Origin of the sequence: Enterococcus sp. DIV0806c (assembly GCF_051710905.1) — a bacterium.
In the GTDB taxonomy this organism is placed as follows: domain Bacteria; phylum Bacillota; class Bacilli; order Lactobacillales; family Enterococcaceae; genus Enterococcus_B; species Enterococcus_B mundtii.
Genome location: NZ_JBIOLO010000001.1, coordinates 1132672 through 1248014 on the forward strand (window position 1 = coordinate 1132672; position 115343 = coordinate 1248014).

Annotated in this window: 123 protein-coding genes and 1 riboswitch (2 of these 124 only partly in view); of the genes, 106 read left to right on the forward strand and 17 right to left on the reverse strand. The window is 37.4% G+C overall.

Annotated elements, in window-relative coordinates:
• Together mprF and IGK77_RS05365 are read right to left on the reverse strand one after the other, a co-directional pair.
• Nucleotides 1-1608, reverse strand: the 5' portion of a protein-coding gene (gene mprF / locus IGK77_RS05360) for a bifunctional lysylphosphatidylglycerol flippase/synthetase MprF (RefSeq protein ID WP_071866346.1). The gene continues 978 nt to the left of window position 1, outside the view; only the first 1608 of its 2586 coding nucleotides appear in the window; it begins with the start codon at nucleotides 1606-1608; its stop codon lies beyond the left edge, outside the window.
• Nucleotides 1609-1631: 23 nt separating this feature from the next.
• Nucleotides 1632-2348: an alpha/beta fold hydrolase gene (locus IGK77_RS05365; RefSeq protein WP_438713042.1), complete on the reverse strand. Its 717-nt coding sequence runs from the start codon at nucleotides 2346-2348 to the stop codon at nucleotides 1632-1634.
• Nucleotides 2349-2558: 210 nt separating this feature from the next.
• Here IGK77_RS05365 and IGK77_RS05370 point away from each other — a divergent pair, with 210 nt between their 5' ends.
• From IGK77_RS05370 to IGK77_RS05460, 19 genes are all read left to right on the forward strand, one after another.
• Nucleotides 2559-3188, forward strand: coding sequence for a lysozyme family protein (locus IGK77_RS05370; RefSeq protein ID WP_071866347.1), 630 nt, complete (start codon nucleotides 2559-2561; stop codon nucleotides 3186-3188).
• Nucleotides 3189-3290: 102 nt separating this feature from the next.
• Entirely contained in the window at nucleotides 3291-4127 is an 837-nt protein-coding gene (locus tag IGK77_RS05375; RefSeq protein WP_074801234.1) for a DUF368 domain-containing protein, read from the forward strand.
• 248 nt (nucleotides 4128-4375) lie between these two features.
• Nucleotides 4376-6745 carry a cation-translocating P-type ATPase gene (locus IGK77_RS05380; protein WP_177187694.1) on the forward strand — a complete coding sequence of 790 codons (2370 nt, stop codon included), beginning with the start codon at nucleotides 4376-4378 and terminating at the stop codon, nucleotides 6743-6745.
• Nucleotides 6746-6913: 168 nt separating this feature from the next.
• The gene (gene dnaG, locus IGK77_RS05385) at nucleotides 6914-8755 is read left to right on the forward strand and encodes a DNA primase (RefSeq protein WP_071866349.1); all 1842 of its coding nucleotides are present in this window, start codon (nucleotides 6914-6916) and stop codon (nucleotides 8753-8755) included.
• Nucleotides 8756-8778: 23 nt separating this feature from the next.
• Complete coding sequence (gene rpoD, locus IGK77_RS05390) at nucleotides 8779-9888, forward strand: RNA polymerase sigma factor RpoD (RefSeq protein WP_010735787.1); 1110 nt, start codon at nucleotides 8779-8781, stop codon at nucleotides 9886-9888.
• A 290-nt stretch (nucleotides 9889-10178) separates the two neighbouring features.
• Nucleotides 10179-12233 carry a cell division site-positioning protein MapZ family protein gene (locus IGK77_RS05395; RefSeq protein WP_438713043.1) on the forward strand — a complete coding sequence of 685 codons (2055 nt, stop codon included), beginning with the start codon at nucleotides 10179-10181 and terminating at the stop codon, nucleotides 12231-12233.
• A gap of 287 nt (nucleotides 12234-12520) precedes the next feature.
• Nucleotides 12521-13384: a CvfB family protein gene (locus IGK77_RS05400; RefSeq protein ID WP_071866351.1), complete on the forward strand. Its 864-nt coding sequence runs from the start codon at nucleotides 12521-12523 to the stop codon at nucleotides 13382-13384.
• A 105-nt stretch (nucleotides 13385-13489) separates the two neighbouring features.
• Nucleotides 13490-13963 (forward strand): ferric iron uptake transcriptional regulator, encoded by a 474-nt coding sequence (gene fur, locus IGK77_RS05405; protein ID WP_023519469.1) that lies wholly within the window; start codon nucleotides 13490-13492, stop codon nucleotides 13961-13963.
• Between the two features lie 96 nt (nucleotides 13964-14059).
• Nucleotides 14060-14947, forward strand: coding sequence for a site-specific tyrosine recombinase XerD (xerD, locus tag IGK77_RS05410; RefSeq protein ID WP_071866352.1), 888 nt, complete (start codon nucleotides 14060-14062; stop codon nucleotides 14945-14947).
• Nucleotides 14948-14966: 19 nt separating this feature from the next.
• Nucleotides 14967-15335, forward strand: coding sequence for a GNAT family N-acetyltransferase (locus IGK77_RS05415; protein WP_071866353.1), 369 nt, complete (start codon nucleotides 14967-14969; stop codon nucleotides 15333-15335).
• Nucleotides 15332-16102 carry a segregation/condensation protein A gene (locus IGK77_RS05420; RefSeq protein WP_269149416.1) on the forward strand — a complete coding sequence of 257 codons (771 nt, stop codon included), beginning with the start codon at nucleotides 15332-15334 and terminating at the stop codon, nucleotides 16100-16102. Before IGK77_RS05415 ends, IGK77_RS05420 begins: the two co-directional genes overlap by 4 nt.
• Nucleotides 16086-16661: an SMC-Scp complex subunit ScpB gene (scpB, locus tag IGK77_RS05425; RefSeq protein ID WP_074801184.1), complete on the forward strand. Its 576-nt coding sequence runs from the start codon at nucleotides 16086-16088 to the stop codon at nucleotides 16659-16661. The genes IGK77_RS05420 and scpB overlap by 17 nt, the downstream gene beginning before the upstream one ends.
• Complete coding sequence (locus IGK77_RS05430; protein ID WP_010735779.1) at nucleotides 16661-17377, forward strand: pseudouridine synthase; 717 nt, start codon at nucleotides 16661-16663, stop codon at nucleotides 17375-17377. Before scpB ends, IGK77_RS05430 begins: the two co-directional genes overlap by 1 nt.
• 84 nt (nucleotides 17378-17461) lie before the next feature.
• A riboswitch (FMN riboswitch) is annotated at nucleotides 17462-17584 on the forward strand.
• Nucleotides 17585-17711: 127 nt separating this feature from the next.
• Nucleotides 17712-18323 carry an ECF transporter S component gene (locus IGK77_RS05435; protein ID WP_019723230.1) on the forward strand — a complete coding sequence of 204 codons (612 nt, stop codon included), beginning with the start codon at nucleotides 17712-17714 and terminating at the stop codon, nucleotides 18321-18323.
• 554 nt (nucleotides 18324-18877) lie between these two features.
• Nucleotides 18878-20401 carry a YfcC family protein gene (locus IGK77_RS05440; protein ID WP_065096592.1) on the forward strand — a complete coding sequence of 508 codons (1524 nt, stop codon included), beginning with the start codon at nucleotides 18878-18880 and terminating at the stop codon, nucleotides 20399-20401.
• Between the two features lie 375 nt (nucleotides 20402-20776).
• The gene (locus IGK77_RS05445) at nucleotides 20777-22117 is read left to right on the forward strand and encodes a M20 family metallopeptidase (protein WP_074801181.1); all 1341 of its coding nucleotides are present in this window, start codon (nucleotides 20777-20779) and stop codon (nucleotides 22115-22117) included.
• Nucleotides 22118-22339: 222 nt separating this feature from the next.
• On the forward strand, nucleotides 22340-22576 hold the full coding sequence (locus IGK77_RS05450) for an addiction module antitoxin (RefSeq protein WP_071866356.1): 237 nt from the start codon (nucleotides 22340-22342) through the stop codon (nucleotides 22574-22576).
• On the forward strand, nucleotides 22573-22980 hold the full coding sequence (locus IGK77_RS05455; RefSeq protein ID WP_071866357.1) for a type II toxin-antitoxin system death-on-curing family toxin: 408 nt from the start codon (nucleotides 22573-22575) through the stop codon (nucleotides 22978-22980). Before IGK77_RS05450 ends, IGK77_RS05455 begins: the two co-directional genes overlap by 4 nt.
• A gap of 279 nt (nucleotides 22981-23259) precedes the next feature.
• Nucleotides 23260-23991: an alpha/beta hydrolase gene (locus IGK77_RS05460; RefSeq protein ID WP_074801177.1), complete on the forward strand. Its 732-nt coding sequence runs from the start codon at nucleotides 23260-23262 to the stop codon at nucleotides 23989-23991.
• A gap of 258 nt (nucleotides 23992-24249) precedes the next feature.
• Here the strand turns inward: IGK77_RS05460 and IGK77_RS05465 are convergent, their stop codons facing one another.
• Nucleotides 24250-24471 carry a ferredoxin gene (locus tag IGK77_RS05465; protein ID WP_010735774.1) on the reverse strand — a complete coding sequence of 74 codons (222 nt, stop codon included), beginning with the start codon at nucleotides 24469-24471 and terminating at the stop codon, nucleotides 24250-24252.
• 29 nt (nucleotides 24472-24500) lie between these two features.
• Between IGK77_RS05465 and IGK77_RS05470 the strand changes: the two genes are divergently transcribed.
• The 21 genes from IGK77_RS05470 (at nucleotide 24501) to IGK77_RS05570 (ending at nucleotide 43536) form a co-directional block, all read left to right on the forward strand.
• Nucleotides 24501-25520: a helix-turn-helix domain-containing protein gene (locus IGK77_RS05470; protein WP_074801174.1), complete on the forward strand. Its 1020-nt coding sequence runs from the start codon at nucleotides 24501-24503 to the stop codon at nucleotides 25518-25520.
• Entirely contained in the window at nucleotides 25507-26898 is a 1392-nt protein-coding gene (locus IGK77_RS05475; RefSeq protein ID WP_065096586.1) for a RecQ family ATP-dependent DNA helicase, read from the forward strand. Before IGK77_RS05470 ends, IGK77_RS05475 begins: the two co-directional genes overlap by 14 nt.
• 84 nt (nucleotides 26899-26982) lie before the next feature.
• Entirely contained in the window at nucleotides 26983-27618 is a 636-nt protein-coding gene (locus IGK77_RS05480) for an SAG1386/EF1546 family surface-associated protein (protein ID WP_034688017.1), read from the forward strand.
• Between the two features lie 126 nt (nucleotides 27619-27744).
• Nucleotides 27745-28425 (forward strand): (d)CMP kinase, encoded by a 681-nt coding sequence (cmk, locus tag IGK77_RS05485; RefSeq protein ID WP_071866360.1) that lies wholly within the window; start codon nucleotides 27745-27747, stop codon nucleotides 28423-28425.
• Nucleotides 28426-28558: 133 nt separating this feature from the next.
• Nucleotides 28559-29785: a 30S ribosomal protein S1 gene (gene rpsA, locus IGK77_RS05490; protein WP_071866361.1), complete on the forward strand. Its 1227-nt coding sequence runs from the start codon at nucleotides 28559-28561 to the stop codon at nucleotides 29783-29785.
• 212 nt (nucleotides 29786-29997) lie between these two features.
• Nucleotides 29998-31308, forward strand: coding sequence for a ribosome biogenesis GTPase Der (gene der, locus IGK77_RS05495; protein WP_074801171.1), 1311 nt, complete (start codon nucleotides 29998-30000; stop codon nucleotides 31306-31308).
• A 246-nt stretch (nucleotides 31309-31554) separates the two neighbouring features.
• Entirely contained in the window at nucleotides 31555-31830 is a 276-nt protein-coding gene (locus tag IGK77_RS05500; RefSeq protein ID WP_002290178.1) for an HU family DNA-binding protein, read from the forward strand.
• A 251-nt stretch (nucleotides 31831-32081) separates the two neighbouring features.
• Nucleotides 32082-33128, forward strand: coding sequence for a hypothetical protein (locus IGK77_RS05505; protein ID WP_074801169.1), 1047 nt, complete (start codon nucleotides 32082-32084; stop codon nucleotides 33126-33128).
• The gene (locus IGK77_RS05510) at nucleotides 33129-34388 is read left to right on the forward strand and encodes a tetratricopeptide repeat protein (protein ID WP_071866363.1); all 1260 of its coding nucleotides are present in this window, start codon (nucleotides 33129-33131) and stop codon (nucleotides 34386-34388) included.
• Nucleotides 34389-34393: 5 nt separating this feature from the next.
• On the forward strand, nucleotides 34394-34954 hold the full coding sequence (locus IGK77_RS05515) for a YpiB family protein (RefSeq protein ID WP_071866411.1): 561 nt from the start codon (nucleotides 34394-34396) through the stop codon (nucleotides 34952-34954).
• Nucleotides 34955-35682: 728 nt separating this feature from the next.
• The gene (locus IGK77_RS05520) at nucleotides 35683-36651 is read left to right on the forward strand and encodes a sensor histidine kinase (protein ID WP_071866365.1); all 969 of its coding nucleotides are present in this window, start codon (nucleotides 35683-35685) and stop codon (nucleotides 36649-36651) included.
• A gap of 13 nt (nucleotides 36652-36664) precedes the next feature.
• Nucleotides 36665-37375, forward strand: a complete 711-nt coding sequence (locus tag IGK77_RS05525) for a LytR/AlgR family response regulator transcription factor (RefSeq protein ID WP_071866366.1) — start codon at nucleotides 36665-36667, stop codon at nucleotides 37373-37375.
• A gap of 462 nt (nucleotides 37376-37837) precedes the next feature.
• Nucleotides 37838-38206, forward strand: coding sequence for a DUF7006 family protein (locus tag IGK77_RS05530; RefSeq protein ID WP_071866367.1), 369 nt, complete (start codon nucleotides 37838-37840; stop codon nucleotides 38204-38206).
• A gap of 176 nt (nucleotides 38207-38382) precedes the next feature.
• Nucleotides 38383-38532, forward strand: coding sequence for a hypothetical protein (locus IGK77_RS05535; protein ID WP_157811372.1), 150 nt, complete (start codon nucleotides 38383-38385; stop codon nucleotides 38530-38532).
• Nucleotides 38533-38728: 196 nt separating this feature from the next.
• Nucleotides 38729-39016 (forward strand): hypothetical protein, encoded by a 288-nt coding sequence (locus IGK77_RS05540; RefSeq protein ID WP_074801167.1) that lies wholly within the window; start codon nucleotides 38729-38731, stop codon nucleotides 39014-39016.
• A gap of 41 nt (nucleotides 39017-39057) precedes the next feature.
• Nucleotides 39058-41232, forward strand: a complete 2175-nt coding sequence (locus tag IGK77_RS05545; protein WP_074801164.1) for a BspA family leucine-rich repeat surface protein — start codon at nucleotides 39058-39060, stop codon at nucleotides 41230-41232.
• A gap of 90 nt (nucleotides 41233-41322) precedes the next feature.
• The gene (locus IGK77_RS05550; protein WP_071866371.1) at nucleotides 41323-41829 is read left to right on the forward strand and encodes a hypothetical protein; all 507 of its coding nucleotides are present in this window, start codon (nucleotides 41323-41325) and stop codon (nucleotides 41827-41829) included.
• Nucleotides 41830-41898: 69 nt separating this feature from the next.
• Complete coding sequence (locus tag IGK77_RS05555) at nucleotides 41899-42594, forward strand: hypothetical protein (protein ID WP_071866372.1); 696 nt, start codon at nucleotides 41899-41901, stop codon at nucleotides 42592-42594.
• On the forward strand, nucleotides 42575-42922 hold the full coding sequence (locus IGK77_RS05560) for an LPXTG cell wall anchor domain-containing protein (RefSeq protein WP_375148137.1): 348 nt from the start codon (nucleotides 42575-42577) through the stop codon (nucleotides 42920-42922). Before IGK77_RS05555 ends, IGK77_RS05560 begins: the two co-directional genes overlap by 20 nt.
• A gap of 210 nt (nucleotides 42923-43132) precedes the next feature.
• Nucleotides 43133-43264, forward strand: coding sequence for a hypothetical protein (locus IGK77_RS05565; protein WP_256209302.1), 132 nt, complete (start codon nucleotides 43133-43135; stop codon nucleotides 43262-43264).
• A gap of 44 nt (nucleotides 43265-43308) precedes the next feature.
• Complete coding sequence (locus tag IGK77_RS05570) at nucleotides 43309-43536, forward strand: hypothetical protein (RefSeq protein WP_071866374.1); 228 nt, start codon at nucleotides 43309-43311, stop codon at nucleotides 43534-43536.
• 275 nt (nucleotides 43537-43811) lie between these two features.
• Here the strand turns inward: IGK77_RS05570 and IGK77_RS05575 are convergent, their stop codons facing one another.
• Nucleotides 43812-44693, reverse strand: coding sequence for a YitT family protein (locus tag IGK77_RS05575; protein WP_071866375.1), 882 nt, complete (start codon nucleotides 44691-44693; stop codon nucleotides 43812-43814).
• Nucleotides 44694-44940: 247 nt separating this feature from the next.
• Between IGK77_RS05575 and IGK77_RS05580 the strand changes: the two genes are divergently transcribed.
• The 14 genes from IGK77_RS05580 (at nucleotide 44941) to lepB (ending at nucleotide 57909) form a co-directional block, all read left to right on the forward strand.
• The gene (locus tag IGK77_RS05580; RefSeq protein ID WP_010735763.1) at nucleotides 44941-45279 is read left to right on the forward strand and encodes a nucleotide pyrophosphohydrolase; all 339 of its coding nucleotides are present in this window, start codon (nucleotides 44941-44943) and stop codon (nucleotides 45277-45279) included.
• Nucleotides 45280-45298: 19 nt separating this feature from the next.
• Nucleotides 45299-46504 (forward strand): CCA tRNA nucleotidyltransferase, encoded by a 1206-nt coding sequence (locus tag IGK77_RS05585; protein ID WP_071866376.1) that lies wholly within the window; start codon nucleotides 45299-45301, stop codon nucleotides 46502-46504.
• A gap of 265 nt (nucleotides 46505-46769) precedes the next feature.
• Entirely contained in the window at nucleotides 46770-47225 is a 456-nt protein-coding gene (locus IGK77_RS05590) for a hypothetical protein (RefSeq protein WP_010735761.1), read from the forward strand.
• A 229-nt stretch (nucleotides 47226-47454) separates the two neighbouring features.
• Nucleotides 47455-47730, forward strand: a complete 276-nt coding sequence (locus tag IGK77_RS05595; protein WP_071866377.1) for a hypothetical protein — start codon at nucleotides 47455-47457, stop codon at nucleotides 47728-47730.
• A gap of 12 nt (nucleotides 47731-47742) precedes the next feature.
• Nucleotides 47743-49839, forward strand: coding sequence for a cation:proton antiporter (locus tag IGK77_RS05600; protein ID WP_074801160.1), 2097 nt, complete (start codon nucleotides 47743-47745; stop codon nucleotides 49837-49839).
• A gap of 223 nt (nucleotides 49840-50062) precedes the next feature.
• On the forward strand, nucleotides 50063-51949 hold the full coding sequence (locus IGK77_RS05605; protein ID WP_074801157.1) for an ABC-F family ATP-binding cassette domain-containing protein: 1887 nt from the start codon (nucleotides 50063-50065) through the stop codon (nucleotides 51947-51949).
• A gap of 10 nt (nucleotides 51950-51959) precedes the next feature.
• Entirely contained in the window at nucleotides 51960-52907 is a 948-nt protein-coding gene (locus tag IGK77_RS05610) for a thymidylate synthase (RefSeq protein ID WP_074801154.1), read from the forward strand.
• A 14-nt stretch (nucleotides 52908-52921) separates the two neighbouring features.
• On the forward strand, nucleotides 52922-53434 hold the full coding sequence (locus IGK77_RS05615) for a dihydrofolate reductase (RefSeq protein ID WP_074801151.1): 513 nt from the start codon (nucleotides 52922-52924) through the stop codon (nucleotides 53432-53434).
• Nucleotides 53435-53699: 265 nt separating this feature from the next.
• Complete coding sequence (locus IGK77_RS05620; protein WP_071866381.1) at nucleotides 53700-54542, forward strand: DegV family protein; 843 nt, start codon at nucleotides 53700-53702, stop codon at nucleotides 54540-54542.
• 244 nt (nucleotides 54543-54786) lie between these two features.
• Nucleotides 54787-55683 carry an SGNH/GDSL hydrolase family protein gene (locus IGK77_RS05625; protein ID WP_074801148.1) on the forward strand — a complete coding sequence of 299 codons (897 nt, stop codon included), beginning with the start codon at nucleotides 54787-54789 and terminating at the stop codon, nucleotides 55681-55683.
• Nucleotides 55676-56332, forward strand: coding sequence for a YpmS family protein (locus IGK77_RS05630; protein WP_071866383.1), 657 nt, complete (start codon nucleotides 55676-55678; stop codon nucleotides 56330-56332). The genes IGK77_RS05625 and IGK77_RS05630 overlap by 8 nt, the downstream gene beginning before the upstream one ends.
• A 32-nt stretch (nucleotides 56333-56364) precedes the next feature.
• Entirely contained in the window at nucleotides 56365-56883 is a 519-nt protein-coding gene (msrA, locus tag IGK77_RS05635) for a peptide-methionine (S)-S-oxide reductase MsrA (RefSeq protein WP_071866384.1), read from the forward strand.
• Nucleotides 56880-57107 (forward strand): YozE family protein, encoded by a 228-nt coding sequence (locus IGK77_RS05640; RefSeq protein WP_019723629.1) that lies wholly within the window; start codon nucleotides 56880-56882, stop codon nucleotides 57105-57107. The genes msrA and IGK77_RS05640 overlap by 4 nt, the downstream gene beginning before the upstream one ends.
• A gap of 250 nt (nucleotides 57108-57357) precedes the next feature.
• The gene (lepB, locus tag IGK77_RS05645) at nucleotides 57358-57909 is read left to right on the forward strand and encodes a signal peptidase I (protein WP_071866386.1); all 552 of its coding nucleotides are present in this window, start codon (nucleotides 57358-57360) and stop codon (nucleotides 57907-57909) included.
• Nucleotides 57910-58015: 106 nt separating this feature from the next.
• Here lepB and IGK77_RS05650 read toward each other — a convergent pair whose 3' ends face one another.
• From IGK77_RS05650 to IGK77_RS05660, 3 genes are all read right to left on the reverse strand, one after another.
• On the reverse strand, nucleotides 58016-59311 hold the full coding sequence (locus tag IGK77_RS05650; protein ID WP_438713050.1) for an ISL3 family transposase: 1296 nt from the start codon (nucleotides 59309-59311) through the stop codon (nucleotides 58016-58018).
• Nucleotides 59312-59482: 171 nt separating this feature from the next.
• The gene (locus IGK77_RS05655) at nucleotides 59483-59881 is read right to left on the reverse strand and encodes a VOC family protein (RefSeq protein WP_071866387.1); all 399 of its coding nucleotides are present in this window, start codon (nucleotides 59879-59881) and stop codon (nucleotides 59483-59485) included.
• Between the two features lie 88 nt (nucleotides 59882-59969).
• A complete protein-coding gene (locus IGK77_RS05660) occupies nucleotides 59970-60437 on the reverse strand; it encodes a hypothetical protein (RefSeq protein WP_071866388.1) in 468 nt (155 codons plus the stop codon).
• Between the two features lie 212 nt (nucleotides 60438-60649).
• On the opposite strand from IGK77_RS05660, the gene IGK77_RS05665 reads away from it, so the two are divergent.
• From IGK77_RS05665 to IGK77_RS05720, 12 genes are all read left to right on the forward strand, one after another.
• Nucleotides 60650-61294 (forward strand): helix-turn-helix domain-containing protein, encoded by a 645-nt coding sequence (locus IGK77_RS05665; protein WP_074799741.1) that lies wholly within the window; start codon nucleotides 60650-60652, stop codon nucleotides 61292-61294.
• Nucleotides 61295-62067: 773 nt separating this feature from the next.
• Nucleotides 62068-62844, forward strand: a complete 777-nt coding sequence (locus IGK77_RS05670; RefSeq protein ID WP_074799740.1) for a phosphotransferase — start codon at nucleotides 62068-62070, stop codon at nucleotides 62842-62844.
• Nucleotides 62845-62964: 120 nt separating this feature from the next.
• Nucleotides 62965-63825 (forward strand): ribosome biogenesis GTPase YlqF, encoded by an 861-nt coding sequence (gene ylqF / locus IGK77_RS05675; RefSeq protein ID WP_074799739.1) that lies wholly within the window; start codon nucleotides 62965-62967, stop codon nucleotides 63823-63825.
• The gene (locus IGK77_RS05680; RefSeq protein ID WP_074799738.1) at nucleotides 63818-64585 is read left to right on the forward strand and encodes a ribonuclease HII; all 768 of its coding nucleotides are present in this window, start codon (nucleotides 63818-63820) and stop codon (nucleotides 64583-64585) included. The genes ylqF and IGK77_RS05680 overlap by 8 nt, the downstream gene beginning before the upstream one ends.
• A gap of 55 nt (nucleotides 64586-64640) precedes the next feature.
• Entirely contained in the window at nucleotides 64641-65498 is an 858-nt protein-coding gene (gene dprA, locus IGK77_RS05685) for a DNA-processing protein DprA (RefSeq protein ID WP_071866393.1), read from the forward strand.
• A gap of 126 nt (nucleotides 65499-65624) precedes the next feature.
• Complete coding sequence (gene topA, locus IGK77_RS05690) at nucleotides 65625-67703, forward strand: type I DNA topoisomerase (protein ID WP_019723732.1); 2079 nt, start codon at nucleotides 65625-65627, stop codon at nucleotides 67701-67703.
• Between the two features lie 22 nt (nucleotides 67704-67725).
• Nucleotides 67726-69051, forward strand: coding sequence for an FADH(2)-oxidizing methylenetetrahydrofolate--tRNA-(uracil(54)-C(5))-methyltransferase TrmFO (gene trmFO, locus IGK77_RS05695; protein WP_438713053.1), 1326 nt, complete (start codon nucleotides 67726-67728; stop codon nucleotides 69049-69051).
• Between the two features lie 278 nt (nucleotides 69052-69329).
• The gene (xerC, locus tag IGK77_RS05700) at nucleotides 69330-70226 is read left to right on the forward strand and encodes a tyrosine recombinase XerC (RefSeq protein WP_074799737.1); all 897 of its coding nucleotides are present in this window, start codon (nucleotides 69330-69332) and stop codon (nucleotides 70224-70226) included.
• Between the two features lie 24 nt (nucleotides 70227-70250).
• Nucleotides 70251-70799: an HslVU peptidase proteolytic subunit gene (hslV, locus tag IGK77_RS05705; RefSeq protein ID WP_010735740.1), complete on the forward strand. Its 549-nt coding sequence runs from the start codon at nucleotides 70251-70253 to the stop codon at nucleotides 70797-70799.
• Nucleotides 70800-70810: 11 nt separating this feature from the next.
• Nucleotides 70811-72208, forward strand: coding sequence for an ATP-dependent protease ATPase subunit HslU (gene hslU, locus IGK77_RS05710; RefSeq protein ID WP_010735739.1), 1398 nt, complete (start codon nucleotides 70811-70813; stop codon nucleotides 72206-72208).
• 15 nt (nucleotides 72209-72223) lie between these two features.
• Nucleotides 72224-73015 carry a GTP-sensing pleiotropic transcriptional regulator CodY gene (gene codY, locus IGK77_RS05715; protein WP_010735738.1) on the forward strand — a complete coding sequence of 264 codons (792 nt, stop codon included), beginning with the start codon at nucleotides 72224-72226 and terminating at the stop codon, nucleotides 73013-73015.
• A gap of 66 nt (nucleotides 73016-73081) precedes the next feature.
• The gene (locus IGK77_RS05720; RefSeq protein ID WP_071866394.1) at nucleotides 73082-73957 is read left to right on the forward strand and encodes an aldose 1-epimerase family protein; all 876 of its coding nucleotides are present in this window, start codon (nucleotides 73082-73084) and stop codon (nucleotides 73955-73957) included.
• A gap of 136 nt (nucleotides 73958-74093) precedes the next feature.
• Here the strand turns inward: IGK77_RS05720 and plsY are convergent, their stop codons facing one another.
• The gene (plsY, locus tag IGK77_RS05725; protein ID WP_010735736.1) at nucleotides 74094-74729 is read right to left on the reverse strand and encodes a glycerol-3-phosphate 1-O-acyltransferase PlsY; all 636 of its coding nucleotides are present in this window, start codon (nucleotides 74727-74729) and stop codon (nucleotides 74094-74096) included.
• Nucleotides 74730-74826: 97 nt separating this feature from the next.
• On the opposite strand from plsY, the gene IGK77_RS05730 reads away from it, so the two are divergent.
• The 7 genes from IGK77_RS05730 (at nucleotide 74827) to IGK77_RS05760 (ending at nucleotide 85454) form a co-directional block, all read left to right on the forward strand.
• The gene (locus IGK77_RS05730) at nucleotides 74827-75252 is read left to right on the forward strand and encodes a CoA-binding protein (RefSeq protein WP_438713054.1); all 426 of its coding nucleotides are present in this window, start codon (nucleotides 74827-74829) and stop codon (nucleotides 75250-75252) included.
• Nucleotides 75253-75523: 271 nt separating this feature from the next.
• Complete coding sequence (parE, locus tag IGK77_RS05735) at nucleotides 75524-77569, forward strand: DNA topoisomerase IV subunit B (RefSeq protein ID WP_023519491.1); 2046 nt, start codon at nucleotides 75524-75526, stop codon at nucleotides 77567-77569.
• 11 nt (nucleotides 77570-77580) lie between these two features.
• A complete protein-coding gene (gene parC, locus IGK77_RS05740) occupies nucleotides 77581-80031 on the forward strand; it encodes a DNA topoisomerase IV subunit A (protein WP_074799735.1) in 2451 nt (816 codons plus the stop codon).
• Nucleotides 80032-80303: 272 nt separating this feature from the next.
• On the forward strand, nucleotides 80304-82535 hold the full coding sequence (gene pflB, locus IGK77_RS05745; protein ID WP_071866397.1) for a formate C-acetyltransferase: 2232 nt from the start codon (nucleotides 80304-80306) through the stop codon (nucleotides 82533-82535).
• A gap of 196 nt (nucleotides 82536-82731) precedes the next feature.
• Nucleotides 82732-83493 carry a pyruvate formate-lyase-activating protein gene (gene pflA / locus IGK77_RS05750; protein ID WP_074799734.1) on the forward strand — a complete coding sequence of 254 codons (762 nt, stop codon included), beginning with the start codon at nucleotides 82732-82734 and terminating at the stop codon, nucleotides 83491-83493.
• A gap of 84 nt (nucleotides 83494-83577) precedes the next feature.
• Complete coding sequence (locus IGK77_RS05755) at nucleotides 83578-84504, forward strand: manganese-dependent inorganic pyrophosphatase (protein ID WP_019724232.1); 927 nt, start codon at nucleotides 83578-83580, stop codon at nucleotides 84502-84504.
• Between the two features lie 98 nt (nucleotides 84505-84602).
• The gene (locus IGK77_RS05760; protein ID WP_074799733.1) at nucleotides 84603-85454 is read left to right on the forward strand and encodes a DUF1803 domain-containing protein; all 852 of its coding nucleotides are present in this window, start codon (nucleotides 84603-84605) and stop codon (nucleotides 85452-85454) included.
• Between the two features lie 164 nt (nucleotides 85455-85618).
• On the opposite strand, the gene IGK77_RS05765 is transcribed toward IGK77_RS05760, so the two are convergent.
• Together IGK77_RS05765 and IGK77_RS05770 are read right to left on the reverse strand one after the other, a co-directional pair.
• Entirely contained in the window at nucleotides 85619-86230 is a 612-nt protein-coding gene (locus IGK77_RS05765; protein ID WP_071866399.1) for a hypothetical protein, read from the reverse strand.
• Nucleotides 86231-86368: 138 nt separating this feature from the next.
• Entirely contained in the window at nucleotides 86369-86917 is a 549-nt protein-coding gene (locus IGK77_RS05770; protein WP_019724126.1) for a DUF2179 domain-containing protein, read from the reverse strand.
• 137 nt (nucleotides 86918-87054) lie between these two features.
• Between IGK77_RS05770 and IGK77_RS05775 the strand changes: the two genes are divergently transcribed.
• The 5 genes from IGK77_RS05775 to IGK77_RS05795 all read left to right on the forward strand — a co-directional run bounded on the left by IGK77_RS05775 (nucleotide 87055) and on the right by IGK77_RS05795 (nucleotide 91299).
• Nucleotides 87055-87441 (forward strand): hypothetical protein, encoded by a 387-nt coding sequence (locus IGK77_RS05775; RefSeq protein ID WP_071866400.1) that lies wholly within the window; start codon nucleotides 87055-87057, stop codon nucleotides 87439-87441.
• A gap of 8 nt (nucleotides 87442-87449) precedes the next feature.
• A complete protein-coding gene (locus IGK77_RS05780; RefSeq protein WP_071866401.1) occupies nucleotides 87450-88211 on the forward strand; it encodes an alpha/beta fold hydrolase in 762 nt (253 codons plus the stop codon).
• A 157-nt stretch (nucleotides 88212-88368) separates the two neighbouring features.
• The gene (locus IGK77_RS05785; RefSeq protein ID WP_010735724.1) at nucleotides 88369-89337 is read left to right on the forward strand and encodes a LacI family DNA-binding transcriptional regulator; all 969 of its coding nucleotides are present in this window, start codon (nucleotides 88369-88371) and stop codon (nucleotides 89335-89337) included.
• A 62-nt stretch (nucleotides 89338-89399) separates the two neighbouring features.
• Nucleotides 89400-90092, forward strand: coding sequence for a hypothetical protein (locus tag IGK77_RS05790; protein WP_066025374.1), 693 nt, complete (start codon nucleotides 89400-89402; stop codon nucleotides 90090-90092).
• 151 nt (nucleotides 90093-90243) lie between these two features.
• Nucleotides 90244-91299, forward strand: coding sequence for a zinc-binding alcohol dehydrogenase family protein (locus IGK77_RS05795; RefSeq protein ID WP_081355922.1), 1056 nt, complete (start codon nucleotides 90244-90246; stop codon nucleotides 91297-91299).
• Between the two features lie 79 nt (nucleotides 91300-91378).
• Here IGK77_RS05795 and IGK77_RS05800 read toward each other — a convergent pair whose 3' ends face one another.
• The gene (locus tag IGK77_RS05800) at nucleotides 91379-92044 is read right to left on the reverse strand and encodes a YitT family protein (protein WP_071866403.1); all 666 of its coding nucleotides are present in this window, start codon (nucleotides 92042-92044) and stop codon (nucleotides 91379-91381) included.
• A 511-nt stretch (nucleotides 92045-92555) separates the two neighbouring features.
• On the opposite strand from IGK77_RS05800, the gene IGK77_RS05805 reads away from it, so the two are divergent.
• The 8 genes from IGK77_RS05805 (at nucleotide 92556) to IGK77_RS05840 (ending at nucleotide 101066) form a co-directional block, all read left to right on the forward strand.
• Nucleotides 92556-92771: a hypothetical protein gene (locus IGK77_RS05805; RefSeq protein WP_010735720.1), complete on the forward strand. Its 216-nt coding sequence runs from the start codon at nucleotides 92556-92558 to the stop codon at nucleotides 92769-92771.
• A gap of 129 nt (nucleotides 92772-92900) precedes the next feature.
• A complete protein-coding gene (locus tag IGK77_RS05810; RefSeq protein ID WP_074799731.1) occupies nucleotides 92901-94439 on the forward strand; it encodes an ABC transporter permease/substrate-binding protein in 1539 nt (512 codons plus the stop codon).
• Nucleotides 94436-95383, forward strand: a complete 948-nt coding sequence (locus IGK77_RS05815) for an ABC transporter ATP-binding protein (RefSeq protein ID WP_074799730.1) — start codon at nucleotides 94436-94438, stop codon at nucleotides 95381-95383. Before IGK77_RS05810 ends, IGK77_RS05815 begins: the two co-directional genes overlap by 4 nt.
• A gap of 413 nt (nucleotides 95384-95796) precedes the next feature.
• Nucleotides 95797-97290: a helix-turn-helix domain-containing protein gene (locus tag IGK77_RS05820; RefSeq protein ID WP_074799729.1), complete on the forward strand. Its 1494-nt coding sequence runs from the start codon at nucleotides 95797-95799 to the stop codon at nucleotides 97288-97290.
• A gap of 322 nt (nucleotides 97291-97612) precedes the next feature.
• A complete protein-coding gene (locus tag IGK77_RS05825) occupies nucleotides 97613-99085 on the forward strand; it encodes a helix-turn-helix domain-containing protein (protein ID WP_074799728.1) in 1473 nt (490 codons plus the stop codon).
• 375 nt (nucleotides 99086-99460) lie between these two features.
• On the forward strand, nucleotides 99461-99799 hold the full coding sequence (locus IGK77_RS05830) for an LPXTG cell wall anchor domain-containing protein (protein ID WP_065096554.1): 339 nt from the start codon (nucleotides 99461-99463) through the stop codon (nucleotides 99797-99799).
• Between the two features lie 41 nt (nucleotides 99800-99840).
• Nucleotides 99841-100443, forward strand: coding sequence for a hypothetical protein (locus IGK77_RS05835; RefSeq protein WP_071866408.1), 603 nt, complete (start codon nucleotides 99841-99843; stop codon nucleotides 100441-100443).
• Between the two features lie 98 nt (nucleotides 100444-100541).
• Nucleotides 100542-101066, forward strand: coding sequence for a hypothetical protein (locus IGK77_RS05840; RefSeq protein ID WP_071866409.1), 525 nt, complete (start codon nucleotides 100542-100544; stop codon nucleotides 101064-101066).
• 114 nt (nucleotides 101067-101180) lie between these two features.
• On the opposite strand, the gene IGK77_RS05845 is transcribed toward IGK77_RS05840, so the two are convergent.
• Both IGK77_RS05845 and IGK77_RS05850 read right to left on the reverse strand, forming a co-directional pair.
• Nucleotides 101181-101795 carry a LysM peptidoglycan-binding domain-containing protein gene (locus IGK77_RS05845; protein ID WP_074799727.1) on the reverse strand — a complete coding sequence of 205 codons (615 nt, stop codon included), beginning with the start codon at nucleotides 101793-101795 and terminating at the stop codon, nucleotides 101181-101183.
• Nucleotides 101796-102195: 400 nt separating this feature from the next.
• Entirely contained in the window at nucleotides 102196-102408 is a 213-nt protein-coding gene (locus tag IGK77_RS05850; RefSeq protein WP_010735711.1) for a DUF378 domain-containing protein, read from the reverse strand.
• A 210-nt stretch (nucleotides 102409-102618) separates the two neighbouring features.
• Between IGK77_RS05850 and IGK77_RS05855 the strand changes: the two genes are divergently transcribed.
• Nucleotides 102619-103311 (forward strand): DNA-directed RNA polymerase subunit omega, encoded by a 693-nt coding sequence (locus tag IGK77_RS05855; protein ID WP_074799726.1) that lies wholly within the window; start codon nucleotides 102619-102621, stop codon nucleotides 103309-103311.
• 97 nt (nucleotides 103312-103408) lie between these two features.
• Nucleotides 103409-103684 (forward strand): hypothetical protein, encoded by a 276-nt coding sequence (locus tag IGK77_RS05860; protein WP_019724534.1) that lies wholly within the window; start codon nucleotides 103409-103411, stop codon nucleotides 103682-103684.
• Between the two features lie 239 nt (nucleotides 103685-103923).
• Here the strand turns inward: IGK77_RS05860 and IGK77_RS05865 are convergent, their stop codons facing one another.
• The 4 genes from IGK77_RS05865 to IGK77_RS05880 all read right to left on the reverse strand — a co-directional run bounded on the left by IGK77_RS05865 (nucleotide 103924) and on the right by IGK77_RS05880 (nucleotide 106987).
• Nucleotides 103924-105288: a recombinase family protein gene (locus IGK77_RS05865; RefSeq protein WP_242695367.1), complete on the reverse strand. Its 1365-nt coding sequence runs from the start codon at nucleotides 105286-105288 to the stop codon at nucleotides 103924-103926.
• A 119-nt stretch (nucleotides 105289-105407) separates the two neighbouring features.
• A complete protein-coding gene (locus tag IGK77_RS05870; protein ID WP_347082570.1) occupies nucleotides 105408-106175 on the reverse strand; it encodes a LysM peptidoglycan-binding domain-containing protein in 768 nt (255 codons plus the stop codon).
• Between the two features lie 77 nt (nucleotides 106176-106252).
• On the reverse strand, nucleotides 106253-106603 hold the full coding sequence (locus tag IGK77_RS05875; protein ID WP_242695366.1) for an ImmA/IrrE family metallo-endopeptidase: 351 nt from the start codon (nucleotides 106601-106603) through the stop codon (nucleotides 106253-106255).
• Between the two features lie 72 nt (nucleotides 106604-106675).
• Nucleotides 106676-106987 (reverse strand): helix-turn-helix domain-containing protein, encoded by a 312-nt coding sequence (locus tag IGK77_RS05880; RefSeq protein ID WP_077152143.1) that lies wholly within the window; start codon nucleotides 106985-106987, stop codon nucleotides 106676-106678.
• 291 nt (nucleotides 106988-107278) lie between these two features.
• On the opposite strand from IGK77_RS05880, the gene IGK77_RS05885 reads away from it, so the two are divergent.
• From IGK77_RS05885 to IGK77_RS05970, 18 genes are all read left to right on the forward strand, one after another.
• Nucleotides 107279-107473, forward strand: a complete 195-nt coding sequence (locus IGK77_RS05885; RefSeq protein WP_077152144.1) for a hypothetical protein — start codon at nucleotides 107279-107281, stop codon at nucleotides 107471-107473.
• 33 nt (nucleotides 107474-107506) lie between these two features.
• A complete protein-coding gene (locus IGK77_RS05890) occupies nucleotides 107507-107653 on the forward strand; it encodes a hypothetical protein (RefSeq protein ID WP_438713057.1) in 147 nt (48 codons plus the stop codon).
• Nucleotides 107654-107972: 319 nt separating this feature from the next.
• Nucleotides 107973-108728 (forward strand): BRO family protein, encoded by a 756-nt coding sequence (locus IGK77_RS05895; protein ID WP_438713059.1) that lies wholly within the window; start codon nucleotides 107973-107975, stop codon nucleotides 108726-108728.
• A gap of 11 nt (nucleotides 108729-108739) precedes the next feature.
• Nucleotides 108740-108928: a hypothetical protein gene (locus IGK77_RS05900; RefSeq protein ID WP_438713061.1), complete on the forward strand. Its 189-nt coding sequence runs from the start codon at nucleotides 108740-108742 to the stop codon at nucleotides 108926-108928.
• 138 nt (nucleotides 108929-109066) lie between these two features.
• On the forward strand, nucleotides 109067-109192 hold the full coding sequence (locus IGK77_RS05905; RefSeq protein WP_276528488.1) for a hypothetical protein: 126 nt from the start codon (nucleotides 109067-109069) through the stop codon (nucleotides 109190-109192).
• Nucleotides 109193-109408: 216 nt separating this feature from the next.
• Nucleotides 109409-109750: a hypothetical protein gene (locus IGK77_RS05910; RefSeq protein ID WP_137072225.1), complete on the forward strand. Its 342-nt coding sequence runs from the start codon at nucleotides 109409-109411 to the stop codon at nucleotides 109748-109750.
• On the forward strand, nucleotides 109743-110477 hold the full coding sequence (locus IGK77_RS05915; RefSeq protein WP_438713062.1) for a DUF1071 domain-containing protein: 735 nt from the start codon (nucleotides 109743-109745) through the stop codon (nucleotides 110475-110477). Before IGK77_RS05910 ends, IGK77_RS05915 begins: the two co-directional genes overlap by 8 nt.
• Nucleotides 110478-110482: 5 nt before the next feature.
• Nucleotides 110483-111169: a putative HNHc nuclease gene (locus tag IGK77_RS05920; RefSeq protein WP_438713063.1), complete on the forward strand. Its 687-nt coding sequence runs from the start codon at nucleotides 110483-110485 to the stop codon at nucleotides 111167-111169.
• 3 nt (nucleotides 111170-111172) lie between these two features.
• A complete protein-coding gene (locus IGK77_RS05925) occupies nucleotides 111173-111922 on the forward strand; it encodes a helix-turn-helix domain-containing protein (protein WP_438713064.1) in 750 nt (249 codons plus the stop codon).
• A gap of 12 nt (nucleotides 111923-111934) precedes the next feature.
• Complete coding sequence (locus IGK77_RS05930; RefSeq protein ID WP_438713065.1) at nucleotides 111935-112228, forward strand: hypothetical protein; 294 nt, start codon at nucleotides 111935-111937, stop codon at nucleotides 112226-112228.
• A 147-nt stretch (nucleotides 112229-112375) separates the two neighbouring features.
• Entirely contained in the window at nucleotides 112376-112696 is a 321-nt protein-coding gene (locus IGK77_RS05935) for a hypothetical protein (protein ID WP_438713066.1), read from the forward strand.
• On the forward strand, nucleotides 112683-113186 hold the full coding sequence (locus tag IGK77_RS05940) for a hypothetical protein (RefSeq protein WP_176285272.1): 504 nt from the start codon (nucleotides 112683-112685) through the stop codon (nucleotides 113184-113186). The genes IGK77_RS05935 and IGK77_RS05940 overlap by 14 nt, the downstream gene beginning before the upstream one ends.
• Nucleotides 113183-113569, forward strand: a complete 387-nt coding sequence (locus IGK77_RS05945) for a hypothetical protein (RefSeq protein WP_301357463.1) — start codon at nucleotides 113183-113185, stop codon at nucleotides 113567-113569. Before IGK77_RS05940 ends, IGK77_RS05945 begins: the two co-directional genes overlap by 4 nt.
• A gap of 12 nt (nucleotides 113570-113581) precedes the next feature.
• Nucleotides 113582-114088, forward strand: coding sequence for a hypothetical protein (locus IGK77_RS05950; RefSeq protein WP_438713067.1), 507 nt, complete (start codon nucleotides 113582-113584; stop codon nucleotides 114086-114088).
• Nucleotides 114085-114219 carry a hypothetical protein gene (locus tag IGK77_RS05955; RefSeq protein WP_438713068.1) on the forward strand — a complete coding sequence of 45 codons (135 nt, stop codon included), beginning with the start codon at nucleotides 114085-114087 and terminating at the stop codon, nucleotides 114217-114219. The genes IGK77_RS05950 and IGK77_RS05955 overlap by 4 nt, the downstream gene beginning before the upstream one ends.
• Complete coding sequence (locus tag IGK77_RS05960) at nucleotides 114216-114593, forward strand: YopX family protein (RefSeq protein ID WP_071866025.1); 378 nt, start codon at nucleotides 114216-114218, stop codon at nucleotides 114591-114593. The genes IGK77_RS05955 and IGK77_RS05960 overlap by 4 nt, the downstream gene beginning before the upstream one ends.
• A gap of 426 nt (nucleotides 114594-115019) precedes the next feature.
• On the forward strand, nucleotides 115020-115235 hold the full coding sequence (locus IGK77_RS05965; protein WP_438713069.1) for a hypothetical protein: 216 nt from the start codon (nucleotides 115020-115022) through the stop codon (nucleotides 115233-115235).
• Nucleotides 115228-115343, forward strand: partial view of a DUF1642 domain-containing protein gene (locus IGK77_RS05970; protein ID WP_438713070.1) — the 5' end (the start) only. 580 nt of this gene lie beyond the right edge of the window; the window shows 116 of its 696 coding nt (coding positions 1-116); it begins with the start codon at nucleotides 115228-115230; its stop codon lies off the right edge, out of view. The genes IGK77_RS05965 and IGK77_RS05970 overlap by 8 nt, the downstream gene beginning before the upstream one ends.

A 115343-nucleotide genomic window follows, 5' to 3' on the forward strand; every position in this document is an offset into this window, starting at 1 on the left:
TGAATTACCGCCGTAAGTTTCTAAAATCGTGGTGGCGACCGCTTCATCTAACTCTTGTCCAACTTGTGCTTTTTTACCTTGGAGATAGTGGACAAATAAAATCATGATAAAGGCTACTGCTAAAATTGCTAGAAAACCAGACAACCAAATTTTTTCTGATGGAAATAGAAAAAATGAAATAAACCGATGATTACGATGTGGGAAAGTGGGCATATTATAAACACCGATCACGATATATAAAACGGTCAATGCACCTATGATCAACCCATCGATCGTCAACCATTCCCACGAGTAGATAAATTGATCTCTGAACAATTCATTACGTGAAGCGATCACGATACCTAATAGCAATAGTAAGAAAATAATGCCAGTAGTGCTTAGATCATTCAGCCCAACATAAATTAATGAAACAAGGATCAAAAAAATGGTTGGCCAGTAGACACGCTTGACTCTGGCTGCGATGCCTCGTCCCATAATAACAAACAAGAAGCCTAACAATATGCTTGGAAATTGCATAATAAAATGCATCTTTATAGGATTGATATGATGCAACCAACGAAACTCAGTAAATGCTTGCGGGATCGTTGCTGAAAGAACCAACATGATGCCAGAAAAATACATTAAGATCACCAGGATCTTCCGAGCAATCTGGGTCGCTAATTGCTTTGGAATACCAGAGTATCGTTGGTCGATCGATACACCGACATTTTTAAAGAAGAAAACTAATCCAATGAAAAATGGAATAAAGTAATAGAAGATCCGATAAAGCAAGATCCAGATCACAACGGTTTCTTTAGGGATACCTAGAGCTGATAAACCAAAGATCATCATCACATCAAAACTACCGATTTCTCCTGGGATCATTGAGATGATCCCGATAACTGAAGCAGCGATAAATAGAGGGATTGTTTGCCATAGATCGATGGGGATCTCCATCAAATAGCCGACTGCAAGAAAGGTTCCTAAGACACCCGTCCATTCCAATAAGGAAACGAGTAACAATTGCCCTTGGGATTTAATTGAAAGACCACCAACATAGCCTTCTTTTTTGATCGTGGTAAAAATAAAAACGATGGGGAAATACAAACCACCGGCAATCAACCAAATCCAATACTGTTTAAGAAACGGAGCGACAGGAGTAAAGAAGACCATAAAAAACGAGACTAAACTATACAGAGATAAACCCGCCATCAAAAATAAAAATACTTTAGATAAAGCTTGCATGACTTGTTTGCTATCTTTTCTTTGACCGTAGAGTTCGGATCGTAAACCGATACTGACAAAGCCACCAAATCCAGCAATGTTATTAATAGTATTGATCATCCAACTTGTTTCAAATAAATATAATGGCTTTTGCTTTTGATTTAGTAACTTGTTGAAAATCAAATCATATCCAATCATGGGTAGAATAGAAATCAACCCAATCAAAAACATGACACCAATTTTCCAGAGTGGGATCGTGGAAAATGTTTGAGCTAGTTGGTCCGCAGATAACAAAGTACTGATTGTCATCAATTCACGAATAATAATCACTAATACAGAAATCAAAAAAATCGTTTTGATAAGTCTCAAGTGGCTTTTGAACCACTGAATGATTGGCTTGAACAAAAAATCACCTACTATTTTCAAATTTATTTTGTCAAGAAGTCTAAAACTTCTTGATTGAAGCGTTCTGGGTTTTGGCGAGCTAATTGGTGTCCTTGTCCTGTGACGAGAACAAATGAAGCATTAGGGATCGTTTTCGCTAAATAAAGCGAATGTTTCAGTTTGATGACATCTTTTTTACCGACGATGATCAGTGTTGGGCAATTGATTTTTTCTAAATGTTCTGTCGTGAGGCCAATATCATGAAGCAATAAATCGATGACCAATAAATGCTGACGTAAATGTGGCTGGAACAGTGCGCGCAACCAAACAAAGAAATAGTGAAAAGCACTGAGTAGTCGTGAGGACCAGAGAACCCCATTCAACCGTGTATTACCCGAATTTAAAATCAAGCGATTGACCCTATCTGGATAATTGCTTGAAAAAACTAAGGCAAGATTGGCTCCATCACTAAATCCCAAGATATTCGCTTGTGAGATTTGTTCCAGCAGCATGACTGTCAATAAATCATCTGCCATCAAACGAAAATTCAATGCTCCTGCTTGATTTGTCGATTGTCCATGCCCGCGACTATCGATGAGATAAATCGTAAAGTATTGTTCTAAAACGGGCACTTGTTCTGAAAAGAAATCACCGCTCCCGTCATTTCCATGAAGTAGCAAGAGGGGAAATCCATGTCCACTTTTTTCATAATAGATGTCAGTACCATCTGCCATTTTTGCAAATTTCTTTTCTCTTTTCACATTTATCACCTACTATTTTGAATTATAACGCTCTTTATCTATTTTAGAAATCGAAACTCTATAAAACGAACGATCATTTTCGTAAGATGAAAGGGAAAATGAAACATTCATTTTTTATTAAATTAAATAAGAAAAAACAGAGAAAAAATAGCCAAGAATGAAAAGAAATAGTAAGATAAAAAAAGATGTCAAATAGCTAGGTGGGTTTGGATGAAGAAAAAAAGAAAATCAATCTCCCGTATGATCGTAGGTCTATTTGTCTTCACGATTCTGGCAACGATTCTTTTTCTATTCGGTAGAACATATCAATCGATCAAGCGTGTCGAAAATTATCAGCCAGAGATTTCGTCAGCATTAGAAAAGTATCAAATGCAAGAACATGAGAATCTAGTGAAGGCAATCATACTTACTGAATCAAGAGGAAATGGTGTCGATTTGATGCAAAGTTCGGAAAGTGCCTATGGACAGATGGGGGCGATCACGACACAAGAAGGAAGTATTGACCAAGGAGTCAAATACCTCTCAGAGATGATAGCTGAGGCGAAAGCATTAGGTTGCGATCTGGCGACAGCGATCCAAGCGTACAATTTTGGCAAAGACTATATTGCTTACGTCAACGAAAGAGGCGGGAAGAACACGGTCCGTTTAGCCGAAGAGTATTCTAGGGATGTGTTGAGTCCGCTTTTAGGCAATGACAACAAAAAAACCTATCGCTATTGGCGAATCCAGTCATTATTGTATAATGGTGGGTATTTATACCATAATGGTGGTAATATGTTTTATGCAGATGTAGTGAAGATGAACCAACAGTTTCTTGAATGGTATGAAAATATTTTTTAAGCCTGTTGGATCGAACCAACTGCAAATCAAAGCAAGACGAATAATGAATACAATGAATGGAAAGAAGGAGTGCTTGGACGAGTGGAAGAAAATCAAAAAGTAATGGAGAAAAGAGAGAATACAACGAAAGATTGGGGATTAAGATTTTTCAAAGGAATGTTTATCGGCTCAGGATTTATCTTGCCGGGAGTGAGCGGAGGAGCTTTAGCAGCAGTATTTGGAATGTATGAGCGGCTGATTTCTTTCTTAGCACATATCACTAGAAACTTTAAAGAAAACGTCTTATTCTTTTTACCAGTCGGCTTAGGTGGTGTCACTGGCGTATTCTTGCTGTCTTTTTTAGTCAGTTTTTTACTAGGGGCCTATGAAACAACGATTTTGTGGTTCTTTGTGGGATGTATTGCTGGAACGGTGCCCGCTTTATGGAAAGAGTCAGGGAAAAAAGGCCGAAACAATACAGATCTCATTATTATGGTTGTGACATTTATTTTAGGTTATCTTTTCTTGTTATATGGTGCCCGTTTATTTGATGGGCAAGTAGAACAAAATGTCTATACCTGGATGATGGCAGGCGGTTTGATTGGTCTCGGAATGATCGTTCCTGGATTAAGTCCGTCGAATTTTTTAGTTTACATGGGACTGTATAAAGCGATGGCTGATGGATTTAAAGAAGTGCGTTTAGAAGTGATCATTCCTATTGCAATCGGTGGAATCGTGTGTGTGCTAGGTCTTTCCAAAGTAATGGACTTTATTTTCTCAAAAGCTTATAGCAAATTATTCCATTTTATTCTAGGCATTGTTTTTGCATCCACGATCATGATCATTCCTACAAATTATAGTGGACTTGGCATTTTAGGTATCTTGGCATGTCCAGTGTTATTCGTTGCTGGTGCTGCACTAGGCTGGTGGATGAGCCGTTTAGAAGAGCAGTATAAGTAGAAGAAGCACAAGAAGAAAAGTAACGTGATCGTTGTATTCAATTATCCAAGTTCTTGATAGATGGTTCGAAGAAACGATTCTCTTCTGTGATTTTTCTAGGTGAAGTATATGGTGAGATAGAAAAATAGAAAACAGATCCGCTGTTTTTTGATTTTTCTATCTTTTTTTAAAATAAAAAAAACGAGTTGTTTTTAATCGTAGAAACAGCTAGACTAATTGAAGTGATTATTTTTGAAAGTTGGCGTGATATGGAAATGAAAGAATTAAAGGGACTTACAGAAAATGAAGTGAGTCAAAGACGTGCCTCTGGTCAACAGAATGATTACCAAGAGGATGCTACAAAAAGTACGAAACAAATTTTCAGCGATAATATTTTAACATTATTCAATTTTTTGAACTTAGGAATAGGACTCTGCTTATTACTAGTTGGTGCTTATTCAAACATGGCTTACTTAGCAATTATTTTTGTAAATATCACCATGGGGATCTATCAGGAAATCCATGCGCGTAATCTTGTGCGCCGGTTATCAATCGTTTCACAGGCGGAAGTAACCGTCATTCGTGATGGGAAAGAACAGATGATCGCAACGAAAGAACTAGTTTTAGGCGATCTTGTCAAAATCGGTGCGGGTGAACAGATTCCCTCAGACTTGCAAGTGATCAGTGGTCGGGCAGAGGCAAATGAAGCTTTACTGACCGGTGAATCTGATTTGATCATCAAAGAGTCAGGAGCAGAATTACTGTCAGGTAGTTACCTGACTAGTGGCTCTGTCTTTGCTACAGTTATTCGTGTTGGGGCAGATAATTATGCTGTCCGCTTGACCAACGAAGCAAAAACACACAAGGAAATTCATTCGGAACTTGTGGAATCGATCCGCAAAGTATCTAAGTTTACAAGTTTTGTGATCATTCCTTTAGGGATCATCTTATTCTTGGAAGCTTTGTTCATTCGAAATGCGTCGATCCAACTATCAGTCGTTGCTTCTGCGGCAGCCTTACTGGGAATGTTACCAAAAGGATTAGTGTTATTGATCAGTATCGCATTGACGACTGGTGTAACGAAACTAGCGAAGAAACGAATCTTAGTCCAAGATATGTATTCTATCGAAACACTGGCACATGTAGATACATTATGTCTTGATAAAACAGGGACGATCACCGAAGGAAAAATGAGCATCCAACGAGTCGAACCCTTAAATAAAACCTATGAAAAAATGATTCCAACCATTATGGGAACATATTTAGCTGAAAGTAGCGATAACAATGTCACGATGCGTGCTTTGAGAGAGTATTTCGAGATTTCTAATCGCTACGATGTCGGAGAAAAATTAGCCTTTTCATCTGACCGCAAATGGGGCGCAATGGAATTTCCTGAACTAGGTGTCGTCTATGTCGGGGCTCCGGAACGGTTAGTGGCAGACGATCAGTTGCCGGAAAGTTTAGTGGAAGCCCAGGCCAACGGGTTTCGTGTATTGATGTTAGGTCTTGCTCCTAATCAAACGTTGTCTTCAGGCGATCCTCAAGGGGTTGAACCGATTGCTTTGTTTGAAATCGATGATCCTATCCGTAAAAACGCGCAAGAAACCTTAGCTTATCTGCACGAAGAAGGGGTAGACTTGAAAGTGATTTCTGGAGACAATCCTTTTACGGTGTCAAATATTGCGCGACGTGCTGGTTTGCCCAACTATCAATCGTATGTTGATCTATCTGATTTGACAGAAGAAGCAGAAGTCAGAAAAGCGGCGCATCAATATACAGTTTTTGGGCGAGTGAGTCCGCAACAAAAGAAACTCTTAGTCAACGAACTAAAAGCAAGTGGACGAACAGTTGCAATGACTGGAGATGGCGTAAACGATGTATTGGCTTTGCGTGAAGCTGATTGTAGTATTGCGATGGCAGAAGGAGACGGAGCAACACGACAAATTGCTAATCTTGTCTTGTTAGATTCTGATTTTACGACATTGCCCGAAGTATTGTTTGAAGGACGCCGAGTCGTGAATAACGTAACGAAAGTTTCAGGTATTTTCTTTATTAAAACAATCTATTCATTTATCTTATCGATTTTATGTGCAGTGACGGCTATCGGATTCCCATTTATCCCGATCCAGATCACGTTGATCGATCTTGCTATTGAAGGGTATCCATCTTTCTTCTTATCATTTGAGAATGATAAACGAAAAGTCGATTATCGCTATCTGCCTACTGCGCTAGTCAATGCATTACCTAATGCATTGCTTGTTGCTTTCAATACTGTGGCGATCTACCTGATCGGTCACAACCAAGGTTGGACATCTGGTGAAACAACGACATTGATGTATTATTTATTGATCGGGATCAGCTGTCTGGCAGTGATCAAAGCCTGCTTGCCATTCAATCCATTGCGGATTTTCATAGCAGTCACCACAGTGGTCGGTATTTATGTCGCTGCGATGCTTTTCCATCATATATTAGAAGTCAATCTTGGGTTAGGAAATACTTGGCCATATTTTGTTGGCTTTATGGGTTTGAATGTGCTATTACGTTTAGCGTATTGGAAATTAGGCATACAAAACAAATTATTGAATAAAGTAAATGCAAATAAAACTCCTCATACTCATGTGGAAGAAAATGTCATATAATCCAGTATCTATCACTTGAAAAAGTATAGGAATATGGTACAATGAAACATGTATAATTGTGTCCTTTAAAATCGCACTGATTTTCGTTAGTGCGATTTTTTACCGGTTATTCTCCTGAAATGTCTTGTCGATGAGTATGAGATATCAACTAATGCAGGGGGTGAGAATATGGCTCAAAGGATCCCTCAAGAGACTATTGAGACGATTCGTAATCAAACGAATATCGTTGAGGTGATTGGGCAATACGTCCAGTTGAAAAAATCTGGGAAGAATTATTTAGGTCTCTGCCCTTTCCATGAAGAACGTACGCCTTCTTTTTCGGTTGCGGAAGATAAGCAGATTTTCCATTGTTTTGGTTGTGGAAAAGGTGGGAATGTCTTTACGTTTCTTCAAGAATTAGAAGGTCTGTCTTTTCCAGAAGCAGTAGTCAAGGTCGCTGATTTAGAACAGATCCAACTCGAAGATCAGTGGCGACAACAAACGTCAACTGCTCAAACCGGAGATTCAGCTACTGGTAAATTGATTGCGGCTCATGAAAAAGCAGTAGAAGTTTATCATCATATGTTGTTGCACACAAAAGTAGGTGAGCCAGCGTTAAATTATTTACTCGAACGCGGTCTGACCACCGAGTTGATCGAAGAATTCAAGATCGGTTTTTCGCCAAATGAACGCTCATTTTTACAACAAGTATTCCAAAATGAAGACTATTCTGAGGAAGTATTCCAGCAGTCCGGCTTGTTTGTGACCCATGATGATGGACGGATGTCGGATCGTTTTTATCAACGGATCATGTTTCCTCTTCGTAATGGTCAAGGTCGGACGATCGGGTTTTCTGGTCGTTACTTGGCTGGTGAACACGATACAAAAGATCAACCAAAATATTTGAACAGTCCTGAAACGGATCTGTTCAACAAAAGACAAGTCTTATTCAACTTAGACAAAGCACGTAGTGAGATCCGCAAGTCGGGTGAAATCTTACTATTCGAAGGGTTTATGGATGTTATCGCTGCATGGCAAGCGGGTGTCAAGACTGGTTTAGCCTCCATGGGAACAAGTCTCACGACTCAACAGATCCAGCAGATGGAAAAACTGACAAAAGAATTAGTGTTTTGTTATGATGGTGACCGTGCGGGAGTAGAAGCTACGAACCGAGGCATCGAGCTATTGCGTCAAAATAGTCGAATGCAATTATCTGTCGTAGCGATCCCAGAAAAACTCGATCCAGATGAGTACTTGAGAAAGTATGGGGAAGATGCTTTTCAAGAATTAGTTTTACACGGACGAGAAACCATTTTTGCTTTTAAATCGCGTTATTTGAAGCAAGAAAAAAATCTGGAAAATGAAAAAGATAAAATTGAATATCTTGAAGCGGTACTAAGTGAATTGAGTAAAGTTGTTTCGCCAATCGAACAAGACATGTATTTAACGCAGTTATCAGCAGAATTTCAGCTGAGTCGAGAAACGATGCAAAAACAAATACGTGATCTGCGCCGAAAGAATCAACCAACCAAGCAAGAACAAGCTCAACCAACGACAGAGCAGGTGTCCGTAAAATCTGGAACGATCAGACAAAAACGTCCACTATCTCAGGTTGAAAAAGCAGAACAAATGCTATTGTATCGCGCGTTCAAAGAACTTGCTGTGCGTAATCTACTCAAGGAACAAGGCGTTCAATTTATTCATGATACTTATGCAGAAATCTATTTTTTATTTGATGCGTTTGTATCTCAAAATGGAGAATTCAAACTTGCGGAGTTTTTAGACTTCTTGCAAGATGAAAATTTAAGGCGGATAGTGGTTGAGATCGAATACATGCGAATGGCGGAAGAAAGTACGCCGCGTGAGATCCAAGACTTACTGAGAGTGATCAGTAAATCGGGCTTAGCTGAAGAAATCATAACAAAAAAACAGATGCAGCAAGAAGCACGACGTACCGGGAACAAACAGTTAGAATTGGAATTGACGATTGAGATCATTAATTTAACGAAACAGTTAAAACAAGCCGAATAGCTACTTAAAGGGGGCCTTCTTTTATGGCAAATGGAACAGATGTTAAAAAATATGAAGCAGCAGTGGCAGCGTTCATTAAAGAAAATAAACCAAAAGGGCAAGTGATTTATGATGATCTATCAAATAAACTTGCGACACCATTCACTTTAAATGCAGATGAGATGGATAAGTTGATCCAAAAAGTAGAGGACGCAGGTATCAGCGTCGTTGACGAAAATGGTGAACCATCGATCCACAGTCTGAAAAGTGCTGAGAAAAAAGCAGAACAAGCTAAAACAGAAGATCTTTCTGCACCAACAGGCGTCAAAATCAATGATCCTGTTCGGATGTACCTCAAAGAAATTGGCCGCGTCTCCCTTTTAACTGCAGAAGAAGAAGTAGCATTAGCATTGAAGATCGAAGAAGGTGACCAAGAAGCGAAACAACGCTTGGCTGAAGCCAACCTTCGTTTAGTTGTAAGTATTGCCAAAAGATATGTGGGTCGTGGGATGCAATTTTTAGATTTGATCCAAGAAGGAAATATGGGATTGATGAAAGCTGTTGAAAAATTTGACTACCGTAAAGGGTTCAAATTTTCTACCTACGCAACTTGGTGGATCCGTCAAGCTATCACACGTGCAATTGCTGACCAAGCCCGCACGATTCGTATTCCAGTGCATATGGTAGAAACCATTAATAAATTGATCCGTATCCAACGTCAATTACTACAAGACTTAGGAAGAGAACCAACGCCTGAAGAAATCGGTGCTGAAATGGATCTTCCTACAGAAAAAGTACGCGAAATCTTAAAAATCGCTCAAGAACCTGTCTCATTAGAAACACCGATCGGTGAAGAAGATGATTCGCATTTAGGTGATTTTATCGAGGACCAAGAAGCAACTAGTCCTGCGGAACATGCAGCGTATGAATTACTGAAAGAGCAATTAGAAGATGTCTTAGATACTTTGACAGATCGTGAAGAAAACGTCTTACGTTTGCGTTTTGGCTTAGATGATGGCCGTACACGTACGTTGGAAGAAGTAGGTAAAGTCTTCGGCGTGACTCGTGAACGTATTCGACAAATCGAAGCAAAAGCATTAAGAAAACTTCGCCACCCATCACGCTCAAAACAATTGAAAGATTTCTTGGAATAATCAAGAAATAATTTTTTAAACAAAAAAACAGATCATTTTTCTTGAATGATAGAAAACCCTCAAAGTAGGAGATCTCTCCAGCTATTGAGGGTTTGTTTTTTATCAAATGATTCAACTGGTTTTCAACAAAGGATCGTTTAAACAGAGTAGTTCATTACGGTCGTTATTTATTTTTTACTGAAGGACTTATTTGTTTTTTTATAAAATCCTTAGGATATCCTATTGGCGTGTGGATTAGATTATGGTAGATTTAATGGTAGCGAAAACCTAGTAAAGGAGCCGATCGCTAAGTGATAAAAAAATGTCCAAAATGTGGATCAGAAAAAATCAAAGATCAATCAAAATGTCCAGAATGTGACTTTGAACCACAACAAGATGAACTAACACAATTACCGCAAACAGATGACAATCAATCATTAGACGAAACAGCTGAGGAAGTTTATCCAGACAGTATCGTGAATGATCCAATCGAATGGTCAGAACTAAAAGATCTACCATTGGAATCTGTCATGGAGTTGTTTGACTCAAGTGACACGAGCACTGAGTCAAAGGATGATCAAGTAGATAAAAAAGAAAATACCAATCTTGACAAAGAAAAAACAGAGACAGATCACTCTGCTACCTCTGAGCAAAGAGAAAAAGCGCAGCAGAAAAAACGAGTAGCTGAATTAAAAGAAGCAGTAAACAATGAAGAAGAAAATTCCATTCTAGCTGCTTACATCAAGGCGCATCGTGAAGATACGACTGAAGAACACGCAAAAGAGCTGCTTCGAATGATCGAAACGGCGGCAGCAACGGGTGAGGATTCAGTCGACATTCGCTTGTCGGAAAATACAACGGAGCAAGTTTCTCCTGAAAAATCTCAAGAGGATGCAATGAAAGAGTCACCAGTGGAAAAACCAACAGAAGAAACGATCATTGAAGATACTGTGGTCGAAGATTCTTCAACAAGTACAGAAGAACAAGTAGACGTAATTACAAATATAGAAGAAACTGCCCCAGTTTTTACGGAAGAACCTGTAGAGCCGACTGAACCGATCGAAGAGGAAAGTTCTAAGGTTGAGAGTACGAAAGCTGCTTCAACAGATGCACCGCAACCAAAAGAAGCTCCTGAAACAACTGAACTGGTGGAAACACAGCCGGAACAGACAAAGGTTGAGGAACAAGAAACAAGCAATGCGTCCATCAAAAAAGAAGAATTGCCAAATGATCGAGGATCAAAGAAATCCAAAAAAAGATTATACCTGACGAGTGCGGCAGTGCTTTTACTTGGTGCAGGTGGTTGGATGTATTATGATCATCAGCAAAAAGTACAAGCAGAAATCGCTGCTGAAACCCAACGTAAACAAGATAAAATGGCTGATTTACAATCAGATTTAGCTGCGTTTTATTTAGATGATGATGAACAGTTCATTCGTACAAGTATGATCAATCAAGACTTGTCAAAATTAAGGGCATCATTGAATGAGGTCAAAGATGAAAAAGGTTATGCAGATCTGGAAAAAACCTTTGAAGATATCCAATCAAAGATCAAACAGATCCAAACGGTCAATGAATGGTTTGTTACACCAGTTATCGCAGATGATCAACTGATCGCAGAACCCAAATTGAAAGCTGACCAAGCAATCCAAAGTTTTGAAACAGAAGATACAGCATTTGGTCAATTGATCGACAAAGCGACAGATGAAGCAACCAAACAGTATCAACAACTTCAAACAGCAAAAGAAAAAACTGCTGTGATCTATGCAGATGGTCAAGTAAAAGATTCAGCAACGAAAGAGCAGTACGAGACAGCAAAAGTAGAAGTGGCGAAAGTAAAAAATGCAGAATTAGTCCAAGCACTTGCGACTGAATTGGATAAAGTCGATGAAGCTTTGACGAAAAAAGAAGAAGCGAAGAAAGCAGAAGAGGCGAAGAAAGCCGAAGAAGCGAAGAAAGCCGAAGAAGCGAAACAAGCGCAGGCACAGGCTGAAGCACAAGCACAAGCAGAGGCAGCTGCTCAACAAACTGAGTCGACACAGACAACGCCAGCGACAAATTCCGCAAACCGTCCAATCATGGAAACAAGAGCCAGTGATGTCGCAGATGCATCTAATCCTGCTTGGGATTGGGCGCCAGGAGTCAAAGAAAGTGTGATCGCAACAAGTATTGCACGAGGATACATCGTTGAAGGTGGTTATCGATTAGAGAAAGCTCGCATCGAAAACGGTGAAGGTTACTACAACCTTTATGCGACTTCAACTAAATCGTCATTGATGAGTGGCATCGGCGAAAGTGCACTACCATTTTATATCGTCACGATCAATTGTAAAACTGGTTGGTTTGGTGGGAACGGTAGCAACTAGATGAGTGTTAGTTTGCTTTAGCATGACAGAGAGTTCTATCAACCTAATTTACTATTCCCTCAAAGCGAAACAACAATGGTCCACAAACAATTTTTCTTTCTATCATAACGTCAAGAATAGGCCTTAGAATCCAAAAATATGAGGATATTTTCGGGTTTTATGGCCTATTTCAGTTGAACGCTTGCGTCTCAACCTTTTATAGAGAATCTCTATCCATAAACATGTCGTTATGTTATGATAGCAAAGAAATGTTGGAATACAAAGGCCTTTTAGAAAAGGAGAAAAAGATGAACGAATTATTAGCAAATGTCTTTACCGCAATGGTGATTGACGAAAATGAAAAAAATTATTTTGTCCAGAAAAATGGACAAACTTTCCGCTTAAGTAAAGAGGAAGGGGAGCATACGATCGGCGAAGCAGTCGAAGGGTTTGGTTACCAGAATCAAAAACAAGAAAATCGTTTTACAACGGTGATCCCGAAGAGTCGCATCGGACATTATGCCTTTGGAACAGTCACTTCTTCAAGAAAAGATCTAGGTGTCTTTGTTGATATTGGTTTACCGGATAAAGATTTTGTTGTTTCACTGGATGAGCTACCTACGATGACTGAGTTGTGGCCCAAAAAAGGTGATCAGTTGATGATCGCTTTACGTGTCGACGCGAAAGATCGCATTTGGGGAAGTTTAGCAGAAGAAAGAATCTTCAAATCACTAAGTAAGCAAGGCTCAGAAGAATTGAAAAATAAAAACATCTCAGGAATCGCTTATCGTTTGAAGCTGACGGGAACGTATTTGCTGACGGATGATTTTTATATTGGGTTCATCCATCCTTCAGAACGTTACCGCGAACCACGTTTAGGTGAAAAAGTAGAAGGACGCGTAGTTGGGGCTAGACCTGATGGTGTGTTGAATATCTCTTTGAAACCACGTGCACACGAAACGATTTCTGATGATGCACAAATGATCTTAACGATTTTAGAACGTTCGGCAGATCAACAAATCGCATTCACTGACAAATCAGATCCAGATGAGATCATGCGTGCGTTTGGAATCAGTAAAGGAGCATTTAAGCGTGCGATTGGTAATTTATTGAAACAAGGATTGATCAAACAAGAGGATGGCGTGACGAAATTAGCAAAAAAATCTAATTGAGAATGACTTGCATGTTTTTCTCGTCTAGCTTATAATAATTTTAATCTAGAACGGTTGATTAGATATCTTAATTATAATCATTATAAATTGTTGGGGTTGAGAAAAATGGGCATGAATACAATGTCAGTAATGAAAAAAACAAAACAACAGCTACATGAATCTGGGTTTAAACTGACCCCACAACGCGAAGCAACCTTGCTCGTCCTCTTAGAGAACGAAAAAGAACACTTGTCAGCAGAAGAAGTTTTCTTTCTAGTCAAAAAGAAAAACTCTGAGATTGGTTTGGCCACCGTTTATCGGACGTTGGAGATTCTAACGGATCTAAAAGTCATCGACAAAGTCAGCTTCAATGATGGTGTGGCTCGGTATGATCTGCGAAAAGAAGGAGCCAAACATTTTCATCATCATCTCCTGTGCTTAGATTGTGGAACGATCGAGGAAGTCGAAGAAGATCTGCTAAGTGAAGTTGAACAAGTGATCGAACAGCGTTACCACTTTTTTGTCAAAGATCATCGTTTGACCTTTCATGGTATCTGCCAAGAATGCTATAATAAGAAAAAAGAAAGAAAGACCGTCTGAATTGATAGACGGCTTTTTCTTTGAAGTGTCTACGAAAAAATAGACTACCGAAACCAAAGGCTATCTGATATGATAAAGAAGCATGAGGTGAGAATGATGGAAGAAGAAATCAATGAATATCTTCGCTATTTAAGTATCGAGCGTGGATTATCGTTCAATACTCGAAAAAGTTATGAACGAGACTTGAATCAATACTTGCACTATCTGAAAGAACACGAGATAACCTCTTGGCAAACAATTGATCGATTTGTCGTCATCCAATACTTAGAAACGTTGCATGCGGAAAATAAGGCTTCTGCAACGATTACACGTATGATCACAAGTTTAAGAAAATTCCATCAATTTTTGCGACAAGAACGGTATACAGAACAAGATCCAATGCAACATATCGAGACACCGAAGAAAGCCCAAAAGTTGCCAAGTACGTTGTCTTTAAAGGAAGTAGAACGACTGATCGAAACACCTGATACATCGAAAAATTTAGGGATCAGAGATCGCGCTATTTTAGAAGTCATGTATGCAACAGGGATGCGTGTGAGTGAGTTAGTCGGACTGAAGTTAGGCGATTTGCACTTGTCTTTAGGGCTGGTCCAAACCTTAGGTAAAGGAGATAAAGAACGAATCATCCCTTTAGGCGATTATGCGATTCAATGGTTAGAACGTTATTTGGATGAGGTTCGTCCTTTACTAGTCAAAAATCCATCTGAAACCCACGTTTTTTTGAATCATCATGGTTCAGGTCTCTCTCGACAAGGAATATGGAAAAATTTAAAACAACTTGTTCGAGAAGCAGGGATCTACAAAGACGTGACCCCTCATACATTGAGGCATAGTTTTGCGACACATTTACTAGAGAATGGGGCGGATTTACGTACCGTTCAAGAACTATTAGGTCATGCAGATATTTCAACGACACAGATCTATACACATATCACGAAAAAAAGAATGACAGATGTCTACAAGCAGCATTTCCCAAGGGCTTAGTTTATAGGATGGTGAGAAAATGTTAACACATTATCGAAAAGAAAACCGAAAAATCGCGATGGGACTATTGAGCTTTCATAAAAAGTTAAATGCAGAATCAAGTTTACTAAAAGAGATCGATACGTATGAATCTGCTGAGGATTATGAACTTTTTTTCTATACACCTGAAGATTCTACAAATATCCAAGGAGTCATTGGTGTTCATTGGAATGATAAAGATCAGATGACGATTCACGATATTTCGTTGAATCCTTCCTACCGGGGGGAGAATATCGGGTTTCAAATGTTGAATGAATTGCAAGCAAAATACCCTGATGTGTTGATCCATCCAACGGATATCACAGAAGCTTATTTAAGTAGATGGATCAAGGAAAATAAGAAAGAGTGAATGATGTGACAGAAATCAATATCAAATTAGATGTCTTTGAAGGTCCATTAGATTTACTCCTTCATCTGATCCAAGATATGTCGATCGATATTTACGATATCCCGATCGCCACTATCACGGAACAATACATGAACTATATCCATACGATGAAGACGCTTGAGTTAGCTGTGGCAGGAGAATACCTCGTCATGGCGGCAACACTGATGGCAATCAAAAGCAAGACTTTATTGCCTATCCAAGAAGTGAGCAATGACGAAGAAGAATTTTGGGAAGAAGATCCTCGTGACGAATTAGTCAATCAGCTGTTAGAATACCGCAAATTCAAATATGCAGCAGAGAAGCTTACTGAAAAGGCAGAAGAACGTAGTTTGTATTTCACAAAAGAACCTTCTGCAATCGATGAGTTATTGGGTCAAGAAAAACCATTGAAGCGTGGACAAGTGAAAAAAATCGATTTATTTCAAGCCATGCAGAAAATTTTAGAACGAAAGAAATTTGCCCAAAAAGAAGAAAAAACGATCGCACCTGATGATGCGACAATCGAAGAACGAATGACATTTATCCAACAGCGCATCGTCTCTCAAAAAAATGGCTGTTTGTTCGAATCTTTTTTTGAAACGCCTTCTAGAAACGAAGTCGTCACAACATTTTTGGCGATCCTCGAATTGATGAAAAATGGACAGATCGTGGCTCAGCAAGAAAAAAATTATGAATCAATCATGCTTTATCCAGCAGTAGGAGATACACAACATGACGAAATTAAGTGAACTTGAAGCAATCTTATTTATAGTAGGAGAAGAAGGGACGACAATCGAAGAATTGAGTGCCTTACTGACCTATACACGAGAAGAAACGACTGCTTTAGTGGCAGAGTTGGCAGCTAGTTATGAAGCAAATGACAACACAGCGTTACATCTTTTTGAAACAGAAAAACAAATCGTGCTGACTACCAAAAAGGAGTTAGCGCCGATCGTCAAAAGATACGCGCAAGGGACATCGAATACCTTGTCACAAGCGGCAGTCGAAACACTAGCAATCATTGCATATAAACAACCGATCACTAGAAGTGAGGTCGAGTTGATTCGTGGTGTTCAAGTTTCTGGCGCGATCCAACGCTTGACTGCACACCAACTGATCGAAGAAAAAGGGCGAGTCGATGGACCAGGTCGTCCGATCCTTTACGGGACCACAAGTCATTTTTTAGATTATTTTGGTCTGAGATCGCTAAATGAGTTACCCGATATTCAAGATATCGAACGTTCACTGGAAGAAGACGCACCCCTTGATTTATTTTTTGATGGCGTGCATGAAGGAGAAAACATATAATGGAAAGATTACAAAAAGTAATTGCTCACGCAGGAATTACCTCTCGCCGTAAAGCCGAGGAATATATTTTGGCTGGTCGAGTAAAAGTAAATGGTCAAGTCGTCAAAGAACTTGGCGTAAAAGTTGGCAAACACGATACAGTGGAAGTCGACCAAGTGCCGATCTATCAAGAAGAATATGGCTATTATTTACTTTATAAGCCAAAAGGGGTCATTTCTGCTGTAGCAGATGACAAGGGCCGGAAAGTAGTGACAGACCTATTACCAATGGTCAAAGAGCGTATCTATCCAGTTGGACGTCTAGATTATGATACTTCTGGCATACTTTTATTGACGAATGATGGTGATTTTGCGCAACGATTGACGCATCCAAAGCATGAAGTTGATAAAGTATATGTTGCCAAAGTCAAAGGGATCGCCACTAAGTCAGCGCTGAACCCATTGACAAAAGGAATCAAAATTGAAGGAAAGAAAACGTCACCTGCAAAGTATGCAATTTTATCTGTTGATCCTCACACGAATCATAGTATCGTAGAATTAACGATCCATGAAGGCCGTAACCACCAAGTAAAAAACATGCTACAAGCCGTCGGGTTACCTGTGCAAAAATTAAAACGAGAAAAATATGGCGAATTGACCTTGCAAGGTTTACGTCCTGGTGAGTATCGTGAGCTCAATAAAAAAGAAATCAGTCAGTTATTGAATCAATCAAAATAAATAACTTACTTTTTGTAAGACTAAATACCTTGCTTTTTTGTTATGAAATAAGTATAATAAAATGGTAAACAAAAATTAGATATGGTTCGTCTTCAGGGGCAGGGTGAAATTCCCGACCGGTGGTTATAGTCCACGACCTACTTTTGCGAGTAGCTGAATCGGTGAAATTCCGATACCGACAGTAAAGTCTGGATAAAGAAGATAGAGCTTATTTGGCATACGTATGTACAAATGACTCTAACTCTATTTTCCCCTGCGAAAATAGAGTTTTTTTGTTTGTGTTTACGTGGTTGAATAGTTCGCTGAAGAGGAATCCCAACAGGAGGATTTCAACATGAAGAACACCCGAGTACAAAAAATGGTTGCGGTCGCATTATTTGCTGCAATCGGATTGGTTTTGCAATTTTTCTCATTTCCAATCATGCCAACATTTAGCTTTTTGAAAATCGATTTTAGTGATATCCCAGTTTTGATCAGCATGTTTTTATTTGGTCCGTTAGCGGGGATCGTTACCGCGTTTTTACGTTCGATCTTACATTTGATCATGACCGGTTTTAGTCCGGAGAATCTAGTTGGCGACGTCGCTAGTTTCTTTTCAACAGCGGTCTTTACTTTACCGATTTTCTACATCTTCAAAAGAAACAAATACCAAAAAGGAAAAAATCAAATTTTAGGCGTGATCAGTGGAACACTTGCACTAACCATTTTCATGAGTATTGCGAACTATTTTGTGATCACCCCTCTTTATTTAACATTTTTAGGCCTGAATGCAACCCAAATGTTAGGTATGCCACTGGCAAATTACATTCTGATCGGTATCGTACCTTTTAACTTGATCAAAGGATTTATCGTTAGTGTGGCGTTCCTTGTCTTACACGCTAAACTACTACCTTGGTTGAGCAGAAAACAACACCAGTTAGAAAAACGACATAGCGTGGTAAAATAAAAGTAAACGACTCTTTTTAAAAAACTACGATATATTATAATACAGAAAATACAAGTAAACTTGAAAGTAGTAATTCCTACTTTCAAGTTTTTTTTTACTAAAAAGGGCATTTCCAGTTATTTATATAGAGCCTAGATAGTTTTTTTGGGATGATAACAAATGACCAATCATAGGTATTCTTATAGCTAACACATATTTTTTTAAAGTTATTCTTAATATTTTGTTATGAAAAAAAATTCAATAACCGACATTGTGTAAGCGTTTTATAAATCGTGTCTGAGTATTTTTTGCCTTTTTGTATAAAAATGTATTTTATACGTTTTAACGTGAAATTCTTCTCCTTTTGTTTGTTAGATGGACCTGATATAATAGACGACGGAAACGCTACAATTAGTATGAATAAAGCATTTCAATTAAATAATTAAAGGAGGGACAATAAACGAGGGTTTTGAATAAAATTTATCGAATCTACTAGTTATTATTTTTGTTCTTATCATCTTTTTGATAAAATACCGATGTGTCAAAGATTTTTGAAACAAGAAAGGAAGAAGAAAATGGAACAAACAACGAAGAAGAAATTTCAAATGCCTTCAGCGTACTCGGTCTTATTCATTATTATTGCCATTATCGCTGTACTTACATGGTTCATCCCAGCAGGACACTACAGTGTGGATGAAGCCGGTAATATCATTGCAGGGTCTTACGAAAGAGTCCAACAAAATCCACAAGGACTTTGGGATATCTTTATGGCTCCAGTCAACGGGATGTTGGGTGTACCAGCGGGTGAGTTAACGAAAGAAACACCTGCGGCAATTCCAATTTCATTCTTTATCTTAATTGTTGGTGGTTTCTTAGGAATTATCAATAAAACTGGCGCATTAGATGCTGGGATCGCAACTGTTGTGAAACGCTTCAAAGGGAAAGAAAAAATGTTGATCCCTGTATTGATGCTTTTATTCGCTTTAGGTGGATCAACTTATGGAATGGCGGAAGAAACGATTCCATTTTACGCATTATTGATTCCTGTTATGATGGCCGTTGGTTTTGATACTGTCACAGCAGTAGCCATCGTGTTGGTCGGATCTCAAGTGGGTTGTTTGGCATCAACAGTTAACCCATTTGCGACAGGAGTTGCATCACAAGCCGTTGGTATTTCAATGGGTGAAGGAATTGGGTTACGTTTCTTTATGTTCGTTGTCTTACTAACAATCTCTATTATTTATGTGTATCGCTATGCGTCGAAGATCGAAAAAGATCCAACCAAATCTTTAGTATATAATCAGCGCGAAGAAGACATGAAACACTTTGATATCGAAGCAATCAATCGTCAAGAAATGATCACGAAGAAACAAAAACATGTGAATGTATTGTTCTTCCTTACTTTTGGTATCATGATCATTAGTTTGATTCCGTGGACAACATTGAATGAAAACTTCACTATTTTTGAGTCATTGACAAATTGGTTAACTGGCCTACCTGTAATTGGAACTGTTTTAGGTAAAAACATGTTGCCTCTAGGCGATTGGTATTTCCCTGAAATCACAATGTTATTCTTAGTAATGTCAATCGTTGTGGCAATCACTTTTGGTATGAAAGAATCTGATTTTGTCAAAGAATTCTTAGCAGGTGCTTCAGACTTGATCGGTGTAGCAATCGTTGTTGCTGTTGCTCGTGGGATCCAAGTAGTGATGAACAACGGTTTGATCACAGATACGATCTTACATTGGGGAGAACAAGGATTAAGCTCATTATCATCAAGTGTCTTCTTGATCCTTACATTTATCTTCTATATCCCTATGTCATTCTTGATTCCATCAACTTCTGGCTTAGCAGCTGCTACAATGGGAATCATGGGACCAATGGGAGAATTTGCCGGTGTCGGTAAAGATCTAGTAATCACTGCTTACCAATCAGCATCTGGTTTAGTGAACTTGATCACGCCAACTTCTGCTATCGTAATGGGTGCAATCGCCATTGCCCGCTTTGATATTTCCGTTTGGTGGAAATTCACTGGAAAGTTGATTGCCATCTTATTTGTTGCCATCTGTGTGATCTTAGGTGTAGCAGCAATGTTCTAATTCTAGACAAATGACAGCCAAAGTTCTATGATAAATGAAGAAACACTATCTATTGACTGAATAAAGAGATATGAATCCTTTATTCACCATGTACGATGTATCACTTGTATGTAAGAGATCGTCGGTAGAAATAAGACCTTTGAAAAAACGAGTTACTCTGTTGATGAAATGGTGACTGAAGAATCCAGCTCCAAGAAATAAGCGACAAAACCCGAAACTTGGATTTTGGGTTTTGTCGCTTATTTCCGAAGGCGTTGGCTTTTACACAGAAAATTTCGTAAACAGTGTCCTATTGCACTCGAGCAAATGGACATGTGGATCAAAGTAGTATTTTCTGCCGCCATCTTTTTTTTAAATAATTAGGAGGCAAAGTTGATGAAACAATTTGTAACAGAACAACATCATGAACAAGCATTAGAATCATTAAGTGAGTTGATCAGAATTCCTTCTGTGTTGGATGAATCTGATTCTGGAGAGGGACATCCTTTTGGCAAAAAAGTTGTAGAAGCTTTAGATAAAGTGTTAGAAATCAGTGAAGGATTAGGTTTCAAAACATTTAAAGATCCCGAAGGCTACTATGGTTATGCAGAAGTAGGCTCAGGAGACGAGTTATTTGGTATCTTATGCCATATGGACGTTGTCCCTGGAGGCGATGAAAAAAACTGGGAATCTAAACCTTTTGAGCCAACGATCAAAGATGGCTGGCTAGTTGGCCGTGGCTCTCAAGACGATAAAGGACCTTCGATTGCTGCGATGTATGCAGTGAAAGCATTGATGGATGCAGGGGTAGAATTTAATATGCGCATTCGTTTCATCTTCGGAACGGACGAAGAAAACCTTTGGCGTTGTTTAGATAAATACAATGAAAAAGAAGAAGGAATCACACAAGGCTTTGCGCCAGATGCAGAATTTCCTTTGATCTATGCAGAAAAAGGCTTGCTACAAGCTTACTTGACAGGTCCTGGCACAAATGAATTTTCTGTAAATGCTGGTGGGGCACTAAATGTAGTGCCGGATTCTGCACCATATTCGGGCGAAAAATTGGCAGAAGTAAAAGCAGCGTTAACGAAACACAACTTCGATTTTGAAGATCAAGGTGACTCGATCACAGTGCTAGGAAAAAGTATCCACGCAAAGGATGCCGCAGAAGGTGTCAATGCGATTTCTCGTTTAGCGATCGCTTTATCTGAAGTTTTTGATTTTGCGCCAATCAAGTTTTTAGGAGAATTAGTCCAAGAAAATGCGACTGGTGAAAAAGTAGTCGGAAAGACTGTTGACGAACAATCTGGTGAGTTGACGATGAACTTCGCTAGTTTAGAAATCACACCTGAGCAAACAAAAATCGGGGTGGACATGCGTATCCCTGTCACCTTCAAAAAAGATGAGCTTGTCGAAAAAATGACAGAAAAAATCAAAGCATACGATTTATCATATGAAGAATTTGATTTCTTGGATTCATTATACGTTCCTTTGGAGAGCGAATTGATCCAAAACTTATTAGGAACGTACCGTGATATCACAGGGGACATGACTGAGCCATTTGTTTCTGGTGGAGCAACCTTTGCCCGTACGATGAACCAATGTGTCGCTTTCGGTGCAATGTTCCCTGATACACCAGACTTCATGCACCAAGCCAATGAACGATGGGAATTAAGCAGCATGTACAAAGCAATGGAAATCTACGCAGAAGCGGTTTATCGCTTGTGTGGAAAGTAAACCATAGTTAGTTAAGAAACGAATAAGATTTATAAAAAATAACCACCACTATTTTGAGAAACTTTGTCAAAGTAGTGGTGGATTTCTTCACCATCTAAACATCCATAATTAAGCAACAAGCGTAATAGCTATTTCACATACTCAGAAATTTGTTGGAATGTAGATACTATGATAATATGTATCTACATATTGAATATATTATAAACAGAAAGGAAAAAATTAATGGATAAAATTCGTAAATACAAAATCAGAAAATCTGGAAATAGTGATGTAACAACAATACCAAATGAAGTAAAAGAGTATATTGGAGTTAAAACTGGAGAGTCCATTAGTTATATATTTGATAAAGATGGGGCAGTTAGAATAGTAAAAGCACAAGAGGAAATTGATATTGATACTATTGTCGACTCTGTGATGAATCAATATGATCAAGCATTGAAAGATTTGGTCGACCTATGATATATTTGACTTCAAAACACATCATAAAGATAAATGCTAAAGTAATTTTAGCATATTCTCAAGGTGAAACAATCGGTATAAAAGATGCAACTGCACTAGATATGGCAATAAATCAACCTGCACAGTCAGTTTTTGGCAGAGATTTGTATCCTACGATATTTGATAAAGCATCTATACTTACAATCAATTTAGCTACAAAGCATCCTTTTCATAATGGTAACAAACGTACAGCATTTGTATCGATGATTACATTTTTGCAAGCGAATGGATATACAACAACTTTTACCCAGCAAGAGGCAGTTAAATTCATTTTAGATATTACTACTAGTAAAAAAGAATTTGATGAATTAAAACGAACTGTCTCGACTTACCTAACTCGGTCAGGAAAAGTTAATCCAAAGTAGTTCCCACATCGATTTTCCAGTTGATTAATCGTTTCCTAGAGTAAATGAGGCGAGTTCATGCACAACAGTGAATACATAAATTGAGTTTAATATAACAATGTAAGAAACCACCACTATTTTGAGAAATTTTGTCAAAGTAGTGGTGGATTTTCATTGTCACTTGTTCCTCCTTACAAAGATATCCAATAATAACATCTTACATAAAATCATTTGCAATTTTACCGTATTTTATTTAGTGTATAAGAGTATCAAATGAAAGTTGACGGAAGGTGATGTTTTTTGAAAATATTCAAAAGAGTCCTGATAGGATTAGTGATCGTACTGGGATTAGGTGCTATCGGAGGTTATTTTTATTGGCAACAAAGTGTGTACGAACCATCGACTCAAGCAGAGCAATCATTTAAACAAGGAATAGATAAAGAGGATTATTTATTATTCGAATCGCAAAAATCGGCGGAACATCCAATGGTGATTTTTTATCCTGGTGCGCTCGTTGAACCAGAAAGTTATAGTATATGGGCAGAACAACTAGCAGAAAATGGCTATACGGTAGCCATTGCTAAAATGCCTTTTGAACTGGCGATCCTGAGTGGCAACAAAGCAGACAAAATCAGAGAGGATTTCAAAGATCAAGATTTTGTGATTGGGGGACATTCTTTAGGTGGCGTGATGGCAAGTCGTTATGCTAATGCAAATCTGGATGACGAACGATTAAAAGGTATTTATTTCATGGCAAGTTATCCGGATGAAAAGGGGACATTGGAAAAAACTGATTTACAGGTCATCAGTATCACCGGAAGTGAAGACAAAGTCATGAACCAAGAAGCAGCTGATGAAGCAAAAGCTTATTTACCTGAACAAACAGAATTTGTTTCCATCGCTGGAGGGAACCACGGCGGATTTGGTAGTTATGGTCATCAAAAAGGTGATGGTGAAGCAACAATCAGTAATGAAGACCAACAAACAGCAATCGTCACGACCATGATGGATTGGCTGAACCAAATCAAGTAAGAGCGTCACTTTTCGGAACGACGAAAAGAAATGATCCGTTTATAATTGAAAATTTCACAAGCTGATCGGCGGATACAGACGTCTCAAAGGAAGCTCCTCGAAAAATAAGGCGTCATCCACAAAAAAATTTAAGAATTATTTTCGTGGATGACGCCTTATCACTTGAGGGGAATACGATTACCTCATCTATTTTTGTGAGATAGAAAAAACAAGTAGATCATCGGACAGTCCTGCTAAAAGTTAGTTGTAAGAGAGCGGTCAATTTTCTTTTTCCAATAAGATTGCTCGAACCGGACATTTTTGATAAGCTTTGGTTACGTTGGCTTCTTCTAAAGGCTGAACGAATTGTTGATGTGCTTCTGGTTCTTGTGCAAATAAGACGATTCCTTCTTCATCATAATCAAAGATATCAGGTGCCTCGATTTGACATAGACCACATGCGATACAACGTTCAGGAACTAATTTACATAATAATGACATATTCACCATCCTAACATAAGGGGATTACTATGACTGAGTTTATTTTATCTTTATTTTCTTCAAGTGACAAGTTACGAGCAAGCTCACTCTATCAATTATTAAGTGGCAAGCGTACATCCTCGGTACTACTTTTTGGCTTTTTTCAGCGACTATTAGTTGTGCATGGTTGTTTTCCTTCACTTGAACAAGCAACGTTTGATACGCAGATTCAACAGATGATAGATGAGGGATTATTAAAGTGGGAAGACCGAGAGTTGCAACTGACGAAAAAAGGGGAAATGCGAAGAAAAAAAGAATCCCTCACCGGACTACACTATGATAAGTATGGACGTACAGCTACTACTAGTTGGCGTTTGCTGAAATTCTCTGTACAAGTCGTCTCTCACTTATCCGCCAATGAAACAGCTTATTTACCAGTAGAGACGGGGCCTTTTTATGCGTACCAAGTGAAGAGATGGTTGAAAGAAGCAACGTGTACCAAAACGGAGCTGGTCGCTCAAGTATCAAAGGAACTTTCTACTATTTTTACTCTGATGCCAGACGAACAGGCGAACTTCTTAGCAAACCAATTTTCTGGTAAAAAGCAAACAGGCTTACTCGCGTACCAGCTGACCACTCTTGAAGATGGCGTAGCACAGCAACTATTCCAAGATCAATGTATCCATCGCTTATTAGCGATTATCGAACAGCATTCAGATTTCTTGTTATACGATTTGCTGGCACCGTTGCTAAGACAAAATTATAATCAAAGCATGTTGACGACAAGAGCAATGATTTTATCTGGAGATTCAGTGGATCAGGTGATGAGCAAGCGAGGGTTGAAGAAAGGGACGATCAATGATCATTTGATCGAGTGGGCCATCTTTTTTGATGATTTTCCTTTTGAACGACTGATCCACTCCGAGACAAGAAAATCTTTAGCTTTGTTGGAGCGACCACTTCTTACACTAAGATATAAATACCTTGAAGAACAAACGATCGATTACGGAGAATTTCGTTTGGTACAAATCGAGACATTTAAAGGAGGGGATAAAAATGGATTTGCTTGATCCATTGAAACAGTATTTTGGTTTTTCCTCTTTTCGCCAAGGACAGGAAGAGATTATTTCCACCTTATTGAATCAGAAAGATGTTTTAGCGATCCTGCCAACTGGTAATGGCAAAAGTTTATGTTATCAGTTGACTGGCTATTTGCAAGATGGGATGGTCTTGATCGTTTCTCCTTTACTCTCTTTGATGGAAGATCAAGTAGGGCAATTGCAAAAACGAGGAGAGAAAAGGGTGGTTGCCTATAATAGCTTACTTACTAGAAGTGAAAAACAGTATGTGTTAGCTCATTTATCCGAATATAAATTTGTCTTTGTCAGTCCCGAGATGTTGCAGCAACCGGAAGTACTTCATGCGCTGAAGCAACAAAAAATTTCGTTGTACGTAGTCGATGAAGCTCATTGTGTCTCACAGTGGGGCATTGATTTTCGACCGGAGTATCAATCTCTCGGAAGAGTCGCAAAAGAATTAGGATCACCAACTACCTTAGCTTTGACGGCAACAGCCACGCGACCGGTACAAGAAGAGATCGAACACATTCTCTTTCGCACAAAACCTGTCATCGTCAAACATTCAGTTAATCGAGAAAATATCTCATTATTTGTCTTTCATACAGATGAAAAAGACCAGCAATTACGTCAGCTGATGGCACAAGCAGACGGGGCAATGATCATTTATTGTGCGACTAAAAAAGAAGTCGAACGTCTTTATCAACTGTTTCGCAAAGACTATGCTGTGGGGTATTATCATGGAGGGCTAGATGCCTCACAACGCCGCCAACTTCAACAACAATTCAGTCAAAATCAACTGCAATTTTTGATTGCGACGAATGCGTTTGGTATGGGGATCGATAAAGCAGACATTCGGTATGTCATCCATTATGATCTACCAGATAGCTTGGAAAATTATATGCAAGAAATTGGTCGAGCAGGCCGAGATCAGCGACCTAGTAGCGCTGTGTTGCTTTACCGACCAGGAGATGAAGGGATCCATTACTTTTTCCAACAATTGTCTAAAGAACAACGCCAGATTTTCGAAGAACATCTGTCAACTGGGCAAACAGAGGCGCCTCAGTTCGATGAGATCCAGCAAAAATGGCTGATGGTAGTAAATGAAATACAAAGTCCTGATACATGGCTTCTGCAATTAAAAAAACAAGAACAAGTGAAAATCAAGCAACTACAACAGATGCTTGCTTATATCCATGAAACGACCTGTAGACGAGAACGTCTGATGGACTATTTCGATGAAACTCTCAAAGAGAAGCCTAAAGACTGCTGTGACCGAGATGGCGCATCATTATTTCTAACTGAAACAGGGCAAATAAGTCCAACCGTAGAAGTAAAAGACTGGCAAACGATTTTACTAAATTTATTTTAAAAAAATGGTGCGAGGTATTTTTTTCGTACAATCAAGATTATCCTATGGTATAATAACTAGGAAAGAATTTAGGAGGTCAATAAGGTGAGTAGAAAAGATAGACATCAATCATCAGAAAATAACGAAACACAAGAACCATGGGAACAACCAATTTACGATACAGAGGATGAAGCATCTTCAAGAAGTACGCAAAGACAGCAAAAGAAAGGGAACACTCTGTTCTTATCACTATTTTTGATTTTATTAGTTTTATGTATTGCGATTCCAGCCGGAGCTTACTTCTGGATCAGAAACGGATCAAGTAACAGTGCTACCGCTGCATCTTCTTCCTCTACGACTTCATCGATCGTAGAAAGTTCGACTGTAGAATCAACTGTAGAATCGACGACAGTTTCTAGTGAACCAACTTCTGATACACAATCAGTTGCTGGAGAAACAACACCAACAAGTGCTGTGACACCAGAAACAACACCATCTTCAACAGTAACAGAGCCAGAACAAACAACACCAAGCAGTGTGGCTCCACAAGAAACAACACCTACTTCAACACCAGAGGCAGGCGCAGGTGTTTCAGGTTCAACCACAGTCGTTCAAGCGGGTGAAGGTCCTAGACAAGTAGCAGAACGCGCAGGCATTACAGTCGATCAATTGTTCCAATTGAACGGAATCGATCCAAACAACTACATGTTATATCCAGGACAAGAACTTAGAGTCCAATAAATGGAGTGAAAAAGATAATACTGAAGAGTTGTTTTTCCTCAGAGTATCTTCATAAAATGTAATTAAATAAGGAGCAGTGGCTTGAGCCACAGCCCCTTTTTTTTGAGAAAAGGGAGTTTATGAAAAATGACACGAATTAGTATCGCAATTGATGGTCCTGCCTCTTCAGGCAAAAGTACGGTAGCTAAAATCATCGCAAATGAATTGAACTACATTTATACAGATACGGGCGCGATGTATCGTGCAGTCACTTACTTGGCAATCAAACATCACATTGCTTTTTCAGATGAAACAGAGTTAGTCGATTTGATCAATAAAAACCCTATTTCATTTGAGCAAATGGCAGATGGACAACATGTCTTTGTAGCTGGGCAAGACGTTACTTCAGATATTCGACAACCAGACGTTACACGAGCGGTCTCTGAAGTAGCTGCGCATTCAAAAGTACGCGAAGCTCTTGTTGCGATCCAGAAAAAAATCGGTGAAGATGGGGGTGTCGTCATGGATGGGCGAGATATCGGTACCGCTGTTTTACCAAAAGCCGAAGTGAAGATTTTCTTGGTAGCCAGCGTATCTGAACGGGCACAAAGACGACACAAAGAAAACCTTGAGAAAAATATTCCGACAGACTTAGAAGAATTGACAAAAGAAATACAAGCACGTGATGAATATGACTCTACTAGAAAAGTTTCACCCCTGAAGCAAGCAGAAGATGCGATACGGATCGATACAACCGGTAAAACGATTCAAGAAGTTGTCCAAGCGATCAAAGAAGTGATTCAACAAAAAGGATATTTTCTTGACTAAATAGAAAAAAAGCGAAGAATCCGACCATTTTAATGGAAAACAAACGAAATCGCTTTATTTTTTTCAAATAATCAATTAAACTATAGGCAGTACCGTAGTTAACGGCAGAATGTTGGTTAGGAGGACAAGTGTTATGACAGAATTTGAACAAAATCAGACAGACCAATCTATGGAAGATGCAATGAATAGCGTTCAAGAAGTGAGCGTTGGCGATGTCGTCAAAGGAGAAGTTTTAGTCATTGAAGACAAACAAGCCATCGTTGGAATCGAAGGAACGGGTGTTGAAGGCGTAGTTCCTGCAAAAGAATTATCTACTTTACCGGTTGAAGATATCAACGAAGTGGTAAAGGTTGGCGATACGTTAGATCTAGTCGTGATCAGCACGATTGGTAAAGACAAAGAAAACGGAAGTTACCTTTTATCAAAACGACGCTTAGATGCGAAAAAAGTTTGGGAGGATATCGAAAAAGATTTCCAAGCTGGAAACATCATCGAAGCACCAGTGACAAATGTAGTTAAAGGTGGTTTAGTTGTCGATGTCGGTGTTCGTGGATTTGTTCCGGCATCAATGGTAGAAGATCATTTTGTCGCTGATTTTTCTGAATACAAAGGAAAAACGATGACATTCAAAATCGTTGAAATCGAACCATCAGAAAATCGCTTGATCCTTTCACACAAAGCAGTCGTTGAAACAGAAAAAGAAGCACAGAAAAAAGAATTACTATCAACTATCCAAGAAAATGACGTGATCGAAGGACGCGTTGCTCGTATCACAGATTTTGGTGCATTTGTTGATTTAGGCGGCATCGATGGATTAGTACACGTTTCTGAGATTTCTCACGGACATGTTGCTAAACCGGGTGATGTTTTAGCTGTTGGCGATGAAGTGAAAGTCAAAGTTCTTTCAATCAATCCAGAACAAGGACGTATCTCATTATCGATCAAAGACACATTGCCTGGACCTTGGACAGATATCGAAACAAAAGCTCCAGTAGGCGCTGTACTTGAAGGTAAAGTGAAACGATTAACTAGCTTTGGTGCCTTTGTTGAAGTATTTCCAACAGTGGAAGGGCTTGTCCACATCTCACAAATCTCACATAAACACATCGCGACACCACATGAAGTGTTGCATGAGGGCGATGATGTCCAAGTGAAAGTTTTAGAAGTCAATCCAGAAGAGCACCGGATTGCATTAAGTATCAAAGCATTAGAAGAAAAACCTGCTTCTGATAAAGAACCAAAAGAAGTTGAGTCTTATGAGTTACCTGAAGAAAACACAGGATTTACAATGGGTGACATCTTAGGCGAAGCCTTAAAAGGGGAAGTAGAAGAAACAGCAACAGATGATTCTGAAAAATAAATGAATGATCGTTCCCGAAGCGCGAATTTACAGCATCAAGGGAAGTTGTACATGTGTAAAACAAGTGGTCTGGGGATTACGTCCCAGACCATTTTCTTTTGTAATAGGCAGTGATCCAGAAAAATACTTGAATGTTCACCGATCTAAGCTTGAAAGTTCGCGAAGTATTCGGTACACTAAGTGAGATTGGAAACATGTGAGGAGGAAAAAATATGGCAAATCCAACAATTGCAATCGTTGGTCGCCCAAACGTCGGTAAGTCGACGATTTTTAACCGTATCGCTGGTGAGCGTATTTCGATTGTCGAAGATACTCCAGGAGTTACTCGTGATCGTATTTATGCTAAAGGGGAATGGTTAGGTCGTGATTTCAGTATTATTGATACTGGTGGGATCGACTTAGGCGATGAACCATTTATGGATCAAATCAAGCACCAAGCAGAAATCGCAATCGATGAAGCAGATGTAATCGTTTGTGTCGTCAGTGGCCGTGAAGGCATCACTGATGCAGATGAAGTCGTAGCAAAAATTTTATATCGTAGCAATAAACCGGTGATCTTAGCCGTTAATAAAGTCGACAATCCTGAAATGAGAAATGATATCTATGAATTTTATGCACTAGGTCTAGGTGATCCCTACCCTGTATCTGGAAGTCATGGATTAGGGATCGGCGACATCTTAGATGAAGCAGTGAAATTCTTTGATGAAGAAGCAGAAAAAGAAGAGGATGATACCATCAAATTCAGTTTGATCGGTCGCCCGAATGTAGGGAAATCTTCCTTGATCAATGCGATCCTAGGTGAAGACCGAGTGATTGTTTCGGACATCGAAGGAACGACACGTGATGCTATCGATACGCACTTCGTCTCAGAAGACGGTCAAAAATTCATGATGATCGATACAGCTGGTATGAGAAAACGTGGTAAAGTTTATGAAACCACAGAAAAATACAGCGTGATGCGTGCCATGCGTGCGATTGACCGTTCAGACATCGTGTTAATGGTCTTGAACGCAGAAGAAGGCATCCGTGAACAAGATAAACGAGTAGCTGGCTATGCGCATGAAGCTGGCCGTGGTGTGATCATCGTTGTCAATAAATGGGATTTAGTCAAAAAAGAAACGAATACGATGCGTGACTTCGAACAAGAGATCCGTGAAGAATTCCGTTACTTAGACTATGCGCCGATTCTGTTTGTTTCAGCTGTGACCAAACAACGATTAGAACGTTTGCCTGAAATGATCGAAGAAGTGAGTATGAACCAAAACTTACGTGTTTCTTCAGCAGTCTTGAATGATGTGATCATGGATGCCGTAGCAATCAATCCGACACCGACAGATAAAGGTAAACGATTAAAGATTTTCTATGCAACACAAGTCGCAGTCAAACCGCCAACCTTTGTTGTTTTTGTTAATGAAGAAGAATTGATGCATTTCTCTTATGAACGCTTTTTGGAAAATCAAATCAGAAAAGCATTTACGTTTGAAGGAACTTCGATCCGAATTATACCACGTCGAAGAAAATAGGCATTTTACCATAGTAGTCCGTTTTTTTCAAAAAAAATAAGCATATTTTTGTATTACGTTTTTATGACTAAAAAAAGCGCTTAAATAATGCCAAAAACCTTGCTATTAAGCGATTCATATGATATCGTGATAACAGAATATTGAAACTTAATCAATATTTCTTATAAACTTCTGGACCACTCAGAAAGTTTTTAAACTAAAATGATGTTCCTATCATATCTCTTGTTGGAGGAGGTGAATCTATCCATGGCAAATAAAGCAGAATTAATCGAAAAAGTTGCTTCAGCTACAGATTTAACTAAAAAAGACGCAACTGCAGCAGTTGACGCTGTATTTTCAACTATCCAAGATGCTTTAGCTAACGGCGAAAAAGTTCAATTAATCGGTTTTGGTAACTTTGAAGTACGCGAACGCGCGGCTCGTAAAGGACGTAACCCACAAACTGGTGAAGAAATCGAAATCCCAGCTAGCAAAGTACCTGCATTTAAACCAGGTAAAGCATTGAAAGACGCTGTTAAATAAGACAGTTGAAAAAAGCGCTTGTGGCTACGGCTACAGGCGCTTTATTTTTTATATAGATGGATATGGATAAAAGTGGCGGAAAGCAGTAGAAAGGCGACAACCAAATAGTTCAGCAACCGAATGGAACTCTTTACATATCAAATAAAAGAATAGAGTCGATCAAAAAAAGGCATGGGTCCATATACTAGTTTTTCTTATTCTTTTTTTAATTTACTTACTAATGGTAAAATAAAAGAAAAGGGGAGGGCAACATGGAGTTATCCTATCGCTACCAACAAGAAGAAACAACAATCTTTTATGGGGAAACATTTGTCAGTCAGTTGAAAAAAGAATCGATTGATCAAGCGATTCTTTTTTTGACGAACCAACGTTATTATGATCTATACGCTGAGAAAATGACACAGTCATTCACGAACAAGTTAGCGATTGATTGGTATATTTGTGGCAATACGCAGTGTAATCAATTGTCTGAATTGCATAGTCTCTTATCCTATGCGAGACGCTATCCCGAAAATCGACCGCTTTTAGTAATAGGTTTTGGCAATGAGGGAATTATGGAGTTGGCGGGCTTCTTTCAAAAACATACGTATCTTCAGACTACACTTTGGTTGATCCCCGTCTCGATCCGCTCCATGGCACGGGCACTGAATCCTCAATGCGAGATATTACACGGGCCTAACGAATCGGCTCTTCAAACGACGAACCTTCCAGAACGAATCATTTATGATCGGACGATCAGTGAAAAGCAAATCGAAGGGAAACAAATCGATTTTTTGATTTTTATCTGTTGCGGGTTAGTCTGTGATCATCCGTTTCTTCAAAATCTTTACAAAAATTATCCGAATCGCGAAAAATTATTCAATCGTCCTTTTGCTGGTATGCTAGAAGAAATCATTTATTTTTATCAAGAAGACGCTGAACAAGTGACAAATTATGGTAAACTATTTGAGCAAGCTTTTTATCTGACTGAAAATAGTCATTTGCTTTCCGCCAGTATGAAAAAATTTTTAGGTATCTTGATGCAACTTATCTGGAATTCAGAAATCAAGTCGCTTTCTTTCCAATTGAAGAATTTTTTTATCTGGCTGCAACATCTAGGTTATCCGATTACTTGGCCTGAAGAGATATCAAAAATGGATTATCTAGAAAATGTGCTGGTTTTAGCGGAAAAGAGCAAAAAAATTCTCGTTTTGGAAAAAATTGGTATAATAGATGGATATCAATTGCCAAACGAACAAGAACTATTGAAAACAATGGCGTCCTATGAAAGGATCGTTCAAGAGATTAGAGGGATTTAGATAATGACAAATAGTGAAAAAATGCTACAAGCATTAGCAGACGAAAATTTGACAGAAGCAAATGAATACTTGGCAAAAGCGCTCCAAGAAGATCCGGCTGATGTGTTACAGGAATTAGGAGAAGAATTATTAGCCATCGGTTTTTTAGAAGAAGCAAAGGCAATTTTTGAGCATCTGCTAACTGTATCGCCTGAAAATGATGAATGGAATATTCCGTTGGCAGAAATTGCGATCGAAGACAATGAGATCGATCAGGCATTTGACTATTTAGAAAAAATCCAGCAAGATAGTGAATACTATCCGCAAGCATTATTAGCAATCGCCGACTTGTATCAAGTAATCGGTATTCCTGAAGTAAGTGAAGCAAAATTGAAAGAAGCCGCAACATTATTACCTGAAGAACCATTGATTCAATTTGCATTAGCTGAATTGTATTTTTCAGTTGACCGCTTTAATGAAGCTTCCGCACTTTACGAAATGTTGTTAGCGAATGGTATAGAAGAAATTTCTAGTATTTCCATGCAAGAACGCTTAGGACAATCGTTGAGTATGCAAGGGGATTTTGAAGCAGCAATCCCACCACTGGAAGCTGCTTTAGCCGAAGAGCGGACAGATGATCGTCTGTTCCAATTAGCGTTCACGAATCTACAATTACATGAGAACGAAAAAGCTATCAATTATTTGCAAGAATTACGGGAATTGAATCCACAGTATCAATCTTTATACCTTTATCTAGGTCAGGCCCTTCAAGAAGAAGAGATGATCGAAGAAGCACAACAAGTCTTAGAAGATGGTATCAAAGAGAACCCATTCCAAGTAGAACTTTATCACTTAGCTTCGGAAAATGCCTTTCGTCTACATGACAAAGAAAAAGCAGAGAAGTTACTACTTGATGCATTGACCGTCGGTGACAAACAAGATGAAACGTTATTGACGTTGAGTAATCTTTACTTGGATCAAGAACGTTATGAAGACGTTGTTCAAACAGTCAACCAAATGGAAGAAGTTGCTAATCCATATGCAGAATGGAACCTCGCTCATGCCTATAATCAATTAGAAGATTTTGCGGTAGCAGCAGTCCATTATGAACAAGCAGCCCATGAATTAGATCATGAACCAGATTTCTTGAAAGAATATGCTTTATTCTTACGTGAAGAGGGTCAATTAGCAAAAACACGAGAATTATTGGAACAATATTTAACTTATGAACCGGGGGATATGGAGGTCTTGTCGCTATTAGATGATTTAACAGAGAGGTGATGAATATGTTGATTGATGTTAAAGAAAAGAAGAATTTCTTAACTTGGATGGTTAACCATGTCTCTTTCAGTCGCAGAGAAGTATTTTGGATTTTGAACTATCTGGCAAATCATGAAGCAATCTTACACAATGTGCGTTTTGTTGAAGGTGCAAACTTAACAAGACGTGGTTTACAGATCACCGATCTTTCATATGAAGGTGAGCCGATGAAGCTATTTTTAGATGGAAAGGAATTTACTGATACTGATCAGATCTTCCATGAAATCCGTCTGAACTGGAAAAATCCACTTTATGTCGAATGCCTTTTTGAAAATGCGTGGCAAACGAAAGAATATTTAGCAATCATCGAAGATAATCCGTTAGCCTCATGGGAAGATGCAATCAGTGAAGAATCAACAGAATTAATCGAGCATTATTTCCAAGAAAAAGAGCAAGCAGCAAAACTAAGCATGCTTTACCAACAGATCGATCAGGCATTAGAAGAAGGCGATAAAGATGCGTTTCTTGAACTATCAGATGAAGTGAACCGCATGATCCTTCAAGCGCCACAGAAGAGTAAGAGCTGAGTTTATTAGAAAAATAAATGATAGTAGTGGGTAAGGTATTCTTTGAATACTTTATCCACTGCTTTTATATAATTTAATGAAGCTAAAATGAAGTTTGAATATGGCGTTATGGACTTCTCGTAGGAAGGTTATTTTTTAAGACATCGCTTCATCAATAAATGTAATGTATAATGTAGAGAGGTTTTATATTGAGGATTATTGAGGATTTTTTAAGCAGCTCAAGCATTTTGAGAAAACCAAATCGTTTGAAATGAAAGTATTTTATTTGAAATTGCGTTCCTCGATTGTTCATTCACGAATAATTGCTTTAAAAAGCATACTTCCTAGTTGAATAATATCAGCTGTAAGTAAGCGCTATAATGATTATAGGAGTAATAATCATGGATTTTTTATCTTTTTTATTTTGGGTTATTGAAACTCTCCCTTTAGTTATAGGGATATACATTTTAAGTGAAGGTAGATTAGGTTGGAAGTTAACTAGCTTGATGACTGTTAGCTTTATTCCATTATTTTTTGTGAAAATAACTTTCCCGAAAATTAATGGGTTGAGTATAATACTGTTCATTTTATTCTTTCTGATCAGCTATTATAAGACAAAAAAAATAATCAAAAGTATTTTTATCTGCTCTATTCCAATGGTTTTACAAACGAGTTCGATCTTCCTTGCAGAATTATTGTTATGGCAAATATATGATATAAATAGCATTCAGGAATCTTCACAAATAATAATGGTTACAGTAATCGAAAATTTCCTATCAGCAGCAATTGTCATCATTGGTTCCTTCATCACTAGATTATTTATGAGAAGATATTCGATCGATGATTTATTAGATGGAAAGTATGGAATCCTATTTATATTATTTCCGTTACTTGGGGAAATCATATTTTCAATAAACATTTATTTCATAAAAATTGATGATTTTTTAAATGATGACAGGATTAGAGGAAACATCATCTTATTTACAATTTTTAGCATCGTTCTATTACTCGTTGTGTTCATCCTTTTTAGAGTGATTTTCAATAACTTGAAAATCGAGAATGAACGAAAACAAAACCAGCAACTCAGTATATACATGAAAGAGTTGGAAAAACAAAATGATGAAATTCGAAAGATACGCCATGATTATCTCAATATCATGACAACAATGTCTGGATATTTAGAACAAGAAGATGTAAAAGGATTGCAAGTCTACTTTTCTGATAAAATCAGACCATTGGGAGAAAAAATCGAAAAAAATGATGCACAACTAGGACGTTTGACTTATATAAGAATCCCAGAAATCAAAGCTATTTTAGCAACAAAACTATTGCAAGCACAAAAATCAGAGATTCGTTTGATCGTTGATATAGTTGATCCAGTTGAAAATTTTCATATGGATACACTGAAATTAAGTCGTGCACTTGGAATTATCTTGGATAATGCCATGGAAGCAGCGAAAGAATCCGAGGAACCTCAATTGGATCTATCTTTTGTGGAAAAAAAGAATGAGCATTTTATTCTCGTTAAAAATACGTATCGAGAGACTCCCCCTATACATTTGATCTTTAAACAAGGCTTTTCTACAAAAGGAGAAAATCGAGGGTTAGGATTAAGTAATCTTAGAGAAATCTTCTCTGATTGTGAGAATGTGAGTCTTAATACGTATGTGGACGATGAAAAACATTTTTTCTTTCAAGAAATTTCGATTAACTACTAAAGAGGAGCAACCTATGATAGAAATTTTTATATGTGAAGATGAAAAAGATCAGAGAAGAAAATTAACAAATTTCATCCATGACTATATAAATGCTGAAGGATATGATATGAGGATTTCCTTAGCAACAGACAACCCTCAGGAGATTTTAGCCTATGTAGAAAAACATCAGCCCAGTGGCCTATACTTTATTGATATTGATTTGAATACGACAATCAATGGCTTACAAATGGCTTCAAAAATCAGAGAAAAAGACAAGGATTCGTTTATCGTATTCGTCACTACCCATGTTGAATTGATGCAGTATACGTTCAAACACAAATTAGAAGCATTAGATTTCATCAATAAAGGTGAGTTTAAGGAAATGAGAAAGCAAATCGTTGAGAATATCGATTATGTCCACTCGTACCAAAAATTGGTCAATGAAACTTTGACGTTTAAAATTGAACTGAACAATCGCATTATCACAGAAGAATTGGATAATATCATGTTTTTTGAAACGTCAGGCAATAAACATCGAGTGATCATGCACGCGCAAAATCGGCAAATTGAGTTTTACGGAAGTCTAAATGACATTGAAAAGCAAGTAGATGCCTTTTATCGTTGTCACCGTTCTTTTCTTGTTAATAAAAATAATATTACAGAAATTGATAAAACCAATCGGGAGCTTATCATGAAAAACGGGGAAATCTGTTTAGTTTCTTCCAGAGCAATAAATAAATTGTAAAAGAATAATAACGTATCAATCACTTAGTCAAGCACTTAGGAATTCCTAAGTGCTTGTTTTTGTTGATTTGGTTTCTATTTTTTATGCTTTAGGAAATAACTTTCATTATGGGAAATATCTATCTTAAAATAATAAATTATAAGAAGTTAAAGATAGATCACGTCTGTTAAACTTGAGGAACTAGTACTAGTAAAGGGAGGGAAGAAGATGACAAATTTTATTAGTAGAATCTGGGTGATATTTATAGTATGCGTGTTTTATACAACTTTTTCTGCTTTTGTTTTAGTATCAGCTTTAATTTCTTTGGTAAGCAGTTTTTTTTTTAGTTTAAGAGGGTGAATATCAATACAAGAAAAGTATACTTCTTAAATCATATAGGTTTGAAAAAATATAAAATAAGGGGAGCGTAACGTCAGACAAGAATAGACTGATTATTTTTATTCTACGTTATGAAGCAAATATATGGATCAACTATCATTTGAAAATTACATAAATTACTATACTGAAATTTTAAATAAGTATAAGGCACTCTATCCTTCGCTATGTCACTATGCAGAGGATAAGTTAGAAGAATTAATTCGATTAATGAATCTGCCAGTAGAAGATACGCTACAATCCGTTTTTTTTAAAGCAATTGCTTTAGATGTAAAAATACAATTGACAGATATCTGGTTAAATGGAGAGCGATTCGGTTATACAGATGAGGAAATCATTCATCTGATCGAAAAAGAATATGTATCTTTTAATCTAGAAATATGCGGATATGAGAGAAAAGGAGTGCCACCATACTCACTGATTTTTATGAGTGAAACATCAGTTAAGAAATTTTAAGTTTGTAGCAACAATGGATTTAGTTTAAATGTCTTATTTAATAAAAAAAGGATGTATTACATGAAAAATTATTAATCGTTTGTAGTGTGCTGTTTCTTCTCTTTGTAGGCTTTCTGATTTTATCTTTTCTATTATTTAGAAATAATCAAGAGGTTGCGATAGCAGAAATCCAGAAGATGGAAATATTAAGGGATCAAGAAAATGATCGTTTTACAGCAAATAAGGAAATGGTCTTAAACACTAAAGAAATGGTGGCCGCTGTCATCTATTTATTAGGGGCTGTCTTGGTTGGGCTAATGATCTATAAACAAAAAAATAAAGGTTAAAGTGTTGTTCAAAAGCTATTGTTTGGATGACCAAGTAATTTTATGAATAAAGTGGAAGATACGTTTAGGATGTCCTGAGCGTATCTTTTTTTTTGTTTAGGAAGACTTCTTCGTTGTTTGTGTAGGTAAGAGAGAATAAATAAAAAATGGTGTTAAGCTTTCAAATGTGAAACGAGCAATGGGGGAGTAATAAAGGATGAAAATTAAAAGATTACAAAATATAGTATTCCTGAGTCTGATGTTTGTTGGGGCATTTTGTTTAAGTTATATCATTGCTTTCCAGCTCGATTATTATCTAGCGATTACTGAAATTTTAGGGATAAAAGGATCAAATGAGAGTAATCATGGAATACTCTTCCACTATTTTGATATGTGGAAAATTATTTGGCTGTTGGCGACAACATATATCACAAGTTTTGGCACTGTCTATGTGATCAGTTATTTGTTGATTATAAGCTACAATAAATGGCAACGTACAAATTAAAACGTTATGTGTAGATGAACTTTCGGAGAGGAGACCGATGAATGATGGATAAGAAGAGAAAAAGCACATATCAGTTTGCAATTATTGGATTCGTACTCATGAATCTTTTACTTTCTAACTTTACACCGATTGTAATGTGTCTGGAAGAAGATTATTCACAAGCTACATTGGATTCCTCAGAAGAAAGTACTACGGATTCATCAGAATCTTTAGATGAAAGTATGCAGTCATCTGAGGAAGAGGAGATCCGTGTAGAAGATTCTACTGAGAGCGTAGAAGAAGGACCTCCGACAAGTTCGACGACAGAAACAAGCGGACTTAATGGTACACAAGAAGAGCAAAAAAATAATACAGACAACACTAAAACATATACACATATAAAAGATGTCCAAAAAGAAAAAGCAGTAAGTGCAAAAGGACAGGTTGGAACTGTTAATTGGGAACTTTATGACGATGGGAAACTAAAAATGACAAGTGGTGGAAAATGGGAATCTAGTAATTTTGATGTTGAAAAATCACCATGGGCTTCTTGGAATGAAAAGATTACTAGTATAGAAATCAGTTCTGAAATTACGGTAGGATCTAGTCTGGCAGGTGCATTTAGAAATTTATATAAATGTAAATCAATAACGGGATTAGATAAATTAATCCTTAGCAGTGTTAATCCAACTAATATGGATAGCACATTTTATGGTCTTAGTGCATTGGAAGAACTAGACTTAACGGGGCTAAATACGAGTAAAGTGACTGATATGTCTGCGATGCTTCTAGGAACTAGTAGTTTAAAGGAATTGAATATTACTGGTTTGGATACTAGTAACGTAACTACGATGTCTGCCATGTTTTATGGTACGGGATTAAGTAGTGACAACTTAGATATCAATGAATTAGACACAGGAAATGTAACAAATATGTCTAGTATGTTTAAGGATGCACGAAATTTAACGAATATAGATTTAAGAAATTTAAATCTTGAAAAGGTGACAAACATGTCTAGTATGTTTCAAGATCAGTATACAGATCAAAATAATGACGGGACTATAGATGAGAGTCAACTGTGTACAGTAAAATTTGGGAAGCTAAGCAATGAAAATATAGACATGAACAGCATGTTTAGACATGCGACGCACCTTGAGCAAGTAGAGTTTTATGAAGCAGATGAAAAAGTTAAAGTATTAAAAATGGCTCATATGTTTATGAATACTAAGAGCTTAACAAATATAGATTTAAGTACATTTGATACGAGTCAAGTAACCGATATGTCTAGCGTGTTTAACAGAGCAAGTAGTTTGACTAGTGTAGATTTAAGTGGATTTGATACTAGCAAAGTAACAAATATGTCTAGTATGTTCAGTGGAGCAAGTAGTTTAGCGAGTGTAGATTTAAGTAACTTTGATACTAACAAAGTAACAAATACGTCTAGTATGTTTAGCGGAGCGAGTAGTTTGACAAGTATAGATTTAAGTAACTTTGATATGAACCATGTAACAGATTTATCTCATATGTTTTTTCAGACAAGTAAATTGGGAAAGATTATTTTAGGACAAAATTTTAGTTTTAATAACAATATGGATGGGAAGCTGCCCCCAGCTTTTAACGGAAAAAATGAGGATTTATGGCAGGCTATTGGAGATGGGGACGAGGACACACCAAATGGGAAAGTCTATTCTAACGGTGAATTAATGACAAATTATGATGGAAATAATATGGCGGGAACATATGTCGCAAGTGGTTACGATCCAAGTATGATGATCTCTGTAGATGTTCCAGAAAAGGTATCGTTTGGCGCAATAACTAGCGAAAAAATTGTTTCAAATAAATTTAATATTGCTAATAATTCGAGATTACCATTGCGAGTTGTTGTTACAGAATATGTTGATACAGATTTTTCTTTCAGCTTGTTTCAATCTTTGAAATTAAAAATTGATGAATATAGTGAAGGAAACGATGTATCGTTAATTGATAAAGGAAACGGCGATATATCTGCTGAAACCACATTATTTAATTTATGTTCAGAACAAAATATTAATGTAATCGACTCGGAAAAAAATGAAGAATTGATACAAAATGGCTGGAGAAATAATTGGAATTTTCAATTTGATGGTGCCATATATGAAGATCAATTTAATGAGAATGACTTGAGGACAGTCAACCATGAATTGAAATTAAAATTTATTCCTTTAACAGCGGATGGTAATAATATATGGGGAAGCTAAGATTATTGGGTCTAGGATCAGCATTCAAAACTTTAATGAATAAAAGTACCGAATCAACGGAAATATATATAACAAATGAGGAGAGAAGCAATGGAGAACAAAAAGTATAAAGATGAAAGTAAAAGAAAGCGCAAGATAATCCTACTGATCATTCTTACAGGATGCTTAGTGATACTTACCATATTGTATTATTCACAAAAAACAAATGAAGTATACTCCAAAGATACTATGCCAGAAATTGTTCAGGGTGACCAAGCAATAGAAAACCTAGATGAAGTGGTACAAGAAACACAAAATATCACTGCATATGCACTGATTAGCATAGAGGCGGATGGACAAACAGGGAAATGGTATTTTTACAATGATAAAGACAATCAAATCGGTCAACAAGCGGTGATCAGATTGGATGACAGTAATAAAATCATATATCAGTCCGGAGTAATAGAGCCAGGAAGTTTTATTGAGAATATTAAATTGTCTGAACCTTTGAAATCTGGAAAATACAAAGCAACAGTTACGATAGAGAGCTATGATCTGGATAAAAAATTACTCAATAGTAGCATGGGTGCAGTTGCGACAATCATTGAAGTAGTATAAGTTAAGCAAATAAAAATAGAGATTAAACATAATGTTTATGATAAATATATAAATTTAGGAGGAGCAAAAATGTTAAAAAAGAATATTTTAATTACATTATTTAGTGGATTACTATTAGGCGCAGGAGGTTTATCAATTAATAGTGCATTGGTTGAAGCAAAAACACATGAACAAAATTCAGAAGCAACTATAGATGTCGAGGGGAAAATTGGTGAAAAGGCAATTAATCCTACTGATCCAATACCGACATTTCCAATAGAGCCAGAGTTAATGATTTCAGTTGATCTGCCTGAACAACTTTTTTTTGGAGCGACAAAAACTGAAAAGATTAGTTCTGCAGATCATAAGATTAAAAATAATTCTTCTTTACCAGTAAGAGTAGAAGTAATCCAATATAGCAATAAGAAAGAGACGGAGGACACTTTTCCATTATTTGAAAATTTATATTTAGTAACACCCAATTACGGTATTGGTGCGGAGCAGATACAACTGATTAGTGAAGGCTCTGCTTCAGCGTTAGAGGCGGTGAATAATGTACTAATGGAATTAAGTGCTGGATCAAATCCAACTAATGTGACTGAAAATGAGATTTTAGAAGACCAATTGGGTTGGAAAAAAGATACAACATTTCAATTTAGCGGGGTAATAGGAAGTATTTTTCCCTTAATCACTGAAGGTATAGTTGCAGAACATGAACTGACCATAAAACTAACGCCACTAACACCTAATGGAGCTAATGTCTGGGATGGAGAGCCTATTGAATAAGATTAGTTTTAAGACAATATTGATTATTGTTTTGGTATGTTTTATAAGCATTATATGCCTCCAACAGCCAGAATCAATCAAGAGCGTTGAACTACCTGTAGAAGGCAAAATCGGGCAAACAATCGAAAATAGTCATAATACAGATGAGACTAAACTAAGCGATGAAGACTTTAGGAAAAAAACGGTCGTCTACGAAAGAAGACTTCCTAAAACAGGAACGAGAACTTCATGGGGGTTATCTGTGTTTGGCGGAATTATTCTCAGTGCATTAATAATCTATAGAATAAAAAATCACTTCATCTTTCACCAAAGAAAATCCAGTGTATGAAGCATTGTGTCGGTTGGAATTTCGATTGATTAAAGATTTTTCAAGCGGTCATCTAATGACTTCTTATAAGAAAAAATGACTAACTTAAGTCTAGGAAATTTGTCTAAAAATAAAAAAATTATTTTGTGGTCTGTGGTCTATGGATACTCGCATCTTTGATATTCATTAATGGATGGACGAACATTGAAACAGCAATGGATCTAAAGGTAAATGAAGAAGCAACTGATTACAGTAAAGGATCTTAAAGCGAATGAATGGATGGCGGAAGGATTGGATGACAAAGTGGGGCATAAGCTGATTGCCTTTTTTCGGATCATGTGTTTACTTTTAATATTGATATAGCTACAGGTAGGTGGAAAGAGATAGATAAAGATTTAGCAAAATCAATGGCAGAAGAAATGGTATTCAAATTTGAATATAGCTTAAAAGGAAATAAATTAATTAGAAAAATTGATGGTAGTGGAGAAGAAATAGAATATAAAGTAGCAAAAGAAGATGACAAGATTCTGTTAGTACCAGTTAAAGAAAGTGAGAATAAGATCACACTTTCCTACAAAGAGAAAGAGACAGACTCTGCTAAGAACTGTTTGTCATTAAGTGGAGATCAAATCTAAGAATATCTGGATAAATAAAAGCTTGTAAATTTACTTTTTGGGGAGTAAATTTACAAGCTTTAAGTACCTTGCGTAATTAATAATTTTTAAGGTAAACTTGTCGAATACTATATATTCGGTTTTAGGAAGCACAAAATAACTAATCACCCAAGTGCTTTGGAATGAACTGAGAATATTTCTAGGTAGAAATGTGCAACTGCTTGATCGCGGAATACACAGAACCACGTTATTCTATATACGTAGAAAGCTTCAGTATCAGGTTGCTTGATTCAAAATCATTCTATCATTTTTTTAAACCGATTCGTTTGTGGTTTGAGATACGTAAAGCCTTCTCCTTCTACTTCATGGACATTTAGAATCGAAAGAAAGGCATGTTCGTCAATTTCATGAATGATCCGTTTTACTTCATTTAATTCCCTGGCACTTACTACCATATAGATCATTTTTTTATCGACACCAGAAAAACCACCTTCTCCGTGCAAGAATGTGACACCACGTTGTAAGCCAGTCATCAATAAAGGCGCAATTTCCTCACTTTTATTTGAGACCACAAGAATCCCTTTGGCAGAGTAGCCGCCATCAAGGATAAAATCGATGACACGACTAAATACATAGGAAGCGATTAACGTGTACATCATCCGCTTCAAATCGATATAAGTTAATGAAGCAAGTAAAACTATCACATCAAAAGCTAAAAGGGAACGTCCCATAGAGATTCCATGATTTTTTTCAAGTATCCGAGCGATGATGTCACTTCCTCCTGTAGTACCTCCCATACGATAAACGATCCCGCTGCCGACTCCGGCAATCAGTCCTGCAAGTAATGAGACGATCAGTAAATCATGCTCTAAGTTGATTTGTAAGGGAATCCTTTGCCAAATCCATAAGAAGACAGAAAGCGAGACAGTGCCTAAGACAGTATACGCGAGCGCGCGTTTTCCTAATATTTTTCCGCCTAGTAGGATCAATGGAATATTGATCAATAAAGTAGAATAAGCTGGGTCGATATGAAAAAGAGCACGCAAAATCAGGGTAATACCTGAAACTCCACCCTCAGCTAGCTGGTTTGCGATATTCAAATAGACTAGTCCAAAAGCATAAATACTTGTTCCTAAAATAATAAAAAAAACTTCTTTCATTGTTTTCAATGATGTCATCGAATCCCCACTTTCTACTATTGATATGATTCATTATGCAACAAGCGGTAAATCCTAGATATAAACCTAGGGATTAGGAAACTAGTTATTCATTTTTTATAGTTATAGAATAGACCAAGTTGGCTTGATGCTAAGAATTTATTAAGTATACCTAACATAATGTAGCATGTATTCTTTGTTTTCACAATTGCACTTCTTGCGGTTTTGCTGTAAAGTTTTTTAGGAAGAGATGATTGGAGGGTTCTTAATGAAAGAAGAGCGTTCACTAAAAAGTATGCAAGAAGAGGTCGATGCGTACATCCAACAATTTAAAGTTGGGTATTTTTCGCCATTGGCGCAAATGGCACGTCTGACCGAAGAAGTAGGTGAATTGGCCCGAGAGGTCAATCATTCATATGGCGAAAAAAGTAAAAAAGCAACAGAACCTAGTAATTCAGTGGCGGAAGAATTAGGCGATGTTCTATTTGTAACGATGATCATGGCAAACTCGTTAGGAATTGATTTGACGACGGTATTTGAAAAAAATATGGAGAAGTTCAATCGAAGGGACCATCATCGTTTTGCCCGAAAAGATGAGGAACAGTGAGAGGATAGAAGGAGTAAAAATGAGACTAAGTGAATTACCGATCGAATATAAAAAAGCAATTCCAGTAATAAGAAAAATCGAGGCAGCTGGATTTGAGGCGTACTTTGTTGGTGGTAGTGTGCGAGACACGTTACTCGGACAAAAAATTCATGATGTAGATATTGCTACTAGTGCGTTTCCAGAAGAAATCAAGCAATTGTTTCCAAAAACGATAGACATTGGGATCGAACATGGAACGGTTCTCGTCTTGCATGAAGAGGAGCAATATGAGATCACGACATTTCGTACGGAATCGACTTATCAAGATTATCGACGACCCGATAGTGTTTCATTTGTTCGTACACTAGAAGAGGATCTAAAGCGAAGAGATTTTACGATCAACGCTTTTGCTTTGAAAGAAGATGGTGAAATCATCGATTTATTCGACGGCTTGGCTGATTTAGAAAATCACGTCTTACGAGCAGTTGGCCGGCCTTTTGAACGATTTCATGAAGATGCCTTGCGAATGATGCGTGGCCTTCGTTTTGTGAGCCAGTTAGGATTCAAATTAGAAGAAGAAACAGCCAAGGCAATCGAAGACAACCATGCCTTATTGGAGAAAATTTCTATTGAACGAATGAATGTTGAATTTATCAAAATGCTTTTAGGGGATTTTCGTAATCATGGCTTGGTCGCATTTGTTGAAACAAAATGTTACATCTATTGTCCACAATTAAAAGAAGATGGTGAGGCATTACTACGATTTGCCGATTTACCATCTATTCCATTAAAAAAAGAAAGTCAAGCTTGGGCATTGTTGCTCAACCAGCTCGGTCGAGCAGAGCAAGAGGTGGCACCTTTCTTAAAAGCATGGAAATGTTCCAACCAAATGATTCGAGAAGTCCAACGTTTGGTCAAAGGATTGGCGAAGCGACAAGAACGACGATTAACACCATTGGAGATTTATCATCTTGGAAAAGACGCATCGTTGGATGTGGAGGAATTAATGATTTACTTCCAACAAACTCCTGACACAACAACTGTGCTAGACATTTATCACGCACTTCCTATCAAGACAATGAGTGAGTTGTCCATTGATGGAAAGGTGTTATTAGCTACGAGTGAAAAAAAACCAGGTAAATGGGTCAGTGAAGCATTAGCACTTGCGGAGTCGGCGGTAGTGAACGGACTGGTACCGAATGAACAAGCTGCGTTATTAACCTATCTGAAAGAGCAACAAGGGTAGTCAATGAAACCGTGGCAATCACTAATTACGTTTGATTGGCGGGCTATTCATATACTGACATGGCTAAAGTAAGGGCATGAGAGTTATCTATAGAAGCGTTTGGCTTTTTTGTAGCATGTTTTTCATGTCCCTCTTCTCTTTTATAGGAGGATTGTTATCAAAAAAGCTGACAGAAAAGCAAACATGAGAGATGACCGCTTTTGTTGTTTTATGCTAAACTAGTAATGAAACAGAATATAATGCGTCAAAAAAGGAGATTTTTTTAATGAGCAAAGAAATGACAGCGCTAAAATTTTATTTCCGTAACGGCGAAACATGGACGATCAATCGTCGTCACATCGGCGACCTTTGGATCAAACAAATCACAACAAGTTTTGGTCGTATCAATGGAAGCGAATTTATCGAGATCCATCCATGTGCCGGTTTTAAAATCGAGATCTTCCATGAGGGAGATTCAGTAGCTACTCATGATATCAATCTAGGTGGTTTGGAAATGGGTATGTTCAATCGTGCTTTGAAATATGAAGATATTGAACGTATGGAAATCTTGTATCGCAATGGTACACCTGATCTAGTATACTTCCCTTACTTGGACAAAGGAACAGAGGGATTAGATAATCAATATCAATCAACAAAAATCAGTGAAAAAACTGGGAACTTATACATTGTGATCAACCCAGAACAACGTGTTGACGATGTTTATGGCGAATATTTCGAATAAGATCGAATGACGTTAAAAAAATAGCACATGCAAAACTTTTGAATAGGTTTTGCATGTGTTTTTCTTTTGTCTTAATTTTATGATTCCAGTTGATATTTTATAGTGATTGGACTAGAATGAGTTTCTGGGATTGAAACAAACACTTCACTGTAAAAGTAAAAAGGTTTTAGTTGCATTCTTAGAACTTTTTGCTATAATTGGTGCAGTTTGAATATAGGAGATCTTGAAAATGAGAGAGAGTTTTGAAGAACAAAAGAAACGACTGGTTGAACACTATGGTACTTTTTCAATGGAAGATCGTCGTCAAATCTTATGTAAGTTGCGTAAAAGAAATATCTTGATGTATCGTCAATTGGGACGCTTGAAACACGAATTGCTCCGTTTAGAATCAAAACGTGTGCAATGTGAGTTAGATGGTCGAGTGACCCAAGCGGAAGTTGTTGAAAACAAAATATTAAAGAAAAAAGAGCAATATTTGAAAGTTCTTGCACAAAATAAAAAATAAAGGGGATCAAGCATGGAATTTGCAGAGTTAGTGATTGTTTTTGCAGTCACGATCACGCTATCCAACATAGCAAGTCGTATCTTGCCGATGATCCCTGCACCACTGATCCAAATATTTCTTGGCGTGATTTTAGGATTGACCGAATGGGGTGAATCCATCAATTTTGAACCTGAATTATTTTTAGTGATGATCATTGCCCCTTTGCTTTTTAGAGAAGGAGAAAAAGCGGATATCGCCTCGATTTTGAAAAATTTCGATACGATATTGTTTCTCGCTTTTGGTGGGGTGATCTTGACTTTGATTGGCGTCGGAGCAACGTTATCGTTTCTGTTACCAAGTGTCCCTTTAGCCGCGTGTTTCGCTTTTGGTGCAGCACTAGGTCCGACAGATGCGGTGGCAGTCAGTTCGCTGTCCAATCGTGTGAACATTCCGAAAAAAGCCATGCATATTTTGGAAGGTGAAGGGTTACTGAATGATGCATCTGGCGTTACAGCCTTCCAATTTGCCTTAGCCGCTTTGATCACTGGAACGTTTTCTGCGGTCAACGCAGGCGTTACATTGATTTTATCAAGTATTGGCGGGGCAGTCGTCGGCTTTTTACTTGTCTGGATGAAAAGAAAAATTATTGGTCTGATTGAGAAAGCGTCGGCACGTGACGTGACAGGCTACTTGTTGATTGAATTGTTATTGCCTTTCTTAGCATATGTTTTAGCCGAAGTCTTTCATGTTTCAGGAATTATTGCAGCTGTGGTTGCAGGGGTATTACAAGCCTCAGGATTTAAAAAAATCTCAGTCTTTGATGCGGAGTTGTCAACTTTGTCGAATAGTACATGGACAACGATTGCCTTCACATTGAATGCACTGGTATTTATATTTTTAGGAATCGAACTGACACAAGTCTTTACACCTGTTTGGGGTGACGGTTTATATCCGAATAGTTTGTTGCTAATGATTATCTTATTGATTTCGATCATGCTGTTCGTCATTCGCTTCGTTTCAATCAGCTTGTTTTATATATTCAAGGGCGGTTTCCAAAGTCTTAAGAAACAACTGAATGAAGTGTTGATCTTAACATTTGGAGGCGTAAAAGGAACCGTCAGTTTAGCGACTATTTTTATTTTACCATTCACGATCAACCAAATGGCATTCAATCAGCGTTCATTACTCCTGTTTTTGACCGCAGGTGTTATTCTAGTCACGTTGATTATCGGGATCATTGTATTGCCAATGTTGACTGAAACAGAAGAAGCAGCGACAACTGATTTAAAAGCTTTGATGATCTTGGAAGAAGTGATTGAAACACTGCGCTTAGAAAAAGAAGCGGAAGAATCAGGATCAAAAGCTTATTTAGCGATAGAAGCGGTGATTGAGACTTACCAAGAAAGAATCAGTGAGCTCTATTTATCTGATTTGAGTGGCGATGAAAAGCAAGAAGTCCAAGAAATCCAAGCGTTGATTTTATCGATTGAGCGAGATGGCTTGGATGAAAGATATCGTTCTGGGAAGCTGTCTTCTAATGGCTATCGTTTTTATTCAAGATTCCTGGCTAACTTTGAACAGTCGATCACAAGTCAAATTTTATCATTCATTGGTTTTTGGTTCATCGTAGTACGTCGACTGATGCGGATCATTCTCCATCCAAAAATGTTTTGGCAACGACGGCAAAGTGATCGCCAAACCATGATTTCTGAGAAAGATATTCAAGAAATTCGAGAGACGTATCAAAAGAATACTCAGTTGATCATTGAAAGTTTGGAGAATCTAACGGATGTTTATGATGAATCGATGATTGGATTCTTCATTGAACAACGCAAAGCTCAAGGGATTCGGATGATGAGTGGTAATCTGATTTCCTCTTGGATGATCCAGCAAGATCGTTTATTTACGAAAAAAATGCTAAGAGGTTATTATTTAGAAAGAAAAGTCATTGATGAATATGAAGTAGCAGAAGCAATCACGACTTTTTCTGCAAATCAATACAGAAGAAATATCAACCTGTTGGAGTCCTATACAATGAATCAGCCGACAGATCGCTTTTCATTTCGCTTTGCTTTCCAAGCGAAAGCAAAGAAATTTCAATTGAAACAAGACCAAAAGAGGAAGTTGTGACAAAGCACAGCTCCTCTTTTTTTATGGTGTTGTGACAGAAGTCGTTTAACCTTAATAATTAAGTTTATCCTGGAAGTCAGGTTTGTGAATCCTGGATATTCAGTTATATGAAATGAGAGAATACGTATCTGCAATGCTACCTAAAAAAAAAGAATATTCGAAAAAAACTATCTTTTAAACAATTGTTTTATGTTACAATATCCAAGATAAGGGGGGAGTACTGGTGAAAGAGCTAAAAATAACTGACCTCAAAAAAACATATGGAGAAAAAGAATTATTTAATCAGATCTCCTTTTTGATCCATGAACATGATCGCATCGGTTTGATTGGTACTAATGGAACTGGTAAAACAAGTCTTTTGAATATCATTGCTGGACTTGACAGTGGAGATGGTGATCAGCAGACAGTTTTTTATCCGAATGATTACCGTATCGGTTATTTATCACAAACCGATTCATTTTCAGAAAATGATACGGTCTTACAAGCTGTTTTTCAAGGGAATAGTCCATTGATCCAGACTGTACGACTCTATGAGGAAGCCTTGATTGCATTAGCTGAAAATGGCGATGATGAAGCAGTCCAAAAACGCTATGCATTGGCAGAAGAGCGAATGAATAAAGAGGACGCTTGGACGACGGATACAAATGCCAAGATCATTTTGCAAAAATTAGGGATCAGCCAACTAGAAAAGAAAATCGGTGAGCTTTCGGGTGGACAAAAAAAACGTGTGAGCTTAGCACAGGTTTTGATCGATGAACCTGATCTTTTATTACTTGATGAGCCGACAAACCACTTAGATTATGCAGCGATCGAATGGTTGGAATCTTACTTGAAACAATATCGGGGTGCCTTATTGATGGTGACCCATGATCGTTATTTCTTAGATCGTGTCACGAATCGGATCTTTGAACTTGCCTTTGGGAATCTTTATGAATATAAAGGCAATTATGAAGCTTATCTAATTGAAAAAGCCGAGAGAGATCGTGTCGAAGTCGAACAAGAAGAAAAGCGTAAACGCCTGTATAAGCAGGAGCTTTCTTGGATGCGAGCGGGAGTACAAGCTCGTGGGACGAAACAGCAAGCACGTATCAATCGCTTTGAAGATTTAAAAGAAAACGTATATCAAGTCAATCATGATACGGATATCGAACTAAATATCGCGACACAACGTTTAGGTAAAAAAGTGATCGAGATCAAGGATGGCTCGTATTCGATTGAAGGAAAACCTTTGCTCCAACACTTGGATCTATTGATCCAATCAAGAGAGCGTCTAGGAATCACTGGAGAGAACGGTGCTGGAAAGTCAACGTTGTTAAATATCTTAGCAGGGAAATTATCCTTAGATAGTGGCATCTATACGATTGGCGAAACTGTTCGATTAGCTTACTATACACAGGAAAATGAAAAAATGTCTCCGGACAAACGAATGATTGCTTATCTGCAAGAAGCGGCAGAAGAAGTCCAAACGGCGGATGGAACGCAAATCGGTGTCGCCGAACTTTTGGAGCGGTTCTTGTTTCCTAGATTTATGCACGGAACACTGATCCGTAAACTATCTGGTGGGGAAAAGCGTCGTTTATATTTACTCAAATTATTGATCCAGCAACCAAATGTTCTATTGCTGGATGAGCCAACCAATGACTTAGATATCGCTACTTTAACGATCTTGGAAGATTATTTCCGAACCTTCCCTGGAGCGGTGATCACCGTTTCTCATGACCGTTATTTCTTAGATAAGGTAGTTGATAAACTGTTAGTTTTTCTAGGAGATGGCAAACAAGAGCTTTATTATGGCGATATGTCTAGCTATTTAGCCAAACGCAAAGAAGATCAACAGATTCAACCAGAAAAAGTCAAAGTTAAGATAGAAGAAAAAAAATCTGAGCCAAAGAAAAAGCTTTCTTATATGGAACAGAAAGAATGGGCAACAATCGAAGATGAGATTGCGGAACTAGAGAATCGTTTGGATGAATTGCAAGAGGAGATGAACCATCAAGGGGATGATTTCACACGATTGCAAGAATTACAAAAAGAAGTGACCACAACTGAGGAACTGCTGGAAGAAAAAATGTCACGTTGGGAATATTTAAGTGAATGGGCAGATAATTAGGAGGGAAAAGATGGAGCAAGCATATCTTGATCTAGGGAAAAAGTTGTTATCTGAAGGACATGTAAAAGGTGATCGTACGGGAACAGGAACATTTAGTTTATTCGGTTATCAAATGCGATTTGACCTGCAAAAAGGCTTTCCGTTATTGACGACAAAACGTGTACCTTTTGGTTTGATCAAAAGCGAATTATTATGGTTTTTAAAAGGAGATACGAATATCCGTTATCTTTTACAAAATAATAACCATATTTGGGATGAATGGGCATTTGAACGGTATATCAAAAGTGAGGACTATCAAGGACCGGATATGACAGATTTCGGACATCGTAGTTTGACTGATCCAGAATTCAATAAAGTCTATCAAGAAGAAAGCAAGAAATTCTGTGAAAAGATAGTGGCAGATGAAGAATTTGCAGAAAAACATGGAGATCTTGGTCATATTTATGGCTATCAATGGCGTCATTGGGAAACCAAAGAAGGTAGTTTCATCGATCAAATCAAAGAAGTGATCGATGCTATCAAGCAGACACCTGATTCAAGACGACTGATCGTCTCAGCATGGAATCCAGAAGATGTGCCAAGTATGGCTTTACCTCCTTGCCACACGATGTTTCAATTCTATGTAAATGACAATAAACTAAGTTGTCAGCTGTATCAAAGAAGTGCTGACGTGTTTTTAGGTGTCCCATTCAATATTGCTAGCTATGCTTTATTGACACATCTGATTGCACATGAAACTGGATTAGAAGTTGGTGAATTTATCCATACTTTAGGCGATGCGCATCTTTACTCCAATCACGTAGAGCAAATGAAAGAACAATTGTCTCGTGAAGTTCGTCCATTTCCGAAGCTAGTATTGAATACAGAAAAAAACTCTGTGTTTGATTTTGAAATGGATGATATCAAAGTTGAAGGATATGAGCCGCATCCTTCAATAAAGGCACCTATCGCGGTCTAAGAAAGGATGAGAAAATGTTCGCTGCAATCTGGGCACAAGATGAAAATGGCCTGATCGGAAAAGAAGATAGACTTCCTTGGCATTTGCCGAATGATTTGAAATTTTTTAAGCAAATGACTGAAGCGAATGTATTGATCATGGGACGAAAAACATTTATGGGGATGGGCGGTAAGCCACTACCTAATCGTAAAACGATTGTTTTGACAAGAGACCGTGAGTTTACAGCCGAGGGCGTAATAGTGATGCATGATGTCAATGAAGTATTAGCGTATGAAAAAGAAGCAGATGGAATTTTATTTGTTGCTGGAGGGTCAGCAATCTATGAAGAATTTTTACCTTACTGCACGATTTTGTATCGTACGGTGATCCATCATTCTTTCGAAGGAGATACGTATTTTCCTGCTGTAGACTGGCAAGCATGGTCATTGATCAATATCAGTCCGGGAGAAATAGATGAAAAAAATAGTTATGCACATCAGTTTGAGACGTATAAACGTAAAGAAGAACATACAACCGAAGAGATATAATGTCTCGTTGAACCTATAGATTTAAAGCGGAAGAAACCGAAATGGATTTTTTTATCATTCAGGTTTCTTCCGCTTATTTTGTCGTTCCATCAAAAAAAGTAGAATAGATAAAGAAAACTGAATAGAATCATGTTATCATAACAAACAATTTATTTTAAACTTGTTTATAACTGAATTTGATGAAAAAACAGAAGTTCTTTGGTATACTGAAAGTGGACCTGCCTGAAAAATGCTAGGCACTTTGTGAAAGAAAGAGTGTGAAATAATGACAAACGTAAAAATAGTAACAGATTCTTCTTGTACAATGGAAAAAGCAGTACGAGATCATTTGAATATTCATGTTATGCCATTATCAATTATGATCGATGGCGTTGTATATCCTGATGACGATCAACTAGGCGGAGAGAAATTCATGGAAATGATGGCTAAATCAAAAGCATTACCTAAAACAAGTCAACCGCCGATCGGCGAATTCATTTCAACGTATGATGAATTAGGCCAAGATGGTAGTGAAGTGATTTCCATCCATATGACGAAAGGGTTAAGTGGAACGGTTGAAGCTGCAAGACAAGCAAGCAACCTAACGAAAACAAACGTCACAGTCATTGATAGTGATACGACTGACCAAGGTTTATCTTTCCAAGTGATTCGTGCGGCTGAAATGGCCAAAGAAGGTAAATCAGCAGAAGAGATCCTTGCTGAAATCGAGAAGATCAAAAATAATACAAAACTTTATATCGGTATCTCCACATTGGATAACTTAGTAAAAGGTGGGAGAATCAGTCGTGCAACTGGTTTACTATCAAGTATGTTGAACATTCGTGTGGTGATGAACTTTGCTCATTCAGAGCTGATTCCTGTCACAAAAGGTCGTGGGAAAAAGACTTTCGACAAGTGGTTCGATAGCTTGAAGAAAGAACTGAAGGCTCTACCGAACGTTCGTCAGATCGGTATCTCACATGCAGGTGCGACAGAGCTTGCTCGAGAGTTTGAAGAAGGCTTGAAACAATTGTTTCCCGATATGGACATCCCAGTATTGCATACAAATCCAGTGATTGCTACCCATACAGGGGAAAATGCTTTTGCAATCATGTATTATACCGATTGATGAATGTAAAATAAGAAATAGAAAGATAGATCATGTGAAGACCAATAGACGTGTTCTTTGTGATCTGTCTTTTTATTCGTTCAAGTGCTACTAGCATAAGGAAGTGAGGAGGAAAAGACATTTTGAGATGCTCCACTTCCTTTAGCAGATGAGAAACAGCCTCTTTCTTTTTTTCAGAAAAGGGCTATTTTTTTAATCGGAATTTTGGTAATATAAGAAACAATCATGGTCTAGAGGTGAAACAATGAAACGAATGAAACAACAGTGGTTGATTGTTTTGATCCCTTTATTCACTGCAGTTTTTCTCTTTGTCGGACTCTCTTTGAGTGTGCCGAAAGCACAGCCTTTGTTAAAACCGGCAGCGTCGGTTACTTCTGAAAGCAATCAAAAAGAAAAGTTACACTATGTAGCAATTGGCGATTCATTAACTGAAGGAGTAGGCGACCAGACGAAACAAGGTGGTTTTGTTCCGTTAGTCGCAAATGACATAAAAGACAGATATGGTTTGACAGCCATTGAAATTGAAAACTACGGTGTAAATGGCGAACGAAGTGATCAAATATTAAAAAGATTGAAAAAAAATGAAGAAATCCAAAAGAATATCGAAACCGCAGACATTATTACATTGACTGTTGGTGGGAATGATTTAATGAAAGTGATCCAAAATAATCTTTTTGGTATCAGTATTCGTTCATTCAATAAACCAATCAAGAATTATCAAGAAAATGTCCAAGCAATCATTGAAGAGATACGAGGGTTAAATAAAGAGGTACCTATCTATATTTTAGGGATCTACAATCCATTTTATTTGAACTTCCCTGAGATCACGGATATGCAAACGATTGTGGATAACTGGAATGAAGGAACACAGCAAGTAGTAAATGAAGCAGAAAATAGCTATTTTATCCCGATCAATGATCTATTGTACCAAGGATTAAATCAAGAGGTCGGAATTACTGAAGCTTCTGATCAGTCAACTTCTAGTGATAGTTCGAACGGGACGAAAAATAATGTGTTATATGAAGAAGATCATTTTCATCCTAATAACTTAGGCTATCAATTGATGGCTAATGCTGTGAGAGATCAATTGATCGAAACGCATGAAAAATGGCTGGTCAAGGAGGGAAACAAGGATGGATAAACGAAGTTCAACAGTTGAAAAAAACAAAAGGCATAACTATTGGAAATACGCCTTTCTGATTTTATTAGGCCTGATCATTGGTTCGACGATTTTCTTAGGTACGCGGATATTCGCCAATCGTGAACCTGATTTGCCAGAAGTACCAGCGATTACAGAAAGACAAGGCGACCCGGTATTGACGATCAATACTCAAAAAGAAAAAGTCAACCAACTGATCAGCTTTTTCTTGACAGATTTCCAAGAAGGACAAGATATCAAGTATAAATTTTATTTAGAAAATGAAGCATTGCTTAATGGTACGTTTGAAGTGTTAGGATTCCCTATCGACTTTTACTTGTATTTTGATCCGTATGTAATGGAAAATGGCAATGTTCAGTTAAAAGCAAAAAGTCTATCGATCGGTACATTGAATCTGCCGATCAGAGATGTGATGAACATGATCAAGCGAAATTACAAACTACCTGAATGGATCGAGATCAATACAGAGGATTTAACGATCATGTTACGATTAGATCAATTCCGTATGCAAAATGGAATGTACATCAAAGCGGACAAAATTGATTTAGTCAACGACGATATTCGCTTTAGTTTGTATTTACCAAAAGATTCCTCGACGACGGAAGAAACGACCGAATCTAGTACTAATTAAGTGATATCTCGAGAGTAAGGGAGGAATCAATGATGGAACGAGCAATATTTGCAGGAGGATGTTTTTGGTGTATGATCCAGCCTTTTGATACATTACCAGGCATCCACACGATCATGTCCGGTTATACTGGTGGGCATGTACCAAATCCAACGTACGAACAAGTGAAGGCCAAAACAACAGGACATACTGAAGCAGTAGAAATCTTGTATGATCCTGAATTGATCTCATACGAAGCATTACTTGAGCTTTATTGGCAACAAACGGACCCTACAGACGCTTTTGGTCAATTTGAAGATCGAGGCGATAATTACCGACCTGTGATTTTTTATACTACAGAAGAACAACGTCAAAAAGCTGAAAAAAGCAAACAACAACTTGCAGCAAGTGGTCGCTTTATTGACCCTATCGTTACGACGATCGAGCCAGCGGAGACCTTTTATTTAGCAGAAGATGAGCATCAAGATTACTACAAAAAAAATCCTGAGAACTTTGAGCGTAATCATGCGCGTCGTGCAGCATTTATTGCTGCCAATTGGGAGGGAAATCAATGAATCGCAGCTTCTATCACTATCTGATGACTCTTCGTGGAGGGAAATCTTCTGATGCGTTATCAACTTTTGCAACCGAAGCTGGAAAAGATATCCAGTTTCCGAAACATAGTACAAGTTATGAAGAAATTTCTGATTATTTAGAAATGAATGTTGATTATTTGCCCTCTATGGATATCTTTGATACGGCTTGGGATCATTATTTAGAGAATAATCATCTCGCCTGATCAATGGAATTTGGTATGAAGAGTATGACTTAAAAAAAGACGAGACAAGTACTGCTTTGGCAATATTTTTGAATAGCCCTATTTGGTCGAGTGATTTTGGACTATTCAATTATTTCTAAAACATAGTACGTTTGTCCGTCTTTTTTCGCACCTATCTGTAAATGATCATTGAACCATTCGCTTTTTCTGTAGTTATTCTATATAATGAGGGTAATAGGTTAAGATTTTACGAGGGATGGATTGATGGGCTTTGACAAAAAAGCAGCTTTATATTGACCGTTTTTGGTTATTTATTAAATTTTTACTTTGTTCCATAGTGATTGCATTTATTTTACGAGGATTTATATTGATCCCAGTACCAGTGGAAGGGAACTCGATGGAGAATGTCCTTAAACAAGGGGATATGGTCGTTATGGAAAAATTCTCTGAAATCAGACGATTTGATGTGGTCGTTTTCCAACTTTCAGATGGAACCATCTATATCAAAAGAGTCATTGGTTTACCGGGAGAAACCATTAGTTATGAAAAGGATCAACTAAAAATCAACGACCAACTAATCGAAGAACCTTATTTAAGTAAAAATATCCGTTCGGACCACGAAAATGCACCTTATACTACCGATTTTACCTTGGAAGAGTTGACAGGATATACAGAATTACCTGAAGATAGCTATTTTGTTTTGGGGGATAATCGCCGTGTGTCAAAAGATAGTCGTTCATTTGGAACAATATCTAGAGATGAAATTTTAGGAAAAGCGAGATTTGTGTATTACCCATTGAATGAAATCAAATGGATCAGATAAAATAAAAGAAGACTCTCCAATAACGGCTCTTTGTCAATAAGGACTGATGAGTTGCGAAAAATTAAATCTGGGTCAGAATGAACCTCATTCTGGCTCAGATTTTTTGTTATCTAACATTGATTAATCGATTGGTCAAAAAGATTCTAATTTTCATGTTCTCAAATGATCTAAAACCGTAGGATACTCGTTTCATCGTTTTTATGTGGGTATTCTTTGCTTCTATTTTTCCATTGGAGTAAGGATAAATCATCGCATTGGCGATGCCTTCTTCGTAGGTCAGAAGGTTTTGAAGTTTCTCACGAAAGCCGTCATCTAACGTTTCGGGAAGTTCTGCCAATAAGGAGAAAAACAAGTCAGGGTCTTTGTCTCGAAAAGCTTCAACTAATTCATGGAAAAAGGGATATGCCTCCTTTAGGGGCGTAGAAAAGCTAAGCAATCGATCAATCATCATTGCTTCAGTAAGAAATGGGTATTTAGGTGCTCGGAAACTTTTCCATGTTTTATACTCATAGTGGTTAATGTTTGCACGATTTTTTAGCAGAAAGCGCCAGTTCTTTTTCAGTTTTTCTGCATGGCTTTTCTGTCCTGCTTTACGCAGTTCATTCATTTCACGGATACGCAACTCATTGAAAGCTTGATTCATGTGTTTGACAATATGAAACCGATCAATCACTACTTTCGCATTTGGCAGAACGCGTTTGGTAAGCTGGAAGTAGGCGGCGTTCATGTCTGTGACTAAGAATTTTACTTCTTCTGGATTGATGCAGCCCAAGAAATAGTTTGTTAATCGAGGTAATTTACGCGTAGGTAAGATATCAATTAAATTACCTGTTTCTCCATCTGCGCAAATAAAGCTCATTTTATCTTCTATGGAAGTGTGCGAACGAAATTCATCAACCATCAATACTTTGGGGAGAATCCTCTTAGTGGGCTTTGGTAAATAGCTTTTAAACTCTTTCAATGTACGAATAACGGTAGTCAAAGATACCTGACAGCTTTTCGCAATAAAAGATAAAGAGACTTTTTCAGTCAGTAAAGAAGCAATTTTATATCTGACATGATCCGCAATTGAATGTCTTGGGCGGACAAAATAGCTTTGAGCAGTCCAATGGGTTCGACAGTTTTTACAGGTATAGCGTTGCTTTTTTAAGCGCATAACCATTGGCATATGATTGTATTGTTCAAAGCGGACAATGATTTCCTTCTTCCCATTTTTCACGACAATTGCTTTCCCGTTTCCATCTACCACAGTAGAACCACAACTTCTACAGGTACGAGGATCAGGTGAGAGAATGGCATTAATGACCAATGTCTTTTCCTTATGAAAGATCTCGTAAGAGATCTTAGTAATCATCAAATCTTTATCTATTAATCTCAGCATTTTTTTGATAGAATCATTCATATAGCATATCGTCCTCTCAGTTGTTTATTTTGTGGTGATTTAATCATACTAGAGAACGATATGTTTTTTAATACCTAAAATGAAAATGGGACTGAAGAATCAATTTTGATTCATCAGTCCCATAAATTATAGAGCCCCAATAACTATATGTTGGAAAGTCTTCTTTTTTGATTATATTTTCATCCACATTGGTTCCAATGTATTTCCATCAGGATCTTGTACTTCAAGAGAATACATTTCTTCTTCCGGTATTCCCATATCGACTGTATGGTAGCTACCACCATTTTCTTTTGCAATTTCACCAAAACGTTTGACTTCAGCAGCATTTGCTAAACTAAAAGCAATCAGTGCACCGCTCATTTTTTTTGTGTCAGCGATTTCTTTGTCTTTTAAGAATTTTTTGTAAAAGTCATGTGTCAAGAGCATCACCCAAAATGTGTCATCCCAAACCATCGCGCTTGCTTCTTCAGTCGAAAATTCTTTATTTTGTTTGAATCCTAATTTTGTATAGAATTCGACCGAGCGACCAACATCTTGCACAGGGAAATTGACAAAAACCATTGTGTTCATCTTGCTACAGCTCCTTTCAATTTTCCTCTATCATGCGCTCGTCGGTAAGCGTTGTCAAAGTATTTAACTTGGGGAAGAATTTTTTATTTTATTGGACGTATCCGCTAAAAGTATAATCAACAGTACTATAAAATTCGTAATAAAATCTTGAACTTTGATCTGTCATACTAAGAGTACTAGAAATCGTAGAGCCAGCTGGAACGAAGTGTGTTTTTAAGACGGCATGATTGGCAGAATTTCTCATTCGAATTTCTAAGGTTCCGCGACCTTGATTGTGGAAGGAATAATTATACGTATTTTTTCCTAATATATTGTAGTTAGAATATAAATAATATTTGCCACTATAAGTGCCAGATATTGAACAACGTCCTGACGAAGCTACGTTCCAGTTTGCCGTTGGCACATTGGCTCCTCTGACCAACGAAGGGGTCAAGTTGATTAAACTTGATTCTGTATTTGTGGCTTCAACACTTAATTGATCTGCATCTACTGACTGTTGTGGAATGGACAAACCAAATAATAAGAAAATAGTAGAGAACATAAATAATTTTTTCATAAGTACTCCTTTTTTGTTATTTTTTAGTGAACGTTCACCTCTTGATAATAAGTGTTTTGTTTCACATTTTCAATAGCAAGAATCCTTGTTTTACAAGGTGTCACAGATTGTGACATCGAATAATAAGAAATATATCGATTCGTTTCAATAATTCGCTTTTAAGTTCTTTTATGAAATGGTTATAATGAGAGATAGAATAAGGAGGCGATGTTGTGGATTTTGGTAAAATATTAAAAGAAAAAAGGCATCAAGCAGGAATTACACAGGAAGAATTGGCAAAGAGATTAAATGTTAGTCGTTCAGCTATTTCTAATTGGGAAATCGGCAGAAATTACCCAGACATACATACACTAGTGGAAATATCGACAAGCTTAGGTGTGTCTTTAGACGAACTATTGGAAAATTCTACTATGACTGACACGATGATTGATACTACTAAAGAAATTGAGGTGAATCAGAAAAAAAAGCGAGGGAAATTGTTTTTTGTAGTAGCACTGTGTTCGATTGTTTTAGTCATGTCAATTTTATTTTTTTCATTTTCTAATCAACCGACGATTGTCTTGAATGCAGTTGAAAACGCCCATTCAGAAGATGTAGCGCTCTTTAACAAAGAAGATATCAAAGATATTACTCTCAAAGACAAGAAAATGACTATTCTTTTTACTATACCTAAAGACAGTGAATATGTTGGCTACTATGTCGACGGAAGTAATCAAAAAGGATTTGTAAATCTTGATATATATAAGACTGCTAATTCTGATGTCAATCAGCGGAAATTAGTCCATGATGGACTGATTGAAGTAGATTTAGATATGTTTTCAAAAGTGAATAAAATTAGTGTGAATTATAAAAAATAAAGCGTATTGCAAGAAGTATTCAAAAATAGCTGTATGAGGACAAATGAAGGTGTTCTATCGGTAGTAAAGGTCATTATGGCAAAATAAAAATCTTCTAAAAAACTTTTAGAAATCAGGTGAATCTTCTTGTCAACGAGCTGTATACTTCGAGTTGGATCAGGTTAAAAAAGTAAGCTTCATGGAACGAATCGTTTAGTCGATTGTTTTACGGAGCTTGCTTTTTTTCTTTACTATGCAAGTTCTTTTTTACATTGATTTCTTTCTATCATGGGCTGATTGATCGTTTGACTTTTTCAAAAACTGACTCATGACGTACGTTAAAAGATCGACTAGGAATCAAAAACATGAAGTATTCCTCTTGTGAGTAGATCGGACAAAGTATTTTATCATGATTAAGGTATTCCATCCTCATCAAATATTTTTGTCCATTGTATGGTCTGAATAAGCATATTTTGACTTGCAATAAGCACGCCATCAGTCACTTCCTTGATTGCAGCTTCTGTAGTTCACCTTTCTTAAACAAATTCCCCATAAATTAAGCATGGATTTTCTTCTCCAAAGTCTCTCATCCTCTGTCGTTACACTTTCTGAGATAAGAATGAAATGAAGACTTGGATCAATAGTAAATATTTTTAGGAGAGTAAACATTCTCCTTGATTGACTTTAACAGATGGAAACCTGCTTGTTGAATGGATGTCTCTCTTTCTATTTTTTGAACATGAGGTGGAATCAATATGATAAACTGAAGAAAAGAGTTGAAAGTGAGGAGCTAGATGATCGAAAAGAAACCAAAAGGACGAGACGGTGTAGTGATCCAAGAAGAGCAGGTGATTCGTCCTAAGAAAGTCTGGTCGGAGGAGGTCCAAAAATTTTTAAGTTACCTAAGGAACCAAGGTATAACTTATGTGCCAGAACCACTAGGCTATGATGAGAAAGGAAATGAAGTGGTATCTTATCTCGCAGGTGAGGTCTATGATTATCCTTTGCCCCCTCAATTGTTGACGGACAGTGCCATTTGTTCAGCAGGTCGATTGTTAAGAAACTTCCACGACCAGAATCAAGGATACCTTACTTCTTTAAGTGGCACAGAACCGTGGATGCTACATTCATTCGGAGAGCATGAGGTAATGTGTCACAATGATTTTGCGCCATACAACGTGACAACGGAAAATGGTCTAGCCATTGGTATCATTGATTTTGACACGATCACACCAGGACCAAGAATCTGGGATGTAAGTTATGCCGCCTATCGCTGGGTACCTTTAGCGGCAAATCAAGGAGATCCGATCACGGATGAAACGTGTCATCGTTTAAAAAAATTTGTTGAAGCATACAGACTAAATGAGTCTGCGTATCCAGATTTGATCCCCACGATGATCAGACGACTTTCTTATATGATAGATTTCATCACTGACGCAGCAAGTCGCGGAGAAACAAATTTTCAAGCAAATATTCAAGAGGGCCATCTAAAAAAATACGAGCAAGATAGTCAATGGTTGCTCGATAATGAGAAAAAGATTCTTAGAAAGTTGCAAAATGAAGAAACTTGAGAATAAGCCGTTTGATTTTTAGTTTTTTTCTTGTATACTCCTAGAAGTGTAGTTCATTCAAGTACTGTATAAGTAAAAGAGCAAATTTTTAGATTTTAAGTTTTAGAGGAGGAAACACCAATGACTATTCAATGGTTCCCAGGACATATGGCGAAGGCCAGACGTGAAGTTTCAGAAAAGATGAAATATGTTGATATCGTCTTTGAGTTAGTTGATGCACGACTACCTTTGTCTTCACGTAATCCAATGTTAGATCAAATTATCCAACAAAAACCAAGACTTGTTTTATTAAATAAAGCTGATCTAGCTGATCCGCAACAAACGAAATTATGGCAACAATACTTTAGAAATCAAGGACATCAAGCCCTAGCAATCACCGCTCAAGAAAGTAAAGGAATCAAAGCGTTGATCCCTGCGGCAAAAGAAGCACTGAAAGAAAAACGAGAAAGAGACGCAGCTCGTGGCATCAAACCTCGAGCAATCCGCGCGATGGTCCTAGGAATTCCTAATGTAGGGAAATCGACATTGATGAATCGTTTAGTGGGCAAAAAAATTGCACAGACAGGGAATAAGCCTGGGGTAACGAAAGGACAACAATGGCTTCGTTTAGGAAGTGAATTAGAACTATTAGATACACCTGGTATTTTATGGCCTAAGTTTGAAGATGAAGAAATCGGTAAAAAACTAGCCTTGACTGGTGCAATCAAAGACCAATTGGTACACCTTGATGATCTAGCAATTTACGGCTTAGATTTCTTTGCCCGTTACTACCCTAATAAAATCAGCGAACGTTATGGATTATCAATAGAAGAAGAGCAACAAGTTGCACCTGAGTTATTGATGACGATCACGGAACGGAGAGGGTATCGACAAGATTATGACCGTGGGAGCGAGGTAGTTGTTTTTGATATTCGCCAAGGGAAACTAGGTCGCTATACTTTAGATCGCTGTGAAGAAATGGAAGAGACTACTCATGAGTGAATCGATCCAGAGTATCAAAGAAAAACTGAAACAAATCACAACGCTTGATGATCCGATAGTCACACAACTAAGATTAGACACAAGAAAAGGTGTCCAACAAGCATTAGGCTCTTTTGAAAAACGCTTAGCAAAGGAAGCTTTGCTTCGTGAAAAATATGAGACGATGTCCTTCTACGAAAATGAAGGATATGCTCAAGGACATGAAATGATTGCAGGGATCGACGAGGTAGGAAGAGGTCCCTTGGCTGGCCCTGTAGTATCCGCAGCTGTTATTTTACCTAAAGGTGTAGAGATTTACGGATTGAACGATTCCAAGCAATTATCTGAAAAAAAACGTGAAGAACTGTATGAACAGATTCAAGAAAAAGCCCTCTCCATCGGGATTGGTGTGATCGATGAGCAGACGATCGATCGTGTCAATATTTACGAAGCAAGTAAATTAGCGATGTGTGAAGCTGTTAAAGAATTGACACCAGAGCCTACGTATTTATTGATCGATGCGATGACTTTAGATCTGCCGATTGCACAAAATAAATTGATCAAAGGAGATGCCCGTTCAATTTCGATTGCTGCTGCCAGTATCATTGCAAAAGTCTATCGTGACCGTTTGATGAAAGAATACGAGTTACAATATCCTGGCTATGGTTTTGCCAAGAATGCAGGTTATGGAACAAAGGAACACCTCTTAGGATTAGCACAACATGGCATCACGCCAATCCATCGTAAAAGTTTTGCACCAGTCAAACAATATTTATCATAAGCGATGCGCCACTTTTCACGTATCTTATAAAAAAGATTAGAAAAGGTGGCGCTTTATGGTTATATACAATGAATTTATTACAAAGTTGGCATTGGTCAAAGGACTGAGCGGAGAGCAAAAATGGCGTGTGATCCGTCATCTATTGAGTGAAAAGAAAGAATGGTTGTCGGTTGATGATATGTTGACAGTTTCGCACTTCAATCGCTCTAGAGCAAGTTTTTATGACTATTGGAGCCAGATCAACTATACTTGGCGGAACAGAATAGGAGAGAATCCATACATAACTTTTCTTGATCCAATCTACCCTTCACAATTGCTTCATTTGGCAAATCCCCCGATCTTATTATTTTATCGAGGTGATCTTTCGCTGATGAAACGAAAAATGATCGCTGTCGTTGGTGGTAGACAAACATCTGGTTATGCGAGAAAAATCGTAGAGCGAGTGATCACTCCTGTGATTGACCAAGACTATATAGTTGTTAGTGGCTGTGCGAAAGGCGTAGACACTTATGCGCATCAAGTAGCGATCCGCTGTTCAGGCAGAACGATTGCAGTGATCGGTACGGGGATCAATCATAGTTATCCGAAAGAAAATCAGCAGTTGCAACGAGGGATTGCTAGAGATCATCTTTTATTAAGTGAGTTTTTACCAGATGTTGGTCCACAAAAATTTCATTTTCCTATGAGAAATCGTCTGATTGCCGCTTTATCAAGTGGAATCTGTGTGATTGAAGCAAAAGCAAAAAGCGGCTCATTGATCACAGCAGAGCAAGGCTTAGAGATTGGACGTCCGATTTTTTCTGTCCCTGGGAATATTTTGACAGGTCAATCCACTGGTTGTCACCAATTGATCCAAGATGGAGCGATATGTACCTTTTCAGGACAAGATATCCTTAATGAATTGGAATCATAACGATTGATTTATTATTGCTTTCCTTGACAAACGATTTCTGAATGGATATGATAAGCTACGATTTGTAAAAGTCCTTGTAACATATATATAGTAGGAACCCGAAAATGGAAAGGAGTCCATTCAGGAATGGCATATAAATATTTAGTGATCGTAGAATCACCTGCAAAAGCCAAGACGATTGAAAAATATCTTGGCCGTAATTATAAAGTAATGGCTAGTGTAGGACATATTCGTGACTTACCTAAAAGTAAGATGGGGATCGATTTTGAAAATAATTATGAACCGCATTATATCTCGATTCGAGGAAAAGGCGACGTCATCAAAAGTCTAAAAGCAGCGGCAAAAAAAGCGCAAAAAGTTTACCTCGCAAGTGACCCGGATAGAGAAGGGGAAGCAATTGCTTGGCATTTGGCTTATTTGTTAGGCTTGGATCTAAACGATAAGAATCGTGTTGTCTTCAATGAAATCACCAAGGATGCAGTCAAGGCAGCATTTAAAGAGCCACGTACGATCGATGTGGATCTTGTCGATGCGCAACAAGCACGTCGAACGCTTGACCGTATCGTTGGTTATTCGATTAGTCCGATCTTATGGCGTAAAGTAAAAAAAGGCTTGAGTGCTGGTCGAGTCCAATCGATCGCATTGAAAATCATCATTGAACGCGAAAAAGAGATCCGTGATTTTACTCCGGAAGAGTATTGGAGTATTGACGGAAACTTTAAGAAAGAACGTAAGAAGTTCAAAGCAAATTTTTGGGGAGTCGATGGCAAAAAGAAAAAATTGTCTGATGCCGAAACTGTCAAAGAAGTGACTGACCGGATCACTGGTAAAGAGTTTGCAGTAACAAAAGTCGAAAAGAAAGAACGCAAGCGAAATCCTGCGAACCCATTCACGACAAGTAGTTTGCAACAAGAAGCCGCTCGTAAATTGAATTTCAGAACACGTAAAACCATGATGGTGGCGCAACAGTTGTATGAAGGAATCTCACTTGGCAAACAAGGCACGATCGGGTTGATCACGTATATGCGTACCGATTCTACACGGATTGCCGATACTGCTAAAGCCGAAGTCGCAACGTTCATCGAAGAAACATACGGAAAAGAATTCTCCAGTCATTCGGAACGTAAAGCAACGAACTCTAAAGGGGCACAAGATGCCCATGAAGCGGTACGTCCAACCAGTGCATTACGTACACCAGATGAGTTGAAACAATACTTGGATAAAGACCAATTGAAACTATATACGTTGATTTGGTCACGATTTGTTGCAAGTCAAATGACACCAGCTGTATTGGATACGATGAAAGTCACGTTGGAACAAAATGATGTAAGATTCATTGCGAATGGCTCAAAGATCAAATTCAAAGGGTTCATGCAAGTGTATGTTGAAGGCCGGGACGATGGGAAAGAAGACAAAGAAAACATTTTGCCAGAGTTAGCAGAAGGCGATACGGTGCAATCTGTCGATATCGAACCGAAACAACATTTCACACAACCGCCTGCACGTTATAGTGAAGCGACGTTGATCCGTGCATTAGAAGAAAATGGGGTAGGTCGTCCCTCGACTTATGCGCCAACGTTAGATACGATCCAACGACGATATTATGTGAAGTTGACACAAAAACGTTTTGAACCAACCGAATTAGGTGAGATCGTCAATTCGTTGATCTGTGAGTTTTTCCCACAAATCGTAGATATCCATTTTACAGCTGAAATGGAAGATGACTTAGACAAAGTCGAAGAAGGGAAAGAAGAATGGATCGAAGTCGTCGATCGTTTTTATAAACCATTTGAAAAAGAATTATCGAATGCCGAAGAAAAAATCGAGAAAATCCAGATCAAAGATGAACCAGCTGGTTTTGATTGTGATTTGTGTGGGCATCCGATGGTGATAAAATTAGGGAAGTATGGTAAATTCTATGCATGTAGTAATTTTCCAGATTGCCGAAACACCAAACCAATCGTCAAGGAAATCGGCGTCACTTGTCCCGTGTGTCATGAAGGACAAGTCATCGAACGTAAATCTAAGAAAAATCGTCTATTCTATGGCTGCTCTCGTTTCCCTGAATGTGAATTCACCTCTTGGGAAAAACCAATCGGCAGAAATTGCCCGAAATGTGACCATTACCTGGTCGAGAAAAAAGTCAAAGGCGGCAAACAAGTGGTTTGTACGAATGGCGATTACGAAGAAGATGTTCAAAAATAAAGAAATGAGAAGAGGTTTTTAGTTGAAAATCGTCAATGTAGTAGGTGCAGGTCTAGCTGGAAGCGAAGCAGCATGGCAAATCGCTCAAGCGGGTGTACCTGTAAAGTTATATGAAATGAGACCAGTTAGGAAGACAGAAGCGCATCATACAGATAATTTCGCTGAATTAGTCTGTTCCAATTCTCTAAGAGGGAATAGTCTGGCGAACGCAGTTGGATTATTGAAAGAAGAAATGCGTCGCTTAGATTCAGTGATCATCCATTCAGCAGATGAAACAGCTGTACCTGCAGGCGGTGCCTTAGCAGTTGACCGCGATTCATTTTCTGAAACCATCACTCGTAAGGTCAAAGAGCATCCTTTAGTTACAGTGGTGAATGAAGAAATCACTGAAATACCAGAAGGAATCACGGTGATAGCTACAGGACCTCTGACTTCTCATCCTTTAGCAGAAAGCATCAAAGCATTCAATGGCTCAGACGGTTTCTATTTCTACGATGCTGCGGCACCGATCGTCGACAAATCAACGATCGATATGGACAAGGTGTATTTAAAATCACGTTATGACAAAGGCGAGGCAGCTTACTTAAACTGTCCGATGACCGAAGAAGAATTTAAAGCTTTCCATGAAGCCTTAGTCAATGCGGAAGTGGCTGAATTAAAATCTTTTGAAAAAGAAAAATATTTTGAAGGTTGTATGCCAATCGAAGTAATGGCGCAACGTGGCTTTAAGACAATGCTATTTGGGCCAATGAAACCAGTCGGCCTAGAAGACCCTAAAACTGGAAAAAGACCTTATGCAGTCATCCAATTAAGACAAGATAATGCAGCCGCTTCTCTTTATAATATCGTTGGTTTCCAGACGCATTTAAAATGGGGCGAACAAAAGCGCGTGTTCCGCATGATCCCAGGATTAGAAAATGCAGAATTTGTCCGCTATGGTGTGATGCATCGCAACAGTTTCATGAATTCACCAGAACTCTTGAAGCCGACTTATCAATCGACCAAACGCGAAGATCTATTTTTTGCAGGACAAATGACGGGTGTAGAGGGCTATGTTGAAAGCGCGGCAAGTGGCTTGCTTGCAGGGATCAACGCTGCTCGCTTAGCGAAAGAATTGGAACCTGTGACGTTGCCACAAGAAACAGCAATGGGAAGTATGGCTTACTACATCACACATGCGGAAGGCAAACATTTCCAACCAATGAATGCAAACTACGGATTATTCCCAGAATTACCTGAACGAATCCGTGATAAAAAATCTCGTTATGAAGCAATTGCACAACGTGCCTTAGCAGCCAATGAAAAAGTGAAGCAAGAAGTCTTGAATAAAGAATTTGCTTCTCGTTAAATGGATGTTATGTAATAAGTCGAAGTGTCTCAGGATGGTGATTGCCATTTTTGAGTACTTCGGCTTATTTCTCGGTTATTGACTGAACTCACGCCAATTTATATAATAACTATGGTTTTTTTAACGTTGGTTCTGGTCAGCTTATCCCTTAATTGTCAAGCAAACGAATTGAATTGTGAACAAACTTAGAAATATTAGTTAAATTCTGACAATTTGTTTGTTTTTTCTCTGGGGCTATGCTAAATTTATTTTGGGATCTAAAGGTAGGTGTAAAAAGAATGAAGCCAACTTTACAAGAAGATTTTTTGCGTTATTTAATCATAGAGCGCGGGTATTCAGAAAAAACCAAATCTGCCTACGAAGAAGATATCAATGATTTTCAACGATTCTTGGCGGAATCGGGGGAATCTGATCTACTGAAAGTCAGCTATTTGGATGTACGAGTTTATCTAAGCTATCTATCTGATAAGTCATACAGTCGAAATTCGGTGAGTCGGAAAATTGCGAGTTTACGCTCATTTTATCAATACCTTCTTCGTGAAGAAAAAATCGCTGAAAATCCATTTTCGTATGTTCATTTGAAGAAAAAAAATGTTAAACTTCCTCGTTTTTTTTATGAGAATGAGATGCAAAGCTTATTCGAAAGTGTGACAGGGGATAGTCCTTTAGCACTAAGAGATCGGGCATTATTAGAAGTACTTTATGGATCAGGTATCCGTTTGAGTGAATGTAGCCAATTGACGATGTCTGCCATCGATTTAGGCTCAGAGGTGATGTTGATCCATGGAAAAGGAAACAAAGAACGCTATGCGCCGTTGGGTTCATTTGCGCAAGATGCTTTGCAAGAGTATTTTGCCAAAGGGCGCAGCGTCTTAATGACGAAATACCATAAGTCACATGACTATGTCTTCGTGAATCATCATGGAGAACCGATCACACCTACTGGAATCGAATATGTATTAAATCAAATCATAAAAAAGAGTAGTTTGGATAGTGATATCCATCCTCACATGTTACGTCATACTTTTGCGACGCACTTATTGAATAATGGTGCCGATATGCGTACAGTGCAAGAACTTTTAGGTCATGCAAATTTATCAACGACTCAAATCTATGCGCATGTCACAAAAGAAAGCTTACAAAAAAATTATCGCTCTTTCCATCCACGAGCGTGATCACATTATTAGGAGGAAATATCTATGGTAGAATCACAGTTTCATTCAACAACCATTTGTGCAGTTGAAAAAAACGGGAAATTTGCGATGGCAGGTGATGGCCAAGTAACGATGGGCGAATCTGTCGTGATGAAGGGCAGTGCGAGAAAAGTACGTCGCATTTACAACGATGAAGTAGTCGTTGGCTTTGCAGGGAGCGTTGCTGACGCTTTTACTTTAGAAGAAAAATTTGAAGGTAAGCTAAATGAATACAACGGAAATCTCCAACGAGCAGCCGTTGAATTAGCCCAAGAATGGCGTACACAACAGTCGATGCAAAAGCTAGAAGCGATGTTGATCGTGATGAATGACAAAGAAATGTTACTCGTTTCTGGTACAGGTGAAGTGATTACACCGGATGATGGGATCTTAGCCATTGGTTCTGGTGGAAACTTTGCGTTAGCTGCCGCACGAGCAATGAAAAACTATGCACAAAATGAGATGAGTGCAAAAGAGATTGCTGAAAATGCGTTGAATATTGCAGCAGACATCTGCGTCTTTACAAATCACAACATTATTGTAGAAGAATTATAGAGGTGAATGACATGTATGAATTAAAACAAACACCAAAACAAATCGTCAGTGAATTAGATCAATATATCATTGGCCAACAAGCAGCAAAAAAATCAGTGGCAGTTGCCCTTAGAAATCGTTATCGACGTCTTCAATTAGATGAAAAGATGCAACAAGATATCACACCTAAAAATATGTTGATGATCGGGCCAACTGGGGTCGGTAAAACAGAGATCGCTCGTCGTTTGGCAAAAATCGTCAACGCACCTTTTGTTAAGGTTGAAGCAACGAAGTTTACTGAAGTTGGTTACGTGGGACGTGACGTGGAATCGATGGTTCGTGATCTTGTCGAAAACGCAATCCAGATCGTTGAAAAAGATCAATATCTTCGTGTTCGCCCACAAGCCAAGAAAAATGCGGAAAAACAATTAGTGAAGATCCTTGTACCAGGTATCAAAAAAGAACAAAAACAATCAAACAACCAGTTTGAGCAAATGATGAATATGTTCAATGCTTCGCAACAACCAGCAGAAACACAAGAAGAAGTAACGGAAGAGATTCGAGTGAATCGTCGCACGGTGTTAGAGCAATTGCAAAAAGGTTTGCTTGACAATCGAGAAGTGACGATCGAAGTCCAAGATCAAAAGAAACCAGCACCGATGATGAACAATGGACTTGAACAAATGGGGATCGATTTGAACGAAACACTTGGTGCGTTGACGCCAAAGAAAAAAATCGAACGAACAGTGACAGTCAAAGAAGCGTTAGAATTATTGATCAAAGAAGAATCGGCAAAATTAGTCAATGATGCGGATATCCACAGTGAGGCAATCAAATTAGCCGAATCAAGCGGCATCATTTTTATTGATGAAATCGATAAAATCACTTCTAAATCGCAACAATCTGGGGAAGTATCAAGAGAAGGTGTCCAAAGAGATATCTTGCCGATCGTTGAAGGTTCACAAGTCAATACAAAATACGGTACCTTACAAACAGACCACATTTTATTTATCGCTTCAGGAGCGTTCCACTTATCAAAACCAAGCGATTTGATTCCTGAATTACAAGGACGTTTCCCAATCCGTGTCGAGTTAGATGACCTAACTGCTGAAGACTTTGTTAAGATCTTGACTGAACCAAACAATGCGTTAGTCAAACAATATATTGCATTGATTGGTACTGAAAATGTGACTGTCACGTTTACTAAAGAAGCAATCGAACGTATTGCACAAATTGCTTATGATGTGAATCGTGATACCGATAATATCGGGGCAAGACGCTTACACACAATATTAGAGAAATTGTTGGAAGACTTGTTATTCGAAGCGCCAGAAATGCAAATGGGAGAAATTACCATTACAGAAGCCTATGTCAATGATAAATTAGGATCAATTGCGGCAAATGAAGATCTAAGTCGCTATATATTATAAAATCGGAGGAAAAAAATGACGGATTTGTTGACGAACACTCGAAAGATAAACAAATTATTGCAACAAAAAAATACGTTTGATATGCAGGCGGATTTACCTTACGATAAAATGGCGGTCACTTTAGGTGCTGTTTTAGACAGCAATACGTATATCATTGGCAGTGAAGGGGTTTTACTTGGTTATAATGAACGGCACGATGTGAACAATGATCGTGTGAAAACAATGTTTGTGCAAAAACAATTTCCTGATGCCTACACAGAAACAGTCGATATGATCACGAAAACAGAATCCAATATCCCAATCACAAGCGATATGACGGCATTTCCATTTGAAAGTCGTGAAAAATATCCTTTTGGATTGACGACAGTTGTGCCGATCTTTGGCGCAGGTGAACGCTTAGGGACGATCATTTTAGCAAGAATGGAACAAGCCTTTAACGATGAAGACCTTGTTTTAGCAGAATACGGCGCAACAGTAGTAGGGATGCAGATCCTTTATCAAAAATCACGAGATATCGAAGCGGACGTTCGTAGTACGACCGCTGTCCAAATGGCGATCAATACGTTATCATACAGTGAATTAAAAGCAGTTCAAGCCATTTTTGATGCTTTAGAAGGTAATGAAGGCCGATTGACTGCCTCAAATATTGCGGACAAGATCGGTATTACTCGTTCGGTCATCGTAAATGCCTTACGTAAACTTGAATCAGCTGGAATCATTGAATCCCGCTCTCTGGGAATGAAAGGCACGTATTTAAAAGTATTGAATGCTCGTTTTAAAGATGAGCTGACGAAGCATAGTTATTAAAAGGAAGATTTTTCAGAGGCTTGCTACTCGAAGAAGTGAATGTCTGAGAAAAGATGGAGGATGACGATGACTGTTATTATTCAAAATGATCAGCTGATTGCTGAAATTTCCGAACATGGAGCAGAATTGATCAGTTTGAAATCAAAAGAACATGATCTAGAATATATTTGGCAAGGCGATCCTAAGTATTGGGGAAGACATGCCCCCGTTCTTTTCCCTATTGTTGGACGTTTGAAAAACGATCAATATGTGTACCAAGGAAAAACGTATTCAATGGGTCAACATGGTTTTGCTCGTGATATGGATTTTGAAGTGGTGGAGCACGAACAAGAACGTGCGAAGTTTGTCCTAAAAAGTACCCCTGAAACAAAAGAGAATTATCCGTTTGATTTTGAATTGGTACTTGTTTATGAATTAGGGGGAGACGGGATCACTGTTCATTATCAAGTTGAAAATATTGGGGAAGAAGAGATGTATTTCTCGATTGGCGGTCATCCAGCATTCAATGTGCCATTAGAAGAAGGTTTAACTTTTGAAGACTTTTATTTGGCTTTCTCTCCTAGAAAATCACGTTTGCGTTTACCATTAGCTGGACCGTTCATCGACATGGAACAAAAAACGATTGGACAAACGAATACCAACCTTGCGTTATTTCGGGAGCTGTTTGACCAAGATGCGTTAGTATTTGAAACAAGAGGTTTGAATGCTTACAGTATCCGTAGTGAAAAGTCTAGTCACAGTGTCACCCTCAGTTACAAAGATATGCCTTACGTTGGGATATGGTCGCCATATCCTAAAGAAGCACCATTTGTTTGTATTGAGCCGTGGTTTGGAATCGCAGATACTGTTGATAGTAATGGGCAGTTGAACGAAAAGGCAGGAATCAATCAATTAGGCGCTCACGAATTATTCAAGACGAAATATTCGATCACTGTCAAGTAAACACAAGTCGATTACATGTGTTTTCTTGATCTAGTTCGATGAAACAAACATGCCTTCTGAACAAATGAACGAATTGTTGAGCAATCGATCAGTCATTTGTTTAGAAGGCATTGTTTTTTATCATTCATCAAAAAGATTATTTCTTTTTGCTACTATTCAAACCGAATGGGATTCGGCTTTCTGTTTTATTTTTGATGCGCTTAATATTGTCTTTATGACGGTAAAAAATAAAAGCGGAGACACCACAAGCAATCAACGTCAAAAGTAAATTTGGTTCTGGTAAGATCGCTGGTGCAATGTATGGTAAGAAGATGGTGGATAAAGTGATCAAGACCGCACTGATCATGCTCGTTAAGCTTACCATGCTCGTGCAGTATAAACTGATCACGAAAATTGCTGATGAATAAAGAAAGAACAGTGGATTGAAGCCTAATAACATACCGGCACTTGTCGCCACTGCTTTGCCACCTTTGAACTTAGCAAAGATCGGAAATGTATGTCCTAAGATCGCACAGACACCAAACCATAGCGGATTGACAGAAGTGACATGGAAAATGACGGGTAAGGCAGTAGCTAATGTTCCCTTTAAGATGTCCATGAATAATACCACTGTTCCAGCGGTTTTACCTAAAACACGAAATGTATTGGTCGTTCCCATATTTCCACTACCGTGTTCGCGGATGTCTTTTTTAAAAAAGATTTTACCAACCCATACTCCAGATGGAATGGAACCCAAAAGATATGCTACAATAAACAATAAGATTATTTTCATTTTTTAACCTCTTTCAAGTTGAAACTAATGTATATTTTAGCATGAAAGAATGCTTCAAACAATCGAAAAAATCGAACGCTCGAAAGGAGTCATCCACATGTCATTTAAAAATCCAGAACAAGCGAATATCTTTCGCTATCTTCAAGAAGCAAAAACGATCGCGGTCGTTGGTTTAAGTAATAAACCCGAACGGACAAGTTATCAGATGGCACAATTACTACAAGAACATGGCTATCGTATCATTCCAGTCAATCCGGTATTAGCAGGGGAAGAAGTATTGGGCGAAACCGTTGTCGCACAGTTGACAGATATCAATGAACCTATCGATATCGTGGATATTTTCCGCCGTAGTGAGTTTTTACCAGAAGTAGCAGTAGATTTCCTGAAAACAGATGCGAAAGTCTTCTGGGCACAGTTAGGCATTGAAAATGAAGAGGCTGCTGAAATGCTCCAAGCAGCTGGAAGAAATGATATCGTCATGGATCGCTGCATCAAGATCGAATTAGCAAAAATGGAACAATAAACAACAGGAGTAACAGAAGCACATATCCTGATACTCAGTGCCACTTTTACTGGTAAATAGGTTAGCTGGGTGATGAAAAAATGTTTTGACCTGTTATCAAAAAAAGAGTAATTGATCGTTACCATGGGCATGCAGAGAGAGAAGAATGAAAAAAGGGGGAGAGTTGGTTGTTTCTTGTAATTCTGACCTTCCCTCTTTTTTTTTGAGGACTTTTCTAGTATGATAAGCGTGGTGCGGTTATATCGCAAGTATTATTGAAGGAGCGTTTGCCTTGGCAAAAAAAATTAAAAATGAATACAATGATGCCTCGATCCAAGTTCTTGAAGGATTAGAAGCAGTAAGAAAACGACCAGGGATGTATATCGGGTCGACTGATAGCCGAGGCTTGCATCATTTAGTCTATGAAATCGTTGATAATGCCGTAGATGAAGCTTTATCAGGCTACGGAAATGAAATCGCTGTGACGATCCACGAGGATAACAGTGTGACTGTTACGGATAGTGGACGTGGTATGCCTGTAGGTATGCATGCTTCAGGGATTCCAACGGTCGAAGTTATTTTCACTGTGCTACATGCCGGTGGTAAATTTGGCCAAGGAGGATATAAAACTTCTGGTGGACTTCATGGTGTAGGTGCCAGTGTCGTCAATGCTTTATCTAAATGGCTGACAGTGACGATCGTCCGAGATGGTATCGAATACCAACAAACATTCAAACAAGGTGGAAAACCAGACGGAACGTTGAAAAAAATTGGCAAAACGAAGAAAGCCAATGGGACGTCTGTTCATTTCTTACCAGATGATAGTATTTTCTCAACCACGAAATTTTCCTATGATACGTTATCTGAACGTTTAAGAGAGTCTGCATTTCTGTTAAAAGGTGTGAAAATCACTTTGACAGATCTAAGAGGTGACGAAACAGTTCAAGAAGTCTTTCATTACGAAGAAGGAATCAAAGAATTCGTTGCGTATTTAAATGAAGAAAAAGATACGTTGACGCCAGTAGTCTATTTCTCTGGTGAAAAAGAAGGAATCGAAGTAGAAGTTGCCTATCAGTATAACGATGGCTATTCTGAAAATGTCCTATCGTTTGTTAACAACGTGCGAACAAAAGATGGTGGGACGCATGAAGTCGGCATGAAAACAGCAATGACCAAAGCCTATAATGAATATGCTCGTAAAGTAGGCTTGTTGAAAGAACGAGACAAGAACCTAGAAGGTAGTGACTTCCGTGAAGGACTTGCGACAGTCTTGTCGATCCGGGTACCTGAACATTTGCTACAATTTGAAGGACAGACAAAAGAAAAACTGGGTACACCGATTGCTCGTTCCGTCGTTGATAATGTCATGAGCGAACAAATGGGCTTCTACTTGCAAGAAAACAGTGAGATGAGCCAAATGCTGATTCGTAAAGCAATCAAAGCGAGAGAAGCACGGGAAGCCGCTCGTAAAGCCAGAGAAGAAAGCCGTAACGGGAAAAAACGTAAAAAGGGCGAATCATTACTTTCTGGAAAATTGACACCTGCACAATCGAGAAACCCTAAGAAAAATGAATTGTATCTTGTCGAAGGAGATTCAGCCGGTGGATCAGCTAAACAAGGGAGAGATCGGAAATTCCAAGCGATATTGCCACTTCGAGGAAAAGTCATCAATACCGAAAAAGCAAAAATGCAAGATATCTTAAAAAATGAAGAAATCAATACGATGATCTATACGATCGGTGCCGGCGTTGGCCCTGAATTTTCACTGGAAGATTGTAACTATGACAAGATCATCATCATGACCGATGCGGATACCGATGGTGCTCATATCCAAGTCTTATTGTTGACATTTTTCTATCGCTACATGAAACCATTGATCGAAGCAGGAAAAGTTTACATTGCTTTACCGCCTCTATATAAAGTGTCCAAAGGCCAAGGAAAAAAACAAGTAGTCGAGTACGCTTGGACCGATGACGAATTAGCTGCAGTCATTAAGACTGTCGGTAAAGGCTATATGTTGCAACGGTACAAAGGTCTTGGGGAGATGAATGCGGAGCAGTTATGGGAAACAACGATGGACCCAACCTCTCGGACCTTGATCCGGGTGAGGATCGATGATGCTGCGCAAGCAGAGCGACGCGTAACCACCTTGATGGGGGATAAAGTCGAACCACGTCGTAAATGGATTGAAAATCATGTCCAATTCAGCTTAGAAGAAGAACGTAGTATTCTAGACAAAAAAGAAGAAACTGAGACTTCCGCGTCTGTTTCTAATGACCTATTAGAAGAAGAACGCGCAGAAGAAAACAAAAATGAACAATCAGTAGAGGTAGAATAGGAGGTCACCTAATGGAAGAACGTCAAGAAATCCAAGAATTAACGTTAGAAGAAGTGATGGGTGACCGCTTCGGACGTTACTCGAAATATATTATTCAAGAACGTGCTTTGCCGGATATCCGTGATGGTCTGAAACCCGTTCAACGTCGTATTTTATTTGCGATGAATAAAGACGGCAATACGTTTGATAAAGGATTCCGTAAATCAGCAAAATCTGTCGGGAATATCATGGGTAATTATCATCCCCACGGTGACAGCAGTATCTATGATGCAATGGTTCGTATGAGCCAGGATTGGAAACTACGAGAAGTACTCGTAGAAATGCACGGAAACAACGGAAGTATGGACGGAGACCCACCAGCGGCAATGCGTTATACAGAAGCACGCTTATCGAAATTGAGCGGCGAGATGCTTGCTGATATCGAAAAAAATACGGTCGACCTTGTGTGGAACTTTGATGACACTGAAAAAGAGCCGACTGTATTACCAGCGAGATACCCCAATCTATTAGTCAATGGATCAACCGGTATCTCTGCGGGCTATGCTACTGAGATACCAACGCATAATCTCGCAGAAGTCATCGATGGAACGGTCTATATGATCGACCATCCACAAGCCAGCTTAGACAAATTGATGGAATTCATTCCAGGTCCTGACTTTCCAACTGGGGGCATTTTACAAGGAAAAGATGAAATCAAGAAAGCTTATGAAACTGGTCGTGGAAAAGTGATCTTACGCTCGAAAACGGCGATTGAATCCATCAAAGGAAACAAGCAACAAATCGTGATCACTGAGATTCCTTACGAAGTGAACAAAGCGACTCTTGTCAAAAAAATGGATGAGATACGCTTGAACAAGAAAATCGATGGGATCGCAGAAGTTCGTGACGAAAGTGATCGTACGGGTCTACAGATCGTTGTGGAATTGAAAAAAGACGCTAACGCTCAAGGAATCTTGAATTATTTATTCAAGAATACCGAATTACAGATCAACTACAACTTCAATATGGTGGCAATCGATCATATGACCCCTCATCAAGTAGGATTGAAGGATATTTTAAGTAGTTACATCGAACACCGCAAGCAAGTGATCACCAAACGTAGTCAGTTTGACTTGGAGAAAGCGCAAAGAAGACAACATATCGTTGAAGGGCTGATGAAAGCTCTATCGATTTTAGATGAAGTCATTGCAACGATCCGTGAGAGTAAAGATAAAAAAGATGCGAAGCACAATTTAGTCCAAATGTTCCAATTTACAGAAGAACAAGCTGAAGCCATCGTGACGTTACAGCTTTATCGTTTGACGAATACAGACATTACTGAACTACGTCGTGAATCGCAAGAATTGATTGCTCTGATCACTGAATTAAATAAAATCCTTTCAAATGATAAAGAATTATTTTCTGTCATGAAAAAAGAACTACGTGAAGTCAAGAAGAAATATGCTTCTTCTCGCTTGACGATGATCGAAGATGAAATCGAAGAAATCAAAATCGATACTCAAGTATTGGTTGCGCAAGAGGATGTCATTGTCAGTGTTACACGTGAAGGCTATGTGAAACGAACAAGTCTTCGTTCCTATAGTGCGTCAAAACCAGAAGAAATCGGTATGCGTGAAGGAGATTATCTTCTATATGCTGGGGAACTGAATACGTTAGATCATTTGTTACTGGTCACCAATAAAGCCAATGTGATCTATCGACCAGTCCACGAACTACCAGATTTGAAATGGAAAGATGCCGGTGAGCATATCTCACAAACGATAGTGAATCTAGCTGTTGATGAATCGATTTTAGCGGTATTCCCCTATCAGAAGATCGATTCCGAAAAAACATTTGTATTTATCAGTAAAAACGGCTTGATCAAACAGACACGGATGACAGATTTTGAACCATGGCGTACGTATAAGAGTCGTCCATTGAGTGGCATGAAGCTAAAAGCCAGTGAAGATGAATTAGTGGCTGTCTATCTTGAAAAAGAACAAACAGATCGTGATGTTTTCCTTGTTACGCATCAAGGAATGGGCCTACGCTATCCGTTGACTGAAGTGCCAGTCGTTGGAACGAAGGCTGCAGGTGTCAAATCGATCAACTTGAAAGAAGAAGATTATGTCGTTAATGGTTTACTTGTCTTGGCAGAAGGGGATACGCCTGTCGTTATCGTTAGTCAGCGTGGGGCAGTAAAACGAATGCTTGCACAAGAAATCAGCCAGACTTCACGTGCCAAACGAGGTGTGACTGTATTGCGAGAATTGAAGAAACAACCACATCGGGTGATCTATATGTCAGAGGGCCACGCCAAAACGATGACGTTGATCAATCAAAAAGGACAAGAATTACCAATCGATCCGACGGATTACCCAATCGGTGATCGTACGTCCAACGGTTCATTTGTATTAGATGAGAAAAAAGGCGGAGAAGTCCAAATGGTGATTGATTCTCCAACGATGGATATCAAGGAATAACTGTTATAGTTTTTTATGAAATAGCTGGCAACTGTATTATTACAGTTGCCAGCTATTTTTATTTATTAACATAAAATTAAGACTTGCACAAACAAAATATGAATAGATTCACAATAGATAAATGCCTATATAACAACTTTAATAACGACTATTATTTTATATTCGCTTTATTTGTTAACAAAAAAACAAGAAAACCCTTGCATTGGAGGTGACATGTGTTATACTTATCACGTAAAAACTGTTACATAAAACAGAAACGGGAGGTCCATACGATGGAACAATGGAATGGATTTAAAGGAACTAAGTGGAAAGAAGGCGTGGATACACGTGACTTTATCCAAAACAACTATACAGAATACCGCGGTGATGACAGCTTTTTAGAAAAACCCACTGAAGCAACAGAAAATTTGTGGGAAAAATTACAAAAATTAAACGATATCCAATTTGAACGTAATGGTGTATATGACATGGATACAGATGTCGTATCAACAATCACTTCTCACGAAGCAGGATACCTAGACAAAGATTTAGAACAAATCGTCGGTCTACAAACTGAAACTCCTTTGAAACAAGCATTCATGCCATTTGGTGGCATCAACATGGCGAATCATGCGTTAACAAGTAACGGCTATGAGCCAAAAGAAGAGTTAACACACATTTTCACAGACTGGAGAAAAACACATAACCAAGGTGTATTCGATGCTTATACAGCAGAAATGCGTGCTGCACGTAAAAACAAGATCATCACTGGACTTCCTGACGCTTACGGACGTGGCCGCATCATCGGTGACTACCGTCGTATCGCATTGTACGGAATCGACTATTTGATGGCTCAAAAGAAAAAAGACCATGACAATACAGGCTACCACACGATGAGTGAAGAGGTCATCCGTCTTCGTGAAGAAATCTCAGAACAATATCGTGCATTAGCTCAAATGAAAGAAATGGCTGCAAAATATGGGTATGACATTTCAAAACCAGCTGCCAACGCAAAAGAAGCCGTTCAATGGTTATACTTTGGTTATCTAGCAGCAATCAAATCTCAAAATGGTGCAGCTATGTCGATCGGACGTATCTCTGCATTCTTAGACATTTATATCCAACGTGATTTAGACAACGGTGTGATCACTGAAAAAGAAGCACAAGAATTGATCGATCATTTAGTAATGAAATTACGTATGGTGAAATTTGCACGTACGCCTGAATACAACCAATTGTTCTCTGGCTTCCCGATCTGGGCAACCTTATCAATCGCTGGTATGGGCTTAGACGGACGTTCATTAGTCACAAAAAATGATTTCCGTATGTTGCACACATTGACAAATATGGGACCTTCCCCAGAACCAAACTTGACTGTTTTATACTCAGAAAACTTACCAGAAGGCTTCAGAACGTATGCAAGTAAAATTGCGATCGAAAGTTCTTCGATCCAATTTGAAAATGATAACTTGCTTCGTGAACAATGGGGTTCAGACGACTGTGCGATCGCATGTTGTGTATCTGGAACTGTTGTTGGTAAAGATATGCAATTCTTCGGTGCTCGCGCAAACTTAGCTAAAGCTTTGTTATATGCGATCAACGGTGGTGTGGATGAAATGACAGGCGCACAAGTAGGTCCTGAGTATCGTCCGATCACAAGCGACACATTAGACTTTGAAGAAGTAAAACACAACTTCATGAACATCATGGACTGGTTAGCTGAGCTTTATGTCAATACGCTAAACATCATCCACTATATGCACGACAAATATTCTTATGAAGCAGCACAATTAGCAGTCATGGATACTGACTTGAAACGTACATTTGCGACAGGTATCGCAGGTATCTCTCACGCAGCAGATAGCTTGTCTGCAATCAAATATGCACAAGTTAAACCAATCCGTAATGAAGAAGGGATCACAGTTGACTTTGAAGTAACTGGTGACTTCCCTAAATATGGTAATGACGATGATCGTGCCGATGAGATCGCTGAATGGATCTTAGAATACTTCATGGGTCAAATCAAACGTCATAAAACTTACCGTAATTCAACTCCGACAACTTCATTATTAACGATCACATCAAATGTCGTTTACGGAAAAAATACAGGGAATACACCTGACGGACGTGAAGCTGGTAAACCTTTAGCACCTGGTGCAAATCCAAGTTATCAAGCAGAACAAAATGGGTTACTTGCAAGCTTGAACTCAACTGCGAAATTCAACTATGCACACGCTCGTGATGGTATCTCTAATACACAAACAATCAACCCTTCTGGTTTAGGGAAAGATGAAGAAACAAGAATCGACAACTTACGTAACGTCTTAGACGGTTATTTCTCAAGAGGAGCATACCACTTGAACGTCAACGTATTCAGTAATGACTTATTGCGTGATGCAATGGAAAACCCAATGAAATATCCAAACTTAACGATCCGTGTTTCTGGATATGCGGTTAAATTCCGTGACTTGACAAGAGAACAACAATTAGACGTATTAATGAGAACGTCACACGACAGAATGTAAGACAATCAATGCAGTGTAAAAAGGAAAGGCAAAAGTTCCGCATGAGCTTTTGTCTTCCTTTTTTACAACTATATGAAAAAAGCATATATCTAGTGTTAGAGGCGAGTAGATAGATCTTTTCTTCACAGCGTGTTGAGAAGTCGCAACATTGTCCGTGGCTCATAACGAAAGAAACTAAAGAAAAGAAGTGATTAAAATGGAAGAACAAACTAAAGGCTATGTCCATTCGATTGAAACATTTGGGTCTGTAGATGGACCAGGCGTTCGCTTTGTCGTCTTCATGCAAGGTTGTCGCATGCGTTGTGAATTTTGCCATAACCCAGACACTTGGAATATTGGTGGAGGAAAAGAATATACCGCGGATGCAATTTTAGACCAAGCAGAACGTTACCGTTCTTATTGGGGTAAACAAGGAGGGATCACGATTAGTGGTGGTGAACCTTTATTGCAGATCGATTTCCTAATCGAATTATTCCAAAAGGCGAAAGAACGTGGCATTCATACAACAATCGACACATGTGGAAAACCATTTAGCCATGATGAGCCTTTCTTTTCTCGTTTTGAAGAGTTGATGAACTATACGGACTTACTGTTATTCGATATCAAACATATCGATAACGAAGCACATAAAAAATTAACTCATTGGGGCAATGAAAATATCTTAGAAATGGCTCAGTATCTTTCAGATATCAAGAAACCTGTCTGGATTCGTCATGTGTTAGTCCCAGAACGTAGTGACTATGATGAGTATTTGATCCGCCTTGATGCATTCATCAAAACTCTTGATAATGTCGATCGTGTGGAAATCCTTCCTTATCATACAATGGGTAAATACAAATGGGAAACGCTTGGTTTGACGTATCCATTAGAAGGAATCGAACCACCGACAAAAGAACGAGTAGAAAATGCAAAACGTCTTCTTCATATCGAAGATTATACAAAGTATTTAACCAGATAGACGCGAACGGAAGGAAGATAAGTATTGCTTCTTTCCGTTTTTTTGCTATTATTGAATAGGAGAAAACAAAAAGGAGCGAGTCAAATGTCAAAAGTTTTAGTTTTTGGTCATCAAAATCCTGATACAGATGCAATTGGAGCAGCGATTGCATTTTCATATTTGCAAAATCAATTAGGAGTAAACGCTGAGCCTGTCGCTTTAGGCACGCCAAGTGAAGAAACACAATTTGCACTAGATTACTTCAAATTAGAGGCGCCTCGAGTGATCACATCGATCAAAGAGGAACAAGCAGATGTCATGCTTGTCGATCATAATGAATTCCAACAAAGCGTGGTAGATATTGCGGAAGCGACGATTTTAGCAGTAGTTGACCATCATCGTATCGCCAACTTTGAAACAGCGAATCCATTGTATTATCGTGCTGAACCAGTGGGATGTACAAGTACGATCATTCTAAAATTATTTAAAGAAAATCAAATTGAGATTCCGAAAGAAATCGCTGGAATCATGTTATCAGCAATCATTTCAGATACATTGTTGTTCAAATCACCAACTTCAACAGAAGCAGATCAATTGGCTGCAAAAGAGCTAGTTGAAATCTCTGGTGTGGACTTAGAAGCGTATGGTTTAGACATGTTGAAAGCAGGTACAAATCTAAGTGATAAACCAGCAGAAGTATTACTTGATCTAGATGCGAAAAGTTTCCCTATGGGTGAAGCAAGTGTTCGTATCGCTCAAGTCAATACAGTTGATCTAAATGAAGTAATGGATCGTCAAGCTGAACTTGAAACTGCCATGCAAACAGAGATTGCGACGAATGGTTATGATCTTTTTGTTCTTGTTGTAACAGACATCTTGAACAGCAACTCAGAATTATTGATTGCTGGCGAAAGAAAAGAACAAGTTGAACAAGCTTTTGGCGTGAAGTTAGAAAACAATCGCGCATTTTTACAAGGGGTCGTTTCACGTAAAAAACAAGTGGTACCTCAATTAACAGAAGTTTTCAATTAGGCAATGAGATTGGAAGAAGGGAGTGGGAGTGTAACCAGTTGACTGGGACCTCCCGCTTTTTTCATTCAAGGTGTCACATAGAAAGCAGGTAAACAGACATGCAATATTTTTATTCTTTAGAGAACAAACGAAAACTAATTGAGCATCCGCTCTTCCAACCAATGATCGACTATTTGATCGAACAAGGCTCACAAGAGGTGATTTTACGCCAACTAAAGAAAGCATTTCCTCAAAAGAAAATGGAACACTTTCTTGATCAAATGATCGATAGTGGATTGATCATCCGAGAAAATCGCCGTTACCGCTGTGCTTTTCCGGTCTATGACCAAGGAGATTTCCAAACAGAGATCAAGCAACTGACTAAAGAATTAATCAATGAATTAATGAAACAACCGGAACACCGCAGAAATCTCTTCTTATCAGAAGAAATTTGGGATTTCTGTCATGAAACAACGTCTCCTTATTTTTATGCAACTACTTTTTCAGTCCCTACGATTGTGCGGTTGGAAGCAGGGAATGAGAACTATCGCTTCAGGACGCTCACCCAAGGAGAAGAAGTGGTATCTTTACCAACGTACTTCCATCTTCAAAAACAGCAAACACCGCTATCGGAGCAATTTCAGGCGCTAGGACAGTTGCTTGGCGATGTGAATGAAACCTATTTTTTTGACCAAATAGAAATAATTATCGAACGGATTTGTGAAAACAAATACAAAAAACGCCGTGAGTCGATTTTTCTAGATGCCTTATTATTAGCGAGGGTTGTTGCTCAGGAAGAGCAGTATCGATTACTCCTGCCTATAACAGAGGATAGGAAAGACGCATTGCTACAAAAATATGAACCTTCAACGGAAACGCCGATGCAAGCCGCCTTTATTAAAGAACAAGCGTTAGTCGAAGTCATGGGGCAATTGGATTTAAAATCTTATTCTTATATCAAGAAAATATGACCTCAACAATTGTCGGGGAACCCACCGACTAAACCGAAAAAAAGTGAGAACAGAAGTAACCTCTTCGAAAAATCAGGCAGCATCCACAAAAATTAGAAAAATAATTTTTGTGGATGCTGCCTGATTTCAAGAGGCTAAACACTCCTGTCCAGATCTCATTGGGATCATGCTGTTTTACGAAAATGCCACATCATATAAGCCAAATTCCCAATAAACAAGATATCTAGAATATTACTAGTGATTTGGATATTAGCAGAATTGATCGATGGCGCAAAGGCTAGGATGAATAGTGCTACGAGACTATAGCAAAAACAGAAAAAGGTGCTGGTTTGTATGACCATCGGCATTCTTAATTGCTTGGTGATCAATGAAAAAATAAAGAAAGTAAATATCGTTAAAATCACAACTAAACCGTTAATAATGAAGAAAAAAAGTGAATCTTGATTAAACGTATAGAGCATAGCTGTTAAAAGGTTCAGTGATTTCAGTATTACGAAAATAACGTTTACTTCATTAAATGTATTCATCTTTTTTTTAGCAAAATAGGCGGCGAAACATAACGAGAAGATCAGGCCGCAGAAAGTAGAAAGAATCAAGAATGTTGGGTTGTCAGTCGATTGGTTTAGCTCGGAGTGGTCAAGCAATAACCAGCCAAATGAGTTGCAAGGGATGCTTGAAGTCTTAAAATAAGCATAAAAGAAAAAAAGCAAAGCATTCAAAACGGCAAAAACAGATCCCCAATGTAGATAGGTCGTTGTTTTTTGTTGTATTTCCATAAGTACTCCCATAAATTTAATGATATACAATATAATAACAAAATGATGAGGAATTGTCGATGGTTTTTAATAAAACAAATAAATAGACGATGGTCGGATGAAATAAATTCATCGGATCATCGTTTATTTTTTGTATATTCATTTCACATTGCTTCGGCGTTTGCGCACTTTCTTTGTCCAGAATCCGCCAGAAATATATTTTGGTTCGTAGGAGATAATAAAAGCACGTTCTTCGACTTCTTTGATCAAGCGATAAAGCTCACGTTCACTTTTACGTGGAGATAAAATCTCTAAGACTAACCGTTCACCTTCTAAACCAGTTGCTGATGTTTGTGTCACTCCAAACCCATTTTGTCGAAGAATGATCGGCAAATTTTTATCCTCTGAAGTATTTGCTGGTAGGATCGTCGTTACCATGATATATCCTAGTGCTAATTTATCCTCAATGGCAATCCCAACACTGATCCCAACAGCATAGCCTAACGCGTAAACGAACAAATTCAATGGATTATCTAAGCGGTCTAAAACCAGAGATAAACCAACGATATAAATAGTGATCTCAACCATACTAACTAATGGAGCGATGTAGCGATAGCCTTTCATGGTCAACATAAAGCGTAAGGTATTTAATGTGATGTAAGCGAAATTGATGAAAAAGATCATCGCTAACATTTTTGGATCGAACATAATAAGAACTCCTTTCAGTAGCGTCTATGTTCATCATATCAGAAATAATGCGATTGAAGAAAAGAATAAACGTTTATTACTTTAAAAAAATGATAAAATGATTATAATAGAATTATAAAGAGAGTCAGGTGAGCGCGATGAAGCGAATGAACAGGGTCATTGGAGTCAGTCATATATGTAGTATTTTTCTTAGTATGTATTTAGGGACCCATGCGATCCAACAACCCATTGAAGCGAATTCCTTGTTATTCCCAATCTCACTAACTGATGGGGTAATATTAAGTATTTTTCTTTTTCTAATGGTGTTTATTGGTAATATTTTTGGTAGTGTGGCTAGCTTCTTTAACATGTCGATTTCTCCAGCCTTATCCATAGGATTAGGAATCATAGGAATATTCGCCATGTTATTCTTTGTCAAAAGGATGGATTTTTATACTATTGCATTTGGGCTACTATGCCTTGTACAAGTCATGCTAAGTTTATGGTTGTCTTTACGGTCAACCAATCTAATGAAAATCAGGTGAATCAATCAGTGAATCCAATTATTTTGAAACGAACCATCAAAAACATACCCGTATTAGAAGTTGTCCAAAAAGAGTTGAAGACAGAGAAAATCCCAGTAGTGATCTACTATCATGGTTGGCAGACAAGCAAGGAGCTTGTATTGACTCAAGGTAGAAAACTGGCTAAAAAAGGGATGCGAGTTTTGCTTCCAGATGCGATGAATCATGGCGAGCGTAAACAACCCGTTTCAAAAATTCCTTCCTTTACTTTTTGGAGTAGTATCTACGGGAATCTATTCGAGTTTGATACATTGATCGAACATCTAAAAAAACGTGAACTTCTTTCAGATAAATTAGCTGTGGGTGGTGTGTCAATGGGTGGAATGACCACTTGTGCATTGCTAGCCAAACACCCAGAAATCACTGGCGGAATTTGTTTGATGGGATCACCAGCACCACTTGAATATGGCAATGAAATTTCACGCAGAGCGCAAGAATTTCAATATAAGGTGCCAGATGATTATTTTGACTTGATTTCATGGGTCAACCATTATGATCTATCTTTACAACCAGAAAAACTAGCAGGTCGTCCTTTATTTTTCTGGCATGGTGAAAAAGATGAAAAGATTCCTTTTCGACAAGTGTCTAAATTTGTCGAAAAAAACCAAGATAAGTCTTATGGTAAGGGAATCGTCTTTCGTGCTTCTTCGGAAAAACGTCATATGGTAGAAGTCCCATTGATGGAGGAAGCAGCGGATTTTTTGAGCCAAATGATGTCTGTGTCTATATAGTAAGTAAGAGGTCTAACTAGGTAAAACGTCTATCAAAGAGAAAATTTTTTCTTTGGTAGACTTTTTTTTCAGAACTACTTGAGAGTTGCTCTTTTTTAGCACGAATCTTTGCTATAATGACTATAGTTATGTAATTAGGCATGGAAGGGGAGATCTTATGCCAACATTGGCAGATGTAGCGAAACGAGCAAATGTCTCAAAAATGACGGTTTCTCGGGTGATCAATCATCCAGAGCAAGTCACTGATGAGCTAAAGGAACTAGTTTTTACCGCCATGGCTGAATTGGATTATCGTCCGAATATTGCAGCAAAAGCGTTAGTTTCAAACCGTTCACAGATCATCAAGTTGTTTATTCTTGAGGAAATCGATACCACGGAACCCTATTATATGAATTTACTTATGGGGATTGCCAAAAGGATTGGTAAAGAGCACTATTCCTTGCAATTAGTGACCAACGATGCTTTTGATGTTGGGTCCTGCGATGGTTATATCATCACTGGCGTGCGTCAAAGAGATTTTGATTGGATCAATCGTCTAGAAAAGCCAGTTGTGTTATTTGGTGAAAATCGTATGGGCTATGATTATGTTGATAGCGATAATCAATACGGAACCGCCAAAGCGACACAATATGCCTTAGAAGTTGGTTATCAAACGGTTGTTTATATCGGCATCGATGAAGCAGAACCTTTTGAACTATCTAGAGAAGCGGGCTATCTAAAAGTGATGGAAGAGGCTGGGCTAACTCCGAAAATGCTGCGTTTTGATAATCATTCCACCACACCAGAAAAATATATCACAGAACATTGGGATGAATTTTCAGATAAAACGTGTTTTGTTTGTAGTTCTGATCGCTTAGCGCTTGGTATTGTTCGTGGCATCACACAAGTTGGTGGGCAGTTACCCGATCAATTTGGCGTCATTGGTTTTGATGGCGTATTTCTTGATCAAATCAGTTCCCCAAAACTGACTACCGTTAAACAAGACATCATTCGTATGGGGGAAGTGTGCGGCGAAATGTTATTAAAGAAAATTACTGAAAAAGGAGCAAGCCAAGGATATCGCCACTTTTTCCCAGAATTGATCATTCGTGAAACGACAAGAAAGTTAAATAAGACTAACGCTTAGCTATAGAAAATAGACGATTTGTGCTATTATAAGAGAAAGTCCACTTAAAAAGGATGGTTTACATGACAGAAATCAAACGAAAACATTTTCGCTTTCCTGCATACGATGATCATATAGGGGTAAAGTTAAAAAATGAAAATAGACGTGTGCTGTTTGACGGGCAAGATGATCTGATGACCGATACAAGCGACAAACCATTGTTCGAACAAATCAATGAATTTCATTTTGAAGATTATTCAAAAAATGAAAAAAATCCTCATTCGACAGTCAATGTTCGGCATGCTTCGACACAAAAAGCAAATCTAGCAAAACATAAACAAAATTTGCCAGACTATAGACAGAGTAAAAAAACACAAACAAAACGAAACAGTCAGACGAATTTCGGCTATACTCGTCATGCCAGTCCTTCAGAGCAAAGACCAACACAGGAAAAAACAAGCCAATCACGAAGTGTATTCAATCGTTCGGGAAGAGAACGTTCTTATTTTGTACCTAAGTACGTACCAGCTTCGATCATTCCTGATCCGAAAAAAAATAAAATCTCTGAAGAAGAATTGCTCGCTTCGATCAAAAAAGAAAAGAATGCGTATCTTTTATTTGAAACAGAAAATACACCCTATGATGGAAAACAAGGTGTAACAATGAACCAAGAGAAAAGTTCAAGTAAGAAAACTCACGGAGTATTAGATCGTTCGTTGGAAGGCCTGATCAATGACCAAGGTAATTCCTTGAAAGGCAATGGTTATTTCCAATAAGTAGTGACTACTCAAGTATGAGAAAAAGTTGTTCCTTCAAACATTCAGACAAATAAGAAACAAGCAGGACTTGTGAAAAAATGTCTGGAGGTTGGAGTGGAACAGCTTTTTTTTGACCGACTATATTATTGCAGTAGAAAGGAATAGTAAAATGATAAATAGACCCTCATCAATGAAAAGGTTTGGTTTTACTTGTGAGACCCCTTATCCGCAATTGATTGAAGAAGATATTATGGTACCAAAACCTGGCGAACACGACTTATTGATCGAAGTTGTAGCACTTTCGATCAATCCTGTAGATACGAAGCGAAGAGAAATCGTCAAAGAAAAAACATTTACCGTACTCGGCTATGATAGCGTGGGTTATGTTCGGGAAATGGGCTCGGCTGTAAAGGATTTCAAGCTAAATGACCGTGTCTATTATGCAGGAACGACTCAACGTGAAGGGAGTCAACAAGAGTATCAAATCGTTGATGCACGGATCGTTGCGAAAGCTCCTAAGAATCTTAGTGACGAAGCCGCTGCTGGGATTCCATTGACTGCACTTACTGCCTATGAATTGCTATTTGAAAAGTTTCAATTAGTTCCTCAAGAAAAAGCGAATGAAGGGAAAGAGCTTTTGGTGATCAATGGGGGAGGTGGTGTTGGTTCGATCATGACGCAACTAGCGAAGTGGACGGGGATGAAAGTGTATGCTACCGCTAGTCCTCAAAATTTTGGATGGCTTGAAAAAAATGGCGTAGACGTTCCAATTGATTACCATCATTCTCTTTATGACCAATTAAAACAAGCTGGGAGCGATGGTGTTGACTATATCGCAGTGTTGTATGATATTGAATCCTACCTACCAGAAATAAAAAAAATCATTCAACCTTTAGGGCATATTGGCATGATCGTCAATACAAAAGAGAAAATCGATTGGAATGAATATAAAAATGATTCAATCAGCTTCCATTGGGAGTATGTTTTCACAAAAACAGATCATAATAAAGAAATCGCAACACAAGGCGCGGTCCTAGAGACATTGACAAAGTTATTTGAAGAAAATAAACTTCATAGCCACGTAACAACTGTTTACTCAGACGGTATCAACCGAGCTTCACTTGAACAAGCGATGAAGTTGGTGAGTGAAGGTGGCCAACAAGGAAAAGTCGTTCTGTCGGGTGGGTTCAAAACCAGTGGTTCACTGGATCTACAAGACATCTAGTAAGGATTACTATAAAAAGCAACTACCTTCTCAAAATAGAAGACTATTTGAGAAGGTAGTTGCTTTTTATGATAATGGTTCAATCTATATATGAATCTTCCAGAGGCTCTAATTGATTGACTGTTGGGGATGGAGCTGTGATTTTTTTGAAAGGATTAGCGAAGCGGAAGTACTTCACTTTATTCAATGTATAAGATAAAATTGAGCAACTCAAAAGAGTATAGGCAAAATGCGTAAAATCCAAATACAACAAAGACACAACTAAAATCCCAAACGTGATAACAAATAGACTTTTCCCGATATTCACATGATAATATTTTTCAATTGCTTGATAAACGATATCTGTTCCGCCAGTGCTGCCCCCAAAACGAAAAACTAAGCCACAACCGATTCCCGAAAGAATGCCAGTCATTAGACTATTCACTAAAAGATTTCCAACAGCAAAGTGGACATTTAAATTTTCCCATACATGCAAGAAGAAGACTAGAGAAAATGTTCCGACGATCGTTCGAATAAATGCATGTTTTCCAAAAATAAACAAGGAAATCAGCAATAAAGGTAAATTTATGATCAGTGAGGTGATGGAAGGCGCAAAGCCAAATAAATGATTAAGTAAAAGAGCAATTCCTGTGACACCACCGTCAGCTAATTTTGAAGGGAGATTGATTCCGGTTACCGCTAATCCATAAAGAGCAGCCCCCAAAATAATTCCACATAAGTCTAATAAAAATTTTACTTGTTTCATCTCTAACCTCTTTTCTTTTTGAAAATTTTCAGCAATCTTTATATTACACTGAACGACTCTATAAATTCAATAGGTAAATAGAAAAAAATATACATAATGAAGCATATTTAATTTCGGTCAATCACTCCTAGTAAAACAATCATTTAAATCAAAAATGATTCTCTGTAAAAAGATGTAGTGCATAATTTAGGGGATAAAAAAAGAGTGAATAAAAGAGCGTGATAAATAAAAAAAAATATTTAAAGATAAAAAAACATAAATTATTTTATCAAATTTAACGATTATGATGTTAAAACAACCGATTTTTACTTTTTTGGTCACTGACACACAACTTAAAGTATAATAATTATTGAACAAGCCAGTAAACAAGTATCTCCCCCACGAGATTTTAAAAGTTACTGGCTGTTTTTTTTTGTTCAAAATTCCAACTTCTACTTTACAACGGGAACGATTGTTCGTATAATAAAAGAGCGAACAATTGTTCGGTATAAAATAATAGAGGTGATCAGAGATGCAATCAATGAGACGTTTTGGTGCGATGTTGTTGATTTTATTTTTTGGAATTATTATAGGTAATTATGGGTTACAAACAGCATTATTGATTTTTTTACCTTCGTTTGTATTATGGTTTGTGATGTGGGATGAAAAAAAGTATCGACAAAATGAACGAAAACGCAGGTATGAAGAAACCTTCTATCAACATAGAGCTACGTATGATTCAAAATAACTAAATACAAAAACAAAACTTGCAATCACTTCTCACCATCTAGTCGATTGCAAGTTTTTTTTAAAACAACTTAGTTGGGGATTTACTTCGCTATGTTTATACTTAAAGGAGAACAGAAAGGAAGGTCATATGAATACGTTTATCGAAACGCTCAGTGAGAGAAAAGAAGAATTATTCGCAGCAACATTTCAGCACTTATCTATTTCATTGATTGCATTATTGATTGCCGCAGTAATTGCGATCCCACTTGCTATTTGGGCAGTCAACCATAAAAGAATGGCAGAATTTTTGTTACAAGTAACGAGTGTACTGCAAACCATTCCCTCACTTGCACTTTTAGGATTATTGATTCCATTTGTAGGGATCGGCACTTTACCGGCGTTGATCGCCTTGATTTTATATGCCTTATTACCAATATTTCAAAGCACTTATATAGGGTTAGCAGAAATCGATCCATCAATCGAAGAAGCAGCAGTTGCTTTTGGGATGTCTCGTTTTCGAAGATTGATCAAAGTAGAGTTACCCATCGCGCTGCCTGTCATAATCTCAGGTATCCGCACTGCGTTGGTATTGATCATTGGGACAGCGACATTAGCAGCCTTGATCGGTGCAGGCGGGCTAGGAACATTTATCTTGTTAGGGATCGATCGGAATACACCTGTTTTAACTTTGATCGGCGCAATCAGTTCTGCCTTGTTAGCCATTGTTTTCAGTAGCTTGATCCGTCTATTACAACACTTGAAACCTCGTTATACGATGATCACTTTAGGCTTGATTTTGACTTTAGTCGCAGGTGCTTCCATATATCAAACTGGTTTCTTGAAACAAGAGAAAATCACGATTGCCGGTAAGCTTGGTGCAGAACCAGATATATTGATCCAGATGTACAAAGGGTTGATCGAAGAAGAAACCGAAGCGGAAGTCGAATTAAAACCGAATTTCGGCAAAACGAGTTTTTTATTCAGTGCTTTAGAAAACAAACAAATCGATATTTATCCAGAGTTTACTGGAACAGTATTAGAGAGTTTGGTTACAGTTCCTGAATCAGTCAAGGACCAAAAATTAACCAAAGAAGAAACTTATCATGAGGCCAATAAACTGTTAAATGAACAGTTCTCAATGACACTTTTAAGTCCGATGGCTTATCAAAACACATATGCTCTTGCTGTTAAACGTGACTTTGCGGATGAACACCAATTAAAATCAATTTCTGATTTAGCTAAAATCGAGAATCAAATCAAGGCAGGATTCACGTTAGAATTTATCGATCGTGCGGATGGGTACAAAGGGATACAGGAACTTTATCAGTTAGATTTTCCGAGTGTCCAAAGCATGGAACCTAGTTTACGTTACCAAGCAATAAATAATGGTGATGTCAATGTTGTGGATGCCTATTCGACCGACAGTGAACTGAAACAATACGATTTAGTCGTCCTAGAAGATGATCGGGGATTGTTCCCTACGTACCAAGGCGCACCGTTGATGAATGAAGATTTTGCCAATGACCATCCAGAAGTCGTGGCTGCTCTAGAGAAACTTAGCGGTAAAATAACTGAGGAACAGATGCAAACGATGAATTATCAAGTAAATGTCGAGAAAAAACAACCAGCTGAAGTGGCAAGACAATTTCTGGTTGACCAAGGGTTAGTGAAGGAGGGTAACAATTGACCGAACTGATTGAATTTAAAAACGTCCAGAAAATCTTTAATGATAAATATGCAATTAGACAATTAGACCTTTCGATCAATGAGGGAGAGATCTTTGTATTGGTAGGTCCTTCGGGAAGTGGCAAGACAACTTCACTAAAAATGATCAATGGGCTGTCTTTACCAAGTGTGGGGGAGGTATATTTCAAAGGTAAATCATTAAAGGACTATAACTTGCAAAAAATGCGTTGGCAAATGGGGTATGTCTTGCAACAGATCGCATTGTTTCCAACGATGACTGTCAAGCAGAATATCGAAGTGATCCCTGAAATGTTAGGCTGGGAAAAACAGAAACGATCCGAGACTTCGGATCAGTTACTGGCAAAAGTTGGTTTAGATCCCGATGTCTATCGTGATCGAATGCCACAAGAATTATCTGGAGGAGAACAACAGCGTGTAGGGATCATTCGGGCACTAGCAGCAAATCCAGAAGTGATCTTGATGGACGAACCTTTCAGTGCATTGGACCCTCTATCAAGAACTTCCTTACAGGAGCTCGTTTTGTCACTTCATAAAGAATTAGGTACGACAATTGTTTTTGTTACCCATAACATGGAAGAAGCAATCAAATTAGGGGATCGGATCGCTGTGATGAAAGAAGGGGTATTGATCCAATGTGATACACCAGAGCGATTATTGATGCATCCTGAAAATGACTTTGTTCGTAGTTTCTTCGAGGAATCGATCCAAGACAATGACCAGACAGTTGAACAACTTATTCTTGCTGGCTTTTTTGAGAAAGAGATCACTGAACAACGAAGAGTGGTTCAGATTGATACACCATTAAAACAATTATTTGCTCAATTAGAAAAAGTCGAAAAAGTCAACATCTACAAGCAAGAAATACCTATTGGAGAGATATCTAGAGAAAATGTCTTTGCATTTTTAAGTGGGAAGCAGATTTGATTCATTTGGATGTTTTAGATATGTGATCCATGAATTATTTAGATAACTGCACTAAAGAAGGTATAAATCAATAAAAGTTATTTAAAAACGTATTAGAATAACAAATAAAGAAATGATCGAATAAAGGCATAATTTTTTGGATGCTTTTACTCGATCATTTATCATTACGGATATTATTTAGTCAAAAATTAAAAATATCTCACGTTATCTTCATTTTTCTTGTAGACATAAGGTGATTTATATTTTAAAATTATGATTAAGTAATAGTACATATATTTTTGGGGAAATCTTATTTCAATGATAACTTTAAATAAAAATTGAATAATCATATAAGAAAAAAATGGAAAAATCACAGTCGGGGTGTTATTTTTTTGTTTATTACTGTGCTTTTTTATTAGATTTGGGGGAGTAAAATGAAAGGAATATTAAATAAACAAAGTACCAGGCAATTGGCATTATTAGAATTGCTGTGGGAGAATGAATGGTTGACCGTATCAAAAATTGTTCAAGTCATCGGGGGAGTGGAAAAGACGATACGAACGGATATCAAACATTTGAATGAAATAATCAAACCGCTTAAAATTGAAACATCTTTTAAACATGGTGTTTTCTTGGATAAAACACTCGGAGTCTCAAAGACACATCTTTATTCTTTATTTTTACAAAACTGCATCGAATGTCAGATCATTGAAGAAATTTTTATCAATCCGAATCTTACTAAAGGTGAGTTATGTGATTGCTTGTTTATTTCAGAGACACAGTTGAACCGCTTACTGACCAAGCTAAATTCAGTTTTAGATAAATTTTCGATACAAATCAGTCACGAATTGACGATTGAAGGTTCAGAGATAAATATTCGTAAATTATTTGCTAGTTTGATGTATGAAAAATATCTTTCAGCGGAAACGCTTCTTTTAAAAGAAGAGTTTGAATTAATCGATCGATTGATCCAATGTTTTTATGAGGAAAACATAACGATTATTGAAGCGAATGACCAACATCATTTTTTATTAAATAAAATACATTTAAAAGTACTTGCTGCGCTATATCGATGTAAGCAAGGTGCTTTTATTGAAAAAAAAGCAACTGTGTTTAGCTACAAAACTATTTTGAATGATGAAGAATTAAAACGTAAATGCAAAGAATGCTTTGAAATTAAACTGAATGAAGACGTATTATACAACTTATTTGCCAACTATTGCGAACCTTTTAAAGTGACCGGATCTTGTCAACAGTTAGGTATTTTCCAATCATCCTTACATAGTAAAATTGAACGACTGATCAAAGATTTATCCCAACGATTTAATATTGAGTGTTCCCATAGTGATACATTGATTGCTGACATTTTATGGAGTAGTTTTCGAATCACTGGGCCGACTTTTATATTGAATAATGTGATTGAAGAATTTGTTTTGGAATTAATGGGTGAAAATCAAACGATCATGATTGAATTAAGAGAGTGTTTTGCAGAAATATATGAAGAACTTGAACTTAAAGCATTTGATAAGAAAAATATGGTGTATCAATCGATTTATAGTTTGGTTACGCAGTGGTCTGATTTTAGGATCGAGATGAAAAAGACTCATCAGATCAAAGCCGCATTGATCTTGGATGTACCCATCGGTCATTTGCGTATGTTAAAAGAAGAAATCGAAATGCATTTTAGAAGTACATATTCCGTTGATATCTTGTCACCATTTGATCTGTTTAGCCAAGCAAAATTAGAAAAATATGACTGTGTGTTGACAGATGTTTGTACAATCCGAGGGTCCGTCGAACAATCGAGGGTCATTGGTATTCCCCATTATTTCGATAATGAGTTCATTCACAAATTGCATACTTTTATTATAAACAGAAAAGAAAGTATCCAGTTATTTAGAAAAGAACTTGTGATGCAATCTATTTAATAATCCAATTTATTAGATATGCCTAAACTGGCATATCTTTTCTTGTTCTTAATTAATAAAAATCCAATAAACCATTGGTAAATACTCACTTTGAAAATAGTTGTAAATAGAGCAATCACTGAATAAATGAGAATACCTTATCTTTATTCAACTATACCAATTTTTTTAATGATGGAATTATTGATATTTTCAATACATTTCCCTATAAGTTCTATCGTTATTTTACCAAGCAGTCGGTAGATTGAGATTATTTTTAGATAAATCACTATGTTAAAAATAATGTAGACGTTCAATATTTTTTGTTTGGAGAGGTGGAAACGAAATGAGAGAAATCTTAGATGGACGTTTGAAACGTCAGTTGAAGATTTTGGAAATATTATGGGATACTCAGTGGATGACGACAGCTGAATTAGCCGAAATGATCGAAAGCTCAGAAAAAACAACTCGAAATGATCTTTCGCAAATCAATGAGATGATTGCACCACTGACAATTGAAACCTCCTTTAGATCAGGAGTATTGCTAAAGAAAAATCTGAAAACACCGAAAGCATTCATCTATTCAAAAATTTTGAGTAAGAGTTTGGAATACACCTTACTTGAAACACTATTTTTTAGAAAAGTAAGTTCAAAAGATGATCTAAGTGATAGTTTATATATATCTGAAACACAAGTATCACGTATTATTAATCGAATTAATCAAGTCATCAGTAAGTATGATTTTAAAATCAATAATCATCTCGATATTGTAGGTAATGAAGGGAATATTAGAGATTTTTTTTCTGCTTTCTTTGCAGAAAAATATAATTTACCTGAGAATCTAATGAAAATCGATGATATCACTCTGATCACGGATATCATCGAAGTATTTGTAAAAGAGAATACGATCTGGGCATTAGTCAATAATGACAGCCACTTGTTTTTAGGAAATATGAAATTTCATTTATTTATATGTTTTATTCGTTTAAAGCAAGATTATAAGTTGATATCGGGAAATGTACCGTTTATTTTTCAACATTTCGCAAATGAAACAGAACTTTTAGGACGTATCGATGAAAATTTTGCTGTCCATCTAAGAGAAGAAAACCTCCAACAACTTTTCTATGAGTTTTATCAACCGATTCATCCAACTTTACGATTACAATATTTAAATGTCCAAGTTGATGCAGTAAATCAAAAAAATAAACTTAATCAAGTAATAGAATACTTAGAAAATAAGTTTGGTATAGTTTGTGAAAATCGTGATCAATTGATTCATGATATTTATTGGACAACCATGAATATGGTAAGACCCACCTATATTTTACATAATAAGAAACGAGAATTCTTTCAAAACGTAAAAAGAGACAGTCCCACACTAGTTAAAGATCTAGAAGAACGTTTTTTTGAGATTTATCAGACATTAGGATCTGCATTTCATAGCTATCTAGATGAAATGATCCATCAATCCGTCTTCAAGTTGTTGACTTCCTGGTCAGAGCTATGGGTACAAGTACGGAAGCAAAAGATAAAACTCCATGTCGCACTATTATTAGATAGTTCTTATGATCATATGCGTATGCTCAAAGAGGAAATCAAATTTTATTTTCGACATAATATCAATATAGAGATTCTCAACCCTGCGACAAAAATACAAAATGATTATTTAAAAAAGTTTGATTGTCTTCTGACAGATATATATTCCAATGACTACTTTGAAGTGCCTACTCTTGGGATTTCTAACTATTTAGATGAAGCGATCATTGATAAATTGGTCGAGTACTATCACATCAAAGTGGATGAACTTGCTGAGATTTGATCTACTATACAAAAATCAGTTGGCAATTGTTTCAGGATAGTTATTCGATTCCGCGATATCTTACTCAATTATTTCTTTTGGTGGGAATTATTAAGAAAAGTTCAGACTGGTTGGTTAAAATAATATGTTATTTATTTTTTCTTGGTTTCATATGGACTCTATAATGCTATCTTATCACTGTTATATATGGGGTATTAGTCAATAAGTGTAAGTCTTGTTTGTATTTGTTACTAAAATAAATAACTATATATTCTTATTTTATTTACCAAACTGGCGGTAAAACTTGGTTTTAAAAGTGTTGGTTTTTTAAGGATAATTGTTTTGTGGGAATCGTGTCGTTTATATTAGGAGGTGAAGGGTAAGATAAAAAAGACGATGTATTACATGATAGGTGTGTTGCTGTTATGCGTTATGAGCCCAACTGTCTATCATGCTCAACAATCAGAAATACAAACAGTTCATGTCGAAGCAACGATCGGTGATTTAGGTAATAGTTCCGAAAATCAAGACGACACAGGGCAGAGTACCCAAAATGAAGAACAGCAAGCTACAGGTCCAACATCAAACAAAAGTGAAGGTTCTTCCTCTAATTTCCCACAAACTGGGGAACGTTTGACCAATGGAATTGCTTTGATCGGTTTATTGCTTACTCTTTTTTCGATAGGATTGTTTTATACGTTCAATCAAAAAGAAGAACGACTACAAAAAATTTAGTGAAATAATATAGGTTATTTCAGCAAGGAGAGAAATTCAATATGAAGAAGCTAAGTAATTTAGCGATTGTATCTACAATTTTATTAAGTGGTTTGGGACTTGGATCAATGAACGCTGCTGCCAATGATTTGGGATGGATTCCTGGACAACCAGATAATACACCGGGGCAAACGATTAAAGGTGATGACAAAGCCGATGTTCAAGTTTCAGGGTGGATCGGAGAATGGGATCCAGTTGATCCAGAAGATAAACGCTATATCGATATCACGATCCCTACGACTGTAAGATATGCAAATGCGATGGCAGAAGATGGAACGCCTCAACCAGAGATCGTTTCACCATTATATGCAATGACAAATAATTCAACTTCACATAGAGTGATGATCGAAGTAGAAAGTTTTGCGGAGACAAGCTCAACTGGGATCACTCAAGATTTGTTCTTTACACCATTAAATGAAGCAGCGGTTCGTTTGCAAAGTGCTTCTGGACAGTTCTTGGATACTCGTACTTATTTGACAACTATTGGGACAGGCCAAACAAAATCCTTGAAATTTGAAGGAGCAATCACTAGTCCATTCCAACAAGATGTTATTGTGACACCTGCATACACGATGTCATTCCATTTTTCTGCATTGGCTAACTAATCTTAGCAAAGTTGATAAGTATTCCATTACCTAATTTAGTAGAAAGAGTCTGAATGACAGACTTTTCACTTATAATTTGAGAAAGGAGGTTGAGAAAAATGGCACATAGTAATAATATTGAAAAAAAGAATCATAGTAAAAAGAAGAGAACTTATATCTTGTTTTCTTTGCTACTCGTATGTCTTGTAGCAGGGATTGGCGGATACTTTTATTTTAATCAATCTCCTCCTCAAGTAGTGGCAGGGTTGCCTGATTTAGATGATAATCTGTCAAGATTGAGTAATGAAGATATTTTAAAAGCAATGCAAGATCAAGTGGATAAAGACAAAATGCGTATTCTTTTGAAACATGATATAGAGGTTGATAAAGAAGGAAAAGCGAGTGTCGATGTACGTAATAATGGTCAGAATGCATTCAATATCCAAGTAGAATACTATCTAGCATCCAATAATAAACAATTGTATAAATCAGGATTGATTCCTCCAAACAACCGAATAGACTCTATCCCTTTTGAGAATCTACCTGATGCTGGCAGTCATGATGTTAGAATTTTATACAATATTTATAACGAAGAAAAATTGGTCAATACAACAACGATCGATGGTACAATCAATATTAGTTGATCGCTGATTGAAGTTAACATAAATAAAAAATGGAAGGCTCAGAAAATAGATAATCTATTTTCGAGCCTTCCAATTTTTTATTTATTTTGCTTTTAACTCAATGTTAAATCGTTCTTAGTACCAACCGTTAGCTAACCAGAAAGCTTGTGCAGCTTCCCAAGAGCCATAACGAGAGGCAACATATTGTTCTGCTACTCTTTCTTGATTGGCAGCAGAGTAGTCACCGTTCAAGTAAGAAGAGTCTAATTGGTAACGGCCGATATAGCGTCCGTTTGTTGCTGTGTAAGAACCGCTAGATTCTTTTTGTGCAATCCATTCTTTGGCATCGTTCGTACCAGTTGAAACAGCTACTTCAGTAGCAGGTGCTTGTTCCACAACTGGCGCTTCTTCTACTACAGGAGCTTGTTCCACTACAGGTGTTTCCACAACTGGAGCTGTTTCTTGAACAGGTTCTACAGGCGCTTGAGTAGCGACAGGAGCAGCTGCTTGTTCACCAGTAGGAATAGTTAATTCTTGACCTGAAAAGATCAGGTGAATGTTTGAGATTGAGTTCGCTTCGGCAATTGCTTGGATCAAGGAGTTGTCACCAACGTATTTTTGAGAAATCGTTGATAAAGTATCACCTGATTGAACAGTGTAGGCTTCGTCTGCGTGTGCAGAAGTACCCATAAATAATGCAGCGCCGGCGGCCAAAGTTGTTCCAAAAAGAATAGTTTTAAGTGATTTCATGAAAGATCTCCTTCGTATTTTAAAAAGTTATTTTGATTAGCTGTTTTCGCTAACGAGTAATACTTTACCATGATGAGACATTTCATAGGTGATAAAAACGTAACAGTTTATGACAAAGCTACCTTTTTTGTAATATTTAACGAAACATATGTAACCGAAAAACGCTTTCTTTCCTTTAATTAAAAGAATGTATGTTCTCGTTTTTTGATAAGAAAAATTAGTTAAGAAAATATTAAGCGGGCAATAAATATGTTTTTTCTATTGTAGAAGATAAAATGGCTGGATATCAATCAATCATAATAGCTATTCTTAAGTCTATAGACGACAATACGAAGAAGTTAATCAATAAAAAAACATGGAGCAAATGTTTGCCCCATGTTCTAAAAAAATCAAATCCCAATTATTGATGTTCTACACGATTGGAGATCATTGGAAAGAATTTCAAACAATAAATAGCACAAATCCCAACAATAATATATATAGCTTTAGCTAAAATAGTCGTAGAGCCGCCTGCAATCGTCGCAACTAAATCAAATTCTAATAAACCGACTAATAACCAGTTCAATCCTCCAACAATCAACAATGTTAAAGCAATCATATCTAAAGTTTTCATTGAAATTACCCCTTTCCTATATGACATACTATTATTATAAAACAATTAAAGAATTTGTACTAAAATATTGCCTGTAATTTAATTTATAGTCCTTTCATTTCAACGTTTTATAGAATTTGAAAATTAAAAATAGATATGTCTTGACAATAGATAAGTAAAAGATTAGATTTAGCTGGTTATAAAATAATAATATTTATTAAGGAGAAGAACATGAAAAAAAAATGGATGATTACTGGATTGATTGCATTGTTGCTAGGGGCTATTGGTTATACAGGCACACGGTTTGCAGGAGAAGTTTTATTCTGGGGTGGGGAATCTGATATCACTAAGATCAACGAAAATTTAGAAAAACTTGATCAACAGTTAACAAACCATAACCAAAAAATCACTGACTTGAATAGTCAATTAGCAATAAAAAATCAAGATCTTCAAAACATACAAACAAAAGCGCAAGAATACCAAACAAAGATCACTGACTTGGAAACGCAAAAAAGCCAATTGGTTGCTGAACATGCAAATTTACAAAACCAATTAACCAGTAAAGAAAACCAACTAAATGACAAACAAATCGAAATCAACAATAAGATCAATGAAATCACTCAAAAAATAAACGAAATCAACACCCTAAATAGTCAATGGAATACTAGACTCCAAGAGATTCAGGGCAAATATACAGAGATGCAAAGCACTGTCAATCAGTTAAATGAGCAAATCAACCAATTAAATCGAGAAAAAACAAATTTACAAACTGATTTAGCAACAACGAAGAAACAATTAGAAACTATTTCAGCAGAAAATAGTAATTTGAGAAGTTATATCGCACAATTAGAAAAAGCGAGAAACGATGCAAAGCAAACGGCGGAAAAATCTCAACAAATAGTTGATCGCCAAGTGAATAAGTAGACGTTAAAGATACTTTTTTTAGAGTTGTTTTTTCAAGGAAAATCACTTGAAAAACGGAACGTTTGTTCGTATAATGGTGATGAGGGGAGAGATGACAATGGAAAGAAAATATGGCACGGTCTCAAAAATCAGAACGATCAAACTAGGGGAACGACCACTGATCCGTTTTACTTTAGGGTCAGAGAATTGCTTGATTGCTAATCATAGTCTTAATTTTATTGCCGATGTCGATGAAGGAATGAAGATATTTGTGAAAGGCTACTATAATAACCGTAAGCAATTTGTCGTCAAAGACTACACGGTATTAGAAAAACCAAACATTGTTGTCGCTTTTGAAAATAGTCTCTTCCCTAAACAGAAGATCATCAAATGAGAGAACAAAAACAATGTTTGATAGCAATGACGAATGGATTACTCTTATATAGGTAGAAAAAAATGTAAATTGACTCGTTGAACTGCCTTGTTTTTCAAATAAAAACAAAAAAACTCATGGCATAAACCATGAGTTTTACTTATTTATGCAGACGATGGGATTTGAACCCACACGAGCTTGCGCTCACAAGACCCTCAATCTTGCATGTCTGACACTATTCGTTAGTAGGTCTGCATTAATTATAGGAAATTAACTGTAATTTTTTTTGAAGAGTCGAATTTAATATTTTTTATAAATGATCGCCAGAACGTTTTTTGTTCATACATTTCCATATTACTATAGTTTTGTTTAATATTCATACTTAGGAGAGTTTCAAGGTTCTCGATTTTTTGTTTAGTGCTATTTTCTTCAGATGTTAAAGTAAGCTCGCTTAGTTCAGTTAATAATTTTTGCCTATCGTGTTTAAATTCGTTTAAACTGATAACTTCGTTAAGGTAAGCATTTTTTAATCTATCAATTTTCTTTTCTATAGCTTTTTGTTTATACTTATTGTCAGGCAGTTTTTTTTTGACTGATTTTAGTTCATTTATTTCCACACTGATAAGATCGTCTATATTGTCTAACAAACGTGCTTCTAATACGTGTTCACGTATTGACTTAGTATTCAGACATTTAGGATGTTGGTACGCGTATCGGCAAGAATACATAGATTTAGGAGGGTACTTGATACGTGTGCCATCTTTTCTTTTATTTCCCCAGACTGACTTTTGACCTGAGTTCATTTTTTTACCGCATTCACCGCATACTAAAATACCTGAGAACAAATACATATTTTTGACATTAGATTTTTGGTTCATGGACAATTGCCGGTTAACAGAAAAAAACAGTTCTTGGTTTATAATAGGTTCGCAAAAATTTTTGTTATCTCTAAACTCACCTATATATTTTTTATTTCTTAGCATGGAACGAATAGCTTGCATGGTGCGAGATATACCATATTCTTCTAAAAGGAATTTAGCTGTCTTATTTAGGTTAGCATGCTCGTTGTAGTATGCGAATACAGCTTGCGCTATATGCGCTTGATTGTCCGGCTTTAAGCGTTTATCATCTATAGAGTAACCAAGCGGGGTAGAGCCACTTATAACTTCGCCCATTTTCACCTTGTTTGCAAATACAGATTTCATACGCTCGCTTGTCATTTGCGCTTCAAGTTCGGCAAAGCTCATAACTTGATTAATGAATGTTCTCCCATATGCTGTAGTAGTGTCATAGTAAGGTTGAGAAACAGCAATCCAATGGACGTGATTTTTTTCGAGTAATTCTTGTGTATTTAAATAGTGTTTTAACGATCTAAACCAACGATCTAATTTTGTGAATAGAATAATATCAACTAAACCAGAGTCAATATCATTCATTAAGCGCTTAAATTCATCTCGTTCTAGTTTCTGACCGCTTATCCCGTCATCAATATAAATTGAATGAACGATCATATCTTTTTGCGTTTTTACATATTCTTGAAGTGTATCTTGCTGTTCTCTTAAACTATCACCAAATTTTGCTTGTTGATCGCTGGAAACTCGGATGTACAATGCAGCTCTTTTCATAGTGTAATTACTCACTTTCTTTGCTACAATAGACTGTATAGCAAGAGCCTATTGCTAGGTTTTTGATTACTTAACACGTACTTACTTTGGTCGGTGGGACGTGTTTTGTTTTTTTATATTTACTTTATTCTTAGTTCCTGTCCAGGGTAAAGCATGTAGTTGTTTAGATCCATTCCATTCAAATTGAATAATGCATCCATGCTTATTCCTGATCTAGTAGCTATATCCTGTGGGCTTTCTCCTGCTTGGACAGTTGTCGTTACAGTAGGCTCAGATGAAGGCGTTGTTTGTGCTTGAGTATCAGGAGAACTAGTTGTTATTCCAGTATGAGCGCTATTTGTTGCTGCTGAACTAGCTAGATATTCTCCTATAATTTTTTGTGATTCTTCAGTGTAGATGGTGATTAGTTGATTTGCCCATGATTCATAGATAGAATAATCATCAGACAGTGAATAATGTAAATTTGCCATTTGATTAACACCGTCAGTCGAGATTATGGCCAGTTTTTCGACTTTATTGTTAGAAATTGCTGCTAGACCATCAATTCCACTAGTATTTGTTGATACTTCGTTTCTAAACTCCTGAATTAATCCTGGTGTAGCATCTTGAATCTTAAGTGTATACTCACTTAAGATGGACTGATAGCTAGTTGTATCAGCTGTTAACGATGAGTTAGTACTACTATCCGATGTTTCTTGCGCCTTTGAGGTAGTAGATGTACTTATGGAACTTTCAGAGGTGGAACTTAAGCTAGTTTTTGTTGAACTTATCTTAGTTTCTTTTGTAGAACTATTTGAAGTTTTGCTTGAATCAGAACGAGTATTAGCGTTACATGCACCTAAAATGAATACTCCTAGAATAGCAAGCCCTAAATATAACTTTTTCATTTTTTATTTCTCCGTTCATATTATAATGTAAGAGGCGAAAAACAGATATATTGCTCGTGATGAAGCATGGACTATTTTTATACAAAATTGCTCATAGTTTCTCGAACACAGTTTTCTAAGTTCCAAGGAATTTGATAGTATTCCATGAATTTTACTGCATTTAGATGCTCTTTTTCAAAATCGTATTCGTTTGACCATAGGAACAATAAGATTTCAATAGCAATCTTATTCGCTTCAAACTCAAATTTTCTTCTAGCTGAATCAGTTGCGTTGTAAAATGCAGTTAATTCTTCATGCTTCTTTATACAATGTCCAAGCTCATGCGAAATTTCGAAATCAGAGTTTTTATCAAGCAATTTCTTACTTAACAATATTGCTTTTTCCTCAGACAAATAAAAACCACTTCTTTCCATTTCAATAAAATGCAACTCTAAACCCATGTCAGATACTAAGCTTAATAAATGTCTATTAATGTCACTACACAAAATCATCACATCACTTTACTTTTTTTCGGCAGCTCGCTTTGCAGCTAAAACAGACCTTAAAAATTCTACTTCTTCATCAGTTATATCACCACCGTCAAAAGCAAAAATTCCATGTTTCTCAGCTAATGATATTTTATCTTCACGACCTAAGAGGTAATCGACAGATACTCCAAAATAGTCGGCAACTTTTTCTAAATCTCTAGCTTTAGGTTCAGTAGTTTTCCATCTATAAAAAAGATTTTCACTAAAACCTAATTCAACAGCAACTTCTTTCATGCTTTTTTGACGTTTTGCAGCTAGTTTTTTTATCCTTTCAAACAGTGTCATATAAGACTTCCCCAATTCTAAACAAATAAAAAGTACACAAAATGTAACTAAAAGGTTGACTAAAGTACACGAATGTATTATTATTTGTTTGTAAGTTAATTTGATAGAAAAATAGCAAACTAAAACACACCTTATAGCATAAAGTTTGGCGACCAAGTGCGAATTAAAGGTTTTGTTATAGGCGTATTTATCTATGTCTATATAGTATACGAATGTATAATTTAAGTCAACTTTTTTATACAAATTTCTATCATCTTAACTTACATAATTAATGAAATGAGGAGGGAGCACATGTCGAATCTTGATAATGGTCGCGAAGCAATCAAAGCTTTCATGAAGAAAAACAGCATCACTATGGACGATTTAGCAACTGCATATGGGTATACACGAGTTCGTATGCAACAAATTATTGATGGGCACTGGAGTGGTCCAAAAGCGAATAAAACTATTCTAGAAATTATTCGTGACTATCGAATTCGAAGGTAGTGAGAAACCGAGTTTAATGATAGGAGGGGAATTATGCCAAAAGAAGACTTAATTATTGTACTAGAAAACAAACCTTCTTCTGAAGCGATTCGACGAGCTTGGTGGGTTATTGCAAAGAGCATTACCCGTAGGACTGGAGTTGTAGTGGAACCTGTATTTAAAGATGATAGTGAGAAATGATATATACAAACCAACCAGAGCATATGATTACAGGATTTATCAAAAAACGGTAGATAAAGCTGTAAGATAATCGTTCTACTTTGATAATAGGTAATAAATTTTCTGATTACAGAGTAAAAACAATTGCGAACGAGCTAGAAAATTTACGAGTACCCGAAATTAAGAATATGAGGATGAGATTTTGTAATGACTTGACGTGTCTATTATTGAGTTCATGATCTTTATGCTAGTAAAGATCGCCTATTTTAATTTATTACTTGAATCGTTATTTTTAGTGGTACTGATTTTAAATTACTATTTGATCTGAAAGGAGAAAATTATGAATACACAACAAATTTTTAATTTCGAACAAAACGAAGTTCGAACAATCTTAGTAAATGACGAACCATATTTTGTAGGTAAAGACGTTGCAGAAGTCTTAGGATATAGCAACACTCAAAAAGCAATCCTAAATCATGTGGATGAAGAAGACAAGGGGGTAACGAAATGGGACACCCTTGGAGGAAAACAAAACATGACGATCATCAACGAATCAGGGCTATACAGCTTAATACTTAAATCCAAGCTGCCAAGTGCTAAAAAGTTCAAACGATGGGTAACGAGTGAAGTTCTACCAACAATTAGAAAGAACGGCGCATACCTAACCGATCAAAAAGCGTATGAGATTACACACAATCCAAACTCACTAGCAGATCTGTTGTTACAAGCAAGTGAACAACTAAAACAAAAAGATTTGGTTATCCAAGAAATGCAGCCTAAAGCATTATTCTCAGATGCAGTAAGAGGTAGCGTTAACTCATGTTTGATCAAAGAATTAGCCACGATTCTAAAACAAAACGGTATAAATATTGGGCAAAATCGTTTGTTCATTTGGTTAAGAGAGAATGGTTATCTTTGTCGAGACGGACGACGTAAGAATCAACCAACGCAACGTTCTATGGATTTAGGAATTATGGACGTGAGGGAGCATGTACGCACGAATTCTCAAGGTGAGTTAGTGACAAAGTTCACGCCTCTAGTTACTGGTAAAGGACAGCAATACTTTATAAATAAATTTTTGAATGAGGATGTATAGGAGGTAAGTTGATGACTTATACAGTACAACAAGAACATCAAATTCTCAATCTTATTAGGCTACGTAGAAAAGAATTACAAGATGATCGTGCAGCACTCAGAAAAGCCGATGAGCTTTCAGATAGACAAGCAGAGCTGATTGAGACTGAGCTTGAAGATTTACGCAAGTTAGAAATTAAAAATAGGGAGATAAGACTATGAAAAAGACAGACACGCTTTTTATCGGAGTCATTTTAGGTTTACTCGTACTAGTAGCACACTACAGCGTAGTGGGAGGAAGTATTTTCGCAAGTTTAATGGTTTTGATAAACCTATTAGATTCGAAAGAAAGGAGAACGTATGGATCGAAAAGAAGTTTTGAAGAAAGGAAAAATGATTGCTGATAGATGGTGGTATGACAATAAGTCAACTATCTTAAGTCAACAGGTAATCAACAAACAAAAGAAATGGCAGGAAATTAAATGAAATTAAGACAAAAAATAAAAGAGTATCTATTTTACAGACATGTTTTTAATTGTCCGGATTGGCGCTATACATTACGTTTTAACAATAATTTACTACAACAGTGTCATCCATGGGATGGACCGTATTGTCCAAAGTGTGGAGAAAAAATACAAAAAAGTGACTCCGCCTGCAAGCATAGAGTCACTAAAGAAAACGCATCTAAGGAGATGTTAACACATGGAAAAAGAACTTTCCACTCTAGATCAATATTTGACTGACCCTGATTGGGGAAAAATGAATATTAAAGGAACAAATAACCGAAAAATTAGACGAAATCTTTTGACGGATGAAGAACTAGCATGTGATCAAGATGATCTGGGGAATTTTGTGAGTATCTATGACCATGTCTATCTTATCCATCTATCAAAACATTCAAATAAACCAGAATATATCTACGTCATCGAAGATGGCTTGATTGATGCGCTTGAAGAGTACGAGAGGGGAAATTTGATCGATATCTCATACTACGGACAAGGGAAAAAATACATTGCTGAAATGGAGGAAGAATTCGATGAGTGAAGGAACGCAACGCAACGATAACAAATTATTCAATAGCCTATACAAGATAACCGTCAATGATGTGGTCGAAAAAAGAAATAAACTGACTTATCTATCTTGGGCATGGGCGTGGGCAGAAGTCAGCAAGATCTGTGAAGAGGTAGACTACGAAATCTATCGTGATCCAGAAACAAATCGTCCTTATCTCTTTGATGAAAAAACAGGGTACATGGTCTTTACCAGTATCACAGTCAATGGAGTAAAGCGTGATATGTGGCTGCCAGTGATGGACGGAGCAAACAAGGCAATGAAAGATGAGCCGTACACCTATGAAGTTAATGACTATCAATGGAATAACGAAACGAAGAAAAAAGAAATTGTTGGAAAAGTTAAAAAGAGAGTTGAAGCGGCAACTATGTTCGATATCAACAAGACAATCATGCGTTGTCTAGTAAAAAACCTCGCAATGTTCGGTCTTGGTTTATATATCTTTGCCGGTGAAGATATGCCAGAGGATGTTTCAATGCTAGAAGTTGCGAGTCAGCGAAGTAAAAAACTATTTTTGGATGCTTTACAGCTTATTGCTAATAAGTATGAAAAAACAATTGATGAAGCAATTGTTGCGTTGACTGATGCGGCTTCTATTACAGCGGATGATAGCAAATGGACTAAACGTGATCTAGGTGTTCTGAAACGAGGTGTTAACTGGTTAGAAGACCAATACAAAGAAGAAGTCAAAGAGAAGTGATATGAGTGTTTAAACCATTAATAGACTCTTATTCTGCGGTACTAAAGAAATTTAAAGGTAACGACATTGGTGCAACGATCAACGAAGAAGTAAACATCGAACGACTTAAAACGATGTACGAAGGTTATGAAGGCGATCGGATTATTGAAGTGCGTTTCATCGATCCACGTCGCTTCACAGCCCAGCAAAGAAATTTCATCTATGCGCTTATAGGCGATATCTTCATCGATACAGGCACACCAACTGACTTCTGGAAGGAATTCTTCTACTTTCGTTTTGAAGGTGTCACAGGTCGAAAAATAAGCCTCAAGGACGAATCGGATACAACTGTAAGTGACGTAAACACCCTAGCAAATATCATCTTAGATTTCATCTTTGAACATCATATTCCTTTTAAAGAAGGGTATGAAATCTTACCAGCGAATCAAGAATACTATTTCTATAAGTGTATTACGAAAAGAGTCTGTTGTATCTGTGGAAGAACAGGAGCTGACATTGATCACTTCGATAAAGCATTGGGTAGACGAAAACGTAAGAAAATTGATCATTCAGAATACACTTATGCAGGACTTTGTAGAATACACCACACAGAAAAACATCAACTAGGTGTGACTAATTTTAAAAATAAGTATCAAATCAAAGGGATTAAGTTAAATCAAGAAACGATCAAAAAGTTAAATATTGGAGGATAAAAAGTGGATCACAGAGGATATTACGCTATCATACCTGCAAATGTTAGATATGACGATTCATTGATACCTAGTGCAAAACTTCTTTATGGAGAAATCACAGCTTTGTGTAATGAAAAAGGTTATTGCTGGGCTAGTAATGAATACTTTGCCAATCAATACAAAGTAAGTAAGCCAACAATTCAGAATTGGCTAAAGTCACTTGAAGAAAAAGGCTATATTTACCGAGAAGTTAAATTTAAAGAGGGTAGTAAAGAAATCGAGGCTAGGTATATAAGAATTCTTGGTGGGGGTCACCAAGAAAATTTGGTGGGGGGTCACCAAGAAATCTATCAAGATAATAATACATCTATTAATAATACATTTAATAATACAAAAGAATATATAAGAGAGTTACCGCCTTCGAAAAAATCGAAGGCTAAGCCTATCCGTCATAAATACGGAGAGTATAAAAATGTTCTCTTGTCAGATGATCAAATGGAGAAACTCAAAACAGAATTCCCTAATGATTATCAAGAACGGATTGAACGGTTATCCGAGTATTGTGAATCAGCTGGTAAAACTTATAAAAACTACTTGGCCACTATTCGAAGCTGGGCAAGGAAAGAAAAAAGTGAGCCTAAGAAGAAAATGAATAATGGCTACAAGCGCACAGGGAGACGAGAGACGCTCCCAGAATGGGCAATCGACCAAGAAGCCTATCAAAAGAAAAAAGCGCTAGAACGATCAAATAAGCCCCGATGGGATGAAGCGTAAGGGGGAGAAGATTTGGATATTAATTTTGACTACTTAGGATTAATCAAAGAAATCGCTAAGTACAAAAAAGATGAGGAGTATGACATTTTAGGAATCGTACATGACCAACTGGTAGCAGTTAATCTCGAACAGATCAAAAATGATCGTAGATGTTGGGCGAAATTAAGACATTATTATGCTTTTTACATTGATCGTACAAAACTAAGGCAAACAGCTTATATGAAATTGCTTTTTTGGGAATGTATCAAAGGACTAAAAGCGCATTTAAAAGAACTAGAAAGACAAGGTCACTGTCATGGAGATTAATGAGTTGAAAGCCCAAGTGGAGCTAATGCACAAAGAAGCGATGAGGCAAAGCGCATCGTATGAAGACAAATGGTTAAATACATTTCACGGCGGACGTGAGAGCGCACTTGATCAAGTACTAAAAATAATAAAGGAGGCGCAGGATGAATGTTAGATATGCGAATAGAGGACTATCGGATCACAACTACAAGCGATTGCAAAAATATCGTTCTCTCACGTGTCGTACGTGATGAGTCTGAAAAGATCCAATATACCGAAAATGCTAAAGGCGAGCAAGAAGAAGCGACTTCCTTTATTGGCTACTATCAAACACTGACTATGTGTTTAAGAGCCATACAGCGTGACTACGTGATGAGAGAAGGTCGCGTGATAAAAAGTATTATCGAGTATAAAAAGGCACTTGAGCGTATCACCAGACAGTTTGAAGAGGTATGCACAATCGAAGGAGGATCGAATGAGTTTATCTAAGCAAGAAAAACGTTTATATCGAAAAAAGATGATGCAGATAATGAGAGGTCGATCCGTTGAGGATCTAACAGACGAGGAGCTTAAGAAGGTTCAGGTGATACGAGGTTTCATTGATTATGACACGATGGACGACTCACACCCTCTGCAAAAGATGAATTTTGAAACATTCACCTATGAAGATTATAAGAGACTACGAAAAACTGGTTACACTGTCAAAGCCATTAAAGAAGCACTTGGCGTTGGTGGTTCTGTTTGGGCCAAGTGGCGTGAACAAAATATTCCAGATGAAGAAAAAAATCAGTATATAAAAAGAAATCAAAAAAGGAAAAGAATCGCCGTATATCACGATGGAAAAATCTTAGTTCAGGGATTATGTGAAGATATCGGTCGGGAGCTAGGGTTGAAGCCCAGCACGATATATATGTATGCGAAAAGGGAAACGACAGACGTTAAGAAACGAACATTCAAATACTTGGAGGAAGAAAAATGAAAAAACTAATAATGTTAATTGTGACTATAGGTATGGTTTTTAGCTTATCAGCATGTCGTCAAGCTACGAAAGTGTCTCATAATGTAAGCCAAGAAGCAGATAACTTCAATGTAATTCGCCGTGTCGCTGTTATGAACACATTATCTAACACAGTAGAATTTGAGGTTATTGGAAGAATTTCGGTAAATACTAGTAACTCTGAAAAACTTGAGATACTAGTCGAAACGGAAGAAGGAGTTTATAAAAAGCATTTAATCAATATGACTCAGTTCAACATGTACGTGATAGAAGATCTTGTAGGCGCTGAAGTGAACCAATACAAATACGAAGTCAACTATATGCCTGAGAGCATTGTGCCTTTCACCATTACAGAAAATAAGTAGGAGGGACAGCAAATGATACCAAAGTTTCGAGCGTGGGATAAAGAAACACAAGTATTAATAAATGTTTTAGTTATCGATTGGCTTAATGAATTGGTGGATTTAGAAGGTGGACGAATTGACCGCCAATTTGATGAAGTTGAACTCATGCAATCCACAGGGCTGAAAGGATATATGGATGATTCATTCAATGATGACGGAGAGAAAGAAGTTTTTAAAGGCGATGTAATTGATATCTTTTGGGAGGAATATGTAGCAGGATTCTACCAAGAAAATCATTTGATGGGAGTTGTTGATTTAAATGAAACTGGAACAGCTTGGATAATTAACAAGGCTAAATATGATTATCACAATCCGCAGACAATACCAAACGAAATAGATGGAATGTCAATCTCAAGAAGTTTACCAACCGAAGATGATTTAGAAGAGGTATTCTTGCACGCATTCAATTTAACAGCTGATGATATAACTATTTTAGGCAATATATACGAGAATCCAGAGTTATTGGGGGACAGCAAATGAAACGAATATCGATCAGTAAAGCCATTCGTCGATTAAGAAGTTATCTATACGCATGCGCTACTAACGAAGAGCGAAAAGGCATAGAGAAAGCTATTACTATTTTGGAAAATATGGAGGAAGACAGCAGATGATACTGAAGTTTCGGGCATGGGATAAGAAAAACAAGACAATGCATGAAGTTGAATTAATAGATTTTATTGATAATATAGGCTATTTATCGATAGAAGACGGTAGAGGTGATTGGTACAGCTTTGAAGTCGATACCATACTCATGCAATCTACAGGACTGAAGGATAAGAACGGTGTAGACGTTTATCAAGGCGATATTATCAAATGTACTAGTGGTTGTCCTCATGAAGTCATTTGGTTAGAGGAGTATGGCGGGACGTTTATCGGTGGTATGCCAGCATGGTATCTTTCAGGACTAAATAATGGCTATTCTTGGACGGGCGAAGAAGAGGTAATCGGGAATATTTGGGAGAATAGTGATCTATTAGAGGAGTAGACGTAAGAAACCAGCCATTTAGACTGGTTTAGTTGTTACTTTTTAAAGCGATAGATTAGATATGCGATAAAAGTAACAACTGCGAGAAATAGGCCAATCAAATATCTAATAAAAATAGATAACGATTGGTCAAGTCCATAGTTAAAGATTTTAGATATAAAATAAAAAATCGGACTTGCAAAAAGAAACATTGTGTAACATTGAGCATTACATTTTGCAAATCTACAAATAACTAGGACGAAAAGAATAACTATCACCCAAAAGATAACCTTTGCAGTTATAAACAAATGAGCCACCCCCTAAATCCCCCACAAATTAACGCTAACACGTTAGAGATTTAGAGACGAATAATAAGATTGAAACTCAGATATATTCAAGCAAGTGAACAAAAACACACTGGTTGGTTTTTATGAAGGAGGAACAGCGATGAATTTAAAAATACTACAGAAGAAAAGTCTCGGTCGCGAGACTGAGGCAATGTTGTTATCTGTCGCAGATGGCGAAGCCTATCAAGTGAGCATTTGTATTACTAAACTTGAAAAGCCATACTACGCAAATCAGCTATATCGAATATTCGCTAATTTAGATGAAGCACAAGAATTTTACGAAGATTTATGCGAAATGAGGGAGCAAGATGAGTAAACAAGAAGTATTGCAAAAGATCGAAAAGTTAAGGACAGAACTTTTCGATCTAGCAACTGATCCGAAACAGACAATAGATGTCAGAAATATGGGGTATTGGATTTCCAT

Excerpts from the sequence above, each read along its gene's own strand:
- IGK77_RS05370 (WP_071866347.1), top strand. The coding sequence starts at position 2,559 with ATGAAGAAAAAAAGAAAATCAATCTCCCGTATGATCGTAGGTCTATTT.
- IGK77_RS05375 (WP_074801234.1), top strand. The coding sequence starts at position 3,291 with ATGGAGAAAAGAGAGAATACAACGAAAGATTGGGGATTAAGATTTTTC.
- IGK77_RS05380 (WP_177187694.1), top strand. The coding sequence starts at position 4,376 with ATGGAAATGAAAGAATTAAAGGGACTTACAGAAAATGAAGTGAGTCAA.
- dnaG (WP_071866349.1), top strand. The coding sequence starts at position 6,914 with ATGGCTCAAAGGATCCCTCAAGAGACTATTGAGACGATTCGTAATCAA.
- rpoD (WP_010735787.1), top strand. The coding sequence starts at position 8,779 with ATGGCAAATGGAACAGATGTTAAAAAATATGAAGCAGCAGTGGCAGCG.
- IGK77_RS05400 (WP_071866351.1), top strand. The coding sequence starts at position 12,521 with ATGAACGAATTATTAGCAAATGTCTTTACCGCAATGGTGATTGACGAA.
- fur (WP_023519469.1), top strand. The coding sequence starts at position 13,490 with ATGGGCATGAATACAATGTCAGTAATGAAAAAAACAAAACAACAGCTA.
- xerD (WP_071866352.1), top strand. The coding sequence starts at position 14,060 with ATGGAAGAAGAAATCAATGAATATCTTCGCTATTTAAGTATCGAGCGT.
- IGK77_RS05415 (WP_071866353.1), top strand. The coding sequence starts at position 14,967 with ATGTTAACACATTATCGAAAAGAAAACCGAAAAATCGCGATGGGACTA.
- scpB (WP_074801184.1), top strand. The coding sequence starts at position 16,086 with ATGACGAAATTAAGTGAACTTGAAGCAATCTTATTTATAGTAGGAGAA.
- IGK77_RS05430 (WP_010735779.1), top strand. The coding sequence starts at position 16,661 with ATGGAAAGATTACAAAAAGTAATTGCTCACGCAGGAATTACCTCTCGC.
- IGK77_RS05435 (WP_019723230.1), top strand. The coding sequence starts at position 17,712 with ATGAAGAACACCCGAGTACAAAAAATGGTTGCGGTCGCATTATTTGCT.
- IGK77_RS05440 (WP_065096592.1), top strand. The coding sequence starts at position 18,878 with ATGGAACAAACAACGAAGAAGAAATTTCAAATGCCTTCAGCGTACTCG.
- IGK77_RS05445 (WP_074801181.1), top strand. The coding sequence starts at position 20,777 with ATGAAACAATTTGTAACAGAACAACATCATGAACAAGCATTAGAATCA.
- IGK77_RS05450 (WP_071866356.1), top strand. The coding sequence starts at position 22,340 with ATGGATAAAATTCGTAAATACAAAATCAGAAAATCTGGAAATAGTGAT.
- IGK77_RS05455 (WP_071866357.1), top strand. The coding sequence starts at position 22,573 with ATGATATATTTGACTTCAAAACACATCATAAAGATAAATGCTAAAGTA.
- IGK77_RS05465 (WP_010735774.1), bottom strand. The coding sequence starts at position 24,471 with ATGTCATTATTATGTAAATTAGTTCCTGAACGTTGTATCGCATGTGGT.
- IGK77_RS05470 (WP_074801174.1), top strand. The coding sequence starts at position 24,501 with ATGACTGAGTTTATTTTATCTTTATTTTCTTCAAGTGACAAGTTACGA.
- IGK77_RS05475 (WP_065096586.1), top strand. The coding sequence starts at position 25,507 with ATGGATTTGCTTGATCCATTGAAACAGTATTTTGGTTTTTCCTCTTTT.
- cmk (WP_071866360.1), top strand. The coding sequence starts at position 27,745 with ATGACACGAATTAGTATCGCAATTGATGGTCCTGCCTCTTCAGGCAAA.
- rpsA (WP_071866361.1), top strand. The coding sequence starts at position 28,559 with ATGACAGAATTTGAACAAAATCAGACAGACCAATCTATGGAAGATGCA.
- der (WP_074801171.1), top strand. The coding sequence starts at position 29,998 with ATGGCAAATCCAACAATTGCAATCGTTGGTCGCCCAAACGTCGGTAAG.
- IGK77_RS05500 (WP_002290178.1), top strand. The coding sequence starts at position 31,555 with ATGGCAAATAAAGCAGAATTAATCGAAAAAGTTGCTTCAGCTACAGAT.
- IGK77_RS05505 (WP_074801169.1), top strand. The coding sequence starts at position 32,082 with ATGGAGTTATCCTATCGCTACCAACAAGAAGAAACAACAATCTTTTAT.
- IGK77_RS05515 (WP_071866411.1), top strand. The coding sequence starts at position 34,394 with ATGTTGATTGATGTTAAAGAAAAGAAGAATTTCTTAACTTGGATGGTT.
- IGK77_RS05520 (WP_071866365.1), top strand. The coding sequence starts at position 35,683 with ATGGTTACAGTAATCGAAAATTTCCTATCAGCAGCAATTGTCATCATT.
- IGK77_RS05525 (WP_071866366.1), top strand. The coding sequence starts at position 36,665 with ATGATAGAAATTTTTATATGTGAAGATGAAAAAGATCAGAGAAGAAAA.
- IGK77_RS05530 (WP_071866367.1), top strand. The coding sequence starts at position 37,838 with ATGGATCAACTATCATTTGAAAATTACATAAATTACTATACTGAAATT.
- IGK77_RS05535 (WP_157811372.1), top strand. The coding sequence starts at position 38,383 with ATGGAAATATTAAGGGATCAAGAAAATGATCGTTTTACAGCAAATAAG.
- IGK77_RS05540 (WP_074801167.1), top strand. The coding sequence starts at position 38,729 with ATGAAAATTAAAAGATTACAAAATATAGTATTCCTGAGTCTGATGTTT.
- IGK77_RS05545 (WP_074801164.1), top strand. The coding sequence starts at position 39,058 with ATGATGGATAAGAAGAGAAAAAGCACATATCAGTTTGCAATTATTGGA.
- IGK77_RS05550 (WP_071866371.1), top strand. The coding sequence starts at position 41,323 with ATGGAGAACAAAAAGTATAAAGATGAAAGTAAAAGAAAGCGCAAGATA.
- IGK77_RS05555 (WP_071866372.1), top strand. The coding sequence starts at position 41,899 with ATGTTAAAAAAGAATATTTTAATTACATTATTTAGTGGATTACTATTA.
- IGK77_RS05560 (WP_375148137.1), top strand. The coding sequence starts at position 42,575 with ATGGAGAGCCTATTGAATAAGATTAGTTTTAAGACAATATTGATTATT.
- IGK77_RS05565 (WP_256209302.1), top strand. The coding sequence starts at position 43,133 with ATGAAGAAGCAACTGATTACAGTAAAGGATCTTAAAGCGAATGAATGG.
- IGK77_RS05570 (WP_071866374.1), top strand. The coding sequence starts at position 43,309 with ATGGCAGAAGAAATGGTATTCAAATTTGAATATAGCTTAAAAGGAAAT.
- IGK77_RS05575 (WP_071866375.1), bottom strand. The coding sequence starts at position 44,693 with ATGACATCATTGAAAACAATGAAAGAAGTTTTTTTTATTATTTTAGGA.
- IGK77_RS05580 (WP_010735763.1), top strand. The coding sequence starts at position 44,941 with ATGAAAGAAGAGCGTTCACTAAAAAGTATGCAAGAAGAGGTCGATGCG.
- IGK77_RS05585 (WP_071866376.1), top strand. The coding sequence starts at position 45,299 with ATGAGACTAAGTGAATTACCGATCGAATATAAAAAAGCAATTCCAGTA.
- IGK77_RS05590 (WP_010735761.1), top strand. The coding sequence starts at position 46,770 with ATGAGCAAAGAAATGACAGCGCTAAAATTTTATTTCCGTAACGGCGAA.
- IGK77_RS05595 (WP_071866377.1), top strand. The coding sequence starts at position 47,455 with ATGAGAGAGAGTTTTGAAGAACAAAAGAAACGACTGGTTGAACACTAT.
- IGK77_RS05600 (WP_074801160.1), top strand. The coding sequence starts at position 47,743 with ATGGAATTTGCAGAGTTAGTGATTGTTTTTGCAGTCACGATCACGCTA.
- IGK77_RS05610 (WP_074801154.1), top strand. The coding sequence starts at position 51,960 with ATGGAGCAAGCATATCTTGATCTAGGGAAAAAGTTGTTATCTGAAGGA.
- IGK77_RS05615 (WP_074801151.1), top strand. The coding sequence starts at position 52,922 with ATGTTCGCTGCAATCTGGGCACAAGATGAAAATGGCCTGATCGGAAAA.
- IGK77_RS05620 (WP_071866381.1), top strand. The coding sequence starts at position 53,700 with ATGACAAACGTAAAAATAGTAACAGATTCTTCTTGTACAATGGAAAAA.
- IGK77_RS05625 (WP_074801148.1), top strand. The coding sequence starts at position 54,787 with ATGAAACGAATGAAACAACAGTGGTTGATTGTTTTGATCCCTTTATTC.
- IGK77_RS05630 (WP_071866383.1), top strand. The coding sequence starts at position 55,676 with ATGGATAAACGAAGTTCAACAGTTGAAAAAAACAAAAGGCATAACTAT.
- msrA (WP_071866384.1), top strand. The coding sequence starts at position 56,365 with ATGGAACGAGCAATATTTGCAGGAGGATGTTTTTGGTGTATGATCCAG.
- IGK77_RS05640 (WP_019723629.1), top strand. The coding sequence starts at position 56,880 with ATGAATCGCAGCTTCTATCACTATCTGATGACTCTTCGTGGAGGGAAA.
- IGK77_RS05650 (WP_438713050.1), bottom strand. The coding sequence starts at position 59,311 with ATGAATGATTCTATCAAAAAAATGCTGAGATTAATAGATAAAGATTTG.
- IGK77_RS05655 (WP_071866387.1), bottom strand. The coding sequence starts at position 59,881 with ATGAACACAATGGTTTTTGTCAATTTCCCTGTGCAAGATGTTGGTCGC.
- IGK77_RS05660 (WP_071866388.1), bottom strand. The coding sequence starts at position 60,437 with ATGAAAAAATTATTTATGTTCTCTACTATTTTCTTATTATTTGGTTTG.
- IGK77_RS05670 (WP_074799740.1), top strand. The coding sequence starts at position 62,068 with ATGATCGAAAAGAAACCAAAAGGACGAGACGGTGTAGTGATCCAAGAA.
- ylqF (WP_074799739.1), top strand. The coding sequence starts at position 62,965 with ATGACTATTCAATGGTTCCCAGGACATATGGCGAAGGCCAGACGTGAA.
- IGK77_RS05680 (WP_074799738.1), top strand. The coding sequence starts at position 63,818 with ATGAGTGAATCGATCCAGAGTATCAAAGAAAAACTGAAACAAATCACA.
- dprA (WP_071866393.1), top strand. The coding sequence starts at position 64,641 with ATGGTTATATACAATGAATTTATTACAAAGTTGGCATTGGTCAAAGGA.
- topA (WP_019723732.1), top strand. The coding sequence starts at position 65,625 with ATGGCATATAAATATTTAGTGATCGTAGAATCACCTGCAAAAGCCAAG.
- xerC (WP_074799737.1), top strand. The coding sequence starts at position 69,330 with ATGAAGCCAACTTTACAAGAAGATTTTTTGCGTTATTTAATCATAGAG.
- hslV (WP_010735740.1), top strand. The coding sequence starts at position 70,251 with ATGGTAGAATCACAGTTTCATTCAACAACCATTTGTGCAGTTGAAAAA.
- hslU (WP_010735739.1), top strand. The coding sequence starts at position 70,811 with ATGTATGAATTAAAACAAACACCAAAACAAATCGTCAGTGAATTAGAT.
- codY (WP_010735738.1), top strand. The coding sequence starts at position 72,224 with ATGACGGATTTGTTGACGAACACTCGAAAGATAAACAAATTATTGCAA.
- IGK77_RS05720 (WP_071866394.1), top strand. The coding sequence starts at position 73,082 with ATGACTGTTATTATTCAAAATGATCAGCTGATTGCTGAAATTTCCGAA.
- plsY (WP_010735736.1), bottom strand. The coding sequence starts at position 74,729 with ATGAAAATAATCTTATTGTTTATTGTAGCATATCTTTTGGGTTCCATT.
- IGK77_RS05730 (WP_438713054.1), top strand. The coding sequence starts at position 74,827 with ATGTCATTTAAAAATCCAGAACAAGCGAATATCTTTCGCTATCTTCAA.
- parC (WP_074799735.1), top strand. The coding sequence starts at position 77,581 with ATGGAAGAACGTCAAGAAATCCAAGAATTAACGTTAGAAGAAGTGATG.
- pflB (WP_071866397.1), top strand. The coding sequence starts at position 80,304 with ATGGAACAATGGAATGGATTTAAAGGAACTAAGTGGAAAGAAGGCGTG.
- pflA (WP_074799734.1), top strand. The coding sequence starts at position 82,732 with ATGGAAGAACAAACTAAAGGCTATGTCCATTCGATTGAAACATTTGGG.
- IGK77_RS05755 (WP_019724232.1), top strand. The coding sequence starts at position 83,578 with ATGTCAAAAGTTTTAGTTTTTGGTCATCAAAATCCTGATACAGATGCA.
- IGK77_RS05760 (WP_074799733.1), top strand. The coding sequence starts at position 84,603 with ATGCAATATTTTTATTCTTTAGAGAACAAACGAAAACTAATTGAGCAT.
- IGK77_RS05765 (WP_071866399.1), bottom strand. The coding sequence starts at position 86,230 with ATGGAAATACAACAAAAAACAACGACCTATCTACATTGGGGATCTGTT.
- IGK77_RS05770 (WP_019724126.1), bottom strand. The coding sequence starts at position 86,917 with ATGTTCGATCCAAAAATGTTAGCGATGATCTTTTTCATCAATTTCGCT.
- IGK77_RS05775 (WP_071866400.1), top strand. The coding sequence starts at position 87,055 with ATGAAGCGAATGAACAGGGTCATTGGAGTCAGTCATATATGTAGTATT.
- IGK77_RS05785 (WP_010735724.1), top strand. The coding sequence starts at position 88,369 with ATGCCAACATTGGCAGATGTAGCGAAACGAGCAAATGTCTCAAAAATG.
- IGK77_RS05790 (WP_066025374.1), top strand. The coding sequence starts at position 89,400 with ATGACAGAAATCAAACGAAAACATTTTCGCTTTCCTGCATACGATGAT.
- IGK77_RS05795 (WP_081355922.1), top strand. The coding sequence starts at position 90,244 with ATGATAAATAGACCCTCATCAATGAAAAGGTTTGGTTTTACTTGTGAG.
- IGK77_RS05800 (WP_071866403.1), bottom strand. The coding sequence starts at position 92,044 with ATGAAACAAGTAAAATTTTTATTAGACTTATGTGGAATTATTTTGGGG.
- IGK77_RS05805 (WP_010735720.1), top strand. The coding sequence starts at position 92,556 with ATGCAATCAATGAGACGTTTTGGTGCGATGTTGTTGATTTTATTTTTT.
- IGK77_RS05810 (WP_074799731.1), top strand. The coding sequence starts at position 92,901 with ATGAATACGTTTATCGAAACGCTCAGTGAGAGAAAAGAAGAATTATTC.
- IGK77_RS05820 (WP_074799729.1), top strand. The coding sequence starts at position 95,797 with ATGAAAGGAATATTAAATAAACAAAGTACCAGGCAATTGGCATTATTA.
- IGK77_RS05825 (WP_074799728.1), top strand. The coding sequence starts at position 97,613 with ATGAGAGAAATCTTAGATGGACGTTTGAAACGTCAGTTGAAGATTTTG.
- IGK77_RS05830 (WP_065096554.1), top strand. The coding sequence starts at position 99,461 with ATGTATTACATGATAGGTGTGTTGCTGTTATGCGTTATGAGCCCAACT.
- IGK77_RS05835 (WP_071866408.1), top strand. The coding sequence starts at position 99,841 with ATGAAGAAGCTAAGTAATTTAGCGATTGTATCTACAATTTTATTAAGT.
- IGK77_RS05840 (WP_071866409.1), top strand. The coding sequence starts at position 100,542 with ATGGCACATAGTAATAATATTGAAAAAAAGAATCATAGTAAAAAGAAG.
- IGK77_RS05845 (WP_074799727.1), bottom strand. The coding sequence starts at position 101,795 with ATGAAATCACTTAAAACTATTCTTTTTGGAACAACTTTGGCCGCCGGC.
- IGK77_RS05850 (WP_010735711.1), bottom strand. The coding sequence starts at position 102,408 with ATGAAAACTTTAGATATGATTGCTTTAACATTGTTGATTGTTGGAGGA.
- IGK77_RS05855 (WP_074799726.1), top strand. The coding sequence starts at position 102,619 with ATGAAAAAAAAATGGATGATTACTGGATTGATTGCATTGTTGCTAGGG.
- IGK77_RS05860 (WP_019724534.1), top strand. The coding sequence starts at position 103,409 with ATGGAAAGAAAATATGGCACGGTCTCAAAAATCAGAACGATCAAACTA.
- IGK77_RS05865 (WP_242695367.1), bottom strand. The coding sequence starts at position 105,288 with ATGAAAAGAGCTGCATTGTACATCCGAGTTTCCAGCGATCAACAAGCA.
- IGK77_RS05870 (WP_347082570.1), bottom strand. The coding sequence starts at position 106,175 with ATGAAAAAGTTATATTTAGGGCTTGCTATTCTAGGAGTATTCATTTTA.
- IGK77_RS05880 (WP_077152143.1), bottom strand. The coding sequence starts at position 106,987 with ATGACACTGTTTGAAAGGATAAAAAAACTAGCTGCAAAACGTCAAAAA.
- IGK77_RS05885 (WP_077152144.1), top strand. The coding sequence starts at position 107,279 with ATGTCGAATCTTGATAATGGTCGCGAAGCAATCAAAGCTTTCATGAAG.
- IGK77_RS05890 (WP_438713057.1), top strand. The coding sequence starts at position 107,507 with ATGCCAAAAGAAGACTTAATTATTGTACTAGAAAACAAACCTTCTTCT.
- IGK77_RS05895 (WP_438713059.1), top strand. The coding sequence starts at position 107,973 with ATGAATACACAACAAATTTTTAATTTCGAACAAAACGAAGTTCGAACA.
- IGK77_RS05900 (WP_438713061.1), top strand. The coding sequence starts at position 108,740 with ATGACTTATACAGTACAACAAGAACATCAAATTCTCAATCTTATTAGG.
- IGK77_RS05905 (WP_276528488.1), top strand. The coding sequence starts at position 109,067 with ATGGATCGAAAAGAAGTTTTGAAGAAAGGAAAAATGATTGCTGATAGA.
- IGK77_RS05910 (WP_137072225.1), top strand. The coding sequence starts at position 109,409 with ATGGAAAAAGAACTTTCCACTCTAGATCAATATTTGACTGACCCTGAT.
- IGK77_RS05915 (WP_438713062.1), top strand. The coding sequence starts at position 109,743 with ATGAGTGAAGGAACGCAACGCAACGATAACAAATTATTCAATAGCCTA.
- IGK77_RS05935 (WP_438713066.1), top strand. The coding sequence starts at position 112,376 with ATGTTAGATATGCGAATAGAGGACTATCGGATCACAACTACAAGCGAT.
- IGK77_RS05940 (WP_176285272.1), top strand. The coding sequence starts at position 112,683 with ATGAGTTTATCTAAGCAAGAAAAACGTTTATATCGAAAAAAGATGATG.
- IGK77_RS05945 (WP_301357463.1), top strand. The coding sequence starts at position 113,183 with ATGAAAAAACTAATAATGTTAATTGTGACTATAGGTATGGTTTTTAGC.
- IGK77_RS05950 (WP_438713067.1), top strand. The coding sequence starts at position 113,582 with ATGATACCAAAGTTTCGAGCGTGGGATAAAGAAACACAAGTATTAATA.
- IGK77_RS05955 (WP_438713068.1), top strand. The coding sequence starts at position 114,085 with ATGAAACGAATATCGATCAGTAAAGCCATTCGTCGATTAAGAAGTTAT.
- IGK77_RS05960 (WP_071866025.1), top strand. The coding sequence starts at position 114,216 with ATGATACTGAAGTTTCGGGCATGGGATAAGAAAAACAAGACAATGCAT.
- IGK77_RS05965 (WP_438713069.1), top strand. The coding sequence starts at position 115,020 with ATGAATTTAAAAATACTACAGAAGAAAAGTCTCGGTCGCGAGACTGAG.